General features: G+C 65.9%; 105 protein-coding genes, 1 pseudogene and 2 riboswitches (2 of these 108 cut by a window edge). Of the genes and pseudogenes, 65 read left to right on the forward strand and 41 right to left on the reverse strand.

The window, feature by feature from the left end:
- On the reverse strand, nt 1-756 hold the 5' portion of the coding sequence (gene purM / locus D002_RS0104160; RefSeq protein WP_018140649.1) for a phosphoribosylformylglycinamidine cyclo-ligase. The gene continues 303 nt to the left of window position 1, outside the view; the window shows 756 of its 1,059 coding nt (coding positions 1-756); its start codon is at nt 754-756; its stop codon lies off the left edge, out of view.
- A 184-nt stretch (nt 757-940) separates the two neighbouring features.
- Here purM and D002_RS0104165 point away from each other — a divergent pair, with 184 nt between their 5' ends.
- The 4 genes from D002_RS0104165 to hda are packed head-to-tail and all read left to right on the forward strand — an operon-like array spanning nt 941 to nt 4,423.
- A complete protein-coding gene (locus D002_RS0104165; protein WP_018140650.1) occupies nt 941-1,972 on the forward strand; it encodes a DUF2066 domain-containing protein in 1,032 nt (343 codons plus the stop codon).
- A 20-nt stretch (nt 1,973-1,992) separates the two neighbouring features.
- Nucleotides 1,993-2,583, forward strand: coding sequence for a CDP-alcohol phosphatidyltransferase family protein (locus D002_RS0104170; protein WP_018140651.1), 591 nt, complete (start codon nt 1,993-1,995; stop codon nt 2,581-2,583).
- Entirely contained in the window at nt 2,580-3,692 is a 1,113-nt protein-coding gene (locus D002_RS0104175; RefSeq protein ID WP_018140652.1) for an AI-2E family transporter, read from the forward strand. Before D002_RS0104170 ends, D002_RS0104175 begins: the two co-directional genes overlap by 4 nt.
- The gene (gene hda / locus D002_RS0104180; RefSeq protein ID WP_018140653.1) at nt 3,689-4,423 is read left to right on the forward strand and encodes a DnaA regulatory inactivator Hda; all 735 of its coding nucleotides are present in this window, start codon (nt 3,689-3,691) and stop codon (nt 4,421-4,423) included. The genes D002_RS0104175 and hda overlap by 4 nt, the downstream gene beginning before the upstream one ends.
- 271 nt (nt 4,424-4,694) lie before the next feature.
- Here hda and D002_RS0104185 read toward each other — a convergent pair whose 3' ends face one another.
- Genes D002_RS0104185 through arsC form a run of 3 tightly spaced genes read right to left on the reverse strand, consistent with a single transcriptional unit; the run spans nt 4,695 to nt 6,012 of the window.
- Nucleotides 4,695-5,051, reverse strand: coding sequence for a DUF2069 domain-containing protein (locus tag D002_RS0104185; protein ID WP_018140654.1), 357 nt, complete (start codon nt 5,049-5,051; stop codon nt 4,695-4,697).
- The gene (gene wrbA, locus D002_RS0104190; protein WP_018140655.1) at nt 5,048-5,659 is read right to left on the reverse strand and encodes an NAD(P)H:quinone oxidoreductase; all 612 of its coding nucleotides are present in this window, start codon (nt 5,657-5,659) and stop codon (nt 5,048-5,050) included. The genes D002_RS0104185 and wrbA overlap by 4 nt, the downstream gene beginning before the upstream one ends.
- Entirely contained in the window at nt 5,656-6,012 is a 357-nt protein-coding gene (gene arsC / locus D002_RS0104195) for an arsenate reductase (glutaredoxin) (RefSeq protein ID WP_018140656.1), read from the reverse strand. Before arsC ends, wrbA begins: the two co-directional genes overlap by 4 nt.
- Before the next feature lie 22 nt (nt 6,013-6,034).
- Here arsC and D002_RS0104200 point away from each other — a divergent pair, with 22 nt between their 5' ends.
- Nucleotides 6,035-6,325: an acylphosphatase gene (locus tag D002_RS0104200; protein WP_018140657.1), complete on the forward strand. Its 291-nt coding sequence runs from the start codon at nt 6,035-6,037 to the stop codon at nt 6,323-6,325.
- Between the two features lie 302 nt (nt 6,326-6,627).
- On the opposite strand, the gene D002_RS0104205 is transcribed toward D002_RS0104200, so the two are convergent.
- The 4 genes from D002_RS0104205 to D002_RS0104220 form a co-directional block, all read right to left on the reverse strand.
- Complete coding sequence (locus D002_RS0104205; protein ID WP_018140658.1) at nt 6,628-7,242, reverse strand: hypothetical protein; 615 nt, start codon at nt 7,240-7,242, stop codon at nt 6,628-6,630.
- Between the two features lie 70 nt (nt 7,243-7,312).
- Nucleotides 7,313-9,175 carry an SLC13 family permease gene (locus D002_RS0104210; RefSeq protein ID WP_018140659.1) on the reverse strand — a complete coding sequence of 621 codons (1,863 nt, stop codon included), beginning with the start codon at nt 9,173-9,175 and terminating at the stop codon, nt 7,313-7,315.
- Between the two features lie 14 nt (nt 9,176-9,189).
- Nucleotides 9,190-10,902, reverse strand: coding sequence for a proline--tRNA ligase (locus D002_RS0104215; RefSeq protein WP_018140660.1), 1,713 nt, complete (start codon nt 10,900-10,902; stop codon nt 9,190-9,192).
- A gap of 55 nt (nt 10,903-10,957) precedes the next feature.
- A complete protein-coding gene (locus tag D002_RS0104220) occupies nt 10,958-11,299 on the reverse strand; it encodes a phenylpyruvate tautomerase MIF-related protein (RefSeq protein ID WP_018140661.1) in 342 nt (113 codons plus the stop codon).
- 287 nt (nt 11,300-11,586) lie between these two features.
- On the opposite strand from D002_RS0104220, the gene D002_RS0104225 reads away from it, so the two are divergent.
- From D002_RS0104225 to D002_RS0104245, 5 genes are all read left to right on the forward strand, one after another.
- Nucleotides 11,587-12,612, forward strand: a complete 1,026-nt coding sequence (locus D002_RS0104225; protein WP_018140662.1) for an efflux RND transporter periplasmic adaptor subunit — start codon at nt 11,587-11,589, stop codon at nt 12,610-12,612.
- Nucleotides 12,609-15,920: an efflux RND transporter permease subunit gene (locus tag D002_RS0104230; protein WP_018140663.1), complete on the forward strand. Its 3,312-nt coding sequence runs from the start codon at nt 12,609-12,611 to the stop codon at nt 15,918-15,920. Before D002_RS0104225 ends, D002_RS0104230 begins: the two co-directional genes overlap by 4 nt.
- Before the next feature lie 582 nt (nt 15,921-16,502).
- On the forward strand, nt 16,503-16,721 hold the full coding sequence (locus D002_RS0104235) for a hypothetical protein (protein ID WP_012981920.1): 219 nt from the start codon (nt 16,503-16,505) through the stop codon (nt 16,719-16,721).
- Between the two features lie 27 nt (nt 16,722-16,748).
- On the forward strand, nt 16,749-16,955 hold the full coding sequence (locus D002_RS0104240) for a hypothetical protein (RefSeq protein ID WP_018140664.1): 207 nt from the start codon (nt 16,749-16,751) through the stop codon (nt 16,953-16,955).
- Between the two features lie 4 nt (nt 16,956-16,959).
- A complete protein-coding gene (locus tag D002_RS0104245) occupies nt 16,960-20,796 on the forward strand; it encodes a PAS domain-containing protein (protein ID WP_018140665.1) in 3,837 nt (1,278 codons plus the stop codon).
- A 34-nt stretch (nt 20,797-20,830) separates the two neighbouring features.
- Here D002_RS0104245 and D002_RS0104250 read toward each other — a convergent pair whose 3' ends face one another.
- Genes D002_RS0104250 through D002_RS0104260 form a run of 3 tightly spaced genes read right to left on the reverse strand, consistent with a single transcriptional unit; the run spans nt 20,831 to nt 23,475 of the window.
- The gene (locus tag D002_RS0104250) at nt 20,831-22,213 is read right to left on the reverse strand and encodes a nucleoside recognition domain-containing protein (RefSeq protein WP_018140666.1); all 1,383 of its coding nucleotides are present in this window, start codon (nt 22,211-22,213) and stop codon (nt 20,831-20,833) included.
- Nucleotides 22,214-22,232: 19 nt separating this feature from the next.
- Nucleotides 22,233-23,087: an SDR family oxidoreductase gene (locus tag D002_RS0104255; RefSeq protein WP_018140667.1), complete on the reverse strand. Its 855-nt coding sequence runs from the start codon at nt 23,085-23,087 to the stop codon at nt 22,233-22,235.
- A gap of 10 nt (nt 23,088-23,097) precedes the next feature.
- Nucleotides 23,098-23,475 carry a DsrE family protein gene (locus tag D002_RS0104260; RefSeq protein WP_018140668.1) on the reverse strand — a complete coding sequence of 126 codons (378 nt, stop codon included), beginning with the start codon at nt 23,473-23,475 and terminating at the stop codon, nt 23,098-23,100.
- Between the two features lie 155 nt (nt 23,476-23,630).
- Between D002_RS0104260 and D002_RS0104265 the strand changes: the two genes are divergently transcribed.
- The 7 genes from D002_RS0104265 (at nt 23,631) to ruvA (ending at nt 29,199) form a co-directional block, all read left to right on the forward strand.
- Nucleotides 23,631-23,951: an FmdB family zinc ribbon protein gene (locus D002_RS0104265; protein WP_018140669.1), complete on the forward strand. Its 321-nt coding sequence runs from the start codon at nt 23,631-23,633 to the stop codon at nt 23,949-23,951.
- Between the two features lie 3 nt (nt 23,952-23,954).
- Complete coding sequence (locus D002_RS0104270; RefSeq protein WP_018140670.1) at nt 23,955-24,605, forward strand: DUF502 domain-containing protein; 651 nt, start codon at nt 23,955-23,957, stop codon at nt 24,603-24,605.
- 103 nt (nt 24,606-24,708) lie between these two features.
- Nucleotides 24,709-26,493 carry an aspartate--tRNA ligase gene (gene aspS, locus D002_RS0104275; protein ID WP_018140671.1) on the forward strand — a complete coding sequence of 595 codons (1,785 nt, stop codon included), beginning with the start codon at nt 24,709-24,711 and terminating at the stop codon, nt 26,491-26,493.
- Nucleotides 26,494-26,514: 21 nt separating this feature from the next.
- The gene (locus D002_RS0104280; protein WP_018140672.1) at nt 26,515-27,144 is read left to right on the forward strand and encodes a triacylglycerol lipase; all 630 of its coding nucleotides are present in this window, start codon (nt 26,515-26,517) and stop codon (nt 27,142-27,144) included.
- A gap of 162 nt (nt 27,145-27,306) precedes the next feature.
- Nucleotides 27,307-28,047, forward strand: a complete 741-nt coding sequence (locus D002_RS0104285) for a YebC/PmpR family DNA-binding transcriptional regulator (protein WP_018140673.1) — start codon at nt 27,307-27,309, stop codon at nt 28,045-28,047.
- A 31-nt stretch (nt 28,048-28,078) separates the two neighbouring features.
- Nucleotides 28,079-28,594 carry a crossover junction endodeoxyribonuclease RuvC gene (gene ruvC, locus D002_RS0104290; protein ID WP_018140674.1) on the forward strand — a complete coding sequence of 172 codons (516 nt, stop codon included), beginning with the start codon at nt 28,079-28,081 and terminating at the stop codon, nt 28,592-28,594.
- Nucleotides 28,591-29,199: a Holliday junction branch migration protein RuvA gene (gene ruvA, locus D002_RS0104295; protein WP_018140675.1), complete on the forward strand. Its 609-nt coding sequence runs from the start codon at nt 28,591-28,593 to the stop codon at nt 29,197-29,199. Before ruvC ends, ruvA begins: the two co-directional genes overlap by 4 nt.
- A 212-nt stretch (nt 29,200-29,411) precedes the next feature.
- Here ruvA and nadC read toward each other — a convergent pair whose 3' ends face one another.
- Both nadC and D002_RS0104305 read right to left on the reverse strand, forming a co-directional pair.
- Nucleotides 29,412-30,320, reverse strand: coding sequence for a carboxylating nicotinate-nucleotide diphosphorylase (gene nadC, locus D002_RS0104300; RefSeq protein ID WP_018140676.1), 909 nt, complete (start codon nt 30,318-30,320; stop codon nt 29,412-29,414).
- Nucleotides 30,310-31,701, reverse strand: coding sequence for a sodium:alanine symporter family protein (locus D002_RS0104305; RefSeq protein ID WP_018140677.1), 1,392 nt, complete (start codon nt 31,699-31,701; stop codon nt 30,310-30,312). The genes nadC and D002_RS0104305 overlap by 11 nt, the downstream gene beginning before the upstream one ends.
- 191 nt (nt 31,702-31,892) lie before the next feature.
- Between D002_RS0104305 and D002_RS0104310 the strand changes: the two genes are divergently transcribed.
- The 9 genes from D002_RS0104310 to D002_RS0104350 all read left to right on the forward strand — a co-directional run bounded on the left by D002_RS0104310 (nt 31,893) and on the right by D002_RS0104350 (nt 44,390).
- A complete protein-coding gene (locus D002_RS0104310) occupies nt 31,893-32,813 on the forward strand; it encodes a ZIP family metal transporter (RefSeq protein WP_018140678.1) in 921 nt (306 codons plus the stop codon).
- 286 nt (nt 32,814-33,099) lie between these two features.
- Nucleotides 33,100-33,201, forward strand: a riboswitch (glycine riboswitch).
- A gap of 1 nt (nt 33,202) precedes the next feature.
- A riboswitch (glycine riboswitch) is annotated at nt 33,203-33,313 on the forward strand.
- Nucleotides 33,314-33,433: 120 nt separating this feature from the next.
- Nucleotides 33,434-34,534, forward strand: coding sequence for a glycine cleavage system aminomethyltransferase GcvT (gene gcvT, locus D002_RS0104315; protein ID WP_026181518.1), 1,101 nt, complete (start codon nt 33,434-33,436; stop codon nt 34,532-34,534).
- A 73-nt stretch (nt 34,535-34,607) separates the two neighbouring features.
- Complete coding sequence (gene gcvH, locus D002_RS0104320) at nt 34,608-35,000, forward strand: glycine cleavage system protein GcvH (protein ID WP_018140680.1); 393 nt, start codon at nt 34,608-34,610, stop codon at nt 34,998-35,000.
- 84 nt (nt 35,001-35,084) lie between these two features.
- Nucleotides 35,085-36,443 carry an aminomethyl-transferring glycine dehydrogenase subunit GcvPA gene (gene gcvPA, locus D002_RS0104325; protein WP_018140681.1) on the forward strand — a complete coding sequence of 453 codons (1,359 nt, stop codon included), beginning with the start codon at nt 35,085-35,087 and terminating at the stop codon, nt 36,441-36,443.
- Between the two features lie 64 nt (nt 36,444-36,507).
- Nucleotides 36,508-37,035 carry a thiol peroxidase gene (gene tpx / locus D002_RS0104330; RefSeq protein ID WP_018140682.1) on the forward strand — a complete coding sequence of 176 codons (528 nt, stop codon included), beginning with the start codon at nt 36,508-36,510 and terminating at the stop codon, nt 37,033-37,035.
- Nucleotides 37,036-37,116: 81 nt separating this feature from the next.
- Nucleotides 37,117-38,625 carry an aminomethyl-transferring glycine dehydrogenase subunit GcvPB gene (gene gcvPB / locus D002_RS0104335; protein ID WP_018140683.1) on the forward strand — a complete coding sequence of 503 codons (1,509 nt, stop codon included), beginning with the start codon at nt 37,117-37,119 and terminating at the stop codon, nt 38,623-38,625.
- Between the two features lie 241 nt (nt 38,626-38,866).
- A complete protein-coding gene (locus tag D002_RS0104340; RefSeq protein WP_018140684.1) occupies nt 38,867-41,239 on the forward strand; it encodes a PAS domain-containing protein in 2,373 nt (790 codons plus the stop codon).
- Nucleotides 41,240-41,270: 31 nt separating this feature from the next.
- Nucleotides 41,271-44,006: a PAS domain S-box protein gene (locus D002_RS0104345; RefSeq protein ID WP_018140685.1), complete on the forward strand. Its 2,736-nt coding sequence runs from the start codon at nt 41,271-41,273 to the stop codon at nt 44,004-44,006.
- Between the two features lie 24 nt (nt 44,007-44,030).
- The gene (locus tag D002_RS0104350) at nt 44,031-44,390 is read left to right on the forward strand and encodes a diacylglycerol kinase (RefSeq protein WP_018140686.1); all 360 of its coding nucleotides are present in this window, start codon (nt 44,031-44,033) and stop codon (nt 44,388-44,390) included.
- A gap of 41 nt (nt 44,391-44,431) precedes the next feature.
- Here the strand turns inward: D002_RS0104350 and znuA are convergent, their stop codons facing one another.
- Nucleotides 44,432-45,481: a zinc ABC transporter substrate-binding protein ZnuA gene (gene znuA / locus D002_RS0104355; RefSeq protein WP_018140687.1), complete on the reverse strand. Its 1,050-nt coding sequence runs from the start codon at nt 45,479-45,481 to the stop codon at nt 44,432-44,434.
- A 79-nt stretch (nt 45,482-45,560) separates the two neighbouring features.
- Between znuA and znuC the strand changes: the two genes are divergently transcribed.
- Entirely contained in the window at nt 45,561-46,370 is an 810-nt protein-coding gene (gene znuC / locus D002_RS0104360) for a zinc ABC transporter ATP-binding protein ZnuC (RefSeq protein WP_018140688.1), read from the forward strand.
- Nucleotides 46,367-47,188, forward strand: a complete 822-nt coding sequence (gene znuB, locus D002_RS0104365; RefSeq protein WP_018140689.1) for a zinc ABC transporter permease subunit ZnuB — start codon at nt 46,367-46,369, stop codon at nt 47,186-47,188. Before znuC ends, znuB begins: the two co-directional genes overlap by 4 nt.
- Before the next feature lie 611 nt (nt 47,189-47,799).
- On the opposite strand, the gene D002_RS0104370 is transcribed toward znuB, so the two are convergent.
- Genes D002_RS0104370 through lgt form a run of 3 tightly spaced genes read right to left on the reverse strand, consistent with a single transcriptional unit; the run spans nt 47,800 to nt 49,941 of the window.
- Nucleotides 47,800-48,294: a dihydrofolate reductase gene (locus D002_RS0104370; RefSeq protein ID WP_018140690.1), complete on the reverse strand. Its 495-nt coding sequence runs from the start codon at nt 48,292-48,294 to the stop codon at nt 47,800-47,802.
- Between the two features lie 11 nt (nt 48,295-48,305).
- Entirely contained in the window at nt 48,306-49,124 is an 819-nt protein-coding gene (locus D002_RS0104375) for a thymidylate synthase (protein WP_018140691.1), read from the reverse strand.
- 1 nt (nt 49,125) lies between these two features.
- The gene (gene lgt, locus D002_RS0104380; protein WP_018874884.1) at nt 49,126-49,941 is read right to left on the reverse strand and encodes a prolipoprotein diacylglyceryl transferase; all 816 of its coding nucleotides are present in this window, start codon (nt 49,939-49,941) and stop codon (nt 49,126-49,128) included.
- Nucleotides 49,942-50,042: 101 nt separating this feature from the next.
- Here lgt and D002_RS0104385 point away from each other — a divergent pair, with 101 nt between their 5' ends.
- From D002_RS0104385 to D002_RS0104410, 6 genes are all read left to right on the forward strand, one after another.
- Nucleotides 50,043-52,079: a thioredoxin domain-containing protein gene (locus D002_RS0104385; RefSeq protein WP_018140693.1), complete on the forward strand. Its 2,037-nt coding sequence runs from the start codon at nt 50,043-50,045 to the stop codon at nt 52,077-52,079.
- A gap of 153 nt (nt 52,080-52,232) precedes the next feature.
- Complete coding sequence (locus D002_RS0104390) at nt 52,233-52,646, forward strand: rhodanese-like domain-containing protein (protein ID WP_018140694.1); 414 nt, start codon at nt 52,233-52,235, stop codon at nt 52,644-52,646.
- A 164-nt stretch (nt 52,647-52,810) separates the two neighbouring features.
- Entirely contained in the window at nt 52,811-53,626 is an 816-nt protein-coding gene (locus D002_RS0104395) for a GNAT family N-acetyltransferase (protein ID WP_018140695.1), read from the forward strand.
- A 4-nt stretch (nt 53,627-53,630) separates the two neighbouring features.
- Nucleotides 53,631-54,371: a 1-acyl-sn-glycerol-3-phosphate acyltransferase gene (locus D002_RS0104400; protein ID WP_018140696.1), complete on the forward strand. Its 741-nt coding sequence runs from the start codon at nt 53,631-53,633 to the stop codon at nt 54,369-54,371.
- A 23-nt stretch (nt 54,372-54,394) separates the two neighbouring features.
- Nucleotides 54,395-55,636: a glycosyltransferase family 1 protein gene (locus D002_RS0104405; RefSeq protein WP_018140697.1), complete on the forward strand. Its 1,242-nt coding sequence runs from the start codon at nt 54,395-54,397 to the stop codon at nt 55,634-55,636.
- A complete protein-coding gene (locus D002_RS0104410) occupies nt 55,611-56,141 on the forward strand; it encodes a phosphatase PAP2 family protein (RefSeq protein WP_026181519.1) in 531 nt (176 codons plus the stop codon). The genes D002_RS0104405 and D002_RS0104410 overlap by 26 nt, the downstream gene beginning before the upstream one ends.
- 177 nt (nt 56,142-56,318) lie before the next feature.
- On the opposite strand, the gene D002_RS0104415 is transcribed toward D002_RS0104410, so the two are convergent.
- The 7 genes from D002_RS0104415 to D002_RS0104445 form a co-directional block, all read right to left on the reverse strand.
- The gene (locus tag D002_RS0104415; protein WP_018140699.1) at nt 56,319-56,648 is read right to left on the reverse strand and encodes a hypothetical protein; all 330 of its coding nucleotides are present in this window, start codon (nt 56,646-56,648) and stop codon (nt 56,319-56,321) included.
- Between the two features lie 72 nt (nt 56,649-56,720).
- Nucleotides 56,721-57,905, reverse strand: coding sequence for an alanine--glyoxylate aminotransferase family protein (locus tag D002_RS0104420; protein ID WP_018140700.1), 1,185 nt, complete (start codon nt 57,903-57,905; stop codon nt 56,721-56,723).
- A 64-nt stretch (nt 57,906-57,969) separates the two neighbouring features.
- The gene (glcF, locus tag D002_RS0104425; protein WP_018140701.1) at nt 57,970-59,235 is read right to left on the reverse strand and encodes a glycolate oxidase subunit GlcF; all 1,266 of its coding nucleotides are present in this window, start codon (nt 59,233-59,235) and stop codon (nt 57,970-57,972) included.
- Between the two features lie 4 nt (nt 59,236-59,239).
- Nucleotides 59,240-60,349 (reverse strand): glycolate oxidase subunit GlcE, encoded by a 1,110-nt coding sequence (gene glcE / locus D002_RS0104430; RefSeq protein WP_018140702.1) that lies wholly within the window; start codon nt 60,347-60,349, stop codon nt 59,240-59,242.
- Nucleotides 60,350-60,370: 21 nt separating this feature from the next.
- Entirely contained in the window at nt 60,371-60,775 is a 405-nt protein-coding gene (locus tag D002_RS0104435) for a DUF302 domain-containing protein (RefSeq protein WP_018140703.1), read from the reverse strand.
- Between the two features lie 22 nt (nt 60,776-60,797).
- Complete coding sequence (locus D002_RS0104440; RefSeq protein ID WP_018874882.1) at nt 60,798-63,581, reverse strand: TRAP transporter permease; 2,784 nt, start codon at nt 63,579-63,581, stop codon at nt 60,798-60,800.
- Nucleotides 63,574-64,581, reverse strand: coding sequence for a TAXI family TRAP transporter solute-binding subunit (locus D002_RS0104445; protein WP_018140705.1), 1,008 nt, complete (start codon nt 64,579-64,581; stop codon nt 63,574-63,576). The genes D002_RS0104440 and D002_RS0104445 overlap by 8 nt, the downstream gene beginning before the upstream one ends.
- Nucleotides 64,582-64,731: 150 nt before the next feature.
- Here D002_RS0104445 and D002_RS0104450 point away from each other — a divergent pair, with 150 nt between their 5' ends.
- The 12 genes from D002_RS0104450 (at nt 64,732) to D002_RS13370 (ending at nt 75,183) form a co-directional block, all read left to right on the forward strand.
- Complete coding sequence (locus D002_RS0104450; protein ID WP_018140706.1) at nt 64,732-65,526, forward strand: transglutaminase family protein; 795 nt, start codon at nt 64,732-64,734, stop codon at nt 65,524-65,526.
- A gap of 338 nt (nt 65,527-65,864) precedes the next feature.
- Entirely contained in the window at nt 65,865-67,124 is a 1,260-nt protein-coding gene (glyA, locus tag D002_RS0104455) for a serine hydroxymethyltransferase (RefSeq protein WP_018140707.1), read from the forward strand.
- A 31-nt stretch (nt 67,125-67,155) separates the two neighbouring features.
- Complete coding sequence (gene nrdR / locus D002_RS0104460) at nt 67,156-67,737, forward strand: transcriptional regulator NrdR (protein ID WP_018140708.1); 582 nt, start codon at nt 67,156-67,158, stop codon at nt 67,735-67,737.
- A complete protein-coding gene (ribD, locus tag D002_RS0104465) occupies nt 67,737-68,912 on the forward strand; it encodes a bifunctional diaminohydroxyphosphoribosylaminopyrimidine deaminase/5-amino-6-(5-phosphoribosylamino)uracil reductase RibD (RefSeq protein WP_018140709.1) in 1,176 nt (391 codons plus the stop codon). Before nrdR ends, ribD begins: the two co-directional genes overlap by 1 nt.
- A 364-nt stretch (nt 68,913-69,276) precedes the next feature.
- Entirely contained in the window at nt 69,277-69,960 is a 684-nt protein-coding gene (locus D002_RS0104470; protein ID WP_018140710.1) for a riboflavin synthase, read from the forward strand.
- Nucleotides 69,961-69,984: 24 nt separating this feature from the next.
- Nucleotides 69,985-71,094: a bifunctional 3,4-dihydroxy-2-butanone-4-phosphate synthase/GTP cyclohydrolase II gene (gene ribBA / locus D002_RS0104475; protein ID WP_018140711.1), complete on the forward strand. Its 1,110-nt coding sequence runs from the start codon at nt 69,985-69,987 to the stop codon at nt 71,092-71,094.
- 377 nt (nt 71,095-71,471) lie between these two features.
- Complete coding sequence (locus D002_RS13830; RefSeq protein WP_081610811.1) at nt 71,472-71,678, forward strand: hypothetical protein; 207 nt, start codon at nt 71,472-71,474, stop codon at nt 71,676-71,678.
- Between the two features lie 472 nt (nt 71,679-72,150).
- Nucleotides 72,151-72,630 (forward strand): 6,7-dimethyl-8-ribityllumazine synthase, encoded by a 480-nt coding sequence (ribE, locus tag D002_RS0104480; protein ID WP_018140712.1) that lies wholly within the window; start codon nt 72,151-72,153, stop codon nt 72,628-72,630.
- 47 nt (nt 72,631-72,677) lie between these two features.
- Nucleotides 72,678-73,214, forward strand: a complete 537-nt coding sequence (gene nusB / locus D002_RS0104485; protein ID WP_081610812.1) for a transcription antitermination factor NusB — start codon at nt 72,678-72,680, stop codon at nt 73,212-73,214.
- Nucleotides 73,215-73,235: 21 nt separating this feature from the next.
- Complete coding sequence (gene thiL / locus D002_RS0104490; RefSeq protein ID WP_018140714.1) at nt 73,236-74,228, forward strand: thiamine-phosphate kinase; 993 nt, start codon at nt 73,236-73,238, stop codon at nt 74,226-74,228.
- A 20-nt stretch (nt 74,229-74,248) separates the two neighbouring features.
- Complete coding sequence (locus D002_RS0104495) at nt 74,249-74,761, forward strand: phosphatidylglycerophosphatase A (RefSeq protein ID WP_018140715.1); 513 nt, start codon at nt 74,249-74,251, stop codon at nt 74,759-74,761.
- A 101-nt stretch (nt 74,762-74,862) separates the two neighbouring features.
- On the forward strand, nt 74,863-75,183 hold the full coding sequence (locus D002_RS13370) for a hypothetical protein (protein WP_081610813.1): 321 nt from the start codon (nt 74,863-74,865) through the stop codon (nt 75,181-75,183).
- Nucleotides 75,184-75,308: 125 nt separating this feature from the next.
- On the opposite strand, the gene codB is transcribed toward D002_RS13370, so the two are convergent.
- Both codB and D002_RS0104505 read right to left on the reverse strand, forming a co-directional pair.
- Entirely contained in the window at nt 75,309-76,565 is a 1,257-nt protein-coding gene (codB, locus tag D002_RS0104500) for a cytosine permease (RefSeq protein WP_018140716.1), read from the reverse strand.
- Between the two features lie 107 nt (nt 76,566-76,672).
- Entirely contained in the window at nt 76,673-77,251 is a 579-nt protein-coding gene (locus D002_RS0104505; RefSeq protein WP_018140717.1) for an NAD(P)H-dependent oxidoreductase, read from the reverse strand.
- A 145-nt stretch (nt 77,252-77,396) separates the two neighbouring features.
- Here D002_RS0104505 and D002_RS0104510 point away from each other — a divergent pair, with 145 nt between their 5' ends.
- Together D002_RS0104510 and D002_RS0104515 are read left to right on the forward strand one after the other, a co-directional pair.
- Nucleotides 77,397-78,344 carry a sodium-dependent bicarbonate transport family permease gene (locus D002_RS0104510; protein WP_018140718.1) on the forward strand — a complete coding sequence of 316 codons (948 nt, stop codon included), beginning with the start codon at nt 77,397-77,399 and terminating at the stop codon, nt 78,342-78,344.
- A 4-nt stretch (nt 78,345-78,348) separates the two neighbouring features.
- A complete protein-coding gene (locus tag D002_RS0104515; RefSeq protein ID WP_018140719.1) occupies nt 78,349-78,639 on the forward strand; it encodes a P-II family nitrogen regulator in 291 nt (96 codons plus the stop codon).
- Nucleotides 78,640-79,369: 730 nt separating this feature from the next.
- Here the strand turns inward: D002_RS0104515 and thpR are convergent.
- From thpR to dksA, 6 genes are read right to left on the reverse strand one after another with little or no spacing between them, the layout of a single operon-like run.
- Nucleotides 79,370-79,933, reverse strand: coding sequence for an RNA 2',3'-cyclic phosphodiesterase (gene thpR, locus D002_RS0104520; protein WP_018140720.1), 564 nt, complete (start codon nt 79,931-79,933; stop codon nt 79,370-79,372).
- 11 nt (nt 79,934-79,944) lie between these two features.
- On the reverse strand, nt 79,945-81,312 hold the full coding sequence (locus D002_RS0104525) for a sigma-54 dependent transcriptional regulator (protein ID WP_018140721.1): 1,368 nt from the start codon (nt 81,310-81,312) through the stop codon (nt 79,945-79,947).
- On the reverse strand, nt 81,312-84,236 hold the full coding sequence (locus D002_RS0104530) for a sensor histidine kinase (RefSeq protein WP_018140722.1): 2,925 nt from the start codon (nt 84,234-84,236) through the stop codon (nt 81,312-81,314). Before D002_RS0104530 ends, D002_RS0104525 begins: the two co-directional genes overlap by 1 nt.
- Nucleotides 84,226-84,399, reverse strand: coding sequence for a hypothetical protein (locus tag D002_RS13775; protein WP_018140723.1), 174 nt, complete (start codon nt 84,397-84,399; stop codon nt 84,226-84,228). Before D002_RS13775 ends, D002_RS0104530 begins: the two co-directional genes overlap by 11 nt.
- A 38-nt stretch (nt 84,400-84,437) precedes the next feature.
- Nucleotides 84,438-85,376 carry a tRNA glutamyl-Q(34) synthetase GluQRS gene (gene gluQRS, locus D002_RS0104540; RefSeq protein ID WP_026181520.1) on the reverse strand — a complete coding sequence of 313 codons (939 nt, stop codon included), beginning with the start codon at nt 85,374-85,376 and terminating at the stop codon, nt 84,438-84,440.
- Between the two features lie 28 nt (nt 85,377-85,404).
- On the reverse strand, nt 85,405-85,857 hold the full coding sequence (gene dksA, locus D002_RS0104545; protein WP_018140725.1) for an RNA polymerase-binding protein DksA: 453 nt from the start codon (nt 85,855-85,857) through the stop codon (nt 85,405-85,407).
- Between the two features lie 168 nt (nt 85,858-86,025).
- Here dksA and D002_RS0104550 point away from each other — a divergent pair, with 168 nt between their 5' ends.
- Nucleotides 86,026-86,790, forward strand: a complete 765-nt coding sequence (locus tag D002_RS0104550) for an HAD family hydrolase (protein ID WP_018140726.1) — start codon at nt 86,026-86,028, stop codon at nt 86,788-86,790.
- A 54-nt stretch (nt 86,791-86,844) separates the two neighbouring features.
- Here D002_RS0104550 and D002_RS0104555 read toward each other — a convergent pair whose 3' ends face one another.
- A complete protein-coding gene (locus D002_RS0104555) occupies nt 86,845-87,552 on the reverse strand; it encodes a MarC family protein (protein WP_018140727.1) in 708 nt (235 codons plus the stop codon).
- Between the two features lie 544 nt (nt 87,553-88,096).
- On the opposite strand from D002_RS0104555, the gene cysM reads away from it, so the two are divergent.
- From cysM to kdsB, 9 genes are read left to right on the forward strand one after another with little or no spacing between them, the layout of a single operon-like run.
- Nucleotides 88,097-89,008: a cysteine synthase CysM gene (gene cysM / locus D002_RS0104560; RefSeq protein WP_018140728.1), complete on the forward strand. Its 912-nt coding sequence runs from the start codon at nt 88,097-88,099 to the stop codon at nt 89,006-89,008.
- Nucleotides 89,005-89,811 carry a 3'-5' exonuclease gene (locus D002_RS0104565; RefSeq protein ID WP_018140729.1) on the forward strand — a complete coding sequence of 269 codons (807 nt, stop codon included), beginning with the start codon at nt 89,005-89,007 and terminating at the stop codon, nt 89,809-89,811. Before cysM ends, D002_RS0104565 begins: the two co-directional genes overlap by 4 nt.
- A complete protein-coding gene (gene rlmD, locus D002_RS0104570; protein ID WP_018140730.1) occupies nt 89,811-91,133 on the forward strand; it encodes a 23S rRNA (uracil(1939)-C(5))-methyltransferase RlmD in 1,323 nt (440 codons plus the stop codon). Before D002_RS0104565 ends, rlmD begins: the two co-directional genes overlap by 1 nt.
- A 29-nt stretch (nt 91,134-91,162) precedes the next feature.
- A complete protein-coding gene (locus D002_RS0104575; protein ID WP_018140731.1) occupies nt 91,163-91,801 on the forward strand; it encodes a MotA/TolQ/ExbB proton channel family protein in 639 nt (212 codons plus the stop codon).
- On the forward strand, nt 91,798-92,226 hold the full coding sequence (locus D002_RS0104580) for a biopolymer transporter ExbD (protein ID WP_018140732.1): 429 nt from the start codon (nt 91,798-91,800) through the stop codon (nt 92,224-92,226). Before D002_RS0104575 ends, D002_RS0104580 begins: the two co-directional genes overlap by 4 nt.
- 20 nt (nt 92,227-92,246) lie before the next feature.
- Nucleotides 92,247-93,389, forward strand: coding sequence for a glycosyltransferase N-terminal domain-containing protein (locus D002_RS0104585; RefSeq protein WP_018140733.1), 1,143 nt, complete (start codon nt 92,247-92,249; stop codon nt 93,387-93,389).
- Between the two features lie 2 nt (nt 93,390-93,391).
- Entirely contained in the window at nt 93,392-94,414 is a 1,023-nt protein-coding gene (gene lpxK, locus D002_RS0104590; protein ID WP_018140734.1) for a tetraacyldisaccharide 4'-kinase, read from the forward strand.
- A gap of 3 nt (nt 94,415-94,417) precedes the next feature.
- Nucleotides 94,418-94,612 carry a Trm112 family protein gene (locus tag D002_RS0104595; protein ID WP_018140735.1) on the forward strand — a complete coding sequence of 65 codons (195 nt, stop codon included), beginning with the start codon at nt 94,418-94,420 and terminating at the stop codon, nt 94,610-94,612.
- Between the two features lie 9 nt (nt 94,613-94,621).
- The gene (gene kdsB, locus D002_RS0104600; RefSeq protein ID WP_018140736.1) at nt 94,622-95,389 is read left to right on the forward strand and encodes a 3-deoxy-manno-octulosonate cytidylyltransferase; all 768 of its coding nucleotides are present in this window, start codon (nt 94,622-94,624) and stop codon (nt 95,387-95,389) included.
- A 201-nt stretch (nt 95,390-95,590) separates the two neighbouring features.
- On the opposite strand, the gene D002_RS0104605 is transcribed toward kdsB, so the two are convergent.
- The 5 genes from D002_RS0104605 to D002_RS0104625 form a co-directional block, all read right to left on the reverse strand.
- Nucleotides 95,591-96,451 carry a PA4780 family RIO1-like protein kinase gene (locus D002_RS0104605; protein ID WP_018140737.1) on the reverse strand — a complete coding sequence of 287 codons (861 nt, stop codon included), beginning with the start codon at nt 96,449-96,451 and terminating at the stop codon, nt 95,591-95,593.
- Between the two features lie 183 nt (nt 96,452-96,634).
- Complete coding sequence (locus tag D002_RS13780; RefSeq protein ID WP_018140738.1) at nt 96,635-96,790, reverse strand: hypothetical protein; 156 nt, start codon at nt 96,788-96,790, stop codon at nt 96,635-96,637.
- A gap of 244 nt (nt 96,791-97,034) precedes the next feature.
- Complete coding sequence (locus D002_RS0104615) at nt 97,035-100,487, reverse strand: AAA family ATPase (RefSeq protein ID WP_018140739.1); 3,453 nt, start codon at nt 100,485-100,487, stop codon at nt 97,035-97,037.
- A 7-nt stretch (nt 100,488-100,494) separates the two neighbouring features.
- Nucleotides 100,495-101,775, reverse strand: coding sequence for a metallophosphoesterase (locus D002_RS0104620; protein ID WP_018140740.1), 1,281 nt, complete (start codon nt 101,773-101,775; stop codon nt 100,495-100,497).
- Between the two features lie 148 nt (nt 101,776-101,923).
- Nucleotides 101,924-102,646, reverse strand: coding sequence for an HAD family hydrolase (locus tag D002_RS0104625; protein ID WP_018140741.1), 723 nt, complete (start codon nt 102,644-102,646; stop codon nt 101,924-101,926).
- Between the two features lie 125 nt (nt 102,647-102,771).
- Between D002_RS0104625 and D002_RS0104630 the strand changes: the two genes are divergently transcribed.
- Complete coding sequence (locus tag D002_RS0104630; RefSeq protein WP_018140742.1) at nt 102,772-103,353, forward strand: cytochrome b; 582 nt, start codon at nt 102,772-102,774, stop codon at nt 103,351-103,353.
- Nucleotides 103,354-103,358: 5 nt separating this feature from the next.
- Nucleotides 103,359-104,957, forward strand: coding sequence for a hypothetical protein (locus tag D002_RS0104635; RefSeq protein ID WP_018140743.1), 1,599 nt, complete (start codon nt 103,359-103,361; stop codon nt 104,955-104,957).
- 305 nt (nt 104,958-105,262) lie between these two features.
- Here the strand turns inward: D002_RS0104635 and D002_RS13940 are convergent.
- The 3 genes and pseudogenes from D002_RS13940 to D002_RS0104645 all read right to left on the reverse strand — a co-directional run bounded on the left by D002_RS13940 (nt 105,263) and on the right by D002_RS0104645 (nt 107,092).
- Nucleotides 105,263-105,468 (reverse strand): annotated as a pseudogene (locus D002_RS13940) (hypothetical protein).
- A 418-nt stretch (nt 105,469-105,886) separates the two neighbouring features.
- Nucleotides 105,887-106,399 carry a 3-hydroxyacyl-[acyl-carrier-protein] dehydratase FabA gene (fabA, locus tag D002_RS0104640; protein WP_018140744.1) on the reverse strand — a complete coding sequence of 171 codons (513 nt, stop codon included), beginning with the start codon at nt 106,397-106,399 and terminating at the stop codon, nt 105,887-105,889.
- 378 nt (nt 106,400-106,777) lie between these two features.
- Nucleotides 106,778-107,092: a hypothetical protein gene (locus D002_RS0104645; RefSeq protein ID WP_018140745.1), complete on the reverse strand. Its 315-nt coding sequence runs from the start codon at nt 107,090-107,092 to the stop codon at nt 106,778-106,780.
- Between the two features lie 211 nt (nt 107,093-107,303).
- Between D002_RS0104645 and D002_RS0104650 the strand changes: the two genes are divergently transcribed.
- The 5 genes from D002_RS0104650 to D002_RS0104670 all read left to right on the forward strand — a co-directional run.
- Nucleotides 107,304-108,638 (forward strand): hypothetical protein, encoded by a 1,335-nt coding sequence (locus tag D002_RS0104650; protein ID WP_026181521.1) that lies wholly within the window; start codon nt 107,304-107,306, stop codon nt 108,636-108,638.
- 110 nt (nt 108,639-108,748) lie between these two features.
- On the forward strand, nt 108,749-109,447 hold the full coding sequence (locus tag D002_RS0104655; protein ID WP_026181522.1) for a TIGR04211 family SH3 domain-containing protein: 699 nt from the start codon (nt 108,749-108,751) through the stop codon (nt 109,445-109,447).
- Between the two features lie 211 nt (nt 109,448-109,658).
- On the forward strand, nt 109,659-111,959 hold the full coding sequence (locus D002_RS0104660; protein ID WP_018140748.1) for a putative monovalent cation/H+ antiporter subunit A: 2,301 nt from the start codon (nt 109,659-109,661) through the stop codon (nt 111,957-111,959).
- The gene (locus tag D002_RS0104665) at nt 111,956-112,381 is read left to right on the forward strand and encodes a Na+/H+ antiporter subunit B (protein WP_018140749.1); all 426 of its coding nucleotides are present in this window, start codon (nt 111,956-111,958) and stop codon (nt 112,379-112,381) included. Before D002_RS0104660 ends, D002_RS0104665 begins: the two co-directional genes overlap by 4 nt.
- Nucleotides 112,381-112,657, forward strand: partial view of a Na+/H+ antiporter subunit C gene (locus tag D002_RS0104670; protein ID WP_018140750.1) — the 5' portion only. Its footprint extends 71 nt past the window's final position; only the first 277 of its 348 coding nucleotides appear in the window; the start codon lies at nt 112,381-112,383; the stop codon falls past the right edge of the window. Before D002_RS0104665 ends, D002_RS0104670 begins: the two co-directional genes overlap by 1 nt.

The raw sequence follows: 112,657 nt of genomic DNA on the forward strand, positions 1-112,657 counted from the left end.
GATATGGGCCATCGCATGCACCGGGAAATGCTGCAAGAGCTCCAACAACGGGCGAACGTAGATCCGGGTGGGGGCCATCAGCGCGTCGCCCAGGGTCTTGCCGTCGCCATCCGGCAGGGCGTCGTCCAGGCTCGCACCGGAATGCTCCAGCACGCGCCGGATCAGCGAATAGCCATTGGAATGCGGTCCGGTGGCTTCCAGGCCCAGAACCACGTCTCCGGCCGCGACCTGGCTACCGTCGATCAGGGCGTCTTTTTCCGCGATGCCGACCGCGAAGCCGGCCACGTCGTAGTCCTCGCCCTGGTACATCCCGGGCATCTCGGCGGTCTCGCCGCCGATCAGCGCGCAGCCCGCCTGTTCGCAGCCCTCGGCGATGCCGGTGACCACGTCCGCGGCAATATCCACGTCCAGGTGGCCGGTGGCGTAGTAGTCGAGGAAGAACAACGGTTCTGCCCCCTGGACCACGATGTCGTTCACGCACATTGCGACCAGGTCGATGCCGATGCTGTCGTGGCGGCCGGTCTCCTGCGCCAGGCGCAGCTTGGTACCCACCCCGTCGGTCCCGGAGACCAGAACGGGCTGCTTGTAACGGTCCATCGGCAGCTCGAACAGGGCACCGAAGCCACCCAACCCGGCCATCACGCCGGGACGCTGGGTGCGCGCCGCATGCGGCTTGATGCGTTCGACCAGCTCGGCGCCGGCCTCGATATCGACACCGGCCTCGCGGTAGGTCAGGCCTGAACGGGATTCGGACATGGGTTCCCCGATGTTGGATGAGCGCGGTTGGACGGCCGCGCGCTGCGGCGGTCTCGCAGAACCCGGCATGGTAGCGAGCCGGATGCGGGCGTGCAAAGCGACAAGCCCATCCATGCGTGTTGTGACAGGGTTTTGCGCCGCGCCTGTGGTATTTTGGGCGCCTTTCGAACAACCGATCACCATCATGCCAACGCATCGCAAATTGCACTCGTTCTCGGCGTTCCTGTTTAGCCTGGCTTTGTTGCTTCTGGCCCCCCTGGCGCAGGCTCAGGAGTCACTGGTCGTGACGGTCGCGGCCGAAGACGATGCCTCTGCGCTGGAGCAGGGGCTGGAACAGGCGCTTGTTCGCCTGGCCGGGCTGCGTTCGGAGTCGGTCCACGAACTGGTCGAGGCGCTCCTCGCCGAGCGCGATGACGAGGGCTGGATTGCCGCGCTCGAGCGGCGCCAGCAGGTGGAGGATGACCGCTGGCGCCTGGAGTTTGACCCCTTCCGTCTGCGCACCGCGCTGCGTGATGCCGGCGTGCCAGCGGTGCTGGGTGAGCGCCCAGGGCTCCTGGTCTGGGCGGTTTACGACCAGGGCGGGCAGCGCGACCTGCTGGGCGATGCGGTGGATGGCCCGGGTGTCCTGCGGGCGCTGCAGGATCTGGCCGAGGCGCGCGACATGCCCCTGCTGTTCCCGCTGGGGGACCTGGAGGACCGACGTGCGGCGCAGCCATCCGACATCGTTGGGGGCGTAACCGAGCCCCTGGTCGATGCCGCCCGCCGCTATGAGGCGGACGGCGTCATTTTGTTGCACGTGCGCGAGACGGCGGGCGAGACCGAGGCGCGGGCCATTGCCGTGCATGATGATCGTGAGTTCCGCGGTTCCGCCCGCGGGGATGCTCCCGAGGGGTCCGCTCGCGAGGCGGTCGCCCTGGTTCTGGATCAGGTGGCCGAGCGCTTGGCCCGGGTGCCCGCCGATCCCGACTGGGTGCGTCTGGGCTTTTCCGGGGTGCAGGGCTATGCGGCCTTCGAACGCTTGCGCGCGGAGTTGACGCGTCTGCAGGCAGTGGAGGTGGCACGCCTGGACGCGCTGGCGGGCAATACCGTGGTACTGCAGGTGCGCAGTGGGCTGGACCAGGACGACCTGGTCGATCTGCTGCGTGGCTCGGGCTTCGCGCGGGCCGAGGTGCCGGAGGATGCGCCCGAGGCAGACGCCTGGCTCGATCGGCGCTGATCGACGGTTGCCACGCACGGATGCTGCCCCGTCACCAGATCCCGAATGCGGTCACGATCGGCCGGATCCTGTTGATCCCGCCGATCGTCTGGCTATTGGTGCAAGAACACTATTGGATAGCGGTGGTGCTGCTGGCGATTGCAGGGCTCAGTGACGCCCTGGATGGCTGGCTGGTGCGGCGCTATGGCTGGCATACGCGTCTGGGGGCCTGGCTGGACCCGGCGGCGGACAAGCTGCTGATGCTGGGGATCTACGTAGCGGTCACGCTGTCCGGCCTGCTGCCGCTGTGGTTGTTGTTTCTGGTCGTGGGGCGGGATGTCTGGCTGACCGTGGGTTCCGCGCTCTACCGCGCATTCGTGGGGCCGCTGGCGATCCGACCGCTGTTCATCAGCAAGGTGAATACCTTCCTGCAGATCACCCTCGTGCTGGTTGCCATCGTGAAGGTGGGCCTGCTGGATCTTGATCCCATCTGGGTGCAGCTGCTGGCGATCGTGGTGGCCTTTACCACGCTCGCCAGCGGTCTCGCCTATACCGCCCAATGGGGTCTGTACGCCTGGCGTCACCTGCATGGACCAGGGGATGCGGCCGCCTCGAACCGGAGGACTCCGTGAACCAGGGTGCCCACGCGCAGGTCGGGCTGCTATCGGCCGCAACCCTGGCCGCCCTGGTCGGGTTGCTGGTGCTGGGCGGTGCGCTGTACCTGCTGGCGCCTATCCTGACGCCCTTCGTGGTCGCGTTGCTCATTGGCTACCTGTTCAACCCACTGGTTACGCGCCTTGCGCCACGGGCTGGGGGCTCGCGGACCCTGGCCACGGTCGTGATCTTCCTGTTGGTGATGCTGGGGCTGGCGGCGCTGGTTCTGATCCTCATTCCTCTGGCACTCGCGCAGTTTGAACGTCTCACACTGGCCTTGCCGGAACTGCTGGAATGGTTTGACCAGCGGGTGCGCCCGTGGCTGGAGGAACGAGCCGGGGAGGCCTTGCCGCCGCTGGATGCGGGGGCCATCCAGGCCCTGGTAACCGAACACTGGCGGGAAGCCGGCGGCCTGGCGGGTGGCGCGCTGCAATGGGTGAGTAGTTCGACCGGGGCCCTGGTGCTGGCGGTCCTGAATCTGGTGCTGATCCCGGTCGTGAGCTTCTACCTGCTGCGCGACTGGCCGCGGCTGTTGGACGGCCTGCGCGATCTGCTGCCCCGGGCCTGGCGCCCAACGGTGCTGACCTTTGCCAAGGAATCGGACGAAACCCTGGGGGCTTTCCTGCGCGGACAGTTGCTGGTCATGCTGGCGCTGGGCCTGTTCTATGCCGTGACCCTGACCGTGGCCGGCGTGGAGATGGGTCTGGCGATCGGTCTGATCGCGGGGCTGGTCAGCTTTATCCCCTACGTAGGCGTAATCGTAGGTGTGCTGCTGGCGGGTGTGGCGGCCCTGGTGCAAGGCGATGGCTGGAGCCTGCTGCTGATCGTGCTGGCGATCTTCGCCGTCGCCCAGGTACTGGAATCCATGGTCCTGACGCCGTGGTTGGTAGGGGACCGTACCGGGTTGCATCCGGTCGCGGTGATCTTCGCCGTGCTGGCGGGTGGTCAGTTGTTCGGGTTCTTCGGTGTGCTGTTGGCGTTGCCGGTCGCCGCGGTGCTGGCCGTGGCCGTGCGTCATGCGCTGGCCCATTACCGGCGCTTGAATGCGGACGCGGCAGTCGCGGGTGACAACGAGGAGCGATCGTGAGCACCGGGCAATCGGGTAGCGCTGTGCCCCATCGGCAGCTTCCGCTGGACCTGCGGCTGCGTGACGCCTCACGCTTTGCGGGCTTTTACCCCGGGGGCAACCATCTGGCGCGCGATGCGGTGGAGGCCCTGGCGGTCGGGGTCGGGATGACCGAGCCGCAGATCCTGCTGCATGGCCCGGCAGGCGTGGGCAAGACGCACCTGTTGCAGGCCGCCTGTCATCAGGGCCACGAACGCGGCGAGCCGGTGGCCTATCTGCCGTTGGCCGAGGTTGCGTCCGCGCCGCCACTGGCGGTGCTGGATGGACTGGAGTGCTCGCGTCTGGTCGCGCTGGACGACCTCGATGCCGTCGTCGGACAGGGCGACTGGGACGAAGCACTGTTCGGGCTGCTGAACCGCCTGCGCGATGGTGCATGTCGAGTGCTGATGGCGTCGGCCCATGCGCCGGATGGCCTGGGCAGTCGATTGCCGGATCTGACCTCGCGCCTGTCCTGGGGGCCGGTGTTTCGCCTGCAGACCCCGGAGGACGGCGACCTCAAGCGCATCCTCGCTCAGCGTGCAGTACTGCGCGGCCTGGAACTGCCGGAGGCGGTGGCCGAGTACCTGCTGCGCCACTACCGCCGCGACCTGGTGGCGCTACTGGAGCTCCTGGACCGCCTGGACCTGGCCGCCCTGGCCGAACAGCGCCGCCTGACCATCCCCTTCGTCCGCGATCAGCTCACCCGCTCCTGATTTTCACCACGAAGCGCACGAAGAAGGGCGATTGCACCACAGAGGACACGGAGAACACAGAGATAAACAGGAAACGCCTTGAGATCCGCACGCGGTTGTTGAGCAGGGCGAAAATGCATCAAGCGCCGGCGGTCCTTCTCGGCCCCTGACTTATGTCGTTCCCCAGACCAACATCGAATTTTCTCCGTGTCCTCTGTGCCCTCTGTGGTTCAAACTGCCCTTGACCTTGACCTGGCCCTTCTTCGTGCCTTCGTGTGCTTCGTGGTGAATATCAGGAAGCAAGCTTGCGGGCGCGGCGGGCGTCGAGTTTGACGTAGAGCAGGCAGCCGGCGAACCAGGCGAAGGCGGCCGCGGTCATCAGCACGCCGTAGAGGCGGGCATCGGCTGCGGCGGCCAGCGTGATGCCGAGGGTGAGGTAGGCCAGTGCCAGCAGGCTGGACCAGGCGTGGGTGTAGCGCCGACCGTGCAGCATGCCGCGCAGTGGGAATAGCAGGGGCAGTACCAGGATCACCAGCGCCACCGAGATGGGCACGATCTCCGGCGGAGCGATCCAGGTCGTCCAGATCAGGATCAGACCCATCAGGCCGAGGTAGGCGAGCAGTGCCAGGCCGCGAGCCGCGAAGATCATGCGGGACTCCCGGCCTGCAATTGCCGCGTGATGCGGCCGACGCGCTCGCCCAGTGCGTCGGCGATGCGCTGCTCTTCGCGGGTGACTGGATGTTCGCCCTGGCCGCCGGCCACGTGGCTGGCGCCATAGGGCGACCCGCCCGAGGTGGTGGTGCTCAGTTCAGGCACGGTGTAGGGCACGCCCACCCACAGCATGCCCTGATGGATCAGCGGCAGGGCCATGGTCAGCAGGGTGGTCTCCTGGCCGCCGTGCTGGGTCGCCGTGCTGGTGAACAGCCCGAACGGGCGATCCACCAGTCCACCGCTGGCCCACAGCCCACTGGTGCCATCGAGGAAGTGCTTCAGGGGCGCGGCCATGTTGCCGAAGCGGGTGGGCGAACCCATCACCAGTCCGGCGCATTCCTCCAGGTCGCGGGTCTCCGCATAGGGTGCCCCAGCGTCCGGGATCGCCGGGGCATCGCTCGTGATGTTGGTACTGACGGGCGGCACGGTGCGGACACGGGCGACCGCGCCGGCGCGCTCGACGCCACTGGCCACGTGGCGTGCCAGCTCGGCTGTGGCGCCGTAGCGGCTGTAATACAACACCAGGACCTCGGGGGCGGCGCTCACGACAGGATCTCCAGCACCTGTTCCGGAGGACGCCCGATGCGGGCACGGTCACCGCGGACCAGGATCGGCCGTTCGATCAGTTTCGGGTGCTGGACCATGGTCTGGATCAATGCCTCGTCGTCCAGTTCCGCATCCTTCAGGCCCAGTTCGCGGTACTCCGCCTCGCCGGTTCGCAGCAGGTCGCGCGGCGAGATGCCGAGTTTGTCGACGATTGCGCGCAGGGTGGCCGCATCCGGCGGCGTCTTCAGATACTCGACGATCTCTGGCTCCACACCCTGTGCACGCAGCAGCTCCAGGGTCGCGCGCGACTTGCTGCAGCGCGGGTTGTGGTACAGCGTAGGGGTATCGGACATGAATCCACTCCGGAGGACAGCAATGACGGAGGCCAATGATAACCATGCCCGCCGCTGGCGTGTCAGGGGACGGGTGCAGGGTGTGTTCTTTCGTGCATCCGCCCGCGACGAGGCGCAACGTCTGGGCCTGGCCGGGTATGCCCGCAACGAGTCAGACGGCAGCGTCGAGGTCATGGCCGTGGGGCCCAGGGCCGCCCTGGACACACTGGAGGAATGGCTGGCCGATGGCCCGCGCATGGCACGGGTGGACGCCGTCGAGGCCGAAGAGCTCCCGGTGCCCGCGCAGCGTCCAGTCGGTTTCGCGACGGCTTGAACTTAGGGAGACGCTGATTTAATCGCGCGTCCGCGTTGGTGCCCCCTGTTTTCCGAGACAAGGCGCGTCGTGTAGCGGGTAGTGGTTCTACCCGCAAGCGGCGCAACGCAGGATCGGGGAACAGGGGACACCAACCCCACAAGCTATTGAAGGCAGGGGCTCGGCCGCTTTTGCTCGGGAACGGCGTTGCGGTTCCCTTGTGCAGAGTGACTGCACGGCAGTCACCGCGCCTTGTTCCCACGCAAAAGCGACTCGAGCGCGGACGCGCGATTAAATCAGCGTCTCCTTAGGGTTTGGGCGGCTTAGTGCCGCCGAATCGGGCGCCCGGGTGGCGGGATCACCTGGACGAAGGCTATGACGTCGCGCAGGCGGTGGGGTCCGTCCGAGCGGATGCGGGTCTCTGCGCCCTGCATCCAGGCCCCGTCCCAGGGCACGCGCGCGGCCCCGGCGCGGGAATGGCGCGGCAGGTCGATTAGCAGCAGCCCGTCATCGAAGGCGACGTCCAGCTCGCTTCGATAGCGATCGGCGTGGATCTCGATCGTGCGGGTCTCGCCGTTCGCCAGAGTGAACGAAGTACTCTCCAGGGCTCGGTCGCGACCGCCAATTCGCACGGTGCCGGCGCGCAGACTGACGCGGATCAGATCACCAGGGAGGCCCGCCGCGCCGCTGCGGATGGCCGCTACTCGCTCGGCCTGTTCGGCCGCCAGGGCTGCCTCCCGTTCGGCCTCGGCCTGTAGCCGCGCCTCGCGCGCCTTCTGGACCGATTCCCAGGCCCGGATGGCCTCCATGCGTTCGGCCTCGCCCATCGCATCCCATTGCTCTTCGCTTACCCCGTAGATCCGCGAGCTGCAGGCGGCTAGGAGCAGCGCGAACATCATGACCAGCGGGACAAGACCTCGGGGAAGCGTTAGGAACATCTCGGGCTCCGGGGGGCGGGAATCGGTAGGGCGCCAGTTTGTCCGCCGAGGCTGTACCGGGCCTGAATCGTCAGAAGATCAGATTGATGACGAGAAGGGCGACGACCATGAAGAGAAGGGTTACGCCGGCACCGGCGCGCAGGTAATCGGCTACGCGATAGCCGCCCGGATCCATGATTAGGGCGTTGACCTGGTGGGTGGGCAGGATGAAGGAATTCGATGCGGCGATCGCAACGATCAGGGCGAAGACTCGCGGGTCGGCATCGATACCCATGCCCTGGGCGACGCTGGCGAAACTGACTGCCAGTGGCACCAGCAGTACAGTCGCCCCGACGTTGGACATGACCAGGGTGAAGAAGGTGGTCAACAGGAATACTGCGACCTGCAGCACCCAGACCGGCATGCCTTGCAGCTGTTGCATGCCGTTGGTGGCGATCCACTCGCCAGCACCCGAGTTCTCCACGGCCAGCCCCAGCGGGATCAGAGAGGCCAGCAGGAACACGGTCTTCCAGCTGATGCCGCGATAGGCCTCGTCCATGTTGATCACGCCGGTCAGGATCATCCCTAGTGCACCGCCCAGCAGCGCCAGGGCGAGCGGCAGATCGGTGAACAGCACGAGCCCCAGCCCCAGTACCAGTGAGCCCAGCGCCGCCAGTGGTCGGTGGGTCTTCGAGGTCTCCTGCTTGCGGCGCGGATAGCGGCTCGTGATGACCACGAAGTCACGGTCATCCTCCAGCCTCTGCAGGTTCTCCCATGGGGTGTGCACGACCAGGGTGTCGCCCGCCTTGAGGAGGGTGTCCGGGACCTCGTCGATGAGTAGATCATCCCCGCGCTGGATGCGTAGCACCGAGATCCCATAGGTGCGGCGCATGCCCTTGTCGCGCACTGTCTGGCCGATGAGCTCGGAGCCGGGCGGGACGATGATCTCGGCGATCCCTCCGTAGCGGGCGGACAAGGCGCGAGCGAATACGTCCAGTTCGTCTTTCAGGACCGTGCCGGTGGTGTCGCAGGTCTTCTCGATGGTGGTGACCGGGCCGAGGATGGCGAGGTGGGCCCCGCGTTCCAGCTCGATGTCCCGGTTGGGTTCGATACGGGTCTCGTCGTCCGTGGTCACCCCGACCACATGCACGCCGAAGGCCGCCTCGAAGTCGCCGACGCTGCGCCCGGCCAGCGAGCTGTCTTCGCCCAGGCGTGCCTCGCGCACCCCGAAATCCATGCCATAGACATCGCGGAACCAGGCCGAGGTGGTTTGCACCCGGCTCTCGTCGGGATCTTCGGCCAGTGCGTCCCTGGCGGGGAGTACCCATCTCCCGAATAGGGCGAAGTAGAGGATGACCATCGCCAGCAGGGCCAGTCCGATCGGGGTCACGTCGAACAGGCCGAAGCCCTCGACATCGCTGGGTAGCAGGTCGTTTAGCAGGATCAGCGGGCTGGAGGCGACCAGGGTCAGGGTGCCCCCGACAATCGCCGCGAAACCCATTGGCATCAGCAGCCGTGAGCGGGGGATATGGGCGGCTGCCCCGATGCGGTTGATGACCGGCATGAAAAGCGCGGCGGCGCCGATGTTCTGCATGAAACTGGTGATGATGCCCACAGCGCCGGAGGTGGTGGCCATCACCCGGCGTTCGGTTTGCCCACCAAAGCGCAGGATCAGGTCCGCCAGGCGGTTCATGACCCCGGAACGGTCCAACCCCGTGCCGATGATCATCACCGCGATGATCGCGATCACCGCGTTCGATGCGAAGCCGGAGAACAGCGCCTCGCCCTCCACGATCGGTGCAACCCCGGGCACCAGCGCCACCATCCCCAACAGGAACAGCACACTCAGCGCGGCCAGGTCGATCCGGATCACCTCCGTCACGAACAGCAGGATCGTCAGCCCCAGCAGGCCAAACACGATCCCCATCTCCAGGGTGAAATGGATCTCGTCCATCGTGGACGTTCTCGTCAGCCGCGCAGGCGTTCGCGGAGGGTGTCGACCAGGTTGTCCAGGGACAGGTGTTCGGCCTCGGTCGCGGTGCGTGCCTGGTATTCGAGTTCGCCGGCGTCGAGGCCGCGTTCGCCGATTACGACCCGGTGCGGGATGCCGATCAGCTCCATGTCGGCGAACATCACGCCGGGGCGCTGTTCGCGGTCGTCCAGCAGGACCTCGAAGCCGGCGGCCTGTAGCTCGTCGTGCAATTGCTCGGCTGCTTCGCGCACCCGCTGTGACTTCTTCGCGCCGATCGGGCAAAGGGCGATGTCGAAGGGCGCGATGGCGGTGGGCCAGCAGATGCCGCGCTCATCAAAATTCTGTTCGATGGCCGCGGCCACGACGCGCGACACGCCGATGCCGTAGCAGCCCATGGTCACGATCTGTTCGCGGCCGTCTTCGTCCAGCACGCGCGCGCCCAGGGCCTGGGAGTACTTGTCGCCCAGCTGGAAGATGTGTCCGACCTCGATGCCGCGGCGGATTTCGATTGGCCCGGAGCCGTCCGGGGCGGGTTCGCCCTCGGTGATGTTGCGCAGGTCGGCGTGCTCCGGCTGCGGCAGGTCGCGGCCCCAGTTGACGCCGGTCAGGTGATGACCGTCCTCGTTGGCACCGACCACGAAGTCGGCCATGCCGAGCATGGCGTGATCGGCCAGCACCGGGATCGGGCTGTTCACCGGGCCCAGCGAGCCAGGGTCGGCGCCAAATGCGGTGCGGATCTCGGCCGCCTCGGCCATGCGCAGGGGCTCCGCGATCCAGGGGTGCTTCTCGGCCTTGACCGCGTTCAGCTCGTGGTCGCCGCGCAGCACAATGGCCACCAGGTCGGCGTCGATCTCTTCCGAGGCGGCAACCACCAGGGTCTTCACGGTCCGGTCGGTGGGGATGCCCAGGAAGTCCGCCAGCTCGTCGATGGTATGCACGTTGGGCGTCGCGATCTTTTCCATCGCCGCGCCGGGGGTCGGGGCCGCAGCGGGCTGCGGGCAGGGGGCGAGCTCCACGTTGGCGGCAAAACCCGCTGGGGAGAAGGCGATGGCATCCTCGCCGGAGCTGGCCAGCACGTGGAATTCGTGCGAGGCATTGCCGCCGATGGCGCCGGTATCGGCCTCCACCGCGCGGAAATCCAGGCCGCAGCGTTCGAAGATGCGGGTATAGGCCGTGTGCATGTGCTGGTAGGTGTCGGTCAGCGAGTCGCTGTCGATATGGAAGGAGTAGGCGTCCTTCATCAGGAATTCTCGGGCGCGCATGACGCCGAAGCGGGGGCGGCGCTCGTCACGAAACTTGGTCTGGATCTGGTAGTAGTTCACCGGTAGCTGGCGGTAGCTGCGGACCTCGCGGCGCACCAGATCGGTGATGACCTCCTCGTGGGTCGGGCCAAAGCAGAAGTCACGCTCGTGACGGTCCTTGATGCGCAGCAACTCGGCGCCGTAGAAGTCCCAGCGCCCGGATTCCTGCCACAGCTCGGCCGGTTGCACCGCCGGCATCAGCACCTCCAGTGCGCCCGCCCGGTTCATTTCCTCCCGCACGATGCCCTCCACCCGGCGCAGCACGCGCAGGCCCAGCGGCAGCCAGGTGTACAGGCCGGAGGCCAGCCGCCGGATATAGCCGGCGCGCAGCATCAGCTGGTGGGAGATGATCTCGGCGTCGGCCGGGGTTTCTTTCAGGGTGTTCAGCGGGAATTGCGAGACGCGCATCGGGGGCAGTCCGTTGTTGAGTGCGTGAAAGGGCGGGTAGTCGTACTTGGAACGTTCAGAAGGTGGTGCTGTTGGTGCCCCAGAAATGGCGCGGGGCGTCGGCGAACTCGATGTACACACGGGCCGGGTCCAGGCCCAGCTCCGTCTGCAGGCTGTCACACAGCTTGCGCGACAGCTCGCGAGTCAGGCCCTCGGGCAGACCGATGCTCTTCAGCTCGCAGTAGGCGAGGGGGTCAGTGCTGCCGCCGAAGCACATCGCGGGGTTGTGCGTGCAGGCCACCATCACGTAGCCCTCCGGCTTGCCCAGCCAGTCCGCGACTTGAGCGGAGAGGCGGGTGCACAGTCCTGCGGTGTCGTCGGGCAGGTCGGTGTTGGTCTCGACTCGCAGCAGCGGCATGAGGTCCTCCGGGGCGTTCATGGCTTGGGAACGGTGGCTATGATACGGGGAGCGCGGGAGGCGTGCAGCGGTGCGGCTTCCGGTGGCGCGCGTGAAACTCGAGCGTGCATCGCTATACTCGCTGCGAGGGCGCTATTCTGGATCCGCGGAAGGATTCCGCATTGCGTTCATTATCAGGAAGTAATAAATTAGCAAAAGCTAATATATGAGATCGGTAGGCGCTGGACCGCACGGGCCCCGCGTGACCGACCCCAAGCAAGGACAGACGCCTCATGACACGAATCCGGATGCGCCACACCCTGTGGGCCCTGCTACTGTTGCCGTTCTCGGCCCAGGCCGAACTGCCGTTCGAGACGGCCACTGCCGAACGTCAGACCATCACCCAGGAGCGCATTCTGGACGGCCGCGTCGAGGCCGTGCAGCGGTCGACTATCTCCGCGCAGACCTCGGGTCGCGTCCGGGAGATCTACGTGGACGTGGATGATTTCGTCGAGGCCGACGAATTGCTCGTGCGGGTCAGCGATTCCGAGCAGCAGGCCCGTGTGAGCCAGGCCGAGGGGGACTTGGCCGAGGCTCGCGCCCGCTTCAACGAGGCCCGTTCGGAATTCAACCGGATCGAGGATGTGTTCGAGCGCGGAGTCGTCTCGCGGTCCGAGTTCGAACGCGCCGAGGCCGAGCTGCAATCGGCCCGCGCGCGCTTGCGTTCGGCGGAAGGCCGGGTGGAAGAGGCCCGCGAACAACTGGGCTACACCGAGGTGTACGCGCCGTACTCCGGCATCGTGACCGAGCGTCACGTTGAGGTGGGCGAGTCCGTAAGCCCAGGTTCACCGCTGCTCTCCGGTATCAGCCTTGACCAGCTTCGGGTTGCTGTGGATGTTCCGCAGCGATTGATCCAGGGCGTGCGCGAGAAGCGCACGGCCGAGGTGCTGCTGAACGGTGACCGGGTGGCCGCCGAAAGTCTGACCATCTTCCCCTATGCCGATCCCGCCAGCTCCACCTTCCGCATCCGCGTGAACCTGCCGGAACAACAGGATCTGGGGCTGTTCCCCGGCATGTTCGTGAAGACCGCCTTTGTGATCGACGACGTCGAACGCCTGCTGGTCCCGGTGGATGCGGTTGTCTACCGCAGCGAAGTGGTGGCCGTGTATGTGGTGGACGAGGATGACCGGGTCGCTTTCCGCCAGGTTCGGGTCGGGCGTCAGCATGACGGCATGATCGAGATCCACGGTGGCCTGACCGAGGGTGAGCGTGTGGCGATGGATCCGATCCACGCGCAGATCTGGTTGAAAGAACATCAGCAGGTGAACCGATGAGCGATGCCAGCACGGACGAGGCGTCCGGTCGCATGGGAATCTCGGGACGCATTGCCAAGGCCTTCCTGACCACACAGATCACTCCCTTGCTGGCCTTGTTGGGCCTGCTGCTGGGCCTGTTCGCTATCCTGGTGACCCCGCGCGAGGAAGAGCCGCAGATCAATGTGACCATGGCCGACGTGTTCATCCCGTTCCCTGGGGCGAGCGCGCAGGAGGTGGCACAACTGGTCGCCACCCCGGCCGAGCAGGTGCTCTCCGAGATCGAGGGCATCGACGACATCTACTCCACTTCGCGCCCGAACATGGCGCAGATCACCATTCAGTTCGAGGTCGGCGAGGACCGCACCGCGGCACTAGTGCGTCTGTACAACCAGGTGTTCTCCAACCAGGACTGGTTACCCGAGGGCCTCGGGGTGGGCGAGCCGATCATCAAGCCGATGGGGATTGATGACGTCCCCATCGTGAACGTGACCCTGTGGACCGATGACCCTGAGCGGGGCGGACATGACCTGCTGCGCGTCGCCCACGGGATCGAGTCGGAGCTCAAGCGTGTGCCGGGCACCCGGGACATCTACACCGTCGGCGGGCCGGACCATGTGGTCCATGTGCGTTTCAAGCCAGAGACGCTGGCCGCCTTCAATCTTTCGGTGGACGATCTGCGTGACAGCCTGCAGGCCTCCAACTTCTCTCGAGACGCCGGACGTTTGTACCAGGACGACGAAGAGATCCTGGTCCAGGCCGGTGACTTCATCACCGAGCCAGAGGCCTTCGCAGCCCTGGTCGTCGGGCTGCACAACGATCGACCGGTCTACCTCTCGGATGTCGCCGAGGTCGTGCAAGGGCCGGCCTACGCGACCGAGCATGTGCGATTTGCCCATGGCGCTGCCGCCGGCGATCTCGCCCGGACAGGCGAAAGTCATCCGGCGGTTACCGTGGCCATTGCCAAGCAACCGGGCACCAACGCACCGGATATCGCAGACGCCCTGATCGAGCGTCTGGATCAGCTGCGCGGAACCTACATCCCCGACGGCATTGAGACCACCATTACGCGCAACTACGGCGAGACCGCTGACGACAAGGCCAACACGCTGATCCAGAAGCTGATTCTGGCATCCGCCTCGGTGGTGATCCTGGTCTGGATCGCGCTCGGCTGGCGCGAGGCCTTCATCGTCGGTGTGGCCGTGGTGATCACGCTGGCGATCACGTTGTTCGCCTCCTGGGCCTACGGCTTCACGCTTAACCGGGTGTCGCTGTTCGCGCTGATCTTCTCCATCGGGATCCTGGTGGATGACGCCATCGTGGTGGTGGAAAACATCCACCGGCATATGGTCAAGGGCGGCAAGAAATTCTTGGAATCCATCCCGCTGGCGGTGGACGAGGTGGGCGGGCCCACGATTCTGGCGACGTTTGCGGTCATCGCGGCGTTGTTGCCGATGGCCTTCGTGACTGGCCTGATGGGCCCGTACATGAGCCCAATCCCGATCAACGCCAGCATGGGGATGATCATCTCCCTGGCGGTTGCCTATGTCGTTACACCATGGCTGACCTACAAGGTCCTGCGGCGTCAGGCCGAGCAGCACGAACACGCCGCCCCTGGGGCGGTCGGCGGAAATCATGGCCACGACTCCGAAGCGGCCTCCGATGGGCTGATGAAGCTGTTCAACCGCCTGTTGCTCCCGTTCCTCGGTGATGGTCGTGGCAAGAAGATGAACCGCCTGGCGCTGTGGGCGGGAACGCTGGTGCTGATCCTGGCGTCAGTGTCGCTGGCCTACTTCCAGCTCGTGGTCATGAAGATGCTGCCGTTCGACGACAAGTCGGAGTTCCAGGTGGTGCTGGATATGCCAGAAGGCACCAGCCTGGAGCGCACTTCGCGGGTGCTGGCGGAGATGGGCGACTATCTGAAGACGGTGCCCGAGGTGCATAACGTGCAGACCTACGCGGGCACCGCGGCCCCCATCAATTTCAACGGGCTGGTGCGGCAGTACTACCTGCGCGAGGGTTCGCATGTCGGCGACATCCAGGTGAATCTGGTGGATGCCTCCGAGCGCTCGCGCCAGAGCCATGCGGTGGCGCTCGGTGTGCGCGAGGCAATCAACGAGATCGCGGATCGTCACGGTGCCGCGGTGAAGGTGGTCGAGGTGCCGCCGGGCCCGCCGGTGATGTCGCCGATCGTGGCCGAGATCTACGGTCCGGACTACGACGGCCAGATCGAGATCGCTCGCCAGGTGCGCGAGCGCTTCGAGAACACCGACGGCATTACCGATATTGACGACTCGGTGGAATATCCGGGGCAGAAGAAGATCCTGCAGGTGGACCGCGAGCGGGCCGCGCGTCTGGGCGTGTCGCAGCAGGCAGTAGTGCAGGCGATCGAGACCGCGCTGTCCGGCGAGGACGTGACCTACCTCTACGGCTCCAACGTGAAGTACGCGGTGCCCGTGCGGCTCGAGTTCGAGCAGGCCGAGAAGGGCAGTCTGGACCCGGTGCTGGGGCTCAAGGTGCGCTCGCGCGACGGCACCCTGGTGCCGCTGTCCGAGGTGGTCAATGTGGTGGACTCGACCCTTGAGCACTCGATCCATCACAAGAACCTGCTGCCGGTGGTCTACGTAATGGGCGACCTGGCCGGTGGGCTGGACAGCCCGCTGTATGGCATGTTCGACATGTTCTTCGGGCTGCGGGATCAGCCGATGGCCTATGGCGAACCGCTGGAGCAGCTGTTCATCAGTCAGCCGGACAACCCGTACAACTTCTCGTTGAAGTGGGACGGCGAATGGCAGGTGACCTACGAGACCTTCCGCGACATGGGCATTGCCTATTCCGTGGGTCTGCTCCTGATCTATCTGCTGGTGGTCGCGCAGTTCCGGTCGTACATGGTGCCGTTGATCATCATGGCGCCCATCCCGCTGACGGTGATTGGGGTGATGCCGGGGCATGCGTTCATGGACGCCTTCTTCATGGATGCCAAGTTCACCGCGACCTCGATGATCGGGATGATCGCTTTGGCCGGGATCATTGTCCGCAACTCCATCCTGCTGGTGGATTTCATCAACGAGGAGATCCGCCGCGGGGTCGATGTGATCGAGGCGGTGGTGCACGCCGGCGCCGTTCGCGCCAAGCCAATCGTGCTGACCGGTCTGGCGGCGATGGTGGGTGCCGGATTCATCCTGGATGACCCGATCTTCTCCGGCCTGGCAATCTCGCTGATCTTTGGCGTGTTCGTCTCTACGCTGCTGACGCTGGTAATCATTCCGGTGCTGTACTACCTGTATGTCCGCAACCGCACCGAACTGATCCGAGCCCAGGCGGCGTAACGCCACGACCCCGTCCTAGGGAAACACTGATCAATGTACACGCTCGTGTTGGTACCCCAGGTTTTTCGAGACCAGGCGCGGTGCGCAGCCGGTAGTGGTTCTACCGGCAAGGGCCGCAACGCAGGATCGGGGAACCTGGGATGCCAACCCCGAAGGGGCTCGGCCACTTTTGCCTGCGCACGGCGTTGCGGTTCCCTTGTGCAGAATGACTGCACGGCAGTCACCGCGCCTTGTTCGCACGCAAAAGCGACTCGAGCGCGAGCGTGTGCATTGATCAGTGTTTCCCTAGCGAGGCCCTGCAAGGGGCCGTGGCACGAGCGCCGTGGCGGGCACCGTCATTGCGAGGAGCCGAAGGCGACGCGGCAACCTTCCGAAGCTGGCAGAGTGCCAGTGTCAGCGATCCGGTGGTTCCGGGCGGGGATTGCTTCGTCGCTGCGCTCCTCGCAATGACGTTGTGGGGGGCGGGCGCTGCCTCACTCCAACACGTGGGGCCTGGCAATGACGGGGTTCCGTTCCGGTGTTTTCGCCGTACGCCGGCATGCGGCTACAATCGGCGGCACTCAAACGAACCGGAGACGCTCGATGGATGTCGAGATGGGAGAAGAGGGCCTGAACGTCCTCGGGATTAGCCGTGAACAGTGTGCGACCCTGGTGGAGGTGTTGAAGGCCAGCGAAGATCAGCGTTTCATGGACGACCCCGAGCTGCGCAAACTGTTCAAACTGCTGGCCGTTCTACAGAGTGACCTGTGGGACGACATGACCGCCGGGCAGTTCGATTTTGCCCCCTACAAAAAGCAATAGCGCCGCGCGCTCGCACCGGAGCCCTCCATGCCCGACAACGAATCCCGTCGCCCGTCCAATTTTCTGATCGGCAACATCCTGCTGGGCGCCGCCGCCGTCATGTTGTTCTTTTTCGTCACCCTCTGGGAGGTGTTTGGTGTGTTCGCTCTGCTCATGTGGATGGGGCTGGCGGCCGTTGGGGTCTACTTCATCGTGAAGGACAAGGACATCAACCCGGGCGGCCCGCCGAACTGATCACGTGACACAAGCCGCACGGGGTACCCCCAGCCAGGATTACCCGCGCTCCCCGACGCTGTCGGGTCTGCGCAACGAGTTTGTCGAGACCCTCGGCGAACGCGCCGTCGGTCTGGCGCGGCTGGTGGAGCAGTTGGACGGCTCTCCCGCTGACCGCGAACGTCTGGACCGCCTGCGCCATGAGGTTCAGGCGCTGGCGCAGGCGGCCCGAGTATTCAATATCGACCTGGTGCGGGATGTGGCGGAGTCCCTGCGGGCCTCCCTCACGGGTGTGCGTCGGGCCCCTCCTGGCGCTGACCGCGATCTGATCCAGGCGGGTGTGCAACGCCTCAACTCCGGTGTGGAGGCGTTGCGCCAACGGGCCCAGCCGGCCGCTCAGGCGCGCCCGCAGCCCCAGATCACGCGCCCGGCGGATTCCCGTGTACTGGTCATCGATGATGGCGGAGAGGTGGGGGATGCCGTTGTTGGCATGCTCGATGGTCGAGGTTTCCGAGTGGTACGGAGTACCCCCGAGCCGGCGCGGGCGCCGGACGATGACCCTTTCACGGCGGTGGTTCTCTGCGCCGACGCGGTGGCGGCGGATGGCGGCGGGTTTCCCGAGCGGATCCGGGAGACTGGGTCGGGGCTCCCCTTTCTAGCCGTGGCGGGGCGCTGGAGCCCCGGGGCGAGGCTGGCATGCGTCCGTCATGGTGTGGCGCGGTGCCTGGATCATCCTCTGGCCACCGACACGCTGATCGAGCAGCTCACCCAGATTGGCGGCCTGATGGTCGAGGCCGACTATCGCGTGCTATTGGCCACGGTGGAGGCCGGGCACAAGGGGCTGCCCCAGCATCTCGAAGCGGTGGGATTCCGGGTGACGACAGCCGGTGACCCCGAAGCGGCCCGGCAGCAGCTCGACGAATCCGGGGCGGATGTACTGATCTTGGACCTGCCGGGGTTGGCGGAACCGCCGGAGTCTTTCGCGGCACTCCTGCGGACCCACGACAATGGCGGGTCCATTCCCATGCTGATGCTGACGGACGATGCCAGTGCGGTGAATCGCCTGATGACGCTGCATCCCGGCGTGATGGGCGTCTTTCTGAAGCCGGTGGAGCCGTCGCGCCTGGCCGCGGCGGTGGCGGCTCGCGGGCGCCAGCTGCGGCAGATCGATGGAGTGAGCCGATCCTATCGCGAGGCGTTGTACGAGCGCGAGCGCGAGCATCTGGCGGTCAACGAACATGCCCTGGTCAGTATCGCCGATGTCGCCGGTACCATCGTCTATGCCAACGAGCGCTTTTCACGCGTCAGCGGCTACGCCATTGACGAGCTTCTTGGGCGCAACCATCGCATCCTGAAATCCGGGCAGCATCCGCCCGAGTTCTATGCCGACTTGTGGGCCACCGTCGCCGCCGGCCACATATGGCAGGGCGAGGTCTGCAACCGTGCCAAGGATGGGGCGTTGTACTGGGTGGAGACGACCATCGTGCCGTATCTCGGCGCCAATGGGCGGCCCTACCAGTACGTCTCCATCCGCACCGAGATCACCCAAGTGAAGCACCAGGAGCATCGCCTGCGTTCCAGCCAGGTGTTCGCGAACATGGGCACCTGGGAATGGGCCCCGGGGAGCGAGGCCCTGGGCTGGTCCGAGCGCATCCCGCCATTACTCGGCTATGCGGAGGGAGAACTGGAGCCCACCGTGACCAACTTCATCCGGGCGGTGCACCCGGAAGACCGCGACCGAGTGCGCACGGCCATCGCCAGCAGTCTGCGCCGGGGTTCCTATCTCGAACTGGAGCACCGGGTGTTGTGGCCGGATGGCTCCGAACACTGGCTGCTGGAACGCGGTGACGCGGTTCGTAACGAGGCCGGCGAGGTCCTCTACATGCTGGGGGTGATGCAGGACATCACCAAGCGCAAGGCCTCCGAGCTGGCGCTGTCCGAGTTGTCCACCCGCTTGTTGGAGGCGCAGCGGCTGGCGCGCATCGGCAACTGGGAGATGGATGTTCCGACCGGTCAGCTTGTCTGGTCGCGCGTGGTCTGCGAGATCTTTGAGCTCGACCCGGGCCGCACGGTCCTGGACCGTGAGGATTACCTCGCCCTGGTGCATCCCGAAGATCGCGCGCAGGTGGCCGGCCTGCAGGATCGTCTGGCGACCCATCGTCAGCAGGAGATGGACCATCGCGTGCTGCTGGCCGATGGCCGGGTTCGTCACGTGCACGTGATCGCCACCGGGGAGTTCGATGATGCAGGCCGTCTGGTGCACGCGAGCGGGACCCTTCAGGACATCACCGAGCTACACGAGGCGCAGGAGCACCTGGCCCTGTTCCAGCGGATCTTCGAGTCCTCCGAGCAGGGGATTGCCGTGATCGACCGCCAGGGGTGTTTCGTCTACGTCAATCCCGCAGCCCTGGAGATGGTGGGTTATCGGGCAGAAGACCTTCTCGGCCATAGCTTTCGCGAGTTGGAGATGATCCCCGAGGAGAACGCCCGCGAGGCCCGCGAGATCGATCAGGTACTGGCCGAGGGTGGTGCCTGGAGCGGCCTGTTGCCCCACCGCTGTGCCAGCGGGGCGGTATTCATCACCGCCAGTACCATCGGGGTCGTGCACGATGATCGTGGGGAGCCGCAATATGGCTTCAACATCTTCAGCGATTTCACCGATGAGCTGCGCCGGCGTGCCGAGTTGCACCGCGCCCGCGAGGAGGCAGAATCGGCGAACCGGGCCAAGTCGGATTTCCTGTCCAACATGAGTCACGAGCTGCGCACGCCGATGAACGCGGTGCTGGGTTTCGCCCAGTTGCTGGAACGCGACCCCGAGCTGGGGGAGGGGCAGCGTGCCCACCTCGGCGAGATCACGCGCGCTGGACGCCATCTGCTGGAACTGATCAACGAGGTCCTGGACCTCGCGCGCATTGAGGCCGGTCGGATGCAGGTCGAGCCGGAGTCGGTGGTACTCGAAGCGCTGTTGCAGGACTGCCTCTCGCTGATGCGGCCACTGGCCGAGGAACGCGGCATCCGCATTCACCTTGAGCTCGAGGATCTGCCCACCGTTCAGGCGGATCCACGGCGATTCAAGCAGGTCGTGATCAACCTGGTCTCCAACGCGATCAAGTACAACCAGCGTGAGGGTCAGGTCTGGTTGCGTGCCCGCCCCGCCGACGGAACCGTGCGCATCGCGGTGGTGGATGATGGCCCGGGTATCTCGCCGGAGGCCCAGGAACGACTGTTCCAGCCATTCGAACGCCTCGGGGCCGACCGCGACAGCATCGAGGGCAGTGGTGTCGGCCTGGCGATTACCCGGAGTCTGGTCGAGATGATGGGCGGGCAGGTCGGCATCGAGAGTATGCCGGGACAGGGCAGCACGTTCTGGTTCGAGTTGCCGAGCACGGTCGGTGCCGCACGACCGAGTCTCGCTGCGGAATCGGCGGCATGCGTGGATGCGTTCGGCACCCCGGCCCAGACCTTGGCCCCGAGGTGTCGGGTGCTGTGTATTGATGACCACGCCGCGAATCGCCATCTGGTCGACGAGATGCTGCGCCAACACGGGGTGGCCGAATGCCGCCTGGCCGAGTCGGCTGAACAGGGACTGGATCAGGCCCTGCGCGACCCACCCGATCTGATCCTGCTGGATCTGAACCTGCCCATCATGAATGGCTTTCAGGTGATGAGTGCACTCCAGGCGGAACCTGCTCTGGCCTCGATCCCGGTGGTTGCGGTAACGGCCGACGCCACCGATGCCACCCGGGAACGGGTCGAGCAGGCTGGCTTCAGCGCACTCCTGCTCAAGCCTATTGGCGCGGGGGAGATGGCCGGGGTGCTAGCGAGGTGCCGGGGTTCGACACCCGCAGGAGACACCGAATAGCGTGCGGCTCCGCTGGCGCCACCCGCCAAGGTGGTTACAGGAACAGGAAGCCGACGATCGCGACGGCGGCGATGACGGCCACGGCATCTGCGGTCAGGGCGGCGGCCAGGGTATGGCGCACGCGCTTGATGCCAATGGCGCCGAAATACACCGCCAGTACGTAGAAGGTGGTCTCGGTGGAGCCTTGCAGGGTGGAGACCAGCAGGCCGACGTGGGTGTCCGGCCCGGTGGCCGGGTCCTGCATGATCCCGGCCATGATGCCGTAGGCCCCCGAGCCGGACAGCGGCCGCAACAGGGCCATGGGCAGGGCCTCGGCCGGTAGCCCGAACGGCGTGGTCAGCGGGCCGACCAGGCCCACGAACATCCCCAGCGCGCCGCTCTCCCGCAGCATGCCTACCGCGACCAGGATGGCCACCAGGTACGGGATGATGCGCAGTGCGACGTTAAACCCCTCCTTGGCCCCCTCGACAAACACCTCGTATACCGGAACACCGCGGATCACGCCGTAGGACAGGAAGCCGACGACCAGCCCGGGAATGATCCAGGGCGCAATCGCCTGGCCGTACACGATCGTTAGCGGGATGATCGCCAGCACACCCAGTAGGACCAGGATCGAGACCCAGGTCGGGTACCCTTCGGTGGGCACCTCGATGTTCATCGGCTGCTGCTCACCGTCTTTTTCATCAGCTCCCCTGTCGCGGATTTCGCCCGTCGAGCGATCCTGCGCTTGCGATTCGCCCAATGGGGCGTCCGTTGCTGCGCCGGTCTCCGCCGGGTCCGTTGCATTGGGGTCGATCGAACGAGTCGCGGGTGGCGGCAGGAAATAACGCTGCAGGATCAAGGCGCTGGCGATGCCGGCGATGGTCGCGAACAGGGTGGCGAACAACGTGGTCGGCAGGATCGCGGCGGGTACCTCGGAGCCCAGCGAAGCCCGCAGGGCAATGACGCCGGTCGGCAACAGGGTGATGCTGGAGGTGTTGATCGCCAGGAACAGGGCCATCGCGTTGGTGGCCGTGCCCGGGTGTGGGTTCAGCTTCTCCAGCTCCTGCATCGCGCGGATGCCGAACGGCGTGGCCGCGTTGCCAAGCCCCAGGATGTTGGCGGAGAAGTTCAGGATCATCGCGCCCATCGCCGGGTGTTCCGGCGGGACCGACGGGAACAGACGCACCATCAGCGGGCGCAGCAGGCGGGCCAGCACGGTCAGCAACCCGCCCGCTTCGGCGATCTTCATCAGCCCCAGAAACAGGGCCATGACCCCGACCAGGCCCAGGGCCAGCTCCACGGCCGAGCCGGCGGCGTCGATCGCGCCCTCGGACAGGGCCTGCATCGGTTGTTCGTCGGGATCGGTGGAGCGGATCTCGCGGATCGCGGCCGTGGCCACGGCGATCACGATCAACGCGAGAAAGATCAGATTCATGCGGGCGAGTGTGCCATGGTCAACGGTTCTCGCCGCGTGACACGCCGCGCAGGACCGTATCCATGCCACGGGCCGGCAGCAGCCACTTGAGGAAGGCGAACAGGCGGGTGGGGAAGGTCACGTGGTAGCGCACGCGGGGCCGGCGCGCCTCTAGGGCGTGAATCACGCAGCGTGCCACGGCCTCGGGGCCCAGTGTGAATGGCGCATCGGCCTCGGCGTTCGCCATGCGCGCCTCGGCGGCCCGGTAGGTCTCTTCCCAGGGGCTGTGCTGGCGCTGAATATGGTAACGAAAGGCCTTCAGCGCATTGGTGCGGAATTCGCTGCGGATGGGGCCCGGCTCGATCAGCGAGACATGGATGCCGGTCCCATGCAGCTCCTGTCGGAGGGTATCGCTCATGCCCTCGATGGCGAACTTGGAGGTCACGTAGGCGCCACGCAGACGCAGCGCGACCAGGCCGAGTACCGAGCTGTTCTGGATGATCCGACCCTCGCCGGCGCGACGCATCGCGGGCAGCACGGCGTTGGTCAGCTCCAGCCAGCCGAGGACGTTGGTCTCCAGCTGTGCGCGCAGCGTCGCGCGGTTGAGGTCCTCCACCGCCCCGGGCTGGCCGTAGGCGCCATTGTTGAATAGGGCGTACAGATGGCCATCGGTACGGTGCAGGATCTCGTTGACCGCGCTGTGGATGCTGGCGGAGTCGTCCAGGTCCAGCTGCAGGGCCTCGAAGCCGTCCTTCTTCAGCCGTGCAACATCTTCACTGCGCCGCGCGGTGGCGAACACGCGGTAGCCGCGATCGCGCAGCACCTGTGCGGTGCAGGCCCCGATGCCGCTGGAGCAGCCGGTGATCAGGACCGCGCGCTGGGAGGGTTCGCTCATCGCGGCGGGGTCAGTAGGTGAGCGTGGCAACGCCGTCTTCGACGACCTCGCCAATGAAGGCGCCGCCGCCGCGCATGCCGTCCAGCTCGGGCACTGCGTTGTCCAGGGTCAGGCCGTTCTCGTCCATGGCCCCGGCGCAGGCGTAGAAGGCGCAGCCGGCCTCGTGGGCGTCCTGCATGAAGCTGTAGACGGATTTCTCCTTGGCCTCACCGGGGTAGATCTGATCCGCCACGCCCTGCCGTAGCAGGCGAGTGGTCCCGGCGGCGAAGTAGATCTCCACCTCGAGATCCATGGCGGCGGCCACGGTGGCCTGGAAGAACGGGGCCCCCAGGGTGCCGGGTCGATCCAGGTCCAGGTTCAACAGCATGATCACGATCTTTTCGGCCATGGTTCGGTCCTTGTGCTTCGTTCTGTCGGGTATCGCGCGAATGATCGACGGTGAGGGCGATTTGCGCAAACCGTGAACATTCTGTCGGGCACTCTTTTATTCCCTGGAAACGGCCGCATAATAGCTGCCAAAGCGTGTGTTCCTGGAGACGACGGATGCCCATTTACGAATATCAGTGCAAGCAGTGCGGGGAGTTGAGCGAGATCCTGCAAAAGGTCTCCGATCCGCCGGCCACCACCTGTCCGGCCTGTGGTGCCGAGGCCCTGACCAAGCAGGTCTCGGCGGCCGGCTTCCGTTTGGCCGGCGGCGGCTGGTACGAGACCGACTTCAAGAAGGATGGCAAGCGCAATCTGAAAGAAGGCAGCAGCAGTTCGGGGACCCGTTCCAGTGGTGGCAGTTCGACAAAAGCGGAGTCCACCGGAAAGTCCGGGTCTTCCGGCAGCGCCAAGACCGGTACCGCCGCAACCGGCACCTGATCGATGCTGGTCACCCTGCGCCGCTATCTGATTGCAGGGCTGCTGGTCTGGCTGCCGCTGATCGTCACCGGCTTCATTATCAAGCTGCTGGTGGATCTGCTCGACTTCACGATCCTCCTCCTGCCGCCGGGCTGGCGCCCGGAGGCACTGCTGGGTTTTTCCATTCCCGGTGCCGGCATTGTGCTGGCGGTCATCGTCGTGCTTGTCACCGGGGTGATTGCCGCCAACATCGTGGGCAAACGACTGGTGCACATGGGCGAGTCCATCGTGCGGCGTATCCCGTTGGTCAGCTCGATCTACGGGGCGGTCAAGCAGGTGACCGAGACGGTCTTCAGTGGCGGGGGGCAGGCTTTTCGCAAAGTGGTCATGGTGGAGTACCCGCGCCGTGGCCTGTGGTCGGTGGGCTTTATGACCGGCGTCGGGATGGGGGAGTTGCAGCGCCGCACCGAACATGAAGTCATCACGGTTTTTATCCCGACGACCCCGAACCCGACCTCCGGATTCGTGATCATGGTGCCACGCGACGAAGCCGTAGAACTCGACATGACGGTGGAGGACGGGCTCAAGTTCGTGATGTCCATGGGCGTGGTCACGCCCCTGCGAAGCCCCGAGGATGCGCCCGCTCCGGTTGCGCAAGAGCAGGGCAAATCGTAAGATTTCCGCCCTTTTCACGGGCGCAGATGCGACGTTTGCCCCGTTTTCCCGACTAACCGCGTGCGACCCGGAAGCGGTCGTGCCCTTCGGCTGGAACAGCGCAATGCGAACTCATCTGTGTGGACGTGTCACCGAGAACGAACTCGACTCGGAGGTGACCCTGTGCGGCTGGGTGAACCGCCGGCGGGATCATGGCGGCGTGATCTTCGTCGACCTGCGTGACCATGCGGGCTTGGTGCAGGTGGTGTTCGACCCGGATCGCGAGGCGATCTTTGCCCGCGCCGAGCAGTTGCGCAGCGAATACGTGATCCGCATGACGGGCCGCGTGCGCCGGCGTCCCGAGGGCACCGAGAACCCGGACCTGACCACCGGCGCCGTCGAGATCCTGGGTCTGGAGCTGGAGGTCCTGAACGTCGCGAAGACTCCGCCGTTCCCGCTGGACGATGAAGACGTCGGCGAGGACACCCGCCTGCGGTATCGCTACATGGACCTGCGCCGTCCGCTGATGCAGCAACGCCTGCGTTTGCGTGCACAGGTGACCGCCGCCATGCGTCGTTTCCTCGAGGAGCGCGACTTCCTCGACCTGGAAACCCCGATGCTGACCAAGGCGACGCCGGAAGGCGCGCGCGACTACCTGGTGCCCAGCCGCACGCATCCGGGCAGCTTCTTTGCCCTGCCGCAGTCCCCGCAACTGTTCAAGCAGCTGCTGATGATGTCCGGCATGGACCGCTACTACCAGATCACCCGCTGCTTCCGCGACGAGGACCTGCGCGCTGACCGCCAGCCGGAGTTCACTCAGCTGGACATGGAGATGGCCTTCGTCGACGAGGCCGACGTGATGGATGTGACCGAGGGCCTGATCCGGCACCTGTTCCGCGAGGTGCAGGGCGTGGAGCTTCCCGATCCGTTCCCGCGCATGGCCTACGCCGAGGCGATGGCCCGCTTCGGGTCGGACAAGCCCGATCTGCGCATCCCGCTGGAGTTCACCGAGTTGACCGAGGTGATGCAGGCGGTGGAGTTCAAGGTGTTCAACGGCCCGGCGAACGACCCCGAGGGCCGCGTGGCCGCGTTGCGCGTGCCGGGCGGGGCCAAGCTCACGCGCAAGGAGATCGACGTCTACACCGAGTACGTCGGTCGCTACGGCGCGAAGGGCCTGGCCTACATCAAGGTCAACGACCCGGCGGATCTCGAGGGCGGGCTGCAGTCGCCGATCCTGAAATTCCTGCCGGAGGACGTGACCCGGCAGATCCTCGAGAAGACCGCGGCCGCCGCCGGCGACCTGATCTTCTTCGGCGCGGACAAGGCCTCGGTGGTCAACGAGGCGATCGGTGCGCTGCGCGTGAAGCTCGGCCACGACCTGGACCTGGTCGAGGCGGGCTGGCAGCCCCTGTGGGTGGTCGACTTCCCGATGTTCGAGTACGACGATGGCGACAAGCGCCTGTACGCCCTGCATCACCCGTTCACCGCCCCGGCGGTGGACAGCCCGGAGGCCCTGCGCGCCAATCCGCGCGAGGCGCTTTCGCGTGCCTACGACATGGTGCTCAACGGCACCGAGGTGGGCGGCGGCTCCATCCGTATCCACAACCCCGAGATGCAGCAGGCTGCATTCGAGGCCCTGGGCATCGGTGAAGAGGAAGCGCGCGAGAAGTTCGGCTTCCTGTTGGATGCATTGAACTTCGGCGCCCCGCCGCATGGCGGTCTGGCCTTCGGTCTCGATCGCCTGGTGATGCTGATGAGCGGTGCCCATTCCATCCGCGACGTCATGGCCTTCCCCAAGACCCAGACCGCCGCCTGCCTGCTGACCGACGCCCCGGCGCCGGTGGGCGAGAAGCAGTTGCGGGAGCTGGGTATCCGCTTGCGCCCCAGCGCCACGCAACAGGCCGAGTAAGTCCGCGCCCGGTCGCACGCGATGGCCGGCATGCGCACCAGCGTCGTCACCGTCCACGGTTGGCACATGACGGGGCTGGAGATGGCCCTGCTGCGCCGCCGCCTGCGCGCAGGTGGCCACGAGGTGTACCCGTTTCGCTATGCCTCCCGCCGGCGGACGCCGGAGCAGGCTGCCCGCGCCCTGGCCGCGTTTCTTGACGACGTTCCCGGGGACCTGGTGCACCTGGTCGCGCACAGCCTGGGCGGAGTGATCGTCCGCCACCTGTTCGAGGTCGCCCCAGTGCAGCGCCCCGGCCGTATCGTAATGCTGGGGTCGCCGCTTCAGGGCAGCCGGGTGGCCGCGCGCCTGGCGCAGAACCGGATTGGTCGCTGGTGGCTGGGCGCGGCCCTGGATCGCGGTCTCCTGGGTGGCAGCCCCATCCTGCGTGGGCGCGATATCGGCATGATTGCCGGCAGTCGCGCACGGGGCCCGGGTCCGCTGTTCACGCGGCTACCCCATCCGCATGACGGCATGGTCGCGGTGGAGGAGACCCAGGGGCCGGATGTCTTCCGCCATCTGACCCTGCCGGAATCCCACATGGGGATGCTGGTCGACCGCGCCGTTGCGCAGGAGACCCTGCATTTCCTGGAGACAGGCGAGTTCCTGCCGTAATTGGGGTCTGCGTGGCCGCGTTATCGCGCCGAGCGTGGAGACGAACGACGCCGGCGCCACTCCCATCCGTGATTAGCGCCGGCCCAGCGATTAGACTGTATGAATCTCATGGGTCCTGGCGTGCATCAGGGCCTTCAATCCAATCCAAGGAGTCGTGACCGAATGGCAGGCCACAGCAAGTGGGCGAACATCCAGCATCGCAAGAACGCCCAGGACGCCAAGCGCGGCAAACTCTTTACCAAGTTGATCCGCGAGATCACCGTCGCGGCGCGTCAGGGCGGCTCGGACCCGGAGACCAACCCGCGCCTGCGTCTGGCGACCGACAAGGCGCTGGGCGCCAACATGACCCGCGACACGATCGAACGCGCGGCTAAGCGCGGCGCCGGTGAATCCGACGGCGACAACGTCGAAGAGATCCGCTACGAGGGCTATGGTCCGGGCGGGGCAGCGGTCCTGGTCGACTGCATGACCGACAACCGCAACCGTACGGTTGCCGAGGTGCGTCATGCCTTCTCCAAGATGGGCGGCAACCTGGGGACCGACGGCTCGGTTGCCTACCTGTTCCAGAACAAGGGCGTGATTCGTTTCGCCCCCGGGCTGGACGAAGAGACCGTGATGGAGGCGGCCCTGGAGGGTGGTGCCGAGGATGTGCAGGTCGAGGATGACGGCGCGATCGAGGTGATCACCGAACCAGATACCTATCAGGACGTGCGCCAGGCCCTGCTGGATCGCGGGATGGAACCGGAGAACGCCGAAGTCACCTGGCGACCGGACACTCTGGCACCGCTGGATGCGGAGACCGCCGAGTCGGTCCTCAAGCTACTGGAAATGCTGGACGATCTCGACGACGTGCAGAACGTCTTTACCAACGCCGATTTCCCCGAAGAGGTCAGCAGTGACTGATCGCCTTCTGCGCGCGGGTCGGTAGCCGGGTATGCGAATCCTCGGGATTGATCCCGGCTCCCGGGTCACCGGTTTTGCGGTGATCGAGTTCGATCGCAGCCGCGGCCGATCCTGCGGGCATGGCGTCATCCGGCCCAAGGCCAAGGGCTTTCCCGAGCGTCTGGGCGAGATCTTTGCCGGGGTGGTCGAGGTGATCGACGAGTTGAAGCCCGACGTCCTGGCAATCGAATCGGTGTTCGTGGCGCGCAACGCCCAATCCGCGATCAAGCTGGGGCATGCCCGAGGAGCGGCCATCTGCGCGGCCACTCAGGCCGGGCTCCCGGTACATGAATATGCCCCGCGCGCGATCAAGCTGGCCGTGGTTGGTGTCGGTGGCGCGGACAAGGAACAGGTCCAGCATATGATGCAGCAACTGTTACGCCTGGCCGAACCGGCCAGCAGCGATGCCGCCGACGCCCTGGCGGTCGCGCTTTGCCACGCCCATACCCAGCAAAACGAGGCCCGCCTGCTGGGCGCGGCCTCTGCCATGATCGGAGGGCGCCCATGATCGCGCGGCTGGAGGGACGGCTGATCAGCCGTGAGGTGAATGGCGTCGTGATTGACGCTGGTGGTGTGGGCTACGAGGTGGATGTCTCACTGTCCACGCTGGCGGCCCTGCCAGAGCCGGGCGAGACCGTGGTGCTGGCCACTCATCTGGTTGTGCGTGAGGACGCTCATCAGCTGTTCGGGTTCATGAACAAGCGCGACCGCGATCTGTTCCGACGTCTGATTCGCGTGAACGGGATCGGTGCGAAGCTGGCGCTGGCCATGCTGTCCACCTACGCCGGCGACGAGCTGGCGGGCCTCATTAGCGGGGGCGATGTTACCGGCCTGGCCAAGGTGCCGGGCATCGGCAAGCGCACCGCCGAACGCATCGTGCTGGAGCTCGGCGAACGCCTCGCCGAGATGGGGTTTACCGGTAGCCCCGTCGGCGGTGTGCCCGGCAGCGAGCCGACGCCCGCCGCCGCGATGGAGGGCGAGGCCCTGGCGGCCCTGGAAACGCTTGGCTACCCGCGCGCCAGCGCTGAGAAGATGGTGGCCGCCGTGCGCGGCGAGGCCGACTCCGTTGAGACGCTGGTCCGTCTCGCCCTGCGAGCTACCGTCAAGCGCTAACACGCGTTTCCACGCGGACATCTGGAGGTCGTTGGTCCTGGGTGCCAGCCACGACCACCGGTAAGCTGGACCGGAGGAGACACCGTAAACACGGACATCGGACCCAACCTGGCCACCAGTGGTAGGCCGTTAGACGAGGCCACGCAAGTACTGGATGCGCCGCGGCGGCCTTCTCACCGGGGCGTCTGGCGCTGAGAGGGGGCAGGGGCGGGTTAGTCGAGGCGGAGGGAGTAGTCGATGGCGTGGAGATGCTTGGTCAGGGCGCCGACCGAGATGTAGTCCACGCCGGTGGCCGCGATCGCCGTCAGGGTGTCCGGTGTGACCCCACCGGAGGCCTCGGAGATCGCACGGCCGCGGATGTGTTGCACGGCGGTGGCCAGGTCTTCCGGGGACAGCTCGTCAAGCATGATCACGTCGGCCCCGGCCGCCAGGGCCTGCTCGACCTCGTCGAGATTCTCCGTCTCCACCTCCACCCAGCGCCCGGCACCCCGTGTGCGTGCCCGTTCGACCGCTGCGGCGATGGAGCCGCAGGCGGCGATGTGGTTTTCCTTGATCAAGACGGCATCCCACAGGGCGAGGCGGTGGTTGTAGCCGCCGCCGCAGCGCACCGCGTATTTCTGTCCGTGCCGCAGCCCGGGCAGGGTCTTGCGGGTATCGAGGATGCGACTTCCCGTGCCGTCCAGGCGCGCGACCCAGCGAGCGGTCTCGGTGGCCGTTCCGGACAAGGTCTGTAGTAGGTTCAGTGCGGCGCGTTCCGCAGCGAGCACCGCGCGGGCCGGGCCTTCCAAAGTCGCGATAGTCTGCGGGCCATGGGGGATGTCCACGTGGCTGCCCTCGGCGACCAGCCAGGCGATCCGGGTTTCCGGGGCGAGACTGGTGAACGCGCGCTCGAACCAGGCCTGGCCGCAGACGATGGCGGGCTCCTTGAGCAGCAGGGTCGCACGGGCCATGTGGTCGGCCGGGACCAGAGCGGCGGTGAGGTCGCCCTCCATTCCATTAGGGCCCAGGTCCTCGCTCAGGGCGGCCTCAACCTCGCGCACCAGCGTTGCCGCATCCGGGCGTGCAGGGCCTTGCGCGAACGGATCGGTGGCAGCGGCCGTGCCGTTACCCCTATCCGTCATGGCGATCCGGCATCGGGCGATGCGCCACGTAGTCGTCACGCAGTTTCTTGACGAGGCCGGCCAACAGGATGAGCGCAATCAGGTTGGGGGCGGCCATCGCGATGTTGGCGATGTCGGAGAAGTTCCAGACTACGCCCAGCGGGATGGTCGCGCCGATCACGATCAGGATGACGAATACGATGCGATATGGCATCACCGCGTTCTCGCCGAACAGGAAGTAGGCCGAGCGGTCGCCATAGTAGGACCAGGCGATCATGGTGGAAAAGGCGAATAGCATCAGACTGATCCCGACCACCATGGCGCCAAACGGACCCAACGTGGAGCTAAAGGCGGTCGCGGTCAGCGAGGCCCCGACGACGTCGTCGGCACGGTCGATATAGGCGCCGGTGACGACGATGGCCAGACCGGTCAGGGTGCAGACCACGATGGTGTCGATGAAGGGTTCGAGCATGGCCACCGAACCCTCGCGCGGCGGATCACCGTTCTTGGCCGCGGCGTGCGCCATGGCCGACGAACCCAGACCCGCCTCGTTGGAGAACATGCCGCGCGCGACCCCATACTGGATGGCGAGACCAATCGCGCCACCGCCTGCAGCCCAGGGGTTGAGCGCGAGGTTCAAGATGGTACCAATCGCGGCCGGGACGGCCTCGATGTTGGCGACGATCACCACGAAGGCGCCCAGCATGTAGATCACGGCCATGAACGGGACGATGGTGGAGGCGATCATCGCGATACGCTTGACGCCACCAATGATGACCAACGCCACCAGCACCGCCATGGTGAGGCCGATGATCAGGGCCATCCAGCCCATGATGTCGTCGTCGGCGCGCAGGTCCGGCACGATGAAGGTCAGGCCGTCGACGACCGAGTTGGCCTGCACCATGTTGCCGATGCCGAAGGAGGCGATCAGGGTGAAGGCGGCGAACAGGATCGCCAGCTTCCTCATCTTGAGTCCGTGGAGCAGGGTGAACATCGGCCCGCCGGCGATGCTCCCGTCCGGGGCAATCTCGCGGTAGCGCACCGCCAGGGTGGTTTCGGCGAACTTGGTTGCCATGCCGAAGAATGCGGTCACCCACATCCAGAATAGGGCCCCGGGGCCGCCGAGGGCGATCGCTGTGGCCACGCCCGCGATGTTCCCGGTGCCGATAGTGCCAGACAGCGCGGTCGACAGCGCCTGGAAGGGCGATATCTGGCCGGTGCCACCGGCACGCCCGTCGGTGCCGCGCAGGGCGCGCCAGCCTTCGCGGAATGCCACCACCTGGACCAGACCCAGGCGAATGGTGAGATAGAGCCCGGTGCCCAGAAGCAGGATCAGGGTGATCGGGTTGCCCCAGAGCAGGCCGGCGGTGTCGCCGAGGAACTGGTCGATGGTGTCGAGCATCACGAGGTCCTTGTGGTCCGTTGGTGCCGCTGCAGCATGGTCTGAAAACTCTACCGCGCGTCGCCCGTGTTTACGATAGGTTATGCGTACCTCAGTGATAGTAATTTGCTGTGGAACACCATGGGCTGGCGGGGCTCCATGAAGTAAGTCGATGGGTACTCTCCCACCACCCCAACGTTCAAGGATCGAGCATGAGCGACGCCCCCCATTCTTTGCCTGAGGACGATCACACCAAGCCGGTGCCCCGGATCTTCCTGGTCGGCTCGCTGGTCGCGCTGGCGGCCTTTATCTGGCTGATCAGCCTGGTCTGGCCCACGCTGGAAGACCGGGCCGCGGACATGAGTACGCTGCAAATTGGGCTTCTGGCGAGTTTTGTCGCCGGCCTGATGACGGCGGTGGGCGCCATCCCGATCTTCTTCCTGCGCCGCATCAGTCAGTCGGTGGAGGACGCAATGATGGGCTTTGGCGCGGGTGTAATGCTCTCCGCCACGGCCTTCGAGCTGGTCCTGCCATCGGTGGAGCAGGCGGAGCTTCAGTACGGTGGGGTGGGCATGGCGATCGTTGTACTGTCAGTGGGCATGGCCCTTGGCGGTGGTGCGTTGCTCGCGTTGCACAAGTGCGTCCCGCACGAGCATTTTCACATTGGCCCGCAAAGTGGGGCGGACCCCGCGAAGATTCGCCGGGTCTGGCTGTTCATCTTTGCCATTGCCCTGCACAACCTGCCAGAGGGTCTGGCCGTGGGTGTGGGCTTCGGCGGGGATGATGTCAGCGATGGGATCACCCTGGCGATCGCGATTGGTCTGCAGAACATGCCCGAAGGTCTGGTGGTGGCAATCGCCCTCTTGTCGCTGGGCTACAGCAAGTGGTCGGCCTTCGGCGTGACGCTGCTGACAGGACTGGTTCAGCCGATTGGGGGGCTGATCGGGGCGGGTGCCGTTACGCTGATGGAGTTCCTGTTGCCCTGGGGACTGGCGTTTGCGGCCGGCGCGATGCTGTTCGTGATCAGCCACGAAATCATTCCCGAGTCGCACCGGAAAGGGCATGAGGCCCAGGCCACGGTGGGGGTCCTGGTCGGCTTCGTCGTCCTGCTTGCGATCGACATGGCGTTGTAGGGCGCGCGCAGAGTGTCGCCACTGGCACCGTCATTGCGAGGAGCCGAAGGCGACGAAGCAACCTCCGAAAGCTGGCGGAGCGTCACGATCAGCATCCGGTGGTTTCGGACGGAGGTTGCCGCGTCGCCTTCGGCTCCTCGCAATGACGGTGCTTTTTGGATGCATGAGGGGGTAGGTGACGGGGCAGGCCGCGGCGGCGGAATAGTGGCGCGGCCCGTCCGGGCTTTCGCAGCGAGGGTATTTTGGTCTACAATTAGTTTCGTCTGCGGGTGCTCGACAATGCCCGCACACCGTTCTGGAAGAGATCTGCGATCGCGAGTCGATTGGCAGACGCCGAAGGCGCAACATCCGCCCGGAATCGCTCAGGCTACAGGACCGGAACGGTGCAGGAGACACACTCTGGAGAGCGGCCGGAAACGGTCCACCGAAGGGGGCGGCCGTGCAGCGCAGATGCAGCTGACACGGCGCAAACTCTCAGGTTTCAGGACAGAGGGGCGGCTGGCAGATTCACTCTGCCGGCCGCCCCTTTTTTTATGCCCGGAGCACGGCGGCCGGGCCTCGTGGTTCCACTGGCGGATGCCGGCGAACTGACCACCATACGGACGCAAGGCGAGAATGTGATGACGACGTTGAAGACAACTCCGCTCCATGCCGCGCATCAGCGCGCGGGGGCCAAGCTGGTCGATTTCGCCGGCTGGGAGATGCCTCTGCACTACGGCTCCCAGATGGAAGAGCACAAGCGCGTACGCGAATCCGCTGGCATGTTCGATGTCTCGCACATGCAGGTCGTGGATATCCACGGCCCGCAGGCTCAGGCGTTTCTGCGTTACCTGCTGGCGAACGACGTGGCCAAGTTGAAGACCGAAGGCCGCGCCCTGTACAGCTGCATGCTGAACGAGTCCGGCGGCGTGATTGATGACCTGATCATCTATTGGACCGGTGGCGCCAGCTACCGCGCCGTGGTGAATGCGGCGACCGCCGAGGGTGATATCGCGCACATGCAGAAGGTGGCGCAGGACTTCGACGCCACGGTCGCGCCGCGTCCGGAGTTTGCGTTGATCGCGATCCAGGGCCCGCAGGCAGTGGAGAAGACCCTGCCGTTGCTGCCACCCGATCTGCGCTCGGCCGGGGATCTCAAGCCGTTTTCCGCGGTCTGGAATGACAAGTGGTTCGTCGCCCGCACCGGGTACACCGGCGAAGATGGCTTCGAGGTGATGCTGCCGGCGGAGGAGGCCGACGGTCTCTGGGAGAAGCTCAAGGACGCTGGCGTGCACCCCATCGGCCTCGGCGCCCGCGACACCCTGCGCCTGGAGGCCGGCATGAATCTCTACGGCACGGATATGGACGACCAGACCAATCCGCTGACGGCCAACCTTGGCTGGACCATCGCCCTGAAGGATGCTGATCGCGATTTCATTGGTCGCAAGCCGATCGAGCAGTCAAAGGCCGAGGGTGTGAAGGAACACATGGTTGGGCTGGTGCTGGACGGTCGCGGGGTGCTGCGTGGTGGCACCCGCATCGAGACCGAGGCCGGCGATGGCGTGGTGACCTCCGGTAGTTTCTCCCCCAGTCTCGGTGTGTCGGTCGCCTTTGCGCGAATCCCGGCCGGGGTCGAGGCAGAGGAGCTGCACGCGGACATCCGCGGACGCAAGCTGCCGGTGCGGGTGGTGAAGCCGGTGTTTGTCCGAAATGGCGAGCCGCAGATCGAACTCAAGAGCTAACTAGAATTGCCTCATCCCGCCTGCGCCGGACTACACTGCGCAGGCGGGATCCAACAAGCAAAAGGAAGACGTCATGAGCGAAGCACCGAAGGACCTGAAGTACACCAAAAGCCACGAGTGGGTGCGCAGCGAGGCGGATGGCAGCGTGACCGTGGGGATTACCGATCACGCGCAGGAACTGCTGGGTGATCTGGTGTTTGTCGAAGCCCCGGAGGCTGGCAGCAGCATCGAGGCCGGCAGCGCCTGTGCGACCGTGGAATCGGTCAAGGCCGCCTCCGATATCTATGCGCCGATCTCTGGCGAGGTGACCGAGATCAACGAGGAGCTGGCCGACAGCCCCGAGAAGGTCAATGAGTCGCCCTTCGAGGACGGCTGGCTGTTCAAGGTGCAGCCGTCCGATGCCGGCGAGCTGGATGCCCTGATGGACGCGGATGCGTATGCCGCGCACGTCGAGGCGGAATCCTGAGCGTAGCCGCGTATCACCGGTCCCGGCCGCGTCCGGCCGGGACCCAACCGAACGTTGCCGTAACCGGCAAAAGCGAGACCTGACATGCCGTTTATCCCGCATACCGAAGAAGACATCCGCGCCATGCTCGATCGCATCGGTGCCGATTCCGTCGAAGACCTGTTCGACGAGATCCCGGCCGATCTGCGCTCGCCACCGCTCACCGGGATTCCCGAGGGCGAGAACGAGATGGGCATTGCTCGCCTGATGCAGGAGCGGGCCGCGCTGGACGGCATGCCATCGAATTTCATCGGGGCCGGTGCATACGAGCACCACATCCCGGCCGCCGTGTGGCAGATCGCCACCCGCGGCGAGTTCTACAGCGCCTACACGCCGTACCAGGCGGAGGCCAGCCAGGGCACGCTGCAGCTGATCTACGAATACCAGACGATGATTAGCCGCCTGACCGGGATGGAGGTCTCCAATGCCTCGCTGTATGACGGTGCCTCCGCTTTGGCCGAGGCCGTGCTGATGGCGGTGCGCGTGAATCGCCGTTCCAAGGCCAAGCGCGTGTTGCTGCCGGGGGCGCTGCACCCGGATTACCGCAAGGTGGTGAAGACACTGATCGGCAACCAGGGCATCGATCTGGTGGAACTGCCGTTCGACGAGACCACTGGCCAGACCCCGGTGGACGCTCTGGCGCCACATGCGGACGAGGACGTCACCGCCATGGTCATCAGTCAGCCGAACTTCTTCGGCATCCTGGAAGACGTGGATGCCCTCACCGGCTGGGCCGAGGAACGCGGCATCCCTGTGATCGCCGTGGTGAACCCGGTCTCGCTGGCGCTGCTGAAGCCGCCGGGCGAGTGGGGCACCAACGGCGTGGATATCGTGGTCGGTGAAGGGCAGCCGCTGGGCGCACCACTGTCCTCCGGCGGGCCGTACTTCGGCTTCATGACCACGTTGAAGAAGCACATCCGGCAGATGCCGGGGCGTATCGTTGGTCGTGCCGAGGATGCCGACGGCAAGCCCGGCTTCGTGCTGACCTTGCAGGCGCGTGAGCAGCATATCCGCCGCTCCAAGGCGACTTCGAACATCTGCACCAACCAGGGCCTGGTGGTCACGGCCGCGACGATTCACATGTCGTTGCTGGGTGACGAGGGCCTGACCCGTGTCGCCGAGGCCTGCTATGCGAACACTCACGCCCTGGTGGAGAAGCTGGCCGCGAAGGGGATCAAGCCGCGCTTTACCGGCGAGTACTTCCACGAGGTTGCGCTGGACTTCGGCGGCGATGCCGCAACCCGGGTGCAGGCCATGGCCGACGCCGGCGTACTGCCGGGCTTCGAGCTGGGTCGCGACTACGCCCAGCTGGAAGGCTGCGTGCTGGCCTGTGCCACCGAGACCAAGACCGAATCCGACCTGGAGCAGTACGTGACGACCTGGGAGCAGGCGAAGGCCGCCTGAGTCTATACATAACCCCAGGGTCACCGACCCAACGTGCCATATACACAACGCCTAGGAGGCAATCATGGCCGAAATCAAGCTGCAAGGTAATCCGATCAACACCAACGGCGACCTGCCGCATGTGGGCTCGCCGGCCCCGGACTTCAAGCTGACCAACAAGGATCTGCAGGACGTCTCGCTGGGCGATTTTGGCGACAAGCGCAAGCTGATCTCCATCGTACCCAGCCTGGACACCCCGGTCTGTGCCGACTCGACCAAGAAGTTCAACGAGATGGTGGCCAGCCGTCCGGACTTGGAGATCCTGATCGTCTCCGCCGATCTGCCGTTCGCGATGAGCCGCTTCTGCGCCGCCGAGAGCCTGGAGCGCGTGACCGTGCTGTCGATGATGCGCGATCGCAATTTCGCCAAGGACTACGGCGTGCTGATCCAGGACGGCCCGCTGGCCGGGATCACCGCGCGTGGCGTCGTCGTGCTGGACACAGACAACCTGGTGATGCACGCCGAGCTGGTCTCCGAGATCGGCGACGAGCCGGACTACGACGCCGCGTTCGCGGCCCTGGATGACCGGGCCAACCTGAGTCCGACCCAGTAATCGGCCGGACCGGATCCGCGCCGCCGGTGCCCGGGTTTGTGCCCGGTCACCGTTACCCGAATACGCAAGCGAGAAACCGCTATGAGCACCACTGATGCCAATCTGATCTTCGAACGTTCCCGCGCCGGCCGCTCGGCCGTGGCCCAGGCCCCGCGCGACCACGCGGCGACCCGCATCCCCGCGAACCTGCAGCGCAAGTCAGCCCCGGGTCTTCCGGCTGCCTCGGAACTGGACGTGGTGCGGCATTACACGCGGTTGTCGCAGAAGAACTTCTCCATCGACACCGAGTTCTACCCGCTGGGCTCGTGCACGATGAAGTACAACCCGCGCGCCTGTAACAGCCTGGCGATGCTGCCCGGATTCCTGAACCGGCATCCACACGCCCCGGCCAGCCACAGCCAGGGCTTCCTGCAGACCATGTTCGAGCTGCAGGAGATGCTGAAGGAAGTGACGGGCATGAAGGCCGTGTCGCTGGCGCCGATGGCAGGTGCGCAGGGCGAGTACACCGGCGTGGCCATGATCCGGGCTTACCACGACGCCCGCGGCGATACCGAGCGCCGCGAGATCATCGTCCCGGATGCCGCACATGGCACCAATCCGGCGACCGCGATCATGTGCGGCTACGAGGTGCGCGAGATCCCCACCGACGAGACCGGCGACGTGGATATCGAGGCCCTGAAGGCCGCGGTGGGCCCGCAGACGGCTGGGATCATGCTGACCAATCCGTCCACCGTGGGCGTGTTCGAGCGGCGGATCTCCGAGATCGCGAAGATCGTCCATGACGCCGGCGGCCTGCTGTACTACGACGGCGCGAACCTGAACGCGATCCTCGGCAAGGTGCGCCCGGGCGACATGGGCTTCGACGTGATCCATATGAACCTGCACAAGACCTTCTCCACGCCGCACGGCGGCGGTGGGCCGGGTTCTGGTGCCGTGGGCGTCTCCGAGCGTCTGCTGCCGTTCATGCCGATCCCGCACGTGATCGAGGCGGAGCAGGGTGGTTATCGCCTCGCCGAGGAGTCTGATCGTCCGCAGAGCATCGGGCGCTTGTCGGCCTTCGGCGGGAACGCCGGCGTGCTGCTGCGCGCCTACGTCTACATGCGCATGCTGGGGCGCGAGGGCATGGTGCGGGTCTCTGAATTCTCGACCCTGAACGCCAACTACCTGGCGCGAGAACTGGCGGCGGCCGGTTTCGATCTGGCCTATCCCAAGCGCCGCGCCACTCACGAGTTCATCGTGACGATGAAAAAGCAGGCCAAGGAGCGCGGCCTGACGGCCGGGGACGTGGCCAAGCGGCTACTCGACCACGGTTACCACGCGCCGACCACCTACTTCCCGCTGCTGGTCCCGGAGTGCCTGCTGGTGGAGCCGACCGAGACCGAGTCGAAGGAGACGCTGGACGGCTTCGTCGAGGCGATGGCCTGCATCCTGGCCGAGTCGGAGAACGACATGGAAACCATCAAGAGTGCGCCGCATAACCTGCCGAACCGCCGCTTCAACGAAGTGGCCGCGGCCAAGGCGCTGGATGTGGTCTTCCAGCCGGTAGACGAGGGGGACGACAACGCCCCGCGGACCGGTACCCACGGTTAGAGGTACGTCTGTCTACATCCCGGGCTTATGCCCGGTAAAACGCCCCCGTAGATCGGGGGCGTTTTCGTTTTGAGGGGGAGTAAGCGTGTTTCTGTAGGGAAAAGCCCCAACCCAACGGGTTATCTGGTATTTTTGAATCAAGTCTACCAATCCATTGTCAGGTCCGAGGGCAAGGGAAACGCTCATTACGTTTCCGGCAAAGCCTCCACATAGAGGGGTAGCAAGACGGGCAAGGAAAACAATGAGTGAGCTTTGTGCCATCCACGGCTATGCGGCGCTGTTCGAACAAGCGCCGGTGGGGCTGGCCGAGATGGATACCGACGGGCGCATCCTGCGCGCTAATCCCTGCCTTGGGGCCCTGCTGGCCTGTGATCCGGCGGATCTGGCCGGCGCCACCCTGGAAGCGCACGTCTGTCCGGACGACCGCGAACAGGTGACGGCTCACCGCCACGCCCTGCTGAAGGGCGAGTGCGGCAACAGCAAGGTAGAGGCTCGGCTGCTGGATGCCACCGACGAGGCATGCTGGGTGGAGTTGACGACCAGCCGTATCCCGGCAACTGAAGACTGCCCCGAGGCCCTGCTCGTGGTGGTCGCCGATATCGGCACGCGCAAGGCGGCCGAACAGCGTACCGAGACCCTGCTGCGGGCCAGCCCGGCGGTGATCTACACCATGGACCCGTCGGACCTGGGCACGATGACCTGGCTCAGCCGCAATGTGCAGACGGTGACCGGCTGGACCCCTGAGCAGATCATGCGCGAGCCGGACTGGCTCGTCACCCATCTCGCCCCCGAGGACTACCGGCGCTGTGCAAGCCAGATCAAACGCTGGTTGGCGGAACGCGCTCGCGGATTCTGCCGCCTGAACTATCGCCAGCGCATGCCTGGCGGGCACTGGCAGTGGCTGGAGGACCAGATCACCGCGATCCGGGATGACCAGGGGGCGGTGGCCGAGCTGATCGGCGCCTACCAGGACGTGGGCGCTCGGGTGGAAACGGAGCGTTACCTCGAGAAGATCGCGCAGAACCTGCCGGGGGTGATCTATCAGTACCGGCAGTTCCCGGACGGGCATGCGGCGTTCCCGTATGCCAGCGAGGGGATCACGGACATCTACGGCGTGACGCCCGAGGCGGTGATGCGGGACGCCTGCCACGTCTTCGAGGTGATTCATCCGGAGGACGTGGATCGCGTGACGGCGAGCATCGAGGCATCCATGCGCTGCCTGGAGCCCTGGCGTCAGCGCTACCGGGTGCGTCACCCCGAGCGCGGCGAGATCTGGGCCGAGGGGCATGCGAGCCCCGAGGCCCTGGAGGATGGCAGCGTGCTGTGGCATGGCGTGATCCTTGATATTACCGAGCGGGTGCAGGCCGAGGAGGCGCTCCATCTGCGCGAGCACGAACTGGCCGAGGCCCAGCGGATTGCCCACATCGGCAACTGGGTGTCCGACTTCGTGCGTAACGAGATTCGCTGGTCGGACGAGGTCTACCGTATCTTCGGGATCCACCGCGGTACGTGGGACGGGACTCACGAGGCGTTCATGCAGGCGGTACATCCGGCGGATCGCGAGCGGGTCCAGTCCGATGTGGATGCGGCGCTCGCCGGGGAATCGCCTTTCGATACCACGCATCGCATCCTGCGTCCGGATGGCGAGGAGCGGGTGGTCCGCGAGCGTGGCCATGTGGAATTTGGTTCGGACGGGAAGCCGTTGCGGATGATTGGGACTGTCCAGGATGTTACCGAGCAACACCAGCTTGAACAGGAGCAGCGCCTGCTGGCCGCAACCTTCGACAGCAGCCAGGCTATCTTCATCACCGACGTGGAGGGGACCATCCAGCGGGTCAACGCGACCTTTACCGAGTTGACCGGATTTTCCGAGGAAGAGGCGGTGGGGCAGAACCCTCGCATCATGAACTCGGGCTACCAGGGTTACAGCTTCTATCAAGACATGTTCGCGACCGTTCGTGAATATGGCTCCTGGGCGGGCGAGGTATGGAACCGGCGCAAAGACGGAGTGGTATTCCCCCTGCACGAGATCGTGACCGCGATCCACGACGCCAACGGGGCTATCGAGAACTACATCGCCGTGTTTCATGACATCACGCGACAAAAGGAACTGGAGGCCGCACTCGAACATCAGGCCTTCTACGACACACTGACGGAAGCCACCAACCGAGGCCATTTCGAGGCCCTTCTGGAACAGGAGGCCCGGCGGGCCGACCGCTACGAAGATCCCTGTTCACTGGTGATGCTGGATCTCGACCACTTCAAGCAGATCAACGATACCTTCGGGCACGATATTGGCGATGAAGTCCTGCGGAGGGTCGCGGGTGCGGTCCGCAGCCGCCTGCGCAATGCCGATGTGCTGGGCCGTTGGGGTGGCGAGGAGTTCATGGTTCTGCTCCCGGGGACGGGTGCTGATGCGGCCGTTCAGCTAGCGGATGATCTGCGCGCCAAGGTGGCGGCGCTGGACCTGCCGCTGGTGGGAAACGTCACCATCAGCCTGGGTGTGGCCGAGTGCCGCCATGGCGAGGCCATCAAGGACTGGACCAAGCGCGCGGACGATGCCATGTACCGCGCCAAGCATTCGGGCCGCAATCAGGTGGTACAAGGGAATTGAAGGAGGGGCGCAACCTTCCTGGAGGGACTTGATGGGCCAGACGGGGGCGAAAGAGACCCGCCTTTTTGATCGCGTGGCCATGGGTCTCGTGTATCTGGAGCCTGGCGGCATTATCCGCGTAGCCAATGCGCGACTGGCCGAATGGCTGGGCTGCACCCCGGATGATCTCCGCGCTGTGTGGCTGGGTGACTGTGTCCCACAGGGACAACGCAAGACGCTGATGGATGCCCTTGCACGCTCGGGCTCAGCCGAGGTGACCCTGGATCTCTCGCTGACCGCGCCGACTGTTTCGAATGCAACGGCGGTCGCTTGCACAATGGTGCTGGCGCCGGATCCGGACGGGCGACTCGCGACTGTGCAGCGCGGGATGGGGGGCGACTCCGCCGCCCAGGTCTACGAACAGACCTTTACTGCCAACACCGCCCCGAAGCTTCTGATTGATCCCGACGATGGCGGGATCGTCGATGCCAATCCGGCCGCGGAGGCGTTCTACGGCTACTCAACCGATACGCTCAAGACCATGCATATCCAGGATATCAATACGCTCTCGGCGGAAGAGGTGCGCGCGGAGATGGACCGGGCGGTACGCGAGGAACGTCGGTTCTTTCGCTTTCGCCATCGCATCTGTGGAGGCGAGATCCGCGATGTCGAGGTGTATTCCGGGCCGGTGGTTCTGGACGGGACACACTACCTCTACTCGATCATCCACGATGTCTCGGAGACCCGCCACTACGAATGTGAGCTGGAGTTCTACGGGGTGGCGTTCGGCCGGCTGCCGGTGGGCGTGTACCGCAATACACCGGGGCCGGAGGGCCGCTTCGTGCGGCTCAACCCGGCGATGGTGGAGCTGTTCGAGGCCGCGACCGAGACCGAGCTGCGATCGACGCCGGTCCGCGAGTTGTACCGGGACCCCGCCGAGCGGGCGGCGCTCAGTCGCGATCTGGCGGCGTACGGGCGGGTGGTCGGACGCGAGGTGGACCTGAAGACGCTGCGGGGGCGTCCCTTCCGTGCCCGGATCACCGCCTACCGGACCGAGGACGCGGACGGTCAGTGCGTGTTCGACGGGGTGATCGAGGACATCACCGAGCTGCGCGCGGCCGAGGCCTTTCAGACGCGTCTGCTGGCGAACCTGGCCGAAGGGGTCTTCGGCCTGGATCGCTATGGGCGCTATACCTTCCTGAATCCGGCGGCCTGTCGTCTGCTGGGGTTCGAGACCGAGGGCGATGCCCTGGGGCGGGATGCCCATTCGACCAGCCACCACGTGCTCGAGGATGGGTCGGTCTACCCGCCCGAGGCCTGCCCGATCCATCACGTCCTCGAGACGGGCAAGCCACTGGAGGCCTGGGAAGATCACTTCGTCCGCACCGACGGCACGCGGGTTCCGGTCAGTGTGTTTGCCGCGCCCACCTTCGATGCGGCCGGCCGGGTGGATGGCGCCGTGGTCTCGTTCCAGGATCAGACTGCCCGGCGCGAGCGCGAGGCACACCTGAACAAGGCCACCAGCCACCTACCCGGTGCGATCTACCAGTACCGGGTGTTCGCCGACGGGCGCCATGAATTCCCGTTCATCAGTGAAGGCGCGCAGCTCGTGTTCGGGTTGTCTCCCGACCGGATCCAACAGGACGCCGATGCCGCCTTCGCGCGCGTGAACCCGGAGGATCTACAGCGTATCCAGGCCAGCATCGATGAATCGGCGCGCGAACTCGCCCCCTGGCGCGAACGCTTCCGCATGCATCACCCGGTACGCGGGACCATCTGGATCGAGGGCCGAGCGACTCCGGAGGCGTCGCGAGCGGATGGCAGCATCGTCTGGCACGGCGTGATGATCGACATCTCCGATCAGGTGGCGATGGAAGATGCTCTGCGTGCGAGCGAGGCGCGTTTCCGCCAGCTGGCGGGCTCGGTGAACGAGGTCTTCTGGCTGCAGGACGCGGACAAGATTCTGTACGTCAACCCGGCGTACGAGCGGGTCTGGGGGTACAGTCGCGAGCGCCTGTACCAGGATTCGGTCGCGATGCTGGAGGCCGTGCACCCGGACGACCGACCGCGGGTGGAGGCGGTTTTCCTGTCTGCCGATTTCGGGGATGGCACGGCCGACGAGACCTTCCGGATCCGTCGGCCGGACGGCGAAGAACGCTGGGTCCGGGTCCGCCGCTACCCGATCACGGATGCCGACGGGCAGGTGACGCGTGTGGCGGGGACGGCGGTCGATATCATCGAACTGAAGGCGACCCAGCAGGCACTGGAGCGTAACCAGGCCGAGCTCGAGCGTCAGGCCTTCTACGACCGACTGACGGGGGTCGCCAACCGGCGCTACTTCGAAAGCCTGCTGGATCGGGAGGTCCAGCGTGCCGAGCGCTACGGCCAGGTTTTTTCGCTGGTAATGTTCGATCTGGATCATTTCAAGGACGTGAACGATACCTACGGACACGCCATAGGGGATGCCGTTTTGCAGGACGTTACGCGGGTCGCAGGCGAGCGCCTGCGCAGCTCGGATGTGCTCGGACGCTGGGGCGGCGAGGAGTTTATGGTTCTGCTTCCAGGTGACGGGGCGGAGACCGGTGCTCGGGTGGCCGAGGCAATCCGAGCGCGGGTGGCCGGGCATGCCTTCCCTCGTGTGGGTGAGGTCACCGTCAGTCTCGGCGTGGCGGAGTTTTATGCCGAAGAGCCGCGCAGTGAACTGCTCCGAAGGCTCGACGAAGCCATGTACCGCGCCAAGCGCGAGGGCCGAAACCGAGTGGCGGTGGCGGCGCCTCCCGCGTCATGAGCCGGCGATCCCGGGAGTACCCGTATGGCGGATAGCGGGCGGCGCGGGTTCAGCCGCGTGTGGCATGCGTTTGGCTATTCCTGGCGGGGTCTTTGCGAGGCCTTCCGTCATGAGTCCGCGTTCCGTCAGGAGCTCGCGTTGGTGGCGGTACTGGTGCCCGTCGCCGTTTGGCAGGGCGAGACCGGGGTGGAGCGGGCGTTGTTGGTGGGGAGCCTGTTGTTGATTCTGGTGGTGGAGCTGCTGAACTCTGCGGTGGAGGCGGCGGTTGACCGTTTCGGCGACGAACGCCACCCGCTATCCGCCCGCGCCAAGGACATGGCCTCGGCGGCGGTGCTGCTCAGTTTCGTGAATGCCGGCGTGGTCTGGTTGCTCGTGCTTTGGTGATCCCCCGGCGGCCGGCGGGCCACCAGGGGCGTACTTACACCTCAGTTGGCGGTCAGGCATTCCTCAAGGCTATCGGCCATCCCACGCATCAGTTCGAACCAGGCGTCCGGGCCGGGTTCCAGGTCGGAGCCGACGGGGTCCAGTATGCCCAGGCGCGTATCGGTGCCTTCGGATACGGTCTCCGCCAGGGCCGGACGGAACTGAGGTTCGGTAAACAGGCAAACGACGTCGCCATCGGCGACCCGTTCGCGCAACTCGCTAATGCGCCGTGCGCCGGGGCTGCGCGAGGGGTCGATACTGATCGAGCCGGCGGCGGTCAGCCCGTAGTGTTGTTCGAAGTATTGGTAGGCGTCGTGGAAGACGATAAAGGCCCGATCGCGTATCGGCTCGAGCTGTTGAGCCAGTTGATCATCCAGGTCATCGATGCGTTCAAGCAGGGCATCCCGGTTGGACGCGATAGTGTCTGCGCGTTCCGGGTCCCATCCCATCATGCGGTCGGCGAGTTGCTCCGTAATCGAGCGCACCAACACCGGTGACAGCCAAATGTGAGCATCGTAATGACCGTGATGATGGTCGTGCTCGTGTCCATGGTCGTTGTGGTCATGCCCGTGGTCGTGCTCGTGTCCATGGTCGTTGTGGTCATGCCCATGGCCATCCTCGTGCCCATGATCGTCATCATGGCCGTGATCATGGTGATCATGTTCCCAGACACCGCCTTCGCGGGTGGGCTTGAGTTCTAGATCGAGGTCGTCCATCAGGCTGACGATCTCGCGGTTCCCGGATCGACGTAACGGGCGTTCGAGGAAGGTTTCCATGTCCGGCCCAACCCAGACCACCATGTCCGCGTTTTGCAGGCGGCGAGCCTCCGAGGGGCGCATGGAATAGCCATGGGGGGATGCGTTGGCCGGGACCAGCAGCTCGACCTCGTAGGCATCCCCGGCCAGCGCGGCAACGATACTGTGAATCGGTAGAATGGTCGCCACGATGCGCGGCTTGTCCGCAAGGGCACTGGCCGGGACCGTAAGGGCGAGCACGGTAACCAGACTGGTCAGGAACGCGAGCCCAAAGGGGCGGCGGTGGTGCGATGGCATGGTGTGGTCTCCAAGGGTGTCTGAAACAACGTTCCTAACGTTATAGTATATCAATTTGTAGAAGGGAAGCCCCGTCACCATGCCCAAGCCCGAACTCGACCAAAAGCCACTGCTGGATGCCCGCGATATCTCCCTGGAATTCGGTGGCAAGCTGATCCTTGACCGGGTTTCGGTGCAGATTCAGCCTGCCGAAGTCGCGGTGGTGATTGGTCCCAACGGCGCGGGCAAGACTTCGCTGTTGCGCGTCTTGCTGGGGCTCTGGTCGCCGACGCGGGGTCGCGTCCAGCGACGATCCGGTTTGCGTATTGGCTATATGCCCCAGCGCTTGCAGATCGAGCCGGTATTGCCACTGTCCGTGCATCGCTTTCTAACCCTGCGCCAGCGGGCCGCGAAGGAGGAGCTACTTGCACGCCTGGAGCAGGTGGGCGTCCCGCACCTGTTAGGCAAGGCGGTGCAATCGCTCTCCGGTGGCGAAATGCAGCGAGTTCTGCTGGCGCGCGCCCTGCTGAATCGACCGAATCTGTTGGTGCTGGATGAGCCGGCTCAAGGGGTCGATGTTGTTGGCCAGGGGGAGGTCTTCCGCCTGATTGACGACATTCGCAGAGAGACCGGCTGCGGGGTCCTGATGGTCTCGCACGACCTGCACCTGGTAATGGCCGGCGCCGATGCCGTGATCTGCTTGAACCAGCATGTCTGCTGTACCGGGCGACCGGAGGAAGTTTCGCGCCATCCCGAGTACCAGCGCCTTTTCCCGACGGGCGATGTGCAGGGCATTGGGATCTACAGGCACGACCACAACCATGTCCACGACCTCCATGGCGAGGTGCATGACCTGCATGGACATGGCACGGACGATTGCCATCACGAACATGGATCAACCAAACGATGATCGAGGGGTGGCTGGACGATTTCCTGGTGCGCGCCGTGCTGGCGGGGCTAATGGTGGCTGCCGTGGCCGGGCCGCTGGGTGCGTTCGTGGTCTGGCGGCGCATGGCCTACTTTGGTGACACGATCTCGCATTCCGCCTTACTGGGCGTGGCGCTTGGCTTCCTGCTCGGGTTGAACCTGAACCTGATGGTCACGCTGGTCTGCGTCTTGATCGCGGTATTGCTGGTGTTCCTTCAGCGGCGCCAGGAGCTGGCCTCGGACACCCTGCTCGGCATCCTGGCGCATAGCGCTCTGTCGCTAGGGATTGTTGCGGTCACGTTCATCGAGGGTTTGCGGGTCGATCTGATGGCCTATTTGTTCGGGGATATCCTCGCGGTGGGTACGAACGACCTGTTGGCGATTGCAATCGGTGGAGGCATTGCGCTGGTGATGCTGATGCTGTTGTGGCGTCCCTTGCTCGCGCTGACGGTTCATGAAGAACTGGCGCGCGTCGAAGGGGTTCCCGTAGTGGCCGTGCGTCTGGGTTTGATGCTCCTGATCGCATTGGTGATTGCGGCAGCGATGCAGGTGGTGGGGGTGCTGCTGATTACCGCGCTGATGATCATCCCGGCGGCCAGTGCGCGTCGCTTCGCGGCCACCCCCGAGCAGATGGCTGTACTCGCGGCGGTCCTTGGGATGCTGGCCGTGGGAGCCGGACTATGGGGTTCGTTTGTCTACGACACGCCGACGGGGCCGTCCATCGTGGTGGCCGCCATGCTTGGCTTCATCCTGATCCACCTGTTGCCCGGCCGCCTCTTCGCCCCGTTTGGAGGACGCTGAAACCCTTTATTCACCACGAAGCACACGAAGGCACGAAGAAAAGCTAGGGTGACGCTGATTGAATCGCACGTCCGCGCTCGAGTCGCTTTTGCGTGCGAACAAGGCGCGGTGACTGCCGTGCAGTCATTCTGCACAAGGGAGCTGCAACGCCGTTCCCACGCAAGAGCGGCCGAGCCCCTGCTTTCAATGGCTTGTGGGGTTGGTGCCCCCTGTTCCCCGATCCTGCGTTGCGCCGCTTGCGGGTAGAACCACTACCCGCTGCACGACGCGCCTTGTCTCGGAAAACAGGGGGCACCAACGCGGACGTGCGATTCAATCAGCGTCTCCCTAGGTCAAGGGCGATTGCACCACAGAGGACACAGAGATCACGGAGAAAGATTTTTAGTTATGAACGTCGGCTCTGATCGAAGATTGCTGGCACCTCTGAACCCGAGTTTCTTCAGGACCTACAACTGGAATGGCCGCAAGTACGCTAGCAGCGACTTTTTTCAACCCGAAGCCCTTCTCCGTGTCCTCTGTGCCCTCTGTGGTGCAATCGCCCTTAATCTTTAGCCCTTTCTTCGTGTCTTCGTGCGCTTCGTGGTGAACAAAAAGGGTGCCGGGACACTGTGTCAGCGGCGGCGTTCGAGGCGTTCGAAGGTGAAGGGGCAGGCGTGGCGGTCGTCGGCCTCGTGGTGTTCGGACCAGACGACGCCCCAGTCCGCGGGGTCGATCGCGGGGAAGTACGTATCCCCGGCGTGGCACTCGTGCACGCGCGTCAGGTGCAGCACGTCGGCCCGGGACAGGGCCTCCTCGAACAGACCCGCGCCGCCGATCACGAAGGCCGGGCCTGTCTCGATGGTGGCCAGGGCGGCGTCCAGGTCGTTGTAGACCTCGACCCCGTCGGCCTGCCAGCCGGCCTGGCGGGTCAGGACCAGGTTGCGCCGCTTCGGTAGCGGCCGCCCGATGGACTCGAAGGTGCGCCGCCCCATGATCATCGGGTGGCCGTCGGTCACGCGCTTGAAGTGCTGCAGGTCCTTCGGCAGATGCCAGGGCAGGTCGTTGTCGCGCCCGATCACATGATCCGGATCAAGCGCGACCATCAGGTGGATCTCGGGTTGAGCCAAGGCGGGACTCCTTAAACGGCGATGGGCGCCTTGATTGGGGGGTGCGACTGGTAGTCGCGGACCTCGATGTCGTCGAAGGTGAAGGCGAACAGGTCGGTCACGTCCGGATTCAGGTGCAGGCTGGGGAGGGGCAGGGGCTCGCGCCCGAGCAGCTCTTCCACTTGTTCCTGGTGGTTTCGGTAGAGGTGCGCATCGCCGAAGGTGTGCACGAACTCGCCAGGCTTCAGGCCGACCACCTGGGCAATCATGTGGGTCAGCAAGGCATAGCTGGCGATGTTGAACGGCACCCCGAGGAACACATCCGCGCTGCGCTGGTAGAGCTGGCAGGACAGGCGGTCGTCCGCCACGTAGAACTGGAACAGGGTGTGGCAGGGCGCGAGCGCCATGCGCCCGGCCTGGGCGTTTTCCTGGGGCGAAACCGATTCGTCCGGCAGGTCCGCCACGTTCCAGGCACTAATGATGTGGCGCCGGGAATGCGGCCGGTTTTTAAGATTGTCGATCAGTTCGACCAGCTGGTCATGGCCGGCCCAGTTGCGCCATTGCGCGCCGTAGATCGGACCCAGGTCCCCAGAGTCGGTGGCCCACTCGTCCCAGATGCGGACCTTGTGCTCGCGCAGGTAGTCGATGTTGGTGTCGCCGGCGATGAACCACAGCAGTTCATGGATTACCGAGCGCAGGTGAGTGCGCTTGGTGGTGACCAGCGGGAAGCCGTCGGCCAGGTCGAAGCGCATCTGGTAGCCAAACACCGAGCGCGTGCCGGTTCCGGTGCGGTCCGGGCGATCCGAGCCGTGGTCGCGGATGTGGCGCACCAGGTCCAGGTATTGCTGCATCTCAGGGGGTCTCCGGGGCAGGGCGCGCGGCCGGCAGCGGGTTGCGCCGCGACCAGACGATCAGGATTACGCCGAACAGGATGACTGGCAGGCTCAGGACTTGCCCCATGGTCAGCCAGTCGAATGCGAGGTAGCCGATATGCGCATCCGGTACTCGGACGAACTCGACCAGGAAGCGGAAGCTGCCGTACAACGTCAGGAACAGGCCCGAGATCAGGCCGGTGCGGCGCGGCTGGCGCGAGACCAACCACAGCACCACGAACAGCACCAGGCCCTCAAGGAAGGCCTGATAGAGCTGCGAGGGGTGACGCGGGACGTAGTCCGCGGCCGGGAAGACCATGGCCCAGGGCAGCTCGGTGGGCTTGCCCCAAAGTTCGCCGTTGATCCAGTTGCCGATGCGTCCGGCCCCGAGGCCGATCGGGATTAGTGGGGCGATGAAGTCGGTCAGCCGGAAGAAGGGCTGGCCGATCTTGTGCGCATACAGCCAACAGGTGACCAGCACCCCGGCGAGTCCACCGTGGAAGGCCATGCCACCTTCCCATACGCGGAACAGGCTCAAAGGGTCGGCGAGGGTGGTATCCAGGTTATAGAACAGCGCGTAGCCGAGCCGTCCGCCGATGATGACCCCAAGCACACCCCAGAAGAGCAAATCGCCGACCTGCCAGGGGTGTAGCGGGTCCCAGTTGCGGGTGCGCGTGCGCCAGACGCCGAGGCCCCAGAACGCGGCGAAGCCGACCAGGTACATCAGCCCATACCAGTAGAGCGTCAGCGGGCCAACGGACAGGGCGACCGGATCGATAAACGGGTGCGTGGGCATGGGCGCTTGCGGATGAAAAACCGGCTGCACATGCTACTCGGCCTGGCGACCTTGTGCACCTGCATGTTGTTCGCCGGATTCACTTGCAAGGAGGCCGCGCGATGAACCGACTGGCCGGGGCCAGCAGCCCCTATCTGCTGCAGCACGCCGACAACCCCGTGGACTGGTATCCCTGGGGCGAGGCGGCATTGGAGCGTGCCCGCCGCGAGGACAAGCCGATCCTGCTGTCGATCGGCTATTCCGCCTGCCACTGGTGCCACGTGATGGCGCACGAGTCCTTCGAGGACCCGGCCACCGCCGAGGTGATGAACGCGCGCTTCATCAACATCAAGGTGGACCGCGAGGAGCGCCCGGATCTCGACCGCATCTACCAGAACGCGCACATGCTGTTGTCGCAGCGCCCTGGGGGCTGGCCGCTGACGGTCTTTCTTACTCCGGACCAGGTGCCGTTTTTTGCGGGCACCTATTTCCCCAGCACGCCGCGCCACGGGCTGCCGTCGTTCGTGGATCTGATGACCCGGATCTCGGACTTCCTGACGGAGCATCCGGAGGAAATCCAGCGCCAGAACGACTCACTGCAACAAGCCCTGGGGCGAATTTATCGCCCTGCGGGTGGCGAGATCCCGGCGCTCAGTGTCGTTGACAAGGGGCGAGCCGAACTCGCGCAGACCTTTGATGAGTCTTTCGGCGGATTCGGCGATGCCCCAAAGTTCCCGCACCCGGCCTCGCTTGAATGGCTGGCCTGGCATGGCGCGCGCCATGGCGACACCGAAGCGCAACGCATGTTGCATCGAACCCTGGACGCGATGGCGGCCGGGGGCATCTTCGATCAGGTGGGTGGTGGTTTCTGCCGCTATTCAGTGGACGCCCGCTGGATGATCCCGCACTTCGAGAAGATGCTCTACGACAACGGCCCGCTGCTGGGGCTTTACGCTGAACGCGCGGCTGGGGGCGACGATCGCTCGCGGCGGGTGGTCGAGCAGACGGTTGGCTGGCTGGGGCGCGAGATGCGCGACGCCTCCGGTGCCTTCTATTCGAGCCTGGATGCAGATTCCGAAGGTGAGGAAGGGCGGTTCTACGTCTGGGATCCGGAGACCGTCGAAGGCCTGTTGCCGGCGGACGAGTGGGGGGTCGCCAGCCGGGTTTGGGGCCTGAACGGCCCGGCCAATTTCGAAGGGCGCTGGCACCTGCACGAAGTGGTGCCATTGGCAACGGTCGCCGATGCCCTGGGGATCGACGAGGTGGAGGCGGATCGGCGTCTGGACCGTGCGCGGGCGCTGTTGCTGGTGGCGCGCGAGAGCCGCGTGCGGCCGCACCGTGACGAGAAGATCCTGGGCGCCTGGAACGCCCTGATGATCACCGGTCTGGCGCGCGCGGCGCGCGCCCTGGAGCGACCGGAATGGCTGCACCTGGCGCGTGATGCGATGTCCGCCGTGCGCGAGCAGCTGTGGCGCGACGGGGGGCGGCTGTACGCCAGTGTGCGCGAGGGGGCGACCGGCGCGATGCCGCGCGCCTATCTCGACGATCACGCCCTGTTGCTGGAGGCCACACTGGCGTTGCTGGAGACCGAATGGGACAGCGACCTGCTGGGCTGGGCCGTCACCCTGGCCGATACCCTGCTGGCGGAATTCGAGGACCGCGACCACGGCGGTTTCTTCTTTACCGCCCGCGATCACGAGGCCCTGATCCAGCGACCGAAGGTGTATGCCGACGATGCCATGGCCAACGGCAACGGTATCGCGGCGCAGGCCTTGCAGAAGCTCGGGTTCCTGCTGGCCGAGCCACGGTACCTCGAGGCGGCCGAGCGCACCCTGGCCAATGCCGGCCCGATGATCGAACAGGCCCCGGTGGGTCACATGAGCCTGCTGATGGCGCTGGACATCCACTACCAGCCGCCGGCCCTGGTCGTGCTGCGCGGGGCGACTGGTGACCTGCCCGGGTGGCAGCAGCGCCTGCGGGCGCAGGCTGCCCCGGTCTGGGCGTTCGCGATCCCGACCGATGCCGGCAACCTGCCCGCCGCGCTGGCGGAGAAGGCCGCCCCGGAGACGGGTGTGCGTGCCTATCTCTGCCGCGGCCTGCAATGCGAGGCGCCCGTGACTGACCCTTTGGCGCTGGACAGCGCGCTCTTACAGGGTTGAAACGCCTGGTCGCATACCCACGGTAGAATGAGTCGGGTGGTAGGAGCCTGCTTGCAGGCGAATGCTCCTGCCCATGTCCGGCTCTGGCAGGGGCTTCGCCTGCAAGCAGGCTCCCACAAAAACATCCAGATTATTGCAGAAGGGAAGGTTCGAATGAGCGAGAAGAAGTTGATGGATTTCGTCGCCGAGGCGCGGAAGAACGTGAAGGAGATCGCCCCGGACGACCTCGCCGAGAAGATGGAGCACGGCGAGGACTGGCTGGTAGTCGACGTGCGCGAGCCCTACGAGTACGAAAAGATGCATGTGCCGAACTCCATCCTGGTCCCGCGTGGTCTGCTCGAGGGCGCGGCCGATCCGAATACCCCGCACCGCATCGACGCGCTGGTGAATGCGCGCGAAAAGCCGGTCGCCGTGATGTGCGCCACCGGTGGCCGTGCGGCCATGTCGGTGCAGCGCTTGCAGGATATGGGTTTCACCCAGGTGTTCAACATCGCGGGCGGCATCAAGAGCTGGGAAGGCGAAGACCTGCCGGTCGAGTCCGGCGCCTATACGGGTCCGCTGCCATAGTGTTGTCGGCGGCACGGGGACGATGAGTGCGCCCGTGCCGCCGTTGGTTGTGAAGATCATCAGGCATCGATCGGACGAAGGATTCATCCGGTCGTCATCATTTCTACATGGGGTGGTCAAACGGGCGGCGTAGTCTCCGGGACAGTTCAATCGGAGGTCGCCCCATGACCGCACCGCATCTCGCCCCGCCGATCCCGGACGCGGGCACCGAAAGTGCCTACCGTGTCCACCTGGCCTCCAGCCCCGCAGACCTGGAAGCCGCCCAGCGTCTGCGCCACGAGGTCTTTGCCGGTGAGATGGGTGCGAATCTCCCGGATGGCGAAACGGGGCTGGATCGCGATCCGCTGGACCCGTTTTGCCATCACCTCCTGGTGCGCGACCGCCATTCCGGCGATGTCGTGGCCTGCACGCGCCTGCTGACCGAAGAGAGCGCCAGCACCGCTGGCGGCTTCTACTCGCTCTCCGAGTTCGAGTTGGGACCGCTGATGAATCTGCCGGGGCGGACACTCGAGATCGGTCGTACCTGCGTGGCGTCGAGCCATCGCCAGGGCGCCGCGATCAATGCCCTGTGGGCCGGGTTGGCGCGCTTCATGAACGCTCATCGCTACGACTACTTGATCGGGTGCGCGAGTCTGCCACTGAGCGAGCAGACGCCGTCTCAGCTGGCTTGGTTGCGCCTGTTTCACCGGGCCCCGTCACGCCTGCGGGTAACACCGCGTCGACCGCTGCCCAATTCCCTGACCATCTGCCATGGCACACCCAGCCGCACCGGCATGCCGCCATTGCTGAAGGCCTATCTGCGTCTCGGGGCCCGCGTGTGCGGGGAGGCGTGCTTTGATCCTGACTTTAATGTGGCCGACGTGCTCATTCTGCTGGATGTGCGCACCATGCCGGACCGTTACCATCGGCACTTCATGGGCGCTACGGCGCCGGTAAGCCGAGGAACGGAGCATGATCGGAACACTGCGGGCACTGGCTAGGCTGATGCGTATCGCGTTGCACATGCTGAGTGCGATCTGGTTGACCTGGCGAATGGCGCGCCGGGGCGACGACTTCGAGCAGCGCAGCCGGGTGCGTCGGGCCTGGTATGACCGCGCCCTGTGGATCGCCGGAGTCCGCGTGCGCGTCGAGGGCGAATTGCCGCCCCGCCCATCGCTGGTGGTGGCCAACCATGTCTCTTGGCTGGATATCCCGCTGATCGGGTCTACCGTCGACCCGTGCTTCCTGTCGAAGGCCGAGATCGCGCGCTGGCCGATCATCGGCTGGTTGGCGCGTCAGCACGATACCCGTTTCATCGAGCGTGGCGCTCATCAGGCCTCAGCCCATGTCGAGGCCATGCGCCAGGGGCTCGATGATGGGCGCCATTTCGTCGTGTTTCCCGAAGGGACGACCAGTCGTGGGGAGTTCGTGCGCCGCTTTCACCCCCGTCTGTTTGCAGCGGTCACGGGAAGTGGACATCCAGTGCAGCCGGTGGCGCTGGACTACGAGCGCGCGCCCAGCGGTCAGGTGCCTGCATCCTATGCCGATGATGATCGTCTGGTGGTGAGCGTCTGGAAGCTGCTGTGCCGCCGTGAGACGCCGGTGACACTGCACTTCCTGGCGCCGATGGAAACCGCTGATCAGGAGCGGCGCGACCTTGCTGAAGGGGCCCGCAATGCCATCGTCGGTACGTTGGGCCTTCCGGTCGACCCGCCTTCAGGACGCCAAACGCGCCGCGCCTCGTAGCGGCGACCGGGGCGGGGATCATCATGTCGTCACAGCCGAACACGGAATCCCGCCGCCCCTCCCGCATTTACCTCAAAGTCGCTCTGGTGACCGAAACCTGGCCGCCGGAGGTGAACGGTGTTGCGCATACCCTCGCACGTCTCGTCGAGGGTATGCGCGGCCGCGGTCACCATGTGCAGGTGCTGCGGCCGCACCAGCCGGGTAACCCGCAAGTCATTGTCGTGGATCCAGCGGAGCTGGACGCGCCCATGGATGAGCGGGCCCTCCCGGGTCTGCCGCTTCCGGGCTACAGCGGGTTGCGTCTGGGGCTTCCGGCCGGGCGGCGCCTGAAGGCGTGGTGGACCGAGGACCGGCCCGATGCGGTGTATATCGCAACCGAAGGCCCTCTTGGCCATTCGGCCTTGCGGGTCGCGCGCCGACTCGGGATTCCGGTCGCCTCGGGATTTCACACCCATTTTGACGGGTATGCCCGCTACTACGGCGTGGGTTGGCTGACGCCTCTGGTGCGGGCCGTTCTGCGGCGCTTCCATAATCGCTGTGATGTCACCCTGGCGCCCACGCAGGTGCTGGCGACCCATCTTGCCGAGTACGGTTTCGAACGGGTGCGGGTGATGGCAAGAGGTGTGGATACCCGGCGCTTCAGTCCGGCGCGACGTTCCTCGCGTCTGCACAAGCAATGGCGTGCAGGGGGTGCGGGGCCGATCGTGTTGTACGTGGGCCGCCTCGCGCCGGAGAAGAATCTGGATTTGGTGGTGGAGGCCTTCCGTTCGTTGCAGGACCGCCTGCCGGATGCCCGCCTGGTGCTCGTGGGCGACGGTCCGTCGCGGGTGGCACTGCAGCGCGCCCATCCGGACCTGATCTTTACCGGGCAACAGGTTGGGCAGGCCCTGGCCCAACATTACGCCAGCGCGGATCTGTTCCTGTTTCCGTCTACCTCGGAGACCTTTGGCAACGTGGTGATCGAAGCCATGGCCAGCGGGCTTCCGGTGCTGGCCTTTGACACTGCCGCGGCGCATGAACATGTCCTCAGTGGTGTCAGTGGCGCGCGCGTTCCCTACACCGGTGACCCCAATACCGACGCGGCCGCGTTCGTGACCGCCGCGGCGGAACTCGCCCAGGCCCCGGAGGCTTGGGACGAGATGGGACGGTATGCCCGGACCCGTGCCCGGGGTCTCGACTGGGTCGAGGTGGTCGCGCAGTTCGAAACGGTTTGTATGGACATCCTCAAGGAGGCGCGCGATGCGAGTCCTGCAATGGATGGATGAGCTGGAGCTGGCGGTCTGCCAGCAGTTCAATCATTACAACCGCCGCCGGGCCATCAGCCGCTTCTTCGGTGCGGTCAGTCGCCTGGGCGACGGGGTATTGTGGTACGCGTTGATGCTCGCGCTGCCCGTGATCCACGGACCGGAGGCGGCCTGGGTGAGCCTGCAGATGGCGGTAGTGGGGCTGGCCTCGCTGCCGGTGTACAAATGGCTCAAGCGGCGCACCAGCCGGCGCCGCCCCTGCCACCGTGATCGGCCCTTCGCGCGTACAGTTGCGCCCCTGGACGAGTTCAGCTTCCCCTCCGGACACACCATGCATGCGGTGGGCTTTAGTGTGATCCTGGTGGCCTGGTTGCCAGTCTGGGGCTGGCTGGTCGTGCCGTTCGCGCTACTGGTCGCCGCCTCGCGGCTGGTCCTGGCGCTGCATTATCCGAGCGACGTTGCGATGGGTGCGCTAATCGGGGCCTCGATGGCCGCCGCTGTCCTGGGAGTGGTCAGCCTGTTCTGAGCCAAACCGCCATCGGTCTCGACGTCAGCTCGGCCGGGGCGCAACCGCCTTCATGCAGTCATCCCGGCCGCCGCGCGGCGGCCGGGATCTCCGTGAACATCCCGGATACAAGCAACCCGATCCCGGATAACCGCTACACGGTTTCCGGAATGACATTCATTGGAGATGGTGGGGGGGTTAGCCGCGCGAGGCGAGGGCCTCTTCGTTGTAGGCGGCGTCGATGGTGACGATGGTCTTTTCCACCAGGCGGAAGCCCTCGACCGGGGCGTCGTCGCCCATGTACTTCAGTCGGGTCGGGCCGATGGACTTCACCGCTTCGGCGCGTTCCATGGTGGCGTCTGGGCTGTCGGAACCTGCGCCGTCCATCAGGGCGACCAGAACCTCGGCCGCAATGGGGTTGCGGTGTTCGCCGCTGCGCGCCTTCTCCAGTGACGCGGCGGGGTCTCCGTCCAGGAACACGCCGTCCATGTGTTCGTCCAGGTACTGCAGCAGTTCACTTAGCGTCATGGTGCGCCTCTCGTTGGGTCTCGAGGAGCCGCCAGCGCCCACAGGCGTGGCGACTACCGGTGATCGGTGGATTCAGCCCTGCTGCGCGTAGGCGGCCCGAGCGGCGGGCATGGCCCGGCCCGGGGTTACCGCGCCCATGTCGGCCAGCACGGCCTCCAGTGCGGATAGACACAGCAGTACGTTCTTCTCGTTCGCGCCATAGCCCATCAGGCCGATGCGCCAGACCTTGCCGGCGTACGGGCCAAGACCCGCACCGATCTCCAGGCCGTAGCGCTGCAGGAGTTCGCCGCGCACTGCGGCCTCGTCCACGCCTTCCGGCACGTGCACCGCGTTCAGCTGTGGCAGACGATGCTCGGCATCCACCAGGAAACTGAGGCCCATGGCCTCGAGGCCGGCACCCAGTGCGTCGTGGTGCTGGTTGTGGCGTGACCAGCTGTTCTCCAGGCCTTCCTCGGCCAGGATCACCAGCGATTCGTGCAGCGCGTAGAGGGCATTGATCGGGGCGGTGTGGTGGTAGGCGCGTTTGCCGCCCCCGCCCCAGTAGCCCATGACCAGGTTCAGGTCGAGGAACCAGCTCTGGACCTTGTGGCTGCGCGCCTGAATGCGCTCCACCGCGCGCTCGCTGAAGCTGACCGGCGACAGACCGGGGGTGCAGGACAGGCACTTCTGCGAGCCGGAGTAGATCGCGTCCACGCCCCAGTCGTCGACGTACAGCGGGCTACCGGCGAGGCCGGTCACGGAGTCGACGATGGTCAGGCAGTCGTGGTCCTGTGCGAGCTTGCAGAGGGTCTCGACATCCGAACGTGCGCCGGTGGAGGTCTCGGCGTGGACGAAGGCCAGGACCTTCGCATCCGGGTTGCCCTTCAGCGCGTCCTCGACCTTCTGCGGGGAGACCGGCGCGCCCCAGTCGTCCTCCACCACCACGGCAGTGGCGCCACAGCGCTCGACGTTCTCCTTCATGCGCGTGCCGAACACGCCGTTGATGCAGACGATGACCTTGTCACCCGGTTCGACCAGGTTGACGAAACAGGTTTCCATGCCGGCGGAGCCGGGGGCGGAGACCGGCAGGGTCAGCGCGTTGTTGGTCTGAAAGGCGTACTGCAGCAGGCCCTTCATCTCCTCCATCATGCCGACGAAGACCGGGTCCAGGTGGCCGATGATCGGGCGGCTCATCGCGCTCAGAACACGCGGGTTCACATCGGAGGGGCCAGGGCCCATCAGGGTGCGCTGCGGGGGGAGAAAGGATTTTGCCTGCATGGATGCGTCTACCGGATTGGAAAAGAGGGAATCTAGATCGCTGTCCGGGCGCGGGCAAGCGCCCCTACGCACTGGCGGGAGTTGCGGGGCAGTGACGTTCGAGCAGTGTGAGCCAGTGCTCGACCGGCGTCTCGGTCCCGGACTGCAAATGCGTCTGGCAGCCGATGTTCGCGGTGACGATGCGTGCAGGGCGCGCGGACTCGAGGTGGTCCAGTTTGCGCTGGCGCAGCCGGCCCGCCATTTCCGGCTGGAGGATCGAATAGGTGCCGGCCGAGCCGCAACAAAGGTGCGGTTCGGAGACCGGAAGCAGATGGAAGCCGGCGGCCTGCAACAGGGGTTCCACGCGACCCGCAAGCCCCTGGCCATGTTGCAGGGTACAAGGGGCGTGCCAGACGATGGATGGGTGGTCCGCGGGCGCCCGGATGCCGATGCGGCGGATGGTCTCGGTGTCGAACAGTTCAACCGGGTCCCGCACCAGTGCCGCAAGGCGGGTGGCGGGTTCGGCATACGCAGGGTCTTCGGCCAGCAGATGTCCATAGTCGCGCAGCATCACGCCGCAGCCGCTGGCGGTGCTGACGACGGCGTCCACGCCATCCTCGAGCAGCGGTTCCCAGGCATCCAGATTGGCTCGGACCCGTTGGCGGGTGCGCTCCTCGAACGCCAGGTGGTGTTCCACCGCGCCGCAGCAGCGGGCCGCGCCGGCCTCGACCACCTCGATGCCGAGGCGCCCCAGCAACTGGCGGAGCGCGGCATTGATGCGGGCGTCGATCACATCGTGCACGCAGCCACCCAGCAGTAGGACGCGCCCGTGGGGGAAGCCCTTGGGTCTGTGTGTTCCGGCATCCGGATTGGTCTCTCGTGGCCGGTGTCGCTCGGGTACGCGGCGACGCAGCGCTCGGGGGAGGGCCGGCCGCGCGAGACGCCCCAGCCCGAGGGCCATACGGAACGGCCAGCGTGCGGGCAGGGTCCGCACCAGCAGGCTGCGCAGCAGGCGTTCGCGCCAGGGGCGCTGGAGGTCTTCCTCGATGACCTCGCGGCCAAACGCGACCAGGTGGTTGTAGTCCACGCCAGAGGGACAGGTGGTCATGCAGTTGAGGCAGGTCAGGCAGCGATCCAGATGGGTACGCGTGGTGACATCCGCCTCGCCGCTCTCCAGGACCTGCTTGATCTGGTAGATACGTCCGCGCGGGCCATCCAGCTCGTCGCCCTGTTCCTGGTAAGTGGGGCAGGTCGCGTTGCAGAAGCCGCAGTGGACGCAGGCACGCAGGGCATCTTCCGCGATGCGGGCGGCGGGGTCGTCCTTGAAGCGTTCGTGGAGGCGGGTTTCCATTCGATCAGCCTGCCCGGTCGGTGAGCGTGGGCGGCGTGACCAGCGGGGCATAGAATACGCCGTCCGGATCCAGTGCCGCGCGGACCTGGCCCTCCAGCCGTGCATGGGCCGGGGGGCGGGGGTGTAGCCAGGCCGCGCCGGATGGATTGCCGGCCCATAGCCGTGCGTGCCCGCCCGCTGCCTCGACGGCCGCACGGACGGCCTCCGGGGTGGCCTCGGAGCGCAGCCAGCGTTCGCCGCCACCCCAGTTCAACAGCCACTCGCCGGGTAGGCCCAGGGGCGGGGTGGCCGGTGGCAGGCTCAGCCGCCACAGGCGTTTTCCCGGAACCAGGGTGCTTGTGAAAAAGGGCAGGTGCCGGTCGCGCAGCCCGGCCCAGAACGCGGGGCCTTCCGTATCCGGTTCTGCTCCCAGGCGCTCGGCGGCCTCCTGCACGGCCTCCTGACCGCCGCCCAGCCGGATGTGCGTGACCCCGTTGGCCCAGGCCAGCCCGGAGAATGGCAGGGCGGTTCGGCCCCAGTCGCGGGCCTGCTCAATGAATGCGTCGGCGGGGGTCGTCTGACGCAGCCATGCCTGATAGGGCGGGGCGGGGAGGAGCTTGAAGCTGGCCTCCAGGATCAGGCCCAGTCCCCCCAGGCTGCCGGCCATCAGGCGCGAGACATCGAAGCCGGCAACGTTCTTCATGACCTCACCACCAAAGCGCAGGATCTCGCCCTGTCCGTTGACGATGCGGATGCCGAGCAGAGCATCGCGCAATGAGGCCGTCCAGGGCCGCCGTGGGCCGGATAGTCCAAGCGCCACCATGCCCCCCACGGTGCTCGAGGGGGTGGGCATGGCGGGCTCGAAGGGGAGCATCATGTCGACCGCGTCGAGTGCGGCCTGTAACTCGCTGACGGGAGTCCCCGCTCGAACGGTGACGACCAGTTCGCTGGGGGCGAGATGGACGATGCCATGGTGGCCGCTGATCTCCAGACGTTGCACATCCGCCTCGAAGCCTTCGGGGAAGGACAGGTCACGCTGGCTGCCGCCCCCGACGAGAGCGAGTCGATGCCCGGCGCTGGCGGCCGAGCGGATACGCTCGGCCAGCGTTGCGGACTGGTCGTGATCGGATGGCATCGCGTGGAATCGTGGCCGGGGTTAGCCGGTCTCCAGGGTCAGGCGGACGCGCTCAAGGCGATGGCGCACATCGTTGGCCAGGTCCTCGACGCCGGGCTTGTCGACCAGGCCCATCACCGCAACGGGGTCCATAAACCCGACCGTGCAGCTGCCGTTCTCGTTGTCCTGCACCAGCACGTTGCAGGGCAGCAGCAGCCCGATGTTCGGATCCGCCTCGATCGCCTGGCGGGCCAGGTTCGGGTTGCAGGCGCCGAGGATGCGGTAGGCCCGATGATCGAGGTCCAGTTTCTTCTTGAAGGCCGCGGCTACGTCGATATCGCTGAGGATGCCGAAGCCTTCCTCGCCGAGGGCGGCCGTGGTGCGCTCGATCACCTGATCGATATCGCCCTTCACGATTATATTGAAGCCGTAGATGGGTTGTTCCATGTCTTGCTCCTCCGCGTTGCGGTCATGCCGACAGGGCGGGCGCATCCGCGCTGGGCCCCGGCCCCGACGGCGGCGCCCGCCGCCGCTGGTTCCAGGCCACGAGCAGTCCAAGGGCCAGAGCCGGTAGATAGAACCAGTAGGGGCTCGGACGGTCGGTCGGCACCAGCACGCCGGTGATGGACCAGCCACCCTCCAAGCCTACGCGGCCGGCCGGGCTGCCGAAAGCAACCGTCTGAATCTGCGCCTTCTGTGCGTCGGGGTCGAAGCGCACATCCAGTCCGGCATCCGCCAGGCGTTCGCGTGGGGCGAGTTCGGGATCGCCCAGCGGGAACATAACGGTGCGGGTAATCTCGCGCCCTTCCAGATCGATGCCGGTGGCCTCCACGCGCAGCGAGTCACGATCCGGGATGGTCTCCACAACCTCCAGCAGAGTCTCCGGCGGCTGGTGTTGATAGGGCGCGGCGATGCGGTCCATCAGGACCGTGGGGACTAGTAGCACGAAGGCGACCACCAGTAGCGCGGCGGACTCCCAGTAGCGGCTGCGAGTCAGGAACCAGCCCTGGGTGGCCGCGGTAAAGGCGAGGATGCCGGCCAGCGAGGCGAAGAACACCAGTGCCAGCTGGAATACGTTGTCCACGCCGATCAACAGCAGCTGGCTGTTGAAGATGAAGAAGAACGGCAGCGCAATGGTGCGCAGGCTGTAGGCGAAGGCCTGGATCCCGGTACGGATTGGGTCGGCCTTGGCGATCGCCGCGCCGGCGAATGAGGCCAACCCTACCGGTGGCGTGACGTCCGCCATGATGCCGAAATAGAACACGAACAGGTGGGCCGCGATCAGCGGGATCAGGATGTCGTGCTGGGCGCCCAGATCGACGATGATCGGCGCCATCAGGGTGGCGACGATGATGTAGTTCGCGGTGGTTGGCAGACCGAGCCCGAGCACCAGGCTGATCAGCGCGGTCAGCACCAGCACGAGCAGCAGGTTACCGCCGGAGAGGGTGTCCACTAGATCGGTCAGGACCAGCCCGACTCCGGTCATCGCAACCGTCCCGACGATGATCCCGGCCGCGGCGGTGGCCAGGCCGATCCCGATCATGTTGCGTGCCCCGGTCTCGAACCCCTGGAACAGCTCCCAGACCCCGACCCAGGTCGCCTGGAGCAGACGGCCCTGACGCCGAAACAGTGCCACCAGCGGGCGCTGGGTCAGCACGATGAAGATCATGAAGGCCACCGCCCAGAATGCCGCCAACCCCGGCGACAGGCGTTCCACGACCAGCGCCCAGACCAGCACCACCAGCGGCAGCAGGTAGTGCAGGCCGCTCAGAACCGTGGGAGCGACACGCGGCAAGGGTTGCTCGGTATCCAGCGCCTCGGGTTCCGGTTCCCGGGCCACGATCCAGACCAGTACCAGGTAGGTGAACAGCAGCAGCGCGGCGATGATCCACGCGGCGGCATCTCCGGCGACGGTCTTGATCCAGCCCAGTCCCCAGTACACTGCTCCGGCCAGGATGATCAGGCTGGAGACGGTCAGACCGAAGCTGATCAGGCGCCCGCGCCAGGTGGTGACGGTGGCGCGCTTCAGGCCTTCCATGCCGTTCTTGCAGGCCTCCAGGTGCACGATGTAGATCAGTGCGATATAGGCGATCAGTGCCGGCAGGATCGCGTGCTTGAGCACCTCGACATAGGGGATGCCGACGTATTCGACCATCAGGAAGGCGGCGGCGCCCATCACCGGCGGCATCAGCTGGCCGTTGACCGAGCTGGCCACCTCCACCGCGCCGGCCTTGTGCGGGGCGAAGCCGACGCGCTTCATTAGCGGCACGGTGAAGGTCCCGGTGGTGACCACGTTGGCGATCGACGAGCCGGAGACCACGCCGGTCATCCCCGAGGCCATCACCGCGGCCTTGGCCGGGCCGCCGCGCATATGACCCAGCAGGGAGAAGGCCACGCGTATGAAGTAGTCGCCAGCCCCGGCGCGTTCCAGCAACGCGCCAAACAGCACAAACAGGAACACGAAGCTGGTGGAGACCCCCAGCGCGATCCCGAACACGCCTTCGTTGGAAAGCCACTGCTGGGCCATTGCACGCGGATAGCTGGCGCCACGGTGGGCGATCAGGTCCGGCATCAGTGGCCCGGCAAAGGTGTAGAACAGGAAGATCGCGGCGATGATGGTCAGGGCCGGGCCGAGCACCCGGCGGGTGGCCTCCAGCAGCAGGATCAGCCCGATCCCGGCCATGATCAGGTCCAGTTCCGTGGGCGCGCCGGGTCGGGCCGCCAGGGCCTCGTGGAACAGGTACAGGTAGAGCGCGCTAAAGGCGGCGACCACCGCGAATACCCAGTCGCCCAGCGGCACGCGATGGACGGGGTCGTTCCCGCGCAGCAGCGGCCAGGCGACCACAACCAGGGCGATGCCGAGCGCGAGGTAGACCTCGCCCAAACGTTCCAGGCCGAGGAACTGCCACAGACCCAGTGCGATCAGCGCAAGCCCGCCGAGGGCGTAGAGGATGCCGAAGGCGTGTTGCCAGCCCGTGCCCCGGGCGGTGGCCCGCACTGCCGGAAAGAGCAGGTAGCCGAGGAAGATCGCGAAGGCCAGATGGATCGACCGCGCCTCGGTCTCGGACACGGTGAACAGGTCGAACCAGTCCGCGATCGGCGCGGCAATCCAGATCTGGAACAGCGACCAGGCCACCGCCGTGATCCAGATCAGGCTGCGGGTGGCACGACCGGGGTGACGCCAGCCGGACTCGAGTTCGGCGACCGCCTCTTGGTCCGGGGTGCCGGGATTCACTGTGCGGGTATCAGTCATTGATCAGCCCTGCCTCACGGAAGTAGCGCCGGGCACCGGGGTGCATCGGCGCGGACAGACCCTCGTCCACCATCCCTTCGCGTTCGAGCGCGCTAAAGGCCGGGTGCAGGCCGCGAAACGTGTCGAAGTTCTCGAACACCGCACGGGTCAGCTCATAGGCGGCGGTGTCGGATGTGCGGCTGGAGGTCACTAGGGTGGCCCCGACACCGTAGGTGTGGACGTCCTCGTCCTGGCCGGGGTAGGTGTCGGCCGGGATTACGGCTGTGAGGTAGTAGGGGGTGGAGTCGATCAGGGCCTCTATGGCCGGGCCCTCGATGGAGACCAGGCGAGCGTCACAGGTGGCGATGGGTTCCTGGATGGCCGCGGAGGGGTGCCCCACCGAGAACACGAAGGCGTCGATGCGGTTGTCGCAAAGGGCCTGGGCTTGCTCGCGCGAGGGCAGTTCGCTGACCCGACGGAAGGTGTCATGGTCCCAGCCCAGTTCCTCCATCAGCTCCTCCATCAGCGTGCGCTGGCCGGAGCCGGGGTTGCCGATGTTGACGCGCTTGCCGGGGAGGTCGTCGATGCCCGCGATATCCGCATCGGGGCGGACCACCAGGGTCAGCGGCTCCGGATGCAGGCTGAACATGGCACGCAGGTGGTCCGCGGGACCGAAGTCCTCGAAGCGGCGGCTGCCATGATAGGCGTGATATTGCAGGTCGGACTGGGCCACGCCGAAGTCCATGTCCCCCGAGCGCACCATGTTGAGGTTGAATACCGAGCCGCCGGTGCTCTCCGCAGTGCAACGCATCCCGTGGCTGTCGCGGCGGGTGTTGAACAGCCGGCACAGGTGTTGCCCAGCCGGGTAATAGACGCCGGTGACCCCGCCGGTGCCGATGTTGATGAAGCGCTGTTCCGCCTGGGCCAGTGGCGCGATCAGCAGCAGTCCGAGCACCAGCAGGCCGCCGGCCCATCGGCGGGGGTGACGTGTCGGTGCGCAGCGGTCAGGGGATGCTCGCATACGTGCTCCGGGCAACAGGGGTCGTTTCGGAAGTTTAGGGAATCGCGAGGCAATGTACACCGTTCGGGACTTCCCGAACGGGCGTCAAAGGGGTCGCTCGGCTGCGGGGTAGGGCGTAGTGTGTGCGGTTCACCCAAAGAGGCCCCGCTTATGTGGCTCGAGACCCGCTGTGACTTCGAGTTCGAGATCGTCGCGCCCACGCCGTTTGTGCTGATGCTGCGACCGCGCAGCGGCCCGCTGCAATGGATTGCTCGCGAGGAGTATCGCCTGGTGCCGAGCGCCCCGATCTCCGAGTTCGTGGATATCTACGGCAATCTTTGTCAGCGCCTGATCGCGCCGCCGGGTCCGTTCTCCATCCATACCGCCGCGGAGGTGCAGACGGCGGATGCCCTGGACCGGGCGCCTGGTGCGCCGTTTGTCGAGGTGCAATCCCTGCCAGATGCCGTGCTGGGATATCTCCTGCCCAGTCGGTTCTGTGAGTCGGATCGCTTCAACCTGATGGCAACCGAGATTACCGCCGGCCAGTGGCTGGGCTACGATCAGGTGGCCGCGATCGAGCAGTGGCTGCGCGAGCGGATCGAGTATCTGCCGGGCACCAGTGACATCCCGATCTCGGCGGTGGAGGTCAACCAGCGCGGGAGTGGCGTGTGCCGCGATCTGGCGCATCTCGGCATCGCGCTTTGCCGCAGTCTCAGCATCCCGGCACGCCTGGTGGTCGGGTATCTGCACGGGCTGCAGCCGATGGATATGCATGCCTGGTTCGAGGCCTTTGTCGGGGGGCGCTGGTATACCTTCGATCCGACACAGCCCGAACTGCGCGGCGGCTATGTCGTTGTCGGTTACGGGCGTGACGCGACAGATGTGGCGATCTACAACCAGTTCGGCCTGCCGGTATACCCGACCCGTCACGAGGTCGATGTACACCGCATTGAGGGGCCGGCCTGACCTTTCCGGCCGTCCGGATATAGGAGGTTGTGCAGGGAGGGGGCTGTAGTCGAGAAAGTCACTGATTTCACTTCGAAATCCAGGCGCTCGCGTTCGGCTTGAGCACGGGCAGGGCGTGCCTTCTGGCGCGGTGCGGCCTGAAAAGAGGGGCCGGATGGCGTATGCTTAGCGGCCTTTTTGACGGCCGTGCCCCCAGGGCGACGCCGATCAACTTGCACCTCCTCGCCCGAGTGAATACTTGCTCGATGACTAAGCTTGGCGAGGTAAGTTGATCAGCGTCTCCCCGACGATTGGCGCGCCGAAATCCGCAGAATCCAACGCTTGAACGGGAGAACCGAATGTTTTCGATCAACATGAGCATCCACGGCTACGACGACGAACTCTGGGGCGCTATCAGCAAGGAAGCGCAGCGCCAGGAAGAGCACATCGAGCTGATCGCGTCGGAGAACTACACCAGCCCGCGCGTGATGGAGGCACAGGGTTCGGTGCTGACTAACAAGTACGCCGAGGGCTACCCGGGCAAGCGTTACTACGGTGGTTGTGAGCACGTCGACGTGGTCGAGCAGCTGGCTATTGACCGCCTCAAAGAGCTGTACGGTGCCGACTACGCCAATGTGCAGCCTCACTCCGGCTCGCAGGCCAACGCGGCCGTCTACATGGCCCTGCTGCAGCCGCACGACACCGTGCTCGGCATGAGCCTGGACGCCGGTGGTCACCTGACTCACGGTGCCAAGCCGAACTTCTCCGGCAAGATCTACAACGCGGTGCAGTACGGCATCACTGACGAAGGGCTGATCGACTACGACGAGGTCCAGCGCCTGGCCACCGAGCACCAGCCGAAGATGATCGTCGCCGGCTTCTCCGCCTATTCGCGTGTGGTGGATTGGAAGCGCTTCCGCGAGATCGCCGATTCCGTGGGCGCCTACCTGATGGTGGACATGGCCCACGTCTCCGGACTGATCGCTGCGGGCGAGTACCCGAACCCGATCGACCACGCTCACGTGGTCACCTCCACCACGCACAAGTCCCTGCGCGGGCCGCGTGGCGGCTTCATCATCACCAAGGGTCAGCCGGAGCTGAACAAGAAGTTCCAGTCGCTGATCTTCCCCGGCACCCAGGGCGGTCCGCTGATGCACGTGATCGCCGGCAAGGCGGTGGCGTTCAAAGAAGCCCTGGAGCCGGAATTCAAGACCTACCAGAAGCAGGTGATCGCCAACGCCCGCGCGATGGCCGAAGTGCTGGTCGAGCGCGGTTTCGACATCGTCTCCGGCGGTACCGACAACCATCTGTTCCTGCTGAGTCTGGTCGCCAAGGGCATCACCGGCAAGGCCGCGGACGCCGCCTTGGGGCGCGCCAACATCACGGTCAACAAGAATGCGGTGCCGAACGACCCGCAGTCCCCGTTTGTCACCTCCGGCATTCGCATCGGCACCGCCGCGCTGACGACCCGTGGCTTTACCGAGGCCGAGTCCCGTGAGCTGGCCGGCTGGATTGCGGACGTGCTGGATGACGTCGAAAGCGAGCAGGTGATCAACGCGACCCGTGACAAGGTCGTCGAGATCTGCCGGCGCTTCCCGGTTTACGGCGTCAGCGAGTAAGCCTGTCGAAGCGCCGGGCTGACGGCTCGCGATGCGCTGTCCGTCCTGTCATGACCAGGACACCCGCGTGATCGACTCGCGGGTGGCCGGACCGGAGCAGGAACAGATCCGGCGGCGGCGCCAGTGCCGCGCCTGCGGTGCGCGCTTTACCACCTTCGAGCGCGCCGAGTTCAGCCTGCCGCGGGTGGTCAAGCGTTCCGGCGAACGGGTCGCCTTCGACGAGGAAAAGTTGCGCAGCGGTCTGCGCCGGGCGCTGCACAAGCGCCCGGTGAAAACCGATGATGTCGAGCGTGTGATCGACGACATCAAGCGTCAGCTCTCGGCCCTCACGGCCCCCGAGGTCAAGTCGGACCGGATTGGCGAAATGGTGCTTGCGGCCTTGCATGGCCTCGACCATGTGGCCTATATCCGGTTTGCCTCCATTTATCTCAGTTTCGCCAGCGTGCAGTCTTTCCGCGAGGCCATCGAACGGCTGGAAGAAGACCTAAGCCCGGAGATGCGCCGCTCGCAGATGCGCCTGATCGACGAGGAGGCAACCGGACCCGTCCCGGACCCGGCGGTGAAGGGACGAGCCCTCCCGGATGCGGACGACGGCTCGCAGGAGGGGAAGTAATGGAGGCGCCCACCACCCAGCAGGCGATCGCCGACCGCCGCTACATGGCACATGCCCTGGAACTGGCGGACCACGGGCGTTTCACTGCTGACCCAAACCCACGGGTGGGTTGCGTGATCGTGCGCGATGGCCACGAGGTGGGCACCGGCCTGCATTGGCAGGCGGGTGAGGCCCATGCGGAGGTCAACGCGCTGCAGGTTGCAGGCGAGCAGGCGCGCGGTGCGACCGTGTACGTAACGCTAGAGCCCTGCAGTCATCACGGGCGCACCCCGCCGTGCACCGAGGCGTTGATCCGTGCGGGCGTCGCGCGGGTGGTGATCGCGATGCAGGACCCGAACCCGAAGGTCTGCGGGGGTGGTGTTCAGGCGCTGGAAGCGGCTGGTGTCCAGGTCGAGAACGGCGTTTTGGAGGCAGAAGCCCGAGCGCTGAACCCGGGGTTCGTGCACCGTATGGAACAGGGACGGCCCTGGGTGCGGGTCAAGCTCGCCGCGAGCCTGGATGGTCGAACCGCAATGGCGTCTGGCGAGTCGCAGTGGATCACCGACGAGGCCGCACGGCGTGATGTCCAGCTATGGCGGGCACGTGCCGGGGCCATCCTGACGGGCAGTGGCACCGTAGTCAGCGACGACCCGCGTATGAATGTGCGCATGAAGCCGTTCGACCTGGCAGCCCATGCCGGTTTTCCGGATGACCCGCGCTATCACGATCTGCCCAGTCGCCAGCCCCTGCGGGTGATCCTGGATGCCCGTCTGCGCACCCCCCCGGGTTCGCAGATCCTGCGCGAGGGGCCCGTATGGATCCTCACCGGCCACGATGTAGTGGATTCACCGACCGCCGACGCATTGCGTGGTAAGGGGGCCGAGGTACGAGCGGTGCCGCTGGCGGAGGAATTGGCGGAGGGCGGGCTCGATCTCGGCGCGGTGCTGGCGGAGTTGGCGCGTGCCGAGGTCAATGAGCTCCACGTAGAATCCGGCCCCGGCCTGGCCGGGGCGCTGGCCCGTGGCGGCTGGGTCGACGAGTGGCTGATCTACCAGGCGCCCCTGCTGATGGGTTCCAGTGCCCGTCCCCTGGTGGAGTGGCCCCTGGCCCGGATGTCCGAACGCGCCGAACTCGAGATCATCGACTCCCGCTGGGTCGGCGAAACCCTCCGCCTCCGCGCCCACCCACGTTCCTGAAAGCCGATTTCACCACGAAGCACACGAAGACACGAAGAAGGTCAAAGGCGATTCACAGGAAGATGGGAAGATAGGAAGGGTCTTTCGGTAAAGAAAATAGGGAGTGGTCATGGCCTGCCCCTGCGAGGCCGATGTGTACTCCGTTTCAAGCCCAATCATCCTTCCAGCCTTCCCATCTTCCTGTAGACCGTCCTTGACCTGTCCCTTCTTCATGCCTTCGTGTGCTTCGTGGTGAATAAGGGTTTTCCGACCAAGAACCGGGCAAAAGGGCGGGGCGTGGTGCGAATTTATTAGCGTTTCCCTATAGTGGGGCGCCTGCGGCCCGGCGTTGAGCCTGCGGGTGCATCCGAACGAGTGGACATCCATGTTTACCGGAATCATCGAGACCCTTGGCAGCCTGGAGCGCCTGACCCCCAGTAGTGGGGATGTGCGCCTGCACGTGAATGCGGCGGGTATGGACCTGTCCGATACCCGCCTGGGAGACTCCATCGCCGTCAACGGTGTCTGTCTTACGGTGACGGATCTTGCCGCGGATGGCTTTGCCGCCGATGTCTCGCGTGAATCGCTGGATGTGACCACGCTGGGACATCTCGGCCCGGGAGATCGGGTGAATCTCGAACGGGCGTTGGCGTTGGGCGATCGCCTGGGCGGGCACATGGTGTCCGGGCATGTCGACGGCGTCGGCGAGGTGGTGACGATGGAGCCGGATGCCCGCTCCACGCGGGTACGATTCCGCGCGCCAGCGGCGCTGGCACGTTACATTGCAGCCAAGGGTTCGATCACTATCGATGGCACCAGCCTGACGGTGAATCGGGTCGACGGGGCCGAGTTCGAGGTGAATATCATCCCGCACACCTGGTCGCTCACCCGCTTTGCGGTGTATACGGTCGGGAGCCCGGTCAACCTGGAGGTCGACCTGATCGCACGCTATCTGGAACGACTGATGCTGGGCGATCGTGCGGCCGAGCCCGGTGCCAGGGCGGCCGATCTGTCCGAGGCCTGGCTGGCCGAGCAGGGCTTTCCCAATCAATCCGGTCCGCGCGACTAGCCGCGCAGCCGAAAGCAGGAATCTATGGAATTCTCCAATACCGAAACCATTTTGGAAGAACTGCAGGCCGGTCGCATGGTGGTCATCGTCGACGACGAGGACCGCGAGAACGAGGGCGATCTGCTAATGCTGGCGTCCCACGCCCGGCCCGAAGATATCAACTTCATGGCCAAGTACGGCCGCGGACTGATCTGCCTGACGCTGACCCGCGAGCGTTGCAAGCAGTTGGCACTGCCGTTGATGGTGACCGACACGAATGATGTGCACGGCACCAATTTCACGCTGTCCATCGAGGCCGCCGAGGGCGTGACCACGGGTATTTCGGCGTACGACCGCGCGCATACCATCCGTACGGCCGTCGCACCGAACGCAAACCCCGAGGATATCGTTCAGCCGGGTCACGTATTTCCGCTGATGGCGCAACCAGGTGGGGTCATCGTGCGCGCCGGCCATACGGAGGCGGGCTGCGATTTGGCGCGCCTGGCCGGGGCCGAGCCGGCGGCGGTCATCGTCGAGATCCTGAACGAGGACGGCAGTATGGCGCGCCGCTCGGATCTCGAACGCTTCTGTGCCGAGCATGACCTCAAGATGGGGACTATCGAAGACCTGATCCGCTACCGCATCGAGAACGAGAAGACCGTGCGGCGGGTCTCCGAGCGTCCGTTCCCCACCGAGTTTGGCGACTTCCGGCTGCTGGCCTTCGAGGACGAGGTCGACCACGAGCTGCATTTCGCTTTGGTGCGTGGTGAGCCGAAACCGGACAAGGACACCCTGGTGCGCGTGCATCTGGAAAGCACGCTGTACGACACCCTGGGGTATGCCGGGCCGGATCGTGGCTGGCCGCTGGATGATGCCCTGCGCCGGATCGACGAGGCGGGTGAAGGTGTGGTCGTGGTGCTGCGCAAGCACGAAAGCGCGGAGGCTCTGGCCCAGCGGCTGGAGACCATTGGTCAGCCGCCGGTGCAGGAAGAACGCACTGGGCGCGAGAACTCCGCCGAATGGCGTATGTACGGCATCGGGGCGCAGATCCTGGCCGACTGTGGCGTTGGCCGCATGAAGCTAATGTCCGCACCCAAGCGTTTCCACGGCCTCGGCGGCTTCGGCCTGGAGGTCGTGGACTACGTCCACGAATAGCCCCCGGGCGCGCATGCGCCTGGCCGCCTGCCATGTTGTGGCTGGTCCTGGATTGGGCTCCGTGTTTACGGTGCTTTCGGTCCGCATACTGCCTGGCGCTGACTCGCCAGCGCGCCGCGAGGTACTTCTTTGCTCGTGCAAAGAAGTACCCAAGAAACACGCCCGACTGCCGCGACCCCGGCCCGCTGCGCGGGCCGGGGTTTCCCTCGCTCCGAGGCTTTTCGCGGGCGGCGCTGAACTCGCTGCGCTGCGCTCCGCTCAGACATCCAGCGCCCCCGTTTCTATTTAGAATCGTCCCGCGAAAACCCTCTCCGCTCGGCGCGACGACAACGGGGGGTAGGTCCAAACAACGGCGATCCCGACGTTCTTGCCAATGGTTGGAGGCAGGCGGTTCCGACATCCTGGGCACGCTCGGCCTGCGGCCGTTGCGTGCCGCGCCCGCGGGCGGGCGCCGGGGGGCTTTCGGGCAGCAATGCCTGTTGTGGTGTCGTGGGGCCGGAATACCCTCTGTCTTGACCTTCCCTTCCCGTATGGAGCCCCTCGTGGAGGGCGTGATGGGCCGGGAGAAGGCGCTGGATGTCTGAGCGAAGCGCAGCGCAGCGAGTTCAGCGCCGCCGGCCCAGCGCGTCCGGAGCGAGGTTCCCGGGCGAAATCCGGGTGCCCTTCTTTGGGCACTTTCTTGGGCAAGCAAGAAAGTGCCTCGGGGCGCGCTGGCGAGTCAGCGCACGGCAGTATGCGGACCGGAGGCACGTAAACACCGGATGCAGAACCAGGACCAGCCATGAACAGGCAGGTGACCCAACGAAGGGACCGTCAACCACCGAGCGATGAAGAAGGGTCCGCGATGATCGAGCGGGACTCCGGGCCGAGGCCACTGAAAATACCGGCGCCATATGCAGGGCCAGTCAGCGCCATGGCAGGCGGCCCGCTGCGCGATTCGGGCGGGCGCGCTCTACCGCGCGGGTTCGCGGTGCTACACTAGGCGGCCTTTGCAACTCGGCCCCGCGGGTCGGCCCCGAAAGGTCGCCTCGTCTCCGTCTCAATCGGAATAATACCATGTACGACATCAAGACCCTGGAAGGCGACTTCACCGACGTTGCCAATCACCGTTATGGCCTGCTGCTGGCGCGTTTCAACAGCCTGATCGTGGAGCGCCTGCTCGAAGGGGCTGTAGATACCTTGAAGCGCCATGGCGCGCAGGAAAAGAACATGACCATCGCCCGTGTTCCGGGCGCCTACGAGTTGCCGCTGGCGGCGCAGGCCATGGCGCGTTCAGGACAGTACGATGGCGTGATTGCGCTGGGCTGCGTGATCCGGGGCTCGACCCCGCATTTCGATTACGTCGCGGGCGAGGCGGCCAAAGGCTTGGCGCAGGTGCAGATGGCTGAGGATCTGCCGATCAGCTTTGGCGTGCTGACCACCGACTCCATCGAGCAGGCGATCGAGCGCGCGGGCACCAAGGCCGGCAACAAGGGTGCGGACGCCGCGATGGGCGCGATCGAGATGGTCAGCCTGATGCGCAAGCTGCGCGGTTGATTCCGCACATCGCCCGAGTGTCATCCGCCCATCCGAACAGGTCTGCCGTGACTGAACCCTCCGATCCCCGCCCCGAAAGCCGGACCCCGCGCAAGGACGCCGAGCCCGGCAAGTCCGGTCGAGCCCGGCGCCCGCGTAGCACGCCCGAGCAGCGGGCGCGGCATGCGCGTTCGTTCGCACGGCGGCGGGCGATGCAGGCGCTCTACTCCTGGCAGATGACCGGCGCCCACCCCAAGGACATCCTGGCGGAGTTCCGTGATGACGAGGAACATGCCAAGGCGGATGCGGAGTATTTCCGCGAGCTCCTGATCGGGGTGACCCGCGACCGCGAGGCCCTGGATGCCCGCATGGAACCCTACCTCGGGCGTCCTCTGGATCAGCTGGACCCGGTGGAGCATGCGCTTTTGTGGCTGGGACAGTGGGAGCTGGCCGAGCGGATCGAGGTGCCTTATCGCGTGGTCATCAACGAGGCCGTGGATCTGGCCAAGCGCTACGGGGCCGAGCAATCGCATCGTTACATCAACGGCGTACTGGATCGGCTGTCCGCGGATCTGCGCGGTCACGAGCGTTCCGCCCCGCGCTGAATCCGGCCGGCGTGCTCCCCCATGTCCGGCCCTGAGTCCGAATTCGACCTGATCCAACGCTACTTTGCCGAACCAGCGGCGGCTGGCTCGGCCATGTCTTGCGTGCGGCTGGGCATTGGCGATGACGCCGCCTTGCTGGGCGTCGAGAGTGGTCATGAGCTGGTCGTCAGTGTCGACACGCTGGTTGAGGGCACCCATTTCTTCCCTGATCACCCATCGGCAAGTCTCGGGCACAAGGCGCTAGCGGCGAATCTAAGCGACCTCGCTGCGATGGGGGCCGACCCGCTGGGAGTGGTCCTGTCCCTGACCCTGCCACAGGTGGATCATGCCTGGCTGGCAGGATTCAGCGAGGGATTCCTCACATTGGCAGAGGCCGCCGGGGTGGCGCTGGTAGGTGGCGATACCAATCGCGGACCCCGCTCGATCAGCGTCACCGTTCTGGGACAGGTGCCGGCCGGGCAGGCCTTGCGCCGGTCGGGCGCGCGTCCGGGTGATCGCCTGGTGGTGAGTGGCACATTGGGTGGTGCTGCCGCCGGCTTGGCGATGGAAGGCGAGCGCCGCGACCGGGGCGGACCCATACCGGATTCTGCGGACCCGGGCCTGACTCGCCTGTTCTGGCCCGAAGCGCGCTTGGGGCTGGGCCGCATGCTGCGCAATCGCGCGCGTGCGGCGATCGATGTCTCCGACGGTCTCCTGGCCGACCTTGGCCACCTGTGTGCCGCCTCGGGTTGTGGTGCGCGGGTCGACTGGCCGGTCATTCCCCGGGATCCACTCCTGGGCCGCCTTCCGGACACACAGGCCCGTCAGCTGGCGCTTGCGGGTGGGGAAGACTACGAGCTTCTATTCGCACTGCCCCCGGGTGAATCACTGGACCTGCTGGCCTTCAGCGTGGACAGCGCGCTAACCGTCATTGGTGAGTTTGTCGAGGGCAATGCGGTGGAAGTGGTGGATGAAAATGGCATGAGACTGGACGCCGAGCATGTGGGGCACGATCATTTCGCCGGGTTGAAATAACAAAAAAGCAAAGGGGAGTCATGTCGCAGAAAAAGCCCAAGATGCCGTCGGCAAAGACCGTATTCGGCGATCCCATTCACCTGCTGGCCTTCGGTTTCGGGTCGGGCCTGTCGCGCTGGGCGCCCGGAACCACCGGCTCGCTGGCGGCGCTGGTGTTGTATTTCGCGATCATGAATTTCCCGGAGTGGGCCTATCTCGCGGTGACCGTCATCGTGGTGATGGCCGGCTTTCACATCTGCGGCGAGAGTGCTCGCAAGCTGGGCGTGCACGACCACCCCGGCATTGTCTGGGACGAATGGGCGGGTCTGCTGATCACGTTGGCCTTCGCGCCCGCGGGGTTGATGTGGGTGGTCGTGGGCTTTGTGCTGTTCCGGCTGTTCGACATTCTCAAGCCCTGGCCGGCGAACTACTTTGATGAAAAGTGGCAGGACGGTCACGGGATCATGATGGATGACGTAGTCGCGGGCCTGTATGCCGGTTTTTCCCTGGTGATTCTGGCTGCGCTGTTCCAGCAGCTGGTTGTTGCAACATAGGCCTTGACCATGTGACGCGTTTGTCAGGTTGAGGTCTCGGGTGGAACACCGGTGGCCAGTCGACTGACACACGGATAGAGCCCACACAAGGAGCGCGTGACATGAAGACATCGAATGACTGGGTATTGGCCGTGTTGCTCGCGGCGCCGCTGGCGATTGGTAGTGCACAGGCGCAGCCAAGCCCCGGTGGACCCCCTTCCGGATCTCCGGGCGCCAGTGGTGATACCCCGGCCGGGAGCCAGCCCCCGCCGGGGCATGGCGGGACGCCACCGGGACAGCGCCGTGGCGGGAGCGGTGGCCCCAATCTGCCTGAACCGCCAAGTCCTTCGGATGCCCCGTCACCGGGTGATGGCCCGTTGCCGGACCCCTCCGACCTGCCGGACCCGTCGGACCTTCCCGAGCCCCCTACACCGGGGTTGTAGTGCCCGTAGTGTCAGGAGCCCCGGTGCGGTCGTGACAGGACTGTTGCGCTCGCCGGAGATTTTCTGTGCGTCGTGCCGAGTGAACCCATGCCGAATGGATCGGCCCCGACTTCAGGTCGGGCCGGTCAGGGCCGGTTTCGGGTGCCGATGGGTCGTGGCCGGCCGGAATGCGTCAGGACCATGTAGGCAAGGGCGGCGGCCAGGACCCCGATGACTGGGGGGACCACGGGCGAGTAGAACGCAGCGACGGACCCGGCCCCGTACGCCAGCAGACCCGGCCAATGGAACGACGCCAGCTGCGCGTGCTCCAGGGCCGGGTAGCGGCCCCGATGGCGTAGCCAGAAGTCGGCCATGATCACGCCCCCCAGGGGCGGGATGAAGGTGCCCAGCAGGATCAGGAACGGGACCAGGTAGTCGTACATCCCGAGGACCGCGAGGCCGGTCCCGATCACGGCTCCAAGTACCGTGACGAGGCGGCGGCGCTGGGTGCGCAGCAGGTTGCATCCGGCCACGCCAAAGTTGTAGATCGTGTTGTCCTGGGTGCTCCAGATGTTCAGCAGGAGCATGGTGACGGTCATCGCCACAAAGCCCTGTGCCAGCATCACGTGCACGATATCCACCTCATGGTAGACCAGTGCCCCAAGGGCGCCGGTCAGGACCATGAGGCCATTGCCGAGTACGAACGCCGCCAGGGTCGCGATGACCGCGATGCGCGGAGTCCGGGCGAACCGGGTCCAGTTGGTGGCCAGGGTGGCGCCCCCAACGAAGGTGCCGATCACGATAGTCAATGCGGCCCCGAAGCCCATCTCCGTGGTCGGCTCCTGATCAAGCAGCCCGCCGACGCCGCCCGCCTGGCCAAACCCGGTGTACAGCGTGAACAGGATGAACATCAGCATGACAGGCACCGCGACACGCGACAGCCAGTCCAGGCCGCGATAACCGATCATCGCGGTAATGCAGAAGGCCAGCCCGAACACCACCATCAGACCGGTCTCCATCGGCTCCGGTAGGGCCGTGGTTTCCACCAGGATCATAGCGACCGTGGCGGTGCCCCAGGCGTACCAGCCGATCTGTGTGAAGGCCAGGATCACGTCGGACAGCTTGCTGCCCCACTCGCCGAAGCAGAACCGGCCCATCAGCACGGTGTGCAGCCCGCTCTTGCAGCCGATATAGGCCAGGGTGGCCGCGTAGGCGCCCAGCAGCAGGTTGCCGAGCGCGATCACCAGCATGAGCTCGCCAAAGCTGAAGGCCGTGCCCAGGGAGCCACCGGCCCACAGGGTCGAGGTGAAAAAGGTGAAGCCGAACAGGACGACGGTGAGCGACCAGAACCCCTTGCGGGCCTGGGCCGGGACTTCGCTGAGCGGATGGTCGTTGTGAGGCACGCTGGACGGCCGGTCGGGGGACCGGGCGAGTGTACCGACCGTGGGTCCGAAGGGACACCGGGTATCGGTGCGCGGGGCCCGACACTATCGCCCCAGGATGGAAGGGGCTAGCGGGCCTGAGCGCCCAGAGCCCGCATACGGTGCAACCAGCGTTCGCGGGAGGCGGCATCGCCTCCGTCCTGGCCGATCAGGGTGTGGCGTACAGGTCCGAACCCGCAAAAGCGCAGAACGTTGCGTTCCAGGCTCTTCAGGCTGTGTGCGCCGAACCACCAGCGGTAGACGAAAGCCGGCATGCCCATGGTGACGACGATACGGACCGAGCGACCTTTCAGGCGGGTGTGGCGCAGGCGGTTCATGTCGCCATCGGCGACGAAGGCGGGGCGCAGGGTCTGTTCCAGGAACCCTTTGACCCCGGATGGCATGTCGCCCAGCCAGAGCGGATAGATCAGTACCAGGTGATGGGACGCCTCGATCAGTTCCTGGGCTTCGAGGATCGCGGGGGGCACGGTTTCCGACAGGAACTCGGCCTGGTTGCGCAGCAGCGGGAAATCCCGATGTGCGATGGTGTAGGCGTCCACGGCGAAGCCGGCCCCTTCCGCACCCTCGCGGTAGGCGCCGGCCAGCGCATGATCCAAGTGTCCTTCGTCGGGGTCGGGATGGCCTTGCAGTATCAGGATGCGGGTCATGGGACGTTCCTCGCAGTGTTTCCCTCACCCCGGAGGGTAGTTCAGTCGCCCCGCGCGGGTGTGGCGGACGGTTTTACTCCTGCGGGCTCTGGCCTAGGATTAAGGAGCGAATGATAGGGATAACGCGTCTGCCCACGGAGGCGAGATGGCATTCGATCCGGTTGTACTGTTCTTTCTGCTGGGCGCGATCGCGGGGCTCGCCAAATCGGATCTGAAGATCCCGATGGCGATCTACGAGGCGCTGTCGATCTATCTGCTGTTGGCCATCGGCCTGATGGGCGGGGTCAAGCTCGCGGAGAGTGAACTTCTTCCGTTGCTGCTGCCAGGGCTCGCGGTGTTGGCCGTGGGTTCTTTGATCCCGCTGATTGCGTTTCCGGTGCTGCGCTGGCTGGGGCGGATGCCACTGGCGGACTCGGCTTCGATCGCGGCGCATTACGGCTCGGTCTCGGTCGTGACCTTTTCGGTTGCAGTGGCGCTTCTGGCATCACGCGGGATCGATTACGAGGGCCACATGGTGGTCTTCCTGGTATTGCTGGAGATGCCGGCGCTGATTATCGGCATCTTGCTCGCGCGCGCGGGGGCGAAGGGGCCGACCCGGTGGGGCAAGACCATGCATGAGGTCTTCTTCGGCAAGAGTATCTTTCTGTTGGTCGGGGGGTTGGTGATTGGCTTTATCGCCGGCCCTGTTCACATCGAACCCCTGGAGCCCATGTTCTTCGATCTCTTCAAGGGCGTGCTGGCGCTGTTCCTGCTGGAGATGGGGCTGGTGGCATCCAGTCGGATTGCCGATGTACGCCAGTATGGTTTCTTTCTGGTCACCTTTGCGATCGTAATGCCGATTGTCTCGGCGATCCTGGGTGTCATGCTCGGCTGGGGGCTGGGCATGAGCATGGGCGGGACGGTGTTGCTGGCCACGTTGTACGCCAGTGCGTCGTATATCGCGGCACCGGCGGCGATGCGTATCGCGGTGCCCCAGGCGAACCCCGCATTGTCGATTGGTGCCTCGCTGGGGGTGACCTTCCCGTTCAACATTTTCGTGGGCGTTCCGCTGTATTTCTGGATGGCTCAGACCCTGTACTCGCTAGGAGGCTAGCTCGATGCAATCGGACGACATGTTTCTGTTGACGGTCATGGCCGAAGCGATCCTGGAGGAAATGCTCATCGACGAGGTACGCAGTCAGGGCGCGGCCGGTTATACGGTCACCGATGCGCGTGGCTGGGGTAAGCACGGCAAGCGCCGTGGCAATTGGCGACAGGGTGGCAACATCAAGCTCGAGGTGATCGGTAGCGCAGAACTGTGTGATCGGATCGCCGCCCGCCTGAAGGAGCAATACGAGGCGGACTATGGGCTGCTGGTGTTCACGAGTCCGGTGGTGCTGAAGAATTGAACCTTCGTGGCCGATTGGCCATGAAGTGAAATGGTTCGCGAAAATCTTTGGAACTCGGGTCTGGGGTTTGAGGTACAGGGCGCAGGCCTGTTACCCATTGGGTTCGAAAATCTGGCCGTACTGGCCCGAGGAGGAGCACCCAATGTCGAAATTTCGCAGCACAGCCATCACCGTTGCCCTTAGCTCCCTGTTTGTAGCGGGCACGGCCTACGCTCAGGCCCCACAGGAAGGTGGACAACCGGGTGGTATGGGACAAGGTGGTATGGGGCAGGGCACTCCCCCCGCCGAGCGCGGTGCCCCTCCCGCAGGGGGCGAGCCGGCGCCGGGCCAGGGCGGTATGCCGCGCGGTCAGGGTCAGCCGGGCGGGCAAGAAATGCCGCCGGGTCAAGGTCAGCCCGGTGGGCAAGACATGCCGCCAGGCCAGGGGCCGGATGGACAACAACCTCCGGGAGGGCAGCAGCCGCCCGGCGGTCAGCAGTCACCGGGCCAGGGTGGGCCTGCGACTCCGCCCGGCGGGCAGGGGCAACCCCAGGGTCAGCCGGATGATCCGCCGCCCCTGGGCGATCAAAGGCCCACGCAGCCCGATACGGGTACCCCACAGCCGGGCGGGCAGCCCGCGGATCCCGCCGAGCCGGCCGAGCCCTCGGGTGGGGATAACCTTCCGCCGACGGATTGAACCTGAGCCCGTCACGGGCGCACTGCGTCGAAATCCGGTCGTGATGCGGTCCGCCTATGGTGGGCCGTACGAGGGGTGATCCGTGCCGCATCGGGCGAGGACGCGATAAGGCCCTGGGTGGCCGTTTTGTCCCGATTCCACGAGGACCACGGTATCGGCTGTCCACAGGATAGGCGGCCGGATCGCTTCCTGATGGGGCGGTGCCGCATGGCGGCGCAGGGATAGGTGTGGCCGAAAGGGATGCGGCGCGCCAATCTGAATACCGCAGTCGTTGCACAGGAGCCGTGCCGCGTTCGCCAACGTCACCAACGCGGGTGGCGGGCTCGTCGGTCCGGCCCAGGTAATGCGCGGGCCGTGGAAATACCCCAAATGGTCTAGCGAGAGGTCGATCGGGGCGCAGGCCAGTGTGCCGATGCGGGCCGCGAGGCAGTCGGCCTGGTTGGTCGGCACCGTCCCGGCAAAGGCCAGGGTCAGGTGCAGGTGGTCTCGGGGCACCGGACGCCCGGGGCCGTCGAGATCGTGAGCCAGCGCGGTCAGGGCGTCACGGGTGTGTTCGTCGGGCCAAAGGGCCAGGAAGACGCGCCGAACGTCGGGTCGGACTTCGGCGGGGGTGTCCATCGGCGGCTCGATCAGGAGCGTGGACGGGGAAGATTCTCGCGTTGGCGACGTTCCCACAAGGTCTTGCGGCTAATGCCGAGCGCCCGCGCCAGCTCGGTCTCGGTCATGCGGTCCTGATTTTCTTGCACGAACTGGCGGAAGTACTCGTTGAGGCTCGAGCCTTTTCCCTTGCGCCGCGTGGGGAACGCGGGGTTGGGGATGTCGTCGTCCACGGTGGTCTCGTAATGGGTCGACAAGCCCATTTGTTCCGGTGCGATGTGACCATCCGGGCTCAGCACCCAGCCGCGCTCTAGGGCGTTGGCCAGTTCGCGCACGTTGCCGGGCCAGTCGTGGGTCCCCAGGGCCTCCTGCGCTTCTGGAGTCAGGTGTGGAGCCGGACCGGAAGTGGGCAGGTTTTCCAGAAAATGCTGGGCCAGGGGGAGGATGTCCTCGCGGCGTTCGCGCAATGGCGGTATGGACAACTCCAGCACGCGTAATCGGTAGTAAAGGTCGGCGCGGAATGTCTGTTCCGCGATCATGGTTTCGAGATCCCGGTGCGTGGCGGCCAGTAGCCGTACATCCACCTTCAGGTTTTCGTTGGCCCCGACCGGGCGGATCTCGCCGTCCTGCAGCACACGCAGCAGGCGTGCCTGGGCAGCGGGCGCGAGTTCGCCGATCTCATCCAGAAAAAGGGTGCCACCATGGGCGCTCTGGATCAGACCCGTACGCGCCTTGACGGCCCCGGTATAGGCGCCCTGGGCGTGACCGAACAGCTCGGCCTCGACTAGACCTTCCGGGATCGTCGCGCAGTTGACCGCCACGAACGGGCCGCTGGCCCGTGGGCTCAGCTCGTGCAGGGCACGTGCGGCGAGCTCTTTCCCGGTGCCGGACTCGCCACGTAAAAGCACCGTGGAATGGGTCGCGGCCACCCGCCGAATCTGATCGCGTAGCTGCTGCATGACCGCGCTCTCGCCCACTAGCCCCAGGCCGGGATGGGATGGCGCTTCCGCATCCTCGTCAGTCGCTTCGGTTGTTGGGCGGTCGCGTTCCGCGCGTTCTCGCAGCGCGGCCCGAAGGGTCAGCAGCAGGGCGTCGTGATCGAAGGGCTTGGCGATATAGTCGGCCGCGCCTTCTTTCATCGCGGTCACCGCCGAAGGAACCGATGCATAGCTGGTCATGATGACCGTGGGTGTGCGAGTGAATTCGGGCAGGAGCTCGATGCCCTCGCCATCCGGAAGGCGCAGGTCCACCAGTTGCAGGTCGTAGGGGTCAGCGGCCGCCAAGGCTCGCGCCTCGGCCAGGTTTTCGGCCACGCCGACCGCGAAGCCGTGATGCTCCAGGAACCGGCGCACCGCGCGGCGGATCGGGGCTTCGTCGTCAACGAGGAGAATGCGGGTCATCAGCCTTGGCGCGGCAGGGTTAACAGGAAACGGGCTCCGCCTTCGGGGCGGTTGGCGGCTATTAGGGTACCACCGTGATCGCGAACAATGCTGTAGGCCACGGGCAGGCCCAGGCCAGTGCCCTGGCCCGCCGGCTTGGTTGTGAAGAATGGCTCGAAGAGGCGTTCCAGGCTGGCTTCTTCGATTCCAGGCCCGGCGTCGTCGATCGTGATCTGCACGTGGCGGCCATGGGTACGTGCGGCAATCACGACCGTGGAGGCCTCGGGCGAGGCCTGTTCGGCGTTGGTTAGCAAGTTGATGAAGACCTGCAGCAACGTCGCATGCGAGCCGCGTACGTGGAGCCCTTCGAGCCCAGTGGTCGAGAATCGCAGGTCCTTGCGTCCCGCCAGTCGGGTCAGGCGGATGGCCTCGGCGAGGAGTTCGTCCAGGGCGATGGTTTCGAAGTGACCGGCTGAGGGGCCCTCGTCAGCATGAGCGAAGGTAATCAGAGATTGCACGATGACGTTGATGCGGCGGGTCTGGGCCAGGATGTCGTCGGCGATTCCCCGGATCTCGTCGGGGTCGTCCTCCAGCGGCAGGGTCTGGGCCAGGGAGGCGATCCCTGTCAGGGGGTTCCCGATCTCGTGGGCCACCCCGGCGGCGAAGCGGCCGATGGAGGCTAGGCGGTCGCCATGAGCGATTTCGGATTCCATCTGGGCACGTTCGGTTACATCCTCGATCAGGACCACGCGGCCATCCACCTGGCCGTGGGCATCCTGCAACTCGGAGCGGTGCAGGTTCAGGCGCCGGTTGCCGGTGGGCAGTTCCACGTTCAGCTTATACCACTGCCGGTCCGGGCTCTCGAGAAAGGCAGTCAGCAGTCCACTCCAGGGGCTGTCGAGCTGCCCGACGTTCTGGCCCACGGCGATCTCGGTGGTGACCTCGGTCAGTTGTTCCAGGGCCTGATTCCAGCCCGTAATCTCGCCGGAGTTGGTCAGGCTCGCGACCCCCAGGGGGAGTTCGTGCAGGATCTGACGGTGAAACCGGCGCAAGGCATCCAGTTCGGCGGCCAGGCCGGATAGCGGGAGCGAACGGGTTTCCAGTTGCTCCTCGATGAGGCGCAGGCTTTCGCTCAGCGTATGGCGTCCGGCGGCGTCCAGACGCAGATGCTGATCGACGATCATCCGTGCCAGTACCGGCCCTAGCAGGCCGGACAGATTGCGTTCAATACGCTCCCGCAGGTGTCGAAGGTCGCTGCGGGAGCGTGTATGGCGAGGCAGGCCCAGGTCGTCCAGGGCCCGCTGGACCTCATGGTGCGCGGCGCCCGGCCCCAGGGTTGCGGCCAGCGCGGTCTCCATCTCGGTCACGTCTCCGGCGAGGGGCAGGCCGGCCCCACCACCGGCCGATTCGTTGGGGCAGCAGGCCCGTCCGGCCTCGAGCTCCTCGCGGTTGGGCCGCGTCAATACCGAGCCAATGACGAACAAAATTGCGTTGACTCCCAGGCTCAACATCAGGGCGAAGGTCCACGGATCCAGCATCTCGGCACCCAGCAGGTGCTGTGGATCGGGCAGACCAGTGGCGATGCCGGCATCCGAGAGCAGTGGCATCACCAGGGTGAATGCCCAGCCGGCAATGCCAGCCGTCAAACCCAGCAGGAAGCCGACCCGGGTTGCCTGTTTCCACAGCATTAAGCCGATCAGCCCTGGAAGCAGTTGGGCCACGGCGGCGAACGAGATCAGGCCCAGCTGGGCCAGACCCTCCACCACCTGCAACAGACCGTAAAAGGCATAGCCGAGCCCGATAATGAATACGATCCAGATGCGCCGTCCCCAAAGCAGGCGGGTGTAGAGATTGGCGGTGCGCTCCTCTTCGTGCAGCCGCGTCAGCGGGGAGAGGTAGTTGGTGCCCATATGGGCCAGTGCGAGGGTGGTCACGATCATCATTGCACTGGCGGCGGACAGCCCGCCGATAAAGACCAACATGGCCAGGCTGGGAGACTCCAGAAGCCCGGCGATACCAATGGCGTAATAGTTGGGTGAAATCTCCAGGCCCGCGGCGTTGCCGGCCCAGAACAGGATGGGCATCGGCAGGTTCAGCAATAACAGGAATGCCGGAAAGGCCCAGGCGGCGGTGTTCAGGGCCCGCGGATTGATGTTCTCGGTGAACAGCATGTGGAACTGGCGCGGCAGGAGGAACGCGGCCGCAAAGGCCAGGATCATCATCGCGAACCAGCCACCCTGACGGACCGGTTCGTACAGGGCATCGACGGCCTCGGGATGCTCGGTGAGCCAGTCGGACAGGCCGCCGAATCCGCCGAACACGGCGTACAGGGCCACACCCGCGATACCGAGAATGGCGATCAGCTTGATAATGGATTCGAAGGCGATGGCCAGCACCAGCCCTGCATGCTTCTCGCGCGGTGCGATGTGGCGGGCGCCAAACAGGATCGCGAACAGCGCGATGGTAGCGCTGAAGGTCAGGGCGAGCAGGTGGGGTGGGGTCTCCGCGGTCAGCACGGCGGCCGACTCGGCGACGGCCTTGATTTGCAGGGCGATATACGGGAGCACGCCGGCGAGCATGAACAGGGCCACCACAGGCCCGGTCATCCGGCTGCGGTAGCGGAAGGCGAACAGATCCGCCAGTGATGTCAGCTGCTGCTCGCGGGTCAGACGCAGGATCGGTCGCAACAGCCAGGGGGTGGCGGCAAAGGCCAGGGTCACACCGAGATAGATCGTCAGATACAGATAGCCCTGATCAGCGAGAAAGCCCAAGTTGCCGTAGAAGGTCCAGGAGGTGGCGTAGACGCCCAGCGACAGACTGAACACCCAGCCGTTGGCGGCCAGGCGACCGATACGGGGTACGCGGTCGGCCAGAAAGGCGATGCCGAACAACAAGGCCAGGTAGGCGACGCCGACCGTGTAGAGCAGACCCAGGCTAAGGGTCACGCTGCACCCCGGCGAAGGCGAGGGCGATCACGCCGATGAAAGCCGCCCAGGCGACAAACGGCCACCACCATGCGGGGGCGAGATGGGCGACCCAGGGTACCAGCGGGCTCAGGAACAGCAGAGCCCCGAGCACGGCGACCAGGATGGCGCGGGAACTCAACATGGGGCCGATTGTGGTCGCGAGCGCGGCATGGCGGCAGTCTACCGCCTGTCAGGTCCAACGGGCAGGGTTGCCGACAGCAGCAGAAGATCGCGCAGGCCCGAGTCTCGCAAGCGGCTAAGGGCCTCGCTCAGCTGCTGTTCCGGTGTATCCGGAGTGGAGGGGTCGGAGGGGGCCAGTCCGATGCGGGTCAGGATCGCAGCCAGTTCCTGTCGCACGGCGTCCGTACGCACGCCGACGGCGCCAGTGGCCTTCGCCAGTTTGGCCCCGTCACCGGCCACCAGCACAGGATGGTGGGCATGCCGGGGTCCGGTATGCCCAAGGGCCTGGTAGAGCTGTAGCTGCCGGGGGGTGGAACCCAATAGGTCGATGCCTCGGACGACGTGGGTAATGCCCAGTTTCAGATCGTCGACCACCGTCGCCAGTTGATAGGCAAAGATCCCGTCGGCACGACGAATCACGAAATCGCTACCCAGGGCCTCAAGGTCAAAGCTCACGAGCCCCAGGAAGCCATCCTCTACCTCCCAGTAGCGCTGCCGCGCCCGGGCGCGCACGGCCCGTGCCTCGCGCCCAGCGGGGAGCCCGTTACGGCAGGTGCCGGGATAGACCGGACCCTCCCAACCCGGTTGGCCAGTCGCGGTCAGGTCGCGCCGCGAGCAGGCGCAGGCAAACGCGTGGTCACCGTTCAGAAGGGTGTCCAGTGCGGCTTCATACGCCGGGGTGCGGTCGCTTTGGTGGGTCAGGGGGCCGTCCCAGCACAGGGCCAGGGCCTCCAGTGTCTGCAGGATCAGGGACTCGGCTGCGGGCCGCACACGCGGGCCGTCGATGTCGTCGATCCGAAGATGCCAGCGCCCGCCGTGATGGCGGGCGTCCAGCCAGGAAACCACTGCCGCTAGGAGTGAACCGGCATGGAGGGGCCCCGAGGGGGTCGGGGCGAAGCGCCCGACGTAGCCGGAGTCATTCCGGTGCGATGGGGTCACGGCCGAGGCCGAATGACCGTGGCGTGCTTTACGCCCGCTGCTTTTCCTTGATCTCGTCGAGCTGCTTGCAGTCGATGCACATGGTGGCCGTGGGGCGGGCCTCCAGGCGACGAATGCCGATCTCCACGCCGCAGGTCTCGCAGTACCCGTAGTCGTGGGTGTCGATCTTGCGCAGGGCCTCGTTGATCTTCTTCGACAGCTTGCGCTCGCGGTCGCGGGCACGCAGCTCCAGGCCGAATTCTTCTTCCTGCGTGGCCCGGTCTGCCGGATCGGCAAAGTTGGCCGCATCCTGGCGCATGTGGCCCACGGTGCGATCCACTTCCTCGGCCAATTCCTGGCGCCATGCCTGCAGCAGGCTGCGGAAATGGTCCAGCTGCTCCGAGTTCATGTACTCTTCGTCCGGCTTCGGCTGGTAGGGCGCAATACCCCCGGCGACCATGTGCTGGGTGGAGGGTTTGGCGGTCTTGTTGTCTGCAGCCATGCGGCCTTTCTCCGGCTGGAAAAATGAGGCGCACTTAGTACCAGAGTCCGGCGGGTTGGGCAAGTCCCGTGCCATGACAGCTTGCGCCCGGTAGCAATTGAGGATGCCCGCGAATCCGTGCATGGCCTGGAGTTTCAGTGAGATGGATAAGGACATGGAGAATACGGGATGACGCAATTGCAGGCGCTGATCTTTGACGTGGACGGCACGCTGGCGGACACCGAACGGGACGGTCATCGCATTGCCTTTAACAAGGCATTCGCGGAGGCCGGTCTGGATTGGGACTGGAATGTTGCCCGCTACGGCGAGTTGCTGAAGGTGACCGGTGGTAAGGAAAGGATTCGCCAATACCTGTCCGAGGACCATCCCGCGATCCTCGAACAGGCAGGGATTGATGACCGAATACGCGAACTGCACGCAGCCAAGACGCGCCACTACGTCGCCCTGCTCGAGACCGGTGCGATCCCGTTGCGCCCTGGGGTGCGCCGCTTGCTGGACGAGGCGGAGGCCGAAGGCCTGCGTCTGGCGATTGCGACCACCACGACCCCCGAGAACGTCACGGCCCTGCTGGAGGCCACGCTGGGGAAGGAGGGCCCATCCCGATTCGAGGTAATCGCGGCCGGCGATGTGGTACCGGCCAAGAAGCCCGCCCCGGACATCTTTTCCCATGCGCTGGACGCGATGGATCTGCCCGCAAAGGCCTGCCTGGCACTGGAGGATTCCGATAACGGAGTGCGCTCCGCGCGGGGTGCCGGCCTGAAGGTGGTCGTGACCACCAACGATTACACGCGAGACCAGGATTTTGCCGGAGCAATGGCGGTTCTGGATGGCCTGGGTGAGGTAGATTCACCGGCCTGTGTGTTAGCCGGCCCGGCGCTACCGGGCGCGGTGCTCGATATTGCCACCCTGCGTGACTGGTTCGCCAGAGCGTAGGGTCGGGCCCGCGTGGGCTGAGCGCGTCCCAGGTGGGATGCGTACGCCATGGGGTCAGTCGTTGTCGCGTGGCGGGAGGCGCGGGTCCTCGACCTCGGTTTCGTCGAGCACCTGGGTGTCCAGAAGGAAGCCGACCGCTGCATCGCTCACACCATTGATCACGAATTGCACCGCCAGTACCGCCAGGATCAGGCCGAAGACCTTGGTCAGGATGTCCTTCCCGGTGTCGCCCAGGTACTGAACGATGTAGCGCGAATAGATCATCGCGTAGTAGCAGGCGACCATGCAGGCCAGCACGCCGAGGAACACGAGCCCCGTGTGGTAGACGGTCGGGGCCTCGCTGGTCAGGATCATCACCGTGGCGATCGCACCCGGGCCGCTCATGAACGGGATCGCCAGCGGGATCACCGAGATGTCCTCGGTCACCTGTCCCTTGTCGGCCTTCACCTCTTCGGCGGTCTCCTTCTCGGTCGCCCCCTTCTGCCGGATCATGCCGATCGCGATACCGAACAGGATGATGCCGCCGGCGATGCGAAACGCCGCCAGGGTGATCCCGAACAGCTGAAAGATCACCCCGCCCAGCAGCGCGAAGGCGAACAGCAGCGAGGTGGCCACCTTCACCGAGCGCAGTGCGATCGCCCGGCGCTTCTCCTCCGAGGCGCGCGGCAGCATCGCCGTGAAGATGAACGCCGTGGTCAGCGGGTTCACGATCACGAACACCGCCAGGAAGGTGACGACCAGGTATTCCAGCAACACAAGCATGTGTTCGAGCTTAGGCCGGAATCTGCAAGGTTGCGAGGTGGGCTCGCGCAGGTGGTCGGGTCACACCGATCGCCACGGCGCGGCGCGCCTCGCGATGACAGTATTCTTTTCCGACATCATTGCGAGGCCCCGCAGGGGCCGTGGCACAAAAGCGCGAAGCGCGTTGAACGGCCGCAGGCCGGCCCGAAGGGCGAGCGCAGCGAGTAACCTCCGGACGCAACCCCCAACGTCGGTCCTGGCAAGCGCCGAGGGCGCCCATAGAGATCGCCACGGCGCTGCGCGCCTCGCGATGACGGTGCCCTTTTGGTGTCATTGCGAGGAGCCAAGCGACGAAGCAATCGCCTGACGCTTGCGGGGCGCCCGAAATCCGGTTCCGGTGGTTCCGGACGGAAGTTGCCGCGCCCCGGCGGGATCTCGCGATGACGGTGCCCCCTTCGCGTCATTGCGAGGAGCAACGCGACGAAGCAATCTCCATGGGAAGCCCCGACGCCGGACCGTCGCGTGCATGGGCAGGGACGGGGCCCGGTCGTTATACTCTGCGCGCATGAAGAAACGCCTGCATCCTGAATCCTTCCCGACCCTCGAGCACTTTGTCGGCAACACGCCGCTGGTGCGCCTGCAGCGCATGGCGGCGGACCTGCCGTCCACCGTGCTGGTGAAGCTCGAGGGCAACAATCCCGCCGGTTCGGTCAAGGACCGGCCCGCGCTGAACATGATCCAGGCGGCCGAGCGCCGCGGGGACATCCAGCCCGGCGATACCCTGATCGAGGCCACCAGCGGCAATACCGGCATCGCGCTGGCGATGGTCGCGGCGATGAAGGGCTATCGCATGATCCTGGTGATGCCGGACAACATGTCCGCCGAGCGCCGCGCCTCGATGAAGGCGTTTGGCGCCGAGCTGGTGCTGGTCTCGCGCGAGGAGAGCATGGAGGGCGCGCGTGATCTGGCCGACCGGATGGAGGCCGAGGGTAAGGGCCGGGTGCTGAACCAGTTCGGCAATCCGGACAACCCCGATGCCCACTACATCGGGACCGGGCCGGAGATCTGGCGCGACACCGAGGGCACGGTGACCCACTTCGTCTCGGCGATGGGGACCACCGGCACCATCATGGGGGTGTCGCGCTATCTGAAGGAGCGCGACCCCAGCGTGCAGATCGTCGGCGTGCAGCCCACCGAGGGATCGTCGATCCCCGGTATCCGGCGCTGGCCGGAGGCGTACCTGCCGACCATCTTCGAGGCCTCGCGCGTGGACCAGACCGTGGACGTGACCCAGGAGGAGGCCGAGGACACCATGCACCGCCTGGCCACAGAAGAAGGCATCTTCGCCGGGGTCTCCTCCGGGGGGTCGGTGGCCGCTGCGCTGAGGCTCGCGGCGCAGACCGAAGGCGGCACCTTCGTTGCGATCATCTGTGACCGCGGCGACCGCTACATCTCCACCGGCGTGTTCCCCGCATGAGTGCCCCGATTCTGATCTTCGATCTCGAGACCGTTCCCGACATCGACGGCGCCCGGCGCCTGCACGACTTCGAGGGCCTCGACGATCACGAGGTGGCCGAGGCGCTGTTCGCCCTGCGCCGCGCGCAGGCCGGCACGGAGTTCCTGAAGCACCCGCTGCACCGCATCGTCTCCATCGGCGTGCTCTACCAGGGTGGCGACGCGCTGAAGCTCTCTGCCTTCGGGCGCGAGGGCGATGACGGCCAGGCGCCGACCGAGGCCGAGCTGCTGGGCCAGTTCTTCGATGTAATCGACAAGCGCACGCCGCAGCTGGTCAGCTGGAACGGCGGCGGCTTCGACCTGCCGGTTCTGCACTACCGCGCGCTGGTCAACGGTGTGCAGGCCCCGCGCTACTGGGAGCAGGGCGACGACGATCGCGAGTTCCGCTACAACAACTACCTGTCGCGCTTCCACTGGCGCCATGTGGACCTGATGGACGTGCTCGCCGGCTTCCAGGGCCGCGCGGTCACCAGCCTCGACATGATGGCGAGCCTGCTCGGCTTTCCCGGCAAGCTGGGCATGGACGGCTCCCAGGTCTGGCCGGCCTGGCGCGACGGCCGCGCCCGCGAGATCCACGACTACGTGGAGCACGACGTGCTGAACACCTATCTGGTCTGGCTGCGCTTCGAGTACATGCGCGGCAATCTGACCGACGCGGCCCTGGCCAGCCGGCAGCAGCAGCTGGCCGAGTACCTGGAGGCCAGCGGCGCGGCCCACCACCGGGAGTTCCTCGACGCCTGGCAGCCGGCCGGACGCGCGGACTGATGGCACGCATCGACAAGACCCCCTTCGAGGCCACCATCGAGGAGGTCACGCTGGATGGCCAGGGCGTGATCCGCCGCGATGGCAAGGCCTGCTTCATCCACGGGGCGCTGAAGGGCGAACGGGTGATGGCCCAGCAGACCGGGCGCAAGCGCCGTTTCGATTCCGCCGAGGTGGTCGAGGTGCTGGAGCCGGCCGCGGGCCGAGTCGAGCCGCCCTGCGAGTTTTTCAGCCTGTGCGGCGGCTGCAAGCTGCAGCATGCATCGATCGAGACCCAGCGCGCGATCAAGGAACAGGCCCTGTTCGACGCCCTGGAACGCATCGGCCATGTCACCCCCGAGGCTCGTTTCGATCCGCTGACGGACACCACGCTGGGCTATCGTCGGACGGCGCGTCTGGGCGCGAAGTACGTCCCGAAGAAGGGCGGGGTGCTGGTTGGTTTTCGCGAGCGCGGGAGTCCGTACCTGGCCGAGATGACCCACTGCGAGGTATTGCACCCGGCCGTGGGCCAGCGTATCCATGCGCTGCGCGAGTTGATGGATGGTCTGCAGGCACGCGATCGTCTGCCGCAGATCGAGATCGCGGTGGACGATGACGAGCGCGTGGCGCTGATCTTCCGCAACCTGGACCCATTGTCGCCGGCCGATACCGAGCGACTGTCGGCCTGGGCCGAGTCCGAGGGTATCCAGCTCTACCTGCAGCCCGGTGGCCCGGACACGGTGGAGCCGCTGGCCGGTCCCATCGAGCCTCTGGTCTACCGGCATCCGGACTACGGCGTGTCCGTACCGTTCATGCCGACGGATTTCATCCAGGTGCATGCGGGTATCAACCGCAAGATGGTCCCGCAGGCGCTGGCGGCGCTGGATCTGCAACCGGACCATCGGGTGCTGGACCTGTTCTGTGGCCTGGGCAACTTTACCTTGCCGCTGGCGCGCACCGCGGCCGAGGTAGTCGGGGTCGAGGTGGATGATGTGATGCTCGCGCGGGCGAGCAGCAATGCCCGCGACCAGGGCATTGCCAATACCCGTTACGAGCGGGCGGACCTGGACGACGTGGAGGCGTTGAAGAATGCCGCGTGGCTGGGCGAGCGTTTTGACCGGGTCCTGCTGGACCCACCGCGCACCGGTGCCGCCGCGGTGATCGAGGCCCTGGCGCCGAAGCACATCGAGCGCATGGTCTATGTCTCCTGCAACCCGGCGACGTTGGCCCGTGACGCCGAGCGCCTGGTGCATCATCATGGCTATCGCCTGGAGCGGGCTGGGATCATGGATATGTTCCCGCACACCGCGCACGTGGAATCCATGGCCGTATTCCGGCGCGCCTGACGCGCGCACCGCTACCCGAGGGGGATTGCATGCTGGAGATCGTACAAGCGGGCGGGTGGCTGATGCTGCCGATCCTGCTGTGTTCCGTACTGGCCGTGGCCATCGTGCTGGAGCGGTTGTGGACATTGCGCCGCTCGCGTGTGGTGCCACCGCGTCTGCTGACCTCGGTGTGGGAACAGATGCGCACGCAGGGGCTCAAGCTGGACGATATCCAGCGCCTGCGGGCCGGCTCGCCCCTGGGCGCGATCCTGGCGGCGGGGCTTGCGACCCATGACCGGGCCCGACAGATCACCCAAGAGAGCATCGAGGAGGCCGGTCGGCGTGTTGCGCATGAGCTCGAGCGCTACATGAACACGCTCGGCACCATCGCGATGATCACGCCGCTTCTGGGCCTGCTGGGGACCGTGGTCGGGATGATCGAGGTGTTCACCGTAATCACGGAGATTGGCGTTGGCAGCCCGCGTGACCTGGCCGGCGGGATCTCGCAGGCCCTGATCACCACCGCCGCGGGGATCGGCGTAGCCATCCCGGCGCTGGCCTTCCATCGCTACTTCCGCGGGCATATCGACGAGTTGGTGCTGGAAATGGAGCAGGAGGCCACCAAGCTGGTCGAGGTGATCCACGGCGAGCGCGAGGCCGGTGCGGTCGAGGGTGGGGCGAAGGCGTGAACTTCCGTACGCCACGCCGCCAGGAAGAACCGGGCGTCAACCTGACGCCGCTGATCGATGTGGTGTTCCTGCTGCTGATCTTCTTCATGGTTTCTACCACCTTCGATCAGCACGCGGACATCGAACTGACGCTGCCTTCAGCCGATCGCGAGGCCGAGGCGGTCGAGCGTGCGTGGATCGACATCGTGGTGGACGCGAACGGCAATTACTTCATCAACGGCCAGGAGTTGATCAACCGCCGCGCCGAGACTCTGGAGCGGGTGCTCTCCGAGGCCCGCGAGGGCCGTGAGGATGACCCGGTACTGATCCGCGCCGACGCCAACGCCAGCCACCAGTCGGTCGTGCGCGCCCTGGACGTGGTCGGCCGCCTGGGTATCACCTCGGTCTCCATCGCCACCTTGGGGAGTGGTGGTGAGGACGATTGATCAAGCTCCGGGGTGCATTCATGGCCGATGAGGCGGCGGGCTACGGGGACCGTCTGCTGCCGGTATGGCGTGCAATCTGGAAGGACTACAGGAAGGGCGACGGCAGCCGGGCCCGGGCCCGACGGGGGTTTCTGACGCCGCCCGGGGATCGTGGGCGGCTGATCTGGGTCAAGGCGGGGGGTACGCCGGAGGACGTGCGCCTGGGGATCGAGCTGCTCGGGGCGGTGCGTGACAAACGCCACGACGTGCGCATTGTCCTGACCTTCGAGCAGGACTACCCGGCGCTCTTCGAACGCCACATGCAGCCGTTTCGGAAGGTCGGGGTCGGTTATGGGCCCTGTGACCGGCCGCGAGTGGTGCGGCGGGTGCTGGAGCGGTTTCAGCCCCATGGCATCCTGCTCGCCGGCGGGCAGCCCCCTGCAAATCTGCTGCGCTCGACGGCCGTCCCGGTGATTGCGGTCAATACGGCACCACCCGTCGGGACCGTACCCGCGGTCGCCGGGTTCTGGCCCGTCGATGCGAAAGCGGAGCAGGGCTGGCCACCGGAGGCTCGAGGGACGACCCTGCCTCCGGCGGATCCCCAGGCGCGCTTTGTCGAGGCGCAGGCCGATGTGGTCCTGCGCTCGCTGGTTGGGGGTCGTGTGGAGCGCCTGTGGTGGTGGCATGGCACGGCAGGCGACTGGCCAGCCTGGCAGGCGGCCTGGCAGGCGTCGGGCTGGGGCGGGACCGACATCCTGCTGGCGAGTCTGCACGATGTGCCCGAAGCACCGCGGTCCGAATTGCCGGGTGCCGATCTCGCGATCTCCGGCTGGGACCGGTCGCCGCTGGCGCCAGGCACGATCCTGCATCTGGACGACCGGCGCTGGCTGGCTGCGGCGGCCAGTGCGGCTCATGCGGTGCACCTGGCCGCACCCGACCGCCAGGCACTGTGGCAGGGCCTGGCCGGAGGTGCGGCGGTGAGCCTGGGCGAGGCGCCGGATGCCAAGGTACCCTGCCCGGTGCTGGACGCGCCCGATGCTGTGCTGGGGGCCTGGAACGACCTGCGCGACGATCCGGCGGCGCGGCGGCAGCAGGGCGATGAGGCCCGGCGGCGTTTCTGGGAAGAACGGCGCCAGGTGGATGCCAACTTTGATGCTGTATTGCAGCAGGTCTGGGACTGGTAGCCATGGGCTCTTTCCAGGCGTGGCTTGGGGCCCGGTTGTGGGACCAGTGGGGTCAGCGCGGACCGTTCGCGGCGGCCATGTTCCCGCTTTCGCTGGTGTATGCCGGACTCGCCGAGTGGAATCGCCAGCGTCAGGAACAGGCCCGGCGCGATATTACGATCCCGGCGAAGGCGGTGATCGTGGTCGGGAACCTGACCCTGGGCGGCAGTGGCAAGACCCCAATGGCGGTCTGGCTGGCCAAGCGCCTGCGTGCCGCTGGCTATCGTCCCGGCATCGTGAGCCGGGGGTATGGGGGTCGCGGTGATGTGGCCGGGATTGCGGTAACGCCCGAGTCCGACCCAGTGGTGGTCGGGGACGAACCGCTATTGATTGCCCGGCGCACCGGGGTGCCGGTGCAGGTGGACCGGGATCGTGTGCGCGGGGCGCGGGCGCTGACGGATCAGGGTGTGGACGTGGTGATCGCCGATGACGGCATGCAGCATCACCGGCTGCCGCGCGACATCACCATCCTGATGGTCGATGGGCGCCGTCGGTTCGGGAATGGCCTGTGTCTGCCGGCCGGGCCGTTGCGCGAGCCGAAGCGGGCGCGGGAACGGGCGGACTTCGTGATCGTCACGGGCGGCGAACCGGAACCCGGCGAGGTCCCGATGGAGCTGGTCCCTGCCAGCCGCCTGCAGCGGGTGGACGGGGCCGAGCAGTCGCGCAAGCCCAGCCGATTTGCCCGGCGGGATGCCCATGCGGTCGCGGGAATCGCGGACCCGGAACGCTTCTTCCGTACCCTGGAGGCGGCGAAGATCGGTATCATTCGGCATCCGTTCCCGGATCATCACCGCTTCCTGCCGCATCAGATCCGTTTCGACGACGACCTGCCGGTTCTGATGACGGAGAAGGATGCCGTAAAATGCCGGTCGTTTGCGCAGGACAATCACTGGTACTGGCCGATTGCGGCCCGGTTGCCAACCACTTTCGAGCCGGCGCTGCTCGCGCGTCTGGAGACCGTCAGTCGGCTCAAACACCTGGGGTAATGCATGGACAAGCGTCTGCTCGATATTCTGGTCTGCCCGGTCACCAAGGGCCCGCTCAAGTACGACCAAAAGAACCAGGAGCTGATCTCCGTCTCGGCGGGGCTCGCCTACCCGATCCGTGACGACATCCCGGTCATGCTGGAGGACGAAGCGCGCACCCTTTCGGAAGACGAGAAGGAACGCTGGCGCGAGGCCTGAGTGCGCGGCATGACCGGTTTTGTCGTGGTGATCCCGGCCCGCATGGCCTCCAATAGGCTGCCGGGCAAGCCGCTGGCAGCGGTAGCCGGGCGGCCATTGATTGCGCATGTGATCAGCCGGGCGCGGGAGAGTGCCGCGAGCCGTGTGATCGTGGCCGGGGATGATGAACGCATCCTGGAGGTCGCCCGCCAGTGTGGTGCGGAAGCCTTCCTGACCGATCCCGAACTGCCCTCCGGTACTGATCGGATCGCCGCGGTTGCGGCCGCCGAGGGCTGGGGCGACGAGTCGATTGTGGTGAATCTGCAGGGGGATGAGCCCCTGACACCGGGGCCACTGCTGAATGATCTGGCGGCCCTGCTGGAGCAGACCCCGCAGGCGGATATGGCGACGCTGGGGGTGCCGATCCGCTGTGCCCAGGACCTCGCTGACCCCAACCAGGTCAAGCTCGTGACCGACCACCAGGGGCGGGCCCTGTACTTCTCGCGTGCCCCCATCCCCTGGGATCGCGAAGCCCATCGTGCGGGGGCGAGCCCGTCGCTGGATCAGGCGACCCGTCATCTGGGCCTCTATGCCTACCGCGCCGGCTTTCTCCGGCGCATGAGTGCCGAGCCGCCGGCGGCACTGGAACGGCTGGAGCAATTGGAGCAACTACGGGCGTTGGCGATGGGTGCCTGGATTCAGGTGGGACGCCGGTCCGAGGCCCATCCCCCGGGCGTGGATACGCCGGAGGACCTGGATCGCGTCGACGCCTTCCTCTCCGGCACGACCCGGGTGTAGTGCGCTGGCCGACTCCTGATCGGCCCTATCCTTCGCGGGCGGCGGAAATGCCGCTGATTCGGCCGGACTCGCCGCGATGTTCGCCTGCAAGCAGGCTCCTGCAAGGTCTTGCCCCACGTTGGAGCCTGCTTGCAGGCGAATGGACGTCAACGAAGCTTCGATCCTAACCAGGGTCGGGCCCGGAAATCGCAGGCCCGCGGTTTACTGGTTATCCGGGTGGGTTGGATCGAGCGCGGCCAACTCGGCCTCGTGCTCCAGGCGCGCGTCCTCGATCTCGTCGAGCACGCCTTCGACGTCGGCGGTCTCTTCGCTGTGCTCGAAGTGGCCGGTCAACGGCGTTTCCGGCGTCAGATCGCCGTTGGCGAACAGCTCCCAAATCTCGTGGGCGTACTCCGTCTCCAGCAGCGCGGGAGCGGCCCGGCCGAAGGTCGCGCGCATGTTGTTCACATCGCGTTGCAGCATGCGGAAGGCGTTGTTGTTGCCGGCGGCATTGACGGCCTGGGGGAGGTCGATGATGACCGGCCCCTGCGCATCCACCAGTACGTTGTACTCGGACAGGTCGCCGTGGATCAGGCCGGCGCACAGCATGCGCTGGATCTGGCGAATCATGAAGGCGAACCATTCGCGCGCCTGATCGGCTGTCATCTCGACTTCGTGCAGCTGGGGCGCGGTGTTGCCGTCGGCGTCCAGGACCAGTTCCATCAACAGGACGCGGTCGAATACACCGTAGGGGGCCGGTACCCGTACACCGGCGTCGGCAAGGCGGTAGAGCGCCTCGACCTCGGCGTTCTTCCACTGGGTTTCCTCGACCTCGCGGCCATGACGTCCGCGCCGGGCCATGGCCCGCGCGTCGCGGCTGCCGCGGACCTTGCGGCCTTCCTGGTACTCGGCCAGCTTGTGGAAACCGCGATGCTTGGCTTCCTTGTACGCCTTGGCGCAGCGCGTCTCACCGCCGCTGCTGACGATATAGATGTTGGCTTCTTTGCCGCTTTGCAACTGGGCGAGGACGTCATCAATTACGCCGTCTTCGACGAGCGGCTGGAGGATCTTGGGGGTTTTCATGAGTGCGTACTGGGTCGGCGGGACGAAAGACGCCGACCCGGGGGGCCGGCGGCGCGTGTTCCAAAACTAGGGTAGAAAGACCTTGGGCTTGTGCTTCTCCGCCTTGGCGGCGCGTTTTTCCATTAAGGCAACACTGCTCAGTGTTGCCTTATGTTCTTTTCGGCCTTCTTCTTGTTGTCACGCTTACGATCCATGGTCTTCATGGGGTGGATCCTCCGGGGCGCCGGATGCGCCATCCGGCTGTTTGCGTGCCCGTTTCTGCTGGCGTTTCTCTTCCTGCTTGGCGGCTTTCTTCAGCTCGCGCTGGCGTTTTTCGTATTGGTAGTTCGGTTTGGCCATAGGGCAGCAGGGTCTCCATTGAGGTTTCGCCAGCAAGGCGGGGGGTCACGAATTGTGGTCTCTCCACAATAGCACCGAATCCTCGCGGCGGGGGTCAGCGCACATTGAAGGTCAAGGGCCGGTAACAGGAAGACAAGAAGCGTAAGCAGGTTCCTGATGGGATGACCGGGTGATCCTAAGCTCGACCACCATTATCTTCCTTCCAGTCTCCTTAACGCTTTTCGGGCTTCCGTCATTGCGCCACTCAGGTGGGATGGAACAACGCGGTCTGGAGGGCGCGGGCCAGGGTCTGGCCTTCGGTGACGGCGGCTTCCGGTGTGGAATGGTAGGGCTTGAGGGTCGCGATCACGCGGTGCTCGAGTTCGACATCGGTCAGGACGGGGCTTGGGTCGATGTAGCCGTTATCGTTGAGCCATTCTTCGAGGCGCTCGCGGGCGCTGGTCTGAAAGCGCTTGACCGTGCCGTTCTCAAGCTCGCGCAGGAGCGGTTCGGCTGCGCCATTCAGTTGTGTGGCCAGGTCGGCGACGGCGTCAATGAAGGTCGCACTGACCGCCTCGGAGGCCTCCAGGGCAGCGCGATCCACCGGGCGGCCGCGACCCTGGCGCCAGGCGCGAATCCATGCGCGCACGGCGTCGCTGCGCGCCAGAAGCATCTGTTGGTCGGTGGACTCCAACAGGGAGTCGGCCGGGCTTTGTAACAGTGATTCCAGTGTGCCCAGACGATCCACGCCGAGCTCCAGCAAGTGGTGCAGCAGGTCCAGGCGGTCGCGCAGCAGGTGGAACAGGTGGATGCGAGCCGGATCCTGCCAGCAGTCGATCAGCGGGACGCCGCCGATCCGCTGAGCATAGTCTTCGGGCGTATCGCGGCCGGGGGCGGGTACGGGGTTGGATTCCGGAAAAGCCAGCTGTTTGTCGCTGGCCAATGTTTGCTGCCCCCAGCGGCGTGCGGCCAGATCGATGATCTCGACGCTGGAATCCTGCGCCTGCCAGTAACGGGCGTCTTCGGGTTGGGCGGTCAGGTAGAAGACCTGACGGCCGGCCTCGTGGGCCAGTGCCTGCAGGCTTTCCGCCACGGCCCGAAAGCGATCCGGGTCTGCCGTGCCCAATGCCTCGTCGAGAAACAGCGGGAGCGCGCTGCGCCCGCGCTCGGCCTCCAGGGCAAAGGCGATGCGCACGGCCAGGAGAAGCTGCATGCATGTGCCGCTGGAGAGCTCCGTGAGCGAGCGGGTGGACCCGCTGGCGGTCTCGCGGGCGGTGAACCGCGCCGAGGTGTGAGGCGAGAACTGCAGCTCGTACTGATGGCGGGTAAAGCGCTGGAACCACTCGCGGGCCTGGCGCAGGGCCGCGGGCTGCACCGACTGTTCGTGTTCGGCCTCGACCTGATCCAGCAAGAAGTTCCCGGCCGTGGCGAACAGGGCTTGATCCAGGCGCTCCGACAGGGCATCGCGGGCCTGTTCGCGTCGGGCGCGGGCGGTTTCCAGCTGACGCGCGTGGCCGGCATGGTCGATCGCGGCCTCGATGCGGGCGATCTCCTCGCTTAGTTGATCGCGGGCGGCCGCCTGGTCTTGCAGCGCCTGGAGCTTCGCTTCCAGAGCCTCCGCGTCGTTAGCCTCGACTTCCTCCAGCAGGTCCGGGCGGTCTTCGAGGTGGCGTCGGCGGTCGCGCTCGCGCTCGTGGACCTGACCCAACTTCGTGTTCAGTTCCCGCCAGCCGGGCCACTGGCGCAGCCGCTCGCGCAAGGTCGGTTCATCGCCATCTTCCAGACCGGCGTCCTTGTAGAGTGTGGCGATCTGTTCGCGGGTCCGGATCGCGTTGGCTTGCGCCCGCTCGAGGTCGCGCCGGGCGGCCTCTTTTTCGTGCTGCGCGGTGTCCCGCGTTTGCAGCCGTGCCGCAAGGCGATCCAGACGCTGGGCCAGGCTGTCGGCCGAGGGGGCCGGGTCTGGAGGGGTGACGCTATAGCGGGACAGAAAGGCGATGACGGGGGTCCGGGTGGTATCCAGCTCGGTCGCCAGGTGCGCCTGCTCGGAACGGGCCGCGTTCACGGCCTGGCGGGCCCGGTCGTGGTTTGCGCTCAGGTGGACCCAGCGCTGCAGCGAGGCATCCAGGTGGCCGGGGTCGAAGCCGACCTGTTGGGCGATGGCGGTCAGCCGGTCTTCTTCCTGGTCCCGGGCCGTGCGACGCTCCTGGAGTTCGCGTTCAAGTTGGGCGCGCCGCTCCGCCGCTCGCCGCCCGGTCTCTGCGGTTTCCAACTCCTGTTCCAGCAGGGCAAGGCGCTGGCGGACCGGGTCGGTCTCCCAGTTTGCGGGGGGTGTCAGGCCGGTATCACGGAAGCGTGCCTTTGCGGCTTCGCGCGGGATGTTGTCCGTCGTTGGGCGGCCGAGGATGTACGTACCCCAGGCGACTGGTAGCGCGAGTGCAGCGAACGCGAGGTGCACCAGCATCGCCGCCGTGCCGATCGCGGCGGCCGCGGCGACCAGAGCGACCCCGGCGGCGAGACGACGCAGGCCGCTCCAGGGTGCTGGGCTTGGAGCGCCCAACCAATGCAACAGCTCGTCGCGCCCGCGCCGCAGTGCGTCGGGTGCGGCCAGGGCGTTCTCCACCGGGGGCAGGCTCGTGAGTTCTTCCTCACGCCGCTCGATGCCGGCCCGTAGCGTACGCAGGGCCTCCAAGGCCTCTTCCACCCGGTGGAGCGTGTCCGGGTCCAGAGCGGGGGCGGCCACCGGTGTGCCGCCCAGGTCTTCGTTGGCCTGGTCCAGCGTGACCTGGGCCTCGTGCAGCTTGCTCGAGGCCTGTTCCAGCCGTCCTTCCAACTCCTGCAGCCGGCGCACCGCGGGGCGTTGGGCGTCCACCGCATCCGTGTCCAGATCGAGGTCGGCCAGCCCGGTCTCGTCGCGGCGCTGGCCGGCCTCCTCGAGGCGCTTACAGACGAGTTGCTGTTCGTCCTCCAGACGCCGCAACTCGTCCTGGAGCGGGGCGAGGCGTTGCAGCTCGTCGCCGCGAAGCGCGTCCAGACCGGGTGGGAAGGCCGCCATCCGGGTTTCGAGGTCCCGGTGTTCGCGGCGGGCCCCCAGCAGGTCCAGGGCCCGCGAGTACTGGTCGGCCTCGAGCGCGGCGAGCTGGGTCTGCTCGCGTTGCGCCTTCAGGTCGTCCAGGCGCTGCTCGTCGCGCTGCAGGCCGCGCTGCTGCTGCGCACACTCGCGCAGTTCCTTTTCCGCAGCGGTCAGCGCTTGCGACTCGCTGCGCGCGTGGGTGGTCTTCAGGTTCAGCGCAGGATCGTCGCGCAGGGCTGGCAGGTCGTAGCCACCGGCCAGTTCGCGGGCCAGGCGCTGACCGATCTCCTGTTCGGTGCCGTGGTCGGCGTTCAGCAGGTCCTCGATGCGCAGGGTGTAGCAGTCGATGAAGCGAGCATCCGGCAGCGGGGGCGCCTCGATGCGTTCGCCATTGCGGGACCAGTACAGATCGGTCCCCAGTCGATGGGTCTGCAGCGGGCCTTCGTCTTCGACGAAGGAGGCCTCGATGTGGACGCCTGTCTGGCGTAGTTCCTGCGCATACAGCACCGCTCGCACGGCCCGCACAAGGCTCGATTTCCCGGAGGCGTTGGGGCCGACTATCACGTTCACGCTGGGCCCCAGGGCATCCAGGCGGAAGCCTGGGTGGATGCCCGGCAGCCGGACGATGTTCAGTGAGTCCAGTTTCATGCCGCCCTCACGATTCGTGCTCGCGCTGGAGCAGGAGCCGGTCGAGGGCATGCAGGGCGGCGGCCTCCAGCTGGCGGGCGATGACCTCGTCATCGGGGGTGTCGGGGGCGAGCGCGCGATAGCGCGGGTCGTGAATCACCTGGGTGAGTGGTTCGCGGGCCTGGTCCAGCAGTTCGCGGCGGGCCGCGGTGTCCGGGCCTTGCAGCAGTTGGAGCTTGCGGGCCAGCAGTGCAGCGGGGTCGCTGCCCGCGGCCAGCTCCTCGAGATCCACGGCAGGCAGGGCGTCCAGGCGCCAGTCGTGGACGAAATACAACCGGCCCCCAAAGTCCTGCGGAGTGGTGCGTGGGTCGTCGGCATGCAGGCTGCGCTCCAGGGCATGGCGTTGATCGCTGCGCCCGGTGAAGCGCAGACGGCAACCCACGGCCGCGGGCCCGTGATTCCAGGTTTCCAGCTCGGCATGCAGGGCTTCCAGGGCCTCGGTCACGCGGCGGTGGATGTCGGCCGCTTCCTGCAGGGCATCCACGGCGATCTCGAGCGTATGCCAGTACAGCGGTGCCAGTGGAATCTGCTCAATGGCCAGGTGGCCATCCGGGTTGACCTCGAGACACCAGGGTCCGTGGCGGCCGGGCTCGCCCGGGTCCATGCCGGTCAGGGAGCCCAGATAGCCCATCGGTCGCGGTGCGGCGAGTGAGTCGGGGCGGTGGATATGGCCCAGCAGCCAGGCCTCGACTGGGGCCGCCTCCAGGTCTCGGCTGCGCACCGGGGCGTGCGGGCTGCGGGACTGGTCGCGGTCGCAATGCAGCAGGCCAACGGTGGGGCAGTCGGTCGCCTTGGGGAAGTCGCCCTCCAGCGGGCTGGTGGTGACGCGTGCATCGGGGAACGACCAGCCGGCCACCCGCAGGCGCTCACCGTCCTCGCGGTGCAGGTCGCGGGTCTCCCACTGTCCGCCGGCGCCCAGCAACTCGAAGGCGGGCAGGGATTCGGCGAGCCGTGGAAGGACCTGCACATCGTGATTGCCGGCAACGCCGAGTACACGTATGCCCGCCTCGGTCAGGCGTTCGACCCCTGCTCGGAGGTCGCGGTAGGCCTCGTAGAAGTCGTCTTCCTGTTCGACCACGTCGCCGGCCAGGAGCACCGCGTCCATGTCCTGTTCCACGGCGTAGTCGACGGTGCGGCGCCAGGCAGCGGCCGGGCTGAGGTTCGCGATACCCAGCGCCTCGTCCACCGCCGGCGGGATGCGCGAGGGCTGGCGGCCGAGGTGGATATCGCCCACGCACAGGAGCTTCATGGACGCGGGGAGGCAGTCGGGGTCATGGGCGCAGTTTGGGAGAATCGTGGGGTAAAGCCAATCCCGGAGCATGGGATGGGTCCCTTCATCGGTTCTGCCCTTGTGGGACCCTGCAAGCAGGCTCCCACGGGTGTGGTCGTGCGCGGGGTCAGGTTTCGATGCCGAGTTGCCGGGGGAGCTGGCCGAGGCGGCCGAGGGTCAGGCAGGGGCGAGGGTGACCGTGCTCCCAGGGCAGGGATTGCGGGTTGAACCAGGCGGCGCGGAAGCCGGCCTGCAGGGCGCCCAGCACGTCGGCGTTGCTGTCGTCGCCGACGTGGAGGATGGCCCCGGGCGTCACGCCCGCCTGCTCGCGGGCCTGGTGGAAGATGCGCGGGTCCGGTTTGGCGGCCCCGGCCTCGCCGGCGGCGATCGCGAAATCGAAATGGTGCCCCAGAGGTGTGCGAAAGACATCGGCGTTGCCGTTGCTGATCGCACCGAGCCGGAAGTGCCGACCCAGTTGGTCGAGGACATCCTGCGCCTCGGGGTAGGGCGTGACCTCGTTGCGCGCATGCCAGAACACCTCGAAGCCCTCGCCGGAGAGATGGTCCGGGCAGCAGCCGCAGGTGTCGGCAAGCTCGCGCAGCCATTGTTTGCGCAGGCCGGTGAGGTCATGTCGCTCGTGGGCGGGCGCGGCGCGCATGAAGGCGGTGCGCGCCTGGATCAGCGCCTCGGCGTCAAACCGTTCACAAACGGCCGGGGCATGCTCGCGAAGCCAGGCATAGAACCGCGCCTCGGCGTGATGGATCACCGGCATCACCGGCCACAGGGTGTCGTCGAGGTCGAACGTCAGGCAGCGGATGCCGGACAGGTCGGGTGGATTCTTCGGTAGCATGCCCGTAGCTTAGCGGCGCTGCGCGCCTTGAGGGGCATGCCGCTAGTGGGGTTGGGGAAACCCTTCCGGTTGCGATCAACGAACACCCCCTGCATTTTGAAGACCGGTTTGAGCGGGAGCAGGATATGGATACCGAAAATGCCCAGCGTTGGCCGCGCTACGCCCGCAGCCAAAGGGTCCTGCACTGGTTGATCGCTGCCCTTGTGCTGGGTGCGCTGGTACTCGGCGGAACGATTGGTTGGTTTGGGTTCGAGGGGTTGCAGGAGCGATTTGGAGCGGCGGGGACGGACCGGATCTATACCTGGCACAAGTCCTTCGGCGTGCTGATCCTGTTTCTGATGGTGGCGCGGGTGGGCCTGCGCCTGCGTCATGGCAAACCGCCTTACGCCATGGCGCTGCCGCGGGCTCAACGAATCGCCGCCGAGTCCGTACACGGTCTGTTGTATGTGCTACTCATCGTGATGCCGGTCATCGGCTGGTGGGCCACCGCCGCCGGCGGCTACCCCGTGCAGTTGGGTCCGTTGTTCCTGCCCGGGTTGTTCCCGGAGAACGAGGCGTTGTCGGAGGTCCTGTTTGGCTGGCACCGGGCGTTGGGCATTGCCATTACCCTGCTGGCGCTGGGACACATCGCGGCGGCGTTACATCACGCGCTGGTGCGTCGGGACGGTGTGATGCAGCGGATGACTTTCGGCGGGGATCGGTCCTGACCGTCATGCTGCGCCTGCTACTGGTATTGGCGGCGCTGAACATCGTCCTGCTGGCGTTTGAGATCCCGCAGTACGCGGCCTTCGGCGGGCACTGGCTGGCATGGGAGGCGTTGTTCCTTACCGGGCTTTTTGCCCTGCTTCCGGCGGGCCGTTTGGCCCACTTTCTGGCCTGGGCCGCTGGTTTGGTGCTGCTCTCTCTGGTGGTGCTGACCCTGTTTGACGCCCTCACCCGGGCCAGCCTCACACGCCCCTTGAACGTCTGGCAGGACTGGATCCTGCTGGATGCGGTGTACCGTCTGGTTACCGGCAATCTCGGCCTTGTCGCCACTATGTTGCTGGGATTCGTGCTGGTGGTGGGCTTGATGGCCGTGATCTGGGGTGCCCACCGCGGTCTGTTCGCACTTTCATCGGGCGGCTCGAGATGGCGGCGAGTGCCAGCGGCCGCTGCGGCGGGCCTGCTGGTCGCGGGATTGGTCGGGACCCTGGCGGACCTGCGTGGCGTTGCGCCCCCTGGGACGGTGGCGCCTGGCGCGGGACTGGTCGCGCAACAGGTCACCGCCGCACAGGGCGCCGCCGCCGATAATCGCCGCTTCCGTGATGAACTGCAGCGTTTGTCCCACGAGGCCAGTGCGCAACCGCTCCCGGGACTCTCGGGGGTGGACGTGACGCTGGGCCTGATCGAGTCCTATGGGGTCTCGGCGGTGTTCGACGATCGCTATGCGCCCGTCATTCGTCCCGTACTCGACGCGCTCCAGGCCGATCTGGAGGCCGCCGATCTGCATGTGGCGACGGGGGTGCTGGAGGCGCCGATTGCCGGCGGACAGTCCTGGTTGGCACAGGCCTCGCTGCTCGCCGGCCTGCAGGTGCGCTACGCCGGGCATTACGCGGCATTGCAGACACAACCGCGCGACACGCTGGTGCAGGATTTCCGGGAAACCGGGCATCACACCGCGATGCTGGCCCCGGCCATTCAGCTCGACTGGCCGGAAGGGCGTTGGTTTGGCTGGGACCGGATCGTCGATAAGCATGCCTTTGACTACGCGGGCCCGCCCTTCTTCTGGGTGACCATGCCGGATCAGTACACTTGGTCGTTCTTCGAGGAGCAGGTGCGGGCCCCGAGCGATGAGCCGATCTTCGCCATGCTGGCGCTGGTGAGTTCGCATGCGCCGTGGACGCCAATCCTCCCTGTGATCGAGAACTGGGACACGATCGGCGATGGTGAGGTGTTCCACGAATGGGCCGGGAAGGGGCCGACGCCGGAAGCCCTGTGGCGGGACTTTGATCGGGTGCGCGAGTACTACGCGGAGTCGGTGCGCTATTCGCTGGAGGTCACCGGGGGCTATGCCGCGCGCTATGCGGACGAGGACACGCTGTTTTTCCTGCTGGGGGATCACCAGCCGGCGGCGTTGATCACTGGGCAGGACGCCAGTTGGGCGGTGCCGGTGCATGTGATCTCGGGCGATCCGGAGTTGCTGGAGCCGTTCCGCGCGCGCGGCTTTGTGCCCGGGATGCAGCCGCCGTCCGAGTTTGCCGAAGACGGGTTTGATGCCCTGCGAGGCTGGCTGCACGACGCGTTCGGCGCGTCCTCCGAAGTGGATGGGTGACGCGGCTTGTCCGCCGTCGGCCGAGCGCCTCGGTTGTCCGGCCCCATCAAGACCCTGGTTCGGCATCGGGTGTATCCGGAGACTTCGTTCAGCCGCATGCCTTTCTGTGGCTGGTCCTGGTTCGTCCTCCGGTGTTTACGTGCCTTCGGTCCACGTACTGCCGTGCGCTGACTCGCCAGCGCGCCCCGAGGTCCTTTCTTGCTTGCCCAAGAAAGGACCCAAAGAAGGGCACCCGGATTTCGCCCGGGAACCTTGCTCCAGGGCTCTCTGGCCGGCGGCGCTGAACTCGCTACGCTGCGCTTCGCTCAGACATCCAGCGCCTTCTTCCGGCCCGAAAACCCTTCCGCAAGGGGCTCCATACGGGAGGCGAAGGTCAAGACAGAAGGTGTTCCGCCCCCCGGACATAACAATAGGCAATGCCGTTCGAAGGCCCCGGCGCCCGCTACGCGGGCGCGGCACGCCATGGCCGCAGGCCGAGCGTGCCCGAGATGATCGAAGGCCTAGCCATCATCCATTAGCAACAACGCCGGGATGGCCGTTGTCTTGACCTGCCTCCCCGTTGTCGTCGCGCCGAGCGGAGAGGGTTTTCGCGGGAGAAGAGGCGCTGGATGTCTGAGCGGAGCCGAAGGCGCAGCGAGTTCAGCGCCGCCCGCGAAAACCCTCGGAGCGAGGGAAACCCCGGCCCGCGCAGCGGGCCGGGGTCGCGGCAGTCGGGCGTGTTTCTTGGGGACTTCTTTGCACGAGCAAAGAAGTAACTCGGGGCGCGCTGGCGAGTCAGCGCCTGGCAGGTCGCGGACCGAAGGCACCATAAACACCGGATGCCACTCCAGGACCAGCCACTACCAGGCAGGAGGCGGGTAAAGGGCAGGGAAACGTGGGAGGGCGAAGAACACCGGCTCCCGCGCTCGCGATGGCGGAAGCCGGTGGGACTAGAAGTTTTCGGTGGAGGTGAACAGGCCGACGCGGAGGTCGTGGGCCTCGTAGATCGGCCGCCCGTCGACCTTGACGATGCCGTCGCCGATGCCGAGCACCAGCTTGCGCGAGATCACCCGCTTCATGTCGATGTGGTAGGTGACCTTCTTGGCGGTCGGCAGGACCTGACCGGTGAACTTGACCTCGCCGACGCCCAGGGCGCGGCCGCGGCCGGGGTTGCCGAGCCATGCCAGATAGAAGCCGACGAGCTGCCACATGGCGTCCAGCCCAAGGCAGCCGGGCATCACCGGGTCGCCGGGGAAGTGACAGGCGAAGAACCACAGATCGGGATGGATATCCAGCTCGGCGATCATTTCGCCCTTGCCGTACTGGCCACCGTCGCTGTTGATCTCCAGCACGCGGTCCATCATCAGCATGTTGGGGACCGGTAGCTGGGCATTGCCGGGGCCGAACATGTTGCCGTGGCCACAGGCCAGGAGTTCGTCGCGATCGTACTGATTCTTCTGCATGGGAGCGCCGCTCGGGGAAAAGGCCGGTATTGGACCGAAACCCGCGCACAAAAGCAATTGCGGCGGGTTTCGGTGGTGCGCTGATGGCCTTTAAGGAAACACTGATTACTGTGCCCGCTCGCGCTCGAGTCGCTTTTGCGTGCGAACAAGGCGCGGTGACCGCCGTGCAGTCATTCTGCACAAGGGAACCGCAACGCCGTTCCCACGTAAAAGCGGCCAAGCCCCTGGTTTCAATGGCTTGCGGGGTTGGCGCCCCAGGTTCCCCGATCCCGCGTTGCGGCCCTTGCCGGTAGAACCACTACCGGCTGCGCACCGCGCCTGGTCTCGAAAAACCTGGGGTACCAACGCGAGCGTGCACAGTAATCAGTGTTTCCTTAATCAGGCGTCGGAGGGATACCGTAGCAGTTCGGCGAGGGTAAAGAAGCGATCGCCGCGCAGGTAACCGGCCTGGATGTCGGCGACCAGTGCCCCTGGGCGGCCCTTATTGTCGTGTTCGGCGACCCAGTGTGAAGGGACGGTATCCAGGATGTGGGTACAGGCCAGACGGCCATCTTCCAGGTGGCTGGCGTGTACTTCGCCGGTTTGGCGGTCGCGAAAGGCCGGGAGCCAGCCGGCGGTAAAGCCGGCATCCAGCCAGGCGGGATTCTCGGTGCGGGCCGGTAGTGGGGCTGGCAGAAGGTCGAGGCTGAGCATCGCGAAGTCTCCGGGGATTTAAATCGAGTATCGGCGTCAGCGGCACAAACTTGAGACTAAGATCCACGGGTCTGGTCGAGAACGGGCATCTGCGGGGATGATCCGACATAATCGGCGGGCCGTATGGAGGTCGGAGTTGCGCTGGGGATGGCGGGCACGGACCATGCGGTAAAAGAACAACAAGCAAGGGGTTGCCGTGGCCGTCACTGTGTTGCTTTGGGTACTGGGGATTGTTGTCGCGATTGTGGTGCTGGACCTGGCACGGCGACCCTTGCGGAGGTTGTTGGTGGGGGTGACGGGTGGCGCTACACGCCTGGTATGCGCCTTGCGGCGCCAGGTCCTGCACCTGCGCGACTCGGCCTTGCGCTGGCACCACACTCATCTGGCGCGCCTGGAGGCGGAACGTGTGCATGTGGCGGTCCATGCCCTTGAGCGGCGCTATGGGCATCTGGTGGGGCATGACCTGGCGGAGATCCCGGACCTGCGCCAGCAGGTGCACGAGACGCTGCGGGAGCTGGAGGATGCCTATACGCGTGACGAGGGACGTCTGTCCGCCGAGCCGGCCTGGGTGAGTCGGCTGGAGGCGCTGATCAGCACGCCGGTAAGCAATAGCCCTCAGGGTCAGCGACTGGCGCATGACATGCAGGAAACCGTGTTGCGGATCGCGCGACTGGGGATGGAAGAGCACCGCCAGATGGCGAGTGGCTTGTTGTCCGCCCGGCGCCGGATGGAAGCACCGCTGCACGAGCTGACCGCGCGGCTGGAACAAGTACATCGGAGGCTGGCGGACCTGCAGCGTCAGGGGGAGCGGCTGGACAATGGGCTTGCACGGTGTGAGAGCCGTGATCATCCAGCACAGCGGCATTTGCCAGCATATGCTCAAGCCGGTAGCCAATGGCTGCTGGGCGTCGCCGGACTCGTGCTGACCGGGGCCGCAGTGGTGGTGTATCAGCGTCTGTTCGATCCGGCCCTGGGCGCGCAGTTTCCAGCCTCGGTCGAAGCCGGAGGCGTCGCCTTCCCGGATCTTGTGGTCGCGATCTTGCTGGGGACCGCAGCGGTCAGCGGTTGGTTGTTGGCCGAGGCACGGGGGGCTTCAAGGTTGTTGCCGCAAGCCCTGATGGACGGCAGCGAGGGTGTGCGCCGGGCACTGGTCGCCGTTGCGGTCGGGGTGTTGGCCGCAATCGTGCTGATCTCCGGTTTGGGTGGTTTTCACCTGGAGTGGGTGGCCTATCGTCAGGAGCTGATGGCGACTCTATTGGAAGGTGAGGAATCCCCACCATTGATGCTGGACCTGTTCGAGCAGTCCGTAGGGGCGCTTCTCGGGCTGGTGATTCCGTTGATTGTGGCGTTGGCGCCCGTGTGGCTGGTGGGGGTACTGCAGGCGACCCGGGTAATGCTGGGAGGGCTTTTGAGCCTGTTGCTGGCCCTGCTGGCCGGGGTGTTGTATCTGCTGGCGGTGACCGCGGCACAGATCCGCCGCTTGTTGCCGGTGGTGTTTGATCTGATCACGTTCCCGTCGCGAGCGGTGCGCGAACGCCTTGCGTGAAACATACGTTGCCGGGAATGTGAACTCGATCAACACCTGACATGCGCCGCACCCTCGGCGGTCGATTCGCGCGGTAGAATGCGGCGCCGTTGATCCCGACTAATCAAGAGATGGCAGCAGACATGACGATGAGAGGGTGGCCGATGCGCGCGCTAGCGCTGGTTCTGGGTGGTTTGCTGGTGCTGGCATGGAGTGGTGCCTCCGCGCAACAGACCCGGTACGTCAGCGAAGAGCTGGAAGTGGGTGTGCGCGGTGGCCCGTCCAATCAGAACCGGATCATCAGTTCGGTGCGTGCGGGGCAGCCGCTTACGGTGATGGAGCAGTCCGGCGATGGCTGGAGTCGGGTGCGACTCCCGAGTGGAACGGAGGCCTGGATCCTGACGCGCTATCTGCAGGACGAGCCCCATTCGCGGGAGCGGTTGGAAGAAGTCGAGGCCGAGCTCGCCGAGATCCGGTCGGGATCCGATGACCAGGAAGGTCGGATTGCGGAGCTGCTGGATCAACGCAATGCCCTGACCAGCGAGCGTGACGAGCTGCAGGGACAGATCGGGGATATGGAAACCGAGCTGGATGAGTTGCGCGAGATTGCGGCACGCCCGCAGGAGATCCAGCGCGAGAACCGTCGTCTGGAAGAGGACCTGATCGAGGCGCGCGACTCGGCCGACGAGTATCGCCGCCAGGTCGAAGTGATGCAGGCCGACAGTCAGCGCAAATGGTTCATGACTGGGGCCCTGGTGACCGTGGGCTCGGTCATCCTCGGAATCATTCTGACCCGAATCCCCGCCCGTAGGCGCCGCAGCGACTGGTAGACGCCAGAGCGACTGGGTTTGACTGGGGCGGACGTGAGGAATTTCAAGTTTCTTGCGCGGTCCCACCCGAGTCGTTAGGCTTCCGCAACCGTTTGACCTGGGCGTCGCGCCTCAAGGCGTGCTGAACGGCGTTGAGCGGTAACGCAGGACCCTTCACGCGCGGCGATCGGCCGCGTCCATGGCGCGGAATCGAAAGGACTGAGCTGGCCGGATGCTGTACGCGATTCTGTCAACATTCCTGGTGGCGGCGATTGCCCCCACGGTCCATCGCGTGACCGGCCGCTCCAGCGGCTGGGTGCTGGGCCTGTTGCCGGCTGCGCTGTTCGTTTACTTCCTTAGCTTCCTGCCCGCCGTTTCCAGCGGCGAGTCGATTGTGCTGGTCTGGCCGTGGCTGCCGGGGCTGGATATCCAGCTCTCGTTCCTGGTCGACGGCCTGTCGCTGCTGTTCGCGTTGCTGATCTCAGGCATTGGCTTTTTCATCGTTACCTATGCCGGTCGCTACCTTGAGGGGCATCGCGATCTCGGGCGGTTCTACGTCATTATCCTCGCCTTCATGGGCTCCATGCTGGGCCTGGTGTTGGCGGATAATCTGGTCGCGATGTTCGTGTTCTGGGAACTGACCAGCATCACGTCCTACCTGCTGATTGGCTACAACCACGAGAACGCGGACGCCCGCAAGTACGCCCTGCAGGGCCTGTTCGTCACCGTAGGCGGCGGTCTGGCGCTGCTGGCCGGGATCATCATGCTGGCGATGGCCGGCGGGTCCTGGGAGCTGTCGGAGATCCTCAACAACGGCGACGTGGTCCGCGAGCATGCGCTGTACCTGCCGTTGTTGTTGCTGATCCTGTTGGGGGCCTTCACCAAGTCGGCCCAGGTCCCGTTCCACTTCTGGTTGCCGCGCGCGATGGCGGCGCCGACCCCGGTTTCCGCCTACCTGCATTCGGCCACTATGGTGAAGGCCGGCGTGTACCTGATGGCGCGCCTGAATCCCTCGCTGGGCGGGACCGATATCTGGTTTACCACGCTGGCGCTGTTTGGCGCGGTGACGATGTTTACCGGTGTGTTCCTGGCCTTTCGCTCCACCGGCGTGAAGAAGGTCCTGGCGTACTCCACCGTGATGGCACTGGGTACGCTGACCATGCTGATCGGGATCGGCACCGAGACCGCGTTGATGGCGGCGATGGCCTTCCTGCTGGCGCATTCGTTGTACAAGGGCGCGCTGTTCATGGTCGCGGGCATCCTCGATCACGAGGCCGGGGCCAAGGACTTCCTGCAGACTGGGGGGCTGCGCAGTGCGCTCCCGGTGACGGCGGCGTTCGCGATCCTGGCGGCCCTGTCGCTGGGTGGGGTCATCCCTCTGTTCGGATTCGTCGCTAAGGAACTGATGCTGGAGGCAGTGCTGGAGGCCCCGAGTCTGGGCGGTATTCTGGCGCTGCTGGCCGTGCTGACTGCGATCCTGGGGGTGGCGGTGGCCGCGATCGTCGGTATCCGTCCCTGGTTCGGGGCACGGGTGGAAACGCCCAAAACCCCGCATCACGATGCCCCGGTGGCGATGCTGGCGGGTCCTGCCGTACTCGCTAGTCTCGGCCTGATCTTCGGCCTGGGGCCGGGTCTGGCGGATCAGGGGCTGGTCAACGCCGCGGCGGCCAGCGTGCAGGGCGCGCCGGTGGACGGCTACCTGTCGTTGTGGCACGGCATCAACTGGCCGCTGGCGATCTCGGCCTTCAGCCTGGTCGCGGGCGGGGTGCTGTACTGGCGCTGGGAGCAGGCGCGCCGCGCGTTGGCCTGGGTGGATCGCGCAGCCGAATACGGCCCCGAGAAGGGCTATTTCAAGATGATGGACGGCTTGGTCTGGATCTCCGAGTGGCAGACCCGCGTGCTGCAGAACGGCTACCTGCGCTACTACGTGATCGTGATTGTGGTCATGACTGCGGGTCTGGTTGGTTTCACCGCTCAGCTGTTCGGAGTTGGGGTGGGCTCGTTGAACCTCGAGCGCCTGGAGGTCCATGAGATGGCGATCCTCGCCATCCTGGTCGCTTCCATGCTGTATGCCGTGCTGACCCGATCCCGCTTGGGCGGTGTCGCCGCGCTGGGTTCACTGGGCTTCACCGTGGCGCTGGTCTACGTGCTCTACAGTGCGGCGGATGTCGGTATTACCCAGGTGCTGGTCGAGACCCTGACCGTGATCCTGCTGGTGCTCGTGCTGTTCCGCCTCCCGGGCTTCCTCAATCTGTCGTCCACCGCGCTGCGTATCCGCGACGCCGGCATTGCCCTGGTGATGGGCGGCATGATCACGCTGCTGATCCTGAGCACCCTGGACGCGCGCCTGTTTCCGTCGATCTCGCAGTACTTCATTGATGAGTCGGTGCCCTCGGGCTATGGCCGGAACATCGTGAATGTGGTGCTGGTCGACTTCCGCGCGCTGGATACGCTGGGCGAGATCTTCGTGCTGGCCCTGGCCGCGATCGGGGTGTACGCGATGATCCGGTTCCGTGCGGAGGACCGCCGATGAACATGCACTCGCTAATCCTGCGCACGGCGGGGCACTTCCTGCTGCCGCTGCTGCTGCTGTTCTCCGTATTCCTGCTGTTGCGTGGGCATGACGAGCCGGGCGGTGGCTTTATCGGTGGCCTGGTCGCGGCCGCCGCGATCGTGCTGTACCTGTTCTCGATGGATATCCAGTCGGCACGCAAGGTGTTGCGAGTGGATCCGCGCGATGTGCTCGGGACCGGGATGGTGCTGGCGGTGATCAGTGCGATCCCGGGGGTTTTCCGGGGCCAGCCCTTCTTTACTGCGCAGTGGTGGGAATTCACCGCGCCGCTGTTTGGCGAGATCAAGCTTTCGACCGTGCTGATCTTCGACATTGGGGTGTACCTCGTGGTGATCGGCTCGGTATTGACCATCATGCTGACCCTCGCGGAGGCGGAGGAGTAATGGAAGTCGTCATGGCCATCGTGGTCGGCGGCCTCTACGCCGCGGCCATCTACATGATGCTGCGCCGTTCGATCGTGAAGCTGGTGATCGGGCTGGTGCTGCTGTCGAATGCTGCGAATCTGCTGATCTTCACGGTGGCCGGCATGACCTCGGGGGCGCCACCACTGATTTCACCGGGTGACACGGTGCCCGAAGGCGTATCCGCCGATCCGCTGGCCCAGGCCGTGGTGCTGACCGCGATCGTGATCGGGTTTGGGGTGCTGGCGTTCGCCGTGG

Origin of the sequence: Thioalkalivibrio sp. ALJ7, assembly GCF_000376865.1 — a bacterium.
Lineage (GTDB): Bacteria > Pseudomonadota > Gammaproteobacteria > Ectothiorhodospirales > Ectothiorhodospiraceae > Thioalkalivibrio.

Bases quoted from the DNA above. Each gene is read 5' to 3' on its own strand.
- nadC (WP_018140676.1), bottom strand. From the start codon at position 30,320: ATGACGGATAGGGGTAACGGCACGGCCGCTGCCACCGATCCGTTCGCG.
- tpx (WP_018140682.1), top strand. From the start codon at position 36,508: ATGGCCGAAATCAAGCTGCAAGGTAATCCGATCAACACCAACGGCGAC.
- ribBA (WP_018140711.1), top strand. From the start codon at position 69,985: ATGGAATTCTCCAATACCGAAACCATTTTGGAAGAACTGCAGGCCGGT.
- D002_RS0104230 (WP_018140663.1), top strand. From the start codon at position 12,609: ATGAGCGATGCCAGCACGGACGAGGCGTCCGGTCGCATGGGAATCTCG.
- D002_RS0104165 (WP_018140650.1), top strand. From the start codon at position 941: ATGCCAACGCATCGCAAATTGCACTCGTTCTCGGCGTTCCTGTTTAGC.
- D002_RS0104345 (WP_018140685.1), top strand. From the start codon at position 41,271: ATGGGCCAGACGGGGGCGAAAGAGACCCGCCTTTTTGATCGCGTGGCC.
- D002_RS0104225 (WP_018140662.1), top strand. From the start codon at position 11,587: ATGCGCCACACCCTGTGGGCCCTGCTACTGTTGCCGTTCTCGGCCCAG.
- D002_RS0104255 (WP_018140667.1), bottom strand. From the start codon at position 23,087: ATGAGCGAACCCTCCCAGCGCGCGGTCCTGATCACCGGCTGCTCCAGC.
- rlmD (WP_018140730.1), top strand. From the start codon at position 89,811: ATGGCACGCATCGACAAGACCCCCTTCGAGGCCACCATCGAGGAGGTC.
- D002_RS0104265 (WP_018140669.1), top strand. From the start codon at position 23,631: ATGCCCATTTACGAATATCAGTGCAAGCAGTGCGGGGAGTTGAGCGAG.
- D002_RS0104390 (WP_018140694.1), top strand. From the start codon at position 52,233: ATGAGCGAGAAGAAGTTGATGGATTTCGTCGCCGAGGCGCGGAAGAAC.
- D002_RS0104310 (WP_018140678.1), top strand. From the start codon at position 31,893: ATGAGCGACGCCCCCCATTCTTTGCCTGAGGACGATCACACCAAGCCG.
- D002_RS0104615 (WP_018140739.1), bottom strand. From the start codon at position 100,487: ATGAAACTGGACTCACTGAACATCGTCCGGCTGCCGGGCATCCACCCA.
- D002_RS0104635 (WP_018140743.1), top strand. From the start codon at position 103,359: ATGCTGCGCCTGCTACTGGTATTGGCGGCGCTGAACATCGTCCTGCTG.
- D002_RS0104385 (WP_018140693.1), top strand. From the start codon at position 50,043: ATGAACCGACTGGCCGGGGCCAGCAGCCCCTATCTGCTGCAGCACGCC.
- lpxK (WP_018140734.1), top strand. From the start codon at position 93,392: ATGGGCTCTTTCCAGGCGTGGCTTGGGGCCCGGTTGTGGGACCAGTGG.
- D002_RS0104470 (WP_018140710.1), top strand. From the start codon at position 69,277: ATGTTTACCGGAATCATCGAGACCCTTGGCAGCCTGGAGCGCCTGACC.
- D002_RS0104450 (WP_018140706.1), top strand. From the start codon at position 64,732: ATGTGGCTCGAGACCCGCTGTGACTTCGAGTTCGAGATCGTCGCGCCC.
- glyA (WP_018140707.1), top strand. From the start codon at position 65,865: ATGTTTTCGATCAACATGAGCATCCACGGCTACGACGACGAACTCTGG.
- gcvPA (WP_018140681.1), top strand. From the start codon at position 35,085: ATGCCGTTTATCCCGCATACCGAAGAAGACATCCGCGCCATGCTCGAT.
- gcvPB (WP_018140683.1), top strand. From the start codon at position 37,117: ATGAGCACCACTGATGCCAATCTGATCTTCGAACGTTCCCGCGCCGGC.
- D002_RS0104505 (WP_018140717.1), bottom strand. From the start codon at position 77,251: ATGACCCGCATCCTGATACTGCAAGGCCATCCCGACCCCGACGAAGGA.
- gcvT (WP_026181518.1), top strand. From the start codon at position 33,434: ATGACGACGTTGAAGACAACTCCGCTCCATGCCGCGCATCAGCGCGCG.
- D002_RS0104445 (WP_018140705.1), bottom strand. From the start codon at position 64,581: ATGCGAGCATCCCCTGACCGCTGCGCACCGACACGTCACCCCCGCCGA.
- thpR (WP_018140720.1), bottom strand. From the start codon at position 79,933: ATGGACACCCCCGCCGAAGTCCGACCCGACGTTCGGCGCGTCTTCCTG.
- glcF (WP_018140701.1), bottom strand. From the start codon at position 59,235: ATGGAAACCCGCCTCCACGAACGCTTCAAGGACGACCCCGCCGCCCGC.
- D002_RS0104185 (WP_018140654.1), bottom strand. From the start codon at position 5,051: ATGATCTTCGCGGCTCGCGGCCTGGCACTGCTCGCCTACCTCGGCCTG.
- D002_RS0104280 (WP_018140672.1), top strand. From the start codon at position 26,515: ATGGCCGGCATGCGCACCAGCGTCGTCACCGTCCACGGTTGGCACATG.
- D002_RS0104205 (WP_018140658.1), bottom strand. From the start codon at position 7,242: ATGTTCCTAACGCTTCCCCGAGGTCTTGTCCCGCTGGTCATGATGTTC.
- D002_RS0104440 (WP_018874882.1), bottom strand. From the start codon at position 63,581: ATGACTGATACCCGCACAGTGAATCCCGGCACCCCGGACCAAGAGGCG.
- ruvA (WP_018140675.1), top strand. From the start codon at position 28,591: ATGATCGCGCGGCTGGAGGGACGGCTGATCAGCCGTGAGGTGAATGGC.
- D002_RS0104620 (WP_018140740.1), bottom strand. From the start codon at position 101,775: ATGAAGCTCCTGTGCGTGGGCGATATCCACCTCGGCCGCCAGCCCTCG.
- D002_RS0104665 (WP_018140749.1), top strand. From the start codon at position 111,956: ATGAACATGCACTCGCTAATCCTGCGCACGGCGGGGCACTTCCTGCTG.
- D002_RS0104515 (WP_018140719.1), top strand. From the start codon at position 78,349: ATGCAATCGGACGACATGTTTCTGTTGACGGTCATGGCCGAAGCGATC.
- D002_RS0104415 (WP_018140699.1), bottom strand. From the start codon at position 56,648: ATGACGCTAAGTGAACTGCTGCAGTACCTGGACGAACACATGGACGGC.
- ribD (WP_018140709.1), top strand. From the start codon at position 67,737: ATGGAGGCGCCCACCACCCAGCAGGCGATCGCCGACCGCCGCTACATG.
- D002_RS13370 (WP_081610813.1), top strand. From the start codon at position 74,863: ATGAAGACATCGAATGACTGGGTATTGGCCGTGTTGCTCGCGGCGCCG.
- D002_RS0104340 (WP_018140684.1), top strand. From the start codon at position 38,867: ATGAGTGAGCTTTGTGCCATCCACGGCTATGCGGCGCTGTTCGAACAA.
- ruvC (WP_018140674.1), top strand. From the start codon at position 28,079: ATGCGAATCCTCGGGATTGATCCCGGCTCCCGGGTCACCGGTTTTGCG.
- glcE (WP_018140702.1), bottom strand. From the start codon at position 60,349: ATGCCATCCGATCACGACCAGTCCGCAACGCTGGCCGAGCGTATCCGC.
- D002_RS0104305 (WP_018140677.1), bottom strand. From the start codon at position 31,701: ATGCTCGACACCATCGACCAGTTCCTCGGCGACACCGCCGGCCTGCTC.
- znuA (WP_018140687.1), bottom strand. From the start codon at position 45,481: ATGCCATCGCACCACCGCCGCCCCTTTGGGCTCGCGTTCCTGACCAGT.
- D002_RS0104200 (WP_018140657.1), top strand. From the start codon at position 6,035: ATGACGGAGGCCAATGATAACCATGCCCGCCGCTGGCGTGTCAGGGGA.
- arsC (WP_018140656.1), bottom strand. From the start codon at position 6,012: ATGTCCGATACCCCTACGCTGTACCACAACCCGCGCTGCAGCAAGTCG.
- D002_RS0104565 (WP_018140729.1), top strand. From the start codon at position 89,005: ATGAGTGCCCCGATTCTGATCTTCGATCTCGAGACCGTTCCCGACATC.
- dksA (WP_018140725.1), bottom strand. From the start codon at position 85,857: ATGGCTGCAGACAACAAGACCGCCAAACCCTCCACCCAGCACATGGTC.
- aspS (WP_018140671.1), top strand. From the start codon at position 24,709: ATGCGAACTCATCTGTGTGGACGTGTCACCGAGAACGAACTCGACTCG.
- D002_RS0104525 (WP_018140721.1), bottom strand. From the start codon at position 81,312: ATGACCCGCATTCTCCTCGTTGACGACGAAGCCCCGATCCGCCGCGCG.
- D002_RS0104550 (WP_018140726.1), top strand. From the start codon at position 86,026: ATGACGCAATTGCAGGCGCTGATCTTTGACGTGGACGGCACGCTGGCG.
- D002_RS0104400 (WP_018140696.1), top strand. From the start codon at position 53,631: ATGCGTATCGCGTTGCACATGCTGAGTGCGATCTGGTTGACCTGGCGA.
- znuB (WP_018140689.1), top strand. From the start codon at position 46,367: ATGATCGAGGGGTGGCTGGACGATTTCCTGGTGCGCGCCGTGCTGGCG.
- D002_RS0104575 (WP_018140731.1), top strand. From the start codon at position 91,163: ATGCTGGAGATCGTACAAGCGGGCGGGTGGCTGATGCTGCCGATCCTG.
- D002_RS0104395 (WP_018140695.1), top strand. From the start codon at position 52,811: ATGACCGCACCGCATCTCGCCCCGCCGATCCCGGACGCGGGCACCGAA.
- gcvH (WP_018140680.1), top strand. From the start codon at position 34,608: ATGAGCGAAGCACCGAAGGACCTGAAGTACACCAAAAGCCACGAGTGG.
- D002_RS0104510 (WP_018140718.1), top strand. From the start codon at position 77,397: ATGGCATTCGATCCGGTTGTACTGTTCTTTCTGCTGGGCGCGATCGCG.
- lgt (WP_018874884.1), bottom strand. From the start codon at position 49,941: ATGCCCACGCACCCGTTTATCGATCCGGTCGCCCTGTCCGTTGGCCCG.
- D002_RS0104270 (WP_018140670.1), top strand. From the start codon at position 23,955: ATGCTGGTCACCCTGCGCCGCTATCTGATTGCAGGGCTGCTGGTCTGG.
- D002_RS0104240 (WP_018140664.1), top strand. From the start codon at position 16,749: ATGCCCGACAACGAATCCCGTCGCCCGTCCAATTTTCTGATCGGCAAC.
- D002_RS0104645 (WP_018140745.1), bottom strand. From the start codon at position 107,092: ATGCTCAGCCTCGACCTTCTGCCAGCCCCACTACCGGCCCGCACCGAG.
- ribE (WP_018140712.1), top strand. From the start codon at position 72,151: ATGTACGACATCAAGACCCTGGAAGGCGACTTCACCGACGTTGCCAAT.
- cysM (WP_018140728.1), top strand. From the start codon at position 88,097: ATGAAGAAACGCCTGCATCCTGAATCCTTCCCGACCCTCGAGCACTTT.
- D002_RS0104235 (WP_012981920.1), top strand. From the start codon at position 16,503: ATGGATGTCGAGATGGGAGAAGAGGGCCTGAACGTCCTCGGGATTAGC.
- D002_RS0104420 (WP_018140700.1), bottom strand. From the start codon at position 57,905: ATGCAGGCAAAATCCTTTCTCCCCCCGCAGCGCACCCTGATGGGCCCT.
- D002_RS0104585 (WP_018140733.1), top strand. From the start codon at position 92,247: ATGGCCGATGAGGCGGCGGGCTACGGGGACCGTCTGCTGCCGGTATGG.
- D002_RS0104595 (WP_018140735.1), top strand. From the start codon at position 94,418: ATGGACAAGCGTCTGCTCGATATTCTGGTCTGCCCGGTCACCAAGGGC.
- D002_RS0104220 (WP_018140661.1), bottom strand. From the start codon at position 11,299: ATGCCGCTGCTGCGAGTCGAGACCAACACCGACCTGCCCGACGACACC.
- D002_RS0104285 (WP_018140673.1), top strand. From the start codon at position 27,307: ATGGCAGGCCACAGCAAGTGGGCGAACATCCAGCATCGCAAGAACGCC.
- znuC (WP_018140688.1), top strand. From the start codon at position 45,561: ATGCCCAAGCCCGAACTCGACCAAAAGCCACTGCTGGATGCCCGCGAT.
- D002_RS0104435 (WP_018140703.1), bottom strand. From the start codon at position 60,775: ATGGAACAACCCATCTACGGCTTCAATATAATCGTGAAGGGCGATATC.
- D002_RS0104375 (WP_018140691.1), bottom strand. From the start codon at position 49,124: ATGCAGCAATACCTGGACCTGGTGCGCCACATCCGCGACCACGGCTCG.
- D002_RS0104630 (WP_018140742.1), top strand. From the start codon at position 102,772: ATGGATACCGAAAATGCCCAGCGTTGGCCGCGCTACGCCCGCAGCCAA.
- D002_RS0104210 (WP_018140659.1), bottom strand. From the start codon at position 9,175: ATGGACGAGATCCATTTCACCCTGGAGATGGGGATCGTGTTTGGCCTG.
- D002_RS0104660 (WP_018140748.1), top strand. From the start codon at position 109,659: ATGCTGTACGCGATTCTGTCAACATTCCTGGTGGCGGCGATTGCCCCC.
- D002_RS13775 (WP_018140723.1), bottom strand. From the start codon at position 84,399: ATGTTGAGTTCCCGCGCCATCCTGGTCGCCGTGCTCGGGGCTCTGCTG.
- D002_RS0104495 (WP_018140715.1), top strand. From the start codon at position 74,249: ATGTCGCAGAAAAAGCCCAAGATGCCGTCGGCAAAGACCGTATTCGGC.
- D002_RS13780 (WP_018140738.1), bottom strand. From the start codon at position 96,790: ATGGCCAAACCGAACTACCAATACGAAAAACGCCAGCGCGAGCTGAAG.
- nrdR (WP_018140708.1), top strand. From the start codon at position 67,156: ATGCGCTGTCCGTCCTGTCATGACCAGGACACCCGCGTGATCGACTCG.
- D002_RS0104250 (WP_018140666.1), bottom strand. From the start codon at position 22,213: ATGAATCTGATCTTTCTCGCGTTGATCGTGATCGCCGTGGCCACGGCC.
- D002_RS0104655 (WP_026181522.1), top strand. From the start codon at position 108,749: ATGGCAGCAGACATGACGATGAGAGGGTGGCCGATGCGCGCGCTAGCG.
- fabA (WP_018140744.1), bottom strand. From the start codon at position 106,399: ATGCAGAAGAATCAGTACGATCGCGACGAACTCCTGGCCTGTGGCCAC.
- D002_RS0104625 (WP_018140741.1), bottom strand. From the start codon at position 102,646: ATGCTACCGAAGAATCCACCCGACCTGTCCGGCATCCGCTGCCTGACG.
- D002_RS0104405 (WP_018140697.1), top strand. From the start codon at position 54,395: ATGTCGTCACAGCCGAACACGGAATCCCGCCGCCCCTCCCGCATTTAC.
- D002_RS0104605 (WP_018140737.1), bottom strand. From the start codon at position 96,451: ATGAAAACCCCCAAGATCCTCCAGCCGCTCGTCGAAGACGGCGTAATT.
- D002_RS0104170 (WP_018140651.1), top strand. From the start codon at position 1,993: ATGCTGCCCCGTCACCAGATCCCGAATGCGGTCACGATCGGCCGGATC.
- D002_RS0104555 (WP_018140727.1), bottom strand. From the start codon at position 87,552: ATGCTTGTGTTGCTGGAATACCTGGTCGTCACCTTCCTGGCGGTGTTC.
- D002_RS0104215 (WP_018140660.1), bottom strand. From the start codon at position 10,902: ATGCGCGTCTCGCAATTCCCGCTGAACACCCTGAAAGAAACCCCGGCC.
- D002_RS0104260 (WP_018140668.1), bottom strand. From the start codon at position 23,475: ATGGCCGAAAAGATCGTGATCATGCTGTTGAACCTGGACCTGGATCGA.
- kdsB (WP_018140736.1), top strand. From the start codon at position 94,622: ATGACCGGTTTTGTCGTGGTGATCCCGGCCCGCATGGCCTCCAATAGG.
- D002_RS0104410 (WP_026181519.1), top strand. From the start codon at position 55,611: ATGCGAGTCCTGCAATGGATGGATGAGCTGGAGCTGGCGGTCTGCCAG.
- D002_RS0104350 (WP_018140686.1), top strand. From the start codon at position 44,031: ATGGCGGATAGCGGGCGGCGCGGGTTCAGCCGCGTGTGGCATGCGTTT.
- thiL (WP_018140714.1), top strand. From the start codon at position 73,236: ATGTCCGGCCCTGAGTCCGAATTCGACCTGATCCAACGCTACTTTGCC.